Below are 115,343 nucleotides of genomic sequence, written 5' to 3' on the forward strand. Positions count from 1 at the left end.
GCGGGGTGGCGGTAGACCCAAAAAGGCAAGATTATCAGGACAATAAAAAAGCCCCTCCGAAGAGGGGCCCGATGTGGCGCAGTTTCTATGCTATTGATTTCAGAACTTGATATTCGCCGTCAGGCTGAACGAACGCGGCTGGCTTGGGGTGTAGCGGTAGCCGGATTTGTTGATGGCGGCCACATAGGTCTTGTCGGCCAGGTTGTAGGCATTCAGCTGCAAGTCGAGGTTCTTGTTGACGGTATAGGTTGCCATGGCGTCGAAGACCCAGTAGGCATCCACGCGGGCCGGCGTGCCGACGGCGCCATCGGTGCCGCGCAGCATTTCACCCACGTAACGCGCGCCGCCGCCGATCTTCAGGCCGAATGGCAGGGTGTACGAAGTCCAGCTGGTGAACGCCTGCTTTGGCGTGTAGGTGAGGTTCTTGTCGCCGCTGGCCGTGAAGACCTTGTTCGACTCGACCTTGGTATTCATACGCGTATAGCCGGCGCTGACCAGCCAGTTCGGCATGATCTCGCCCACCACGCCCAGTTCCAGGCCTTGCACGCGCTTCTTGCCGGTCTGGTAATAAATGGTCGAGATCACCGGATCTTGCTCCACTTCATTCTTGACGGTGGTCTGGTAGACGGCGGCCGACAGCGACAGTTTTTGCTTCAGGAAGTCCCACTTGGTGCCGATTTCCTTGGTGATGGTTTCCTGCGGGTCATAGTTCAGGTTTTGCGCGCTGTTGGCGGCGGTGCTCAGGGCAAAATTGGTGCCTGGCGGCGCTTTCGACGTGGCCAGCAAGGCGTACACGCTGCTGTCCGGCGTCGGCTTGTACATGGCCGAGATCTTGCCGTTGGCCAGGGTGTCGCTCAGGGTCAAATGGGTAGGAATCGGCGTGCCGACCGGCAGTTTTTGTACCTGATCTTTGCCCACGGCCGCTTGCAGGGCGACGGCGTCATACGTGGTGTTGAAATGGTCGAAGCGCACGCCGCCGTTGAAGATCCACTTGTCGCCGAACTTGATGGTGTCGAACACATACAGGCTTTGCGTGTTGACTTCGCCTTCCGTGAAGGCGCCGCTGCGCACGGGATTGTGGCCGGTGACGGTGTCGCGCGGATTCGGATTGTACAGATTGGCATCCGGCAAGGTGCCCAGGCTGGCTGGCACATAGCTGTAGTTGGTCTGTTTTTCGCTGGTGAACTCGGCGCCTGCCACCAGGGAGTGCTTCAGCACGCCCGTGTCGAATTGTGCGCTGACCACGGTCTGGTTGGTCAGGATCGTGTTTTCCTGGTCCTTCACGGTGCGCAGCGAGCGCGCCAGGGTCCAGGTCGAAGGGTCTCGCATCACCCCGTTCGTCTCCGTATTCAGGTTGCCGGCGCTGCCCATGAAGGCCGTCAGCAGGTAGTCCTGCTGGGTCTTGCCGTAGCGCGTGGTGTTCTGGAGCTGCACGTTGGACGAGAAATCATGGTCGATGCGCAAGGTGCCCATGTCGGCCTTGATCTTGTCGTAGTCCGAGGTGGAACCGTAGAAATTCTTCGGATCGACCCTGGCGGCGCTGTTCAGGTAGCTGCGGATGATCGGCTTATCCTTCGTGGCGACGTCCGGCGTCGAGTAGCCTGGCAAGCCGATGGTCGGCACGCCGCCGTCGGGCACGTTGTTTTGATCCACGTGCAGGTAGCTGGCCGTGATGCGCGTTGGCTTGCCGATGCCGAAGGTGACGGTGGGCGCGAAGGCCCAGCGCTTGTTCTTGACTTCATCGCGCGCCGCGTTGCCGCTGTCCTGCGTCATCAGGTTCAGGCGCAAAGCCGTGCCGGTATCGCTGTCGAGGACGCGGTTCCAGTCGGCCGTGGCGCGTTTCTGCTTGCCGCTGCCCGCCGTCAGCAGCGAATTGAATTTGTTTTCCATGGTGGCCGTCTTGCTGACCAGATTGATCGAGCCGGTCGGCGAACCGCGGCCGCTGTCGGTGCCCGCCGGGCCCTTCAATACGTCGATCTGTTCGATGTTGAAGACGTCGCGCGAGATGGAGCCCACGTCGCGCACGCCATCGACATAGATGCTGCCGGACGAATCGAAACCGCGCATGTAGACGGCGTCGCCCGTGTTCGTGTTGCCGTTTTCACCGAGGAAGAAGGTACCGACGCCTGGCGTGTTGCGCAGCGCTTCCGTCAGGGTCAGCGCGCCTTGCTGTTCGATCAATTCCTTCTTGATCACGACGATGGTTTGCGGCGTATTGACCAGCTCTTCCGTGTATTTCGGCGACGAGGCTTTTTCGGCCTTGAAGTCGTTTTCCTTGGAACCCACGACCTTGACTTCGTTCAGCATTTGCTGCGATGCCGGGGCACTTTGACCGGCCGGGTCGGCCGCCTGGGCGGCGACGGGCAGCAGCATCACGGCCAGGGCGGCGCCGATGTGCTGGTTGAAACGGGTTGGGGCGTGTTTGCGGCTCTTGATTGCCATCTTGCTCTCTCGATAAGGTCAGGGTAGTGGTTCCTGGCTGGCTCTGCGCCGCTGTGCTTGGGCACGCGGGCAAGTGGCTGGCGATGGAGACGGAAGACCGTATTGTAATAAATGGGCGTTATTTCGTAAATGAGAATCGTTATCAGTATCGTTTACGCAACGGAATGGGTGTGCCGCAAAAAAAACACTGTCATGGTGCATGAATGCTTGCTTTGCGCCCCGGCCGCTGCTATGCGCGCAAGGCTCCGCCAGCGGGAGTATGATGAGCAACCTTTACAAATTCCGCCAAGCATGCTGCAGACTCCCGATGCCTTTGTCCCCCTGATCGATGCGCCCGAACCGGCCCCGTCCACCGAGCAGACGCTGACGTTTGTCTTTCACCGCGGACGTTTATTGCTGCGCACGCCCGAATTGACCCTGCCCACCGCCGCCGAGGCGGCCGCGCTCGATATCGACCTGAGCCGCGCACAGCCTGTGGGCCTGTGGCAGGGCCGCTATTGCCAGACGGTCTGGACCGACGAAGAGTTGCCGCCGGGCGCCGGCCTGGCCTGGCACGGCATGCGTTCGTTGTTCAATGCCGTCGACGACGCGTTCCTGGGCCTGGCCAGCCGCGCCGTGCAGTTGGCCGAGTGGGCGCGCACGCACCGCCATTGCGGCGTGTGCGCCACGCCCATGCAGCGCACGCGCGGCGAACGCTGCTTCACCTGCGCCGCCTGCGGCATGCTCGCGTATCCGCGTATTTCGCCCGCCATGATGGTGCTCATCCGCAAGGGCGAACAGGTGCTGCTGGCCATGCACAAGCACTCGCCGTCGCAGCGCTTCAGTCCGCTGGCCGGTTTCCTGGAGGCGGGCGAATCGATCGAGGAAGCCGTGCACCGCGAAGTGATGGAAGAGGTGGGTTTGCGCGTGCATAACTTGCAGTACTTCATGAGCCAGTCCTGGCCATTTCCCCATTCGCTGATGATCGCGTTTACGGCCGATTACCTCGATGGCGAGATTCGTCTCGATGAAAACGAGATCGCCGAGGCGCGCTGGTTCGGCCCCGGCGATGTGTGGCCGGAAGCGAGTTCGAGCGTGTCGATTTCCGCGCTGCTGGTGGGCGCGCACCGTCCGCCGGCAGTGTCGTAAAGCAGGAGCTGCTCGGGCAGCTTGCCGCATTTTCTATATACTGGCGGCAATTGAAAATTTTAGGGTGGTGTAGCATGTCTCAAGAAGAATTCTCCGAAAACGACTGGCGCCGGCTGATCAGCAGCTTTGGCGAAGACCCGCAGCGTCCTGGCTTGCTGGAAACGCCGGCGCGCGTGGCCAAGGCGTGGAAGCACTGGACGTCCGGCTATGGCCAGGACCCGGTGGACTTGCTGAAAGCCTTCGAAGATGGCGCGGAACAGTACAACGAGCTGATCGTCGTGCGCGGCATCCCCGTCTACAGCCATTGCGAACACCATCTGGCGCCGTTCTTCGGCAAGGCCACCATCGGTTATGTGCCCAACGGCAAGATCGTCGGCCTGTCGAAACTGACGCGCCTCGTCGATTGCTTCTCCAAGCGTCTGCAAGTGCAGGAACGCATGACGATGCAGATCGCCAATGCCCTGATGGAAGTGCTGGAACCGAAATCGGTTGGCGTGGTCGTACGCTGCCGCCACCTGTGCATGGAAAGCCGCGGCATCCGCACGCCGGGCGAAGAAACCATCACCTCGGCCATGCTGGGCGAGATGCAGCCGAACCTGGCGCTGCGCACGGAATTTCTGGCGCTGGCGCGCGAAGTCTGATCTTCGGCGACGATGCGGGACGAAGGCGGCATATGCCGCCTTTTTTTATATTCTTCCGGACTCCCGCTCCGCCAAGTAGCGCGCCGGCGGCTTGCCCACGGCCTTGCGGAACATGGTGACAAAACCACTGGTGTTTTCATAACCGAGTTCCAGCGCCACCGCTTTCACGCTGCGCCCTTGCGCCAGCCGTTGCAAGGCCAGGATGACGTGCAATTGCCGGCGCCAGCGGCCCACGCTCATGCCCATTTCCTCCAGTGACTGGCGGGTCATGCTGCGCTCGCTCATGCCGATACGGCTGGCCCATTCGGCCAGGGTGCTTTTATCGGCGGGCTGCGCCAGCAGCAGCGCGGCCAGGCGGCGCAAACGCGCATCGCGCGGCATCGGCAAATGCAAGTCTTCCACGGGCGCGGCCGCCAATTCATCGAGCAGGGTAAGCACCAGGCGTTCCTGCGCGCCCTGCAGCGCGGCCAGGGTGGGAAAGCCGGCCGCCTTGGCGATCAGTTCGCGCAGCAACGGCGAAACGGCCACGGTGCAGCAAACGGCGGGCAAGGCCGGCGCCATGGCTGGCTCGACAAACAGGCAATAGCACTCCGCTTCGCCCACGCCCTGCGCCGAATGCATCAGGCCGCCCGGTATCCACACGGCGCACTGGGGCGGCACGATCCACACACCGCTTTCCACCTTGCAATGCATCACGCCGCGCGTGGCATACAGCAACTGCCCCTTGCGGTGCTGGTGCGGCGCCTGCTCCGCCTCCTCGGGCACGCTGGCCAGGCCCACGGCCAGCAGCGGACGCAACACGCCATCGATGTCGAAATCCATGAGTGACGCGGTGGCGTCCAGGCCCAGCTCGGTGGTGAGCATGCTGGGCTGCAATAGATGGGGCATGGGGAGGCTTTGGCTGGATTGAATAATATTGTGGCTATTTTATGCAATGACGTCCGGCCGCGCCATCGGTATCGTGTGCTGATCCGCAGCCCCGCTTCAACGGCAACCGCCGCCGCCAGTGTTCTGATGAAGGTAAGGAGGAACGGCAACCCCTTGAAGGAGTCATCATTATGCAGCTTGATCTATCCAATTTCCCCCTCGTCTGGATGCGCCGCGAGGCAGTGCCTGTCCAGCCCGATATTCTGTTTGCCCAGTTTGACGCGCTGCTGGCGCGCCGCCAAGCGTTTGTCATTCTCAGCGAGGAAGGTTTTGACGAGGACGGGCATGAACACCCGCAGGAAGAGCGCAAGCGGGCGTCACTCTGGATGAAGCAGAACAAGGCGGCCATCCGCGCGTATATCCAGGGCATGGTGCTGGTTGAACCGAGCGCCGCCAAGCGCCTGGCCGGCAAGGCCTTTGCCGTGATGTTCGGCAAGTTCTGGGGTTATCCCCTGCATTTCGGCACCAGCCGCGACGACGCGCTCGACATCGCGCAACACCTGATCAAGGCGTGGCTGCCGCCAGCCGACGGCGGCACGGCCGCGCATCAGTAGCGGTAGTCGTTGACGAAGTGTTTTGTAAAGTTGTACTTGCTGCCGCCGTCGAGCAAGTCGACCAGGCGTTTCGGTGCCGAGGCCGACATGAAGGCGTCGGCCGCGCCGCCCGTGCTGCGGAACCGCATGCCGGGGCTGAGGATCTGGTTGGCGCCGATTTTCAGGTGCTGGAAGCTTTTTGTTTTCTCATTGTTGAGAATGAAATGCAATTCCTGCTTGAAGGTCAGGAAGGGGATCTTCAGCCACCAGCCTTCGTCCGTGCCATAGCTGGCGACGCTGGCAAAATGCGTGTTCTTGTCCGTCAGGGTGGGTTTGCCCAGGCGGTCGTTGATGCGTTTCATGGCTTCATTCTTGGTCATGCTGTGCTTTCGTGATTCATCAAGTATATGGCGTGCATTTTGACACAGGCACGCCACCCCCGCCTGCCTTGCCGCCCCTATCTGCAGGCTTTTTTACTGCAATGCAGCATCAATTCTCATCAATTGTCGCAACGCATTAACAACACCGGGCAAAAATCATTGCTTCCCGGCATTGTAAATATCGGTCGTTCGAGCGTATGCTGGAGTCGTCTGAACGGTGCCGCCAGAGCACCGTCGCCGCCGCATTCCTGGCCAGCCGGGCAGGAAGCGGGCCACACCCCTTCGCCGCACAATAGAGAGTTGGAGACACAGCATGAAGAAATTGACGTTCCAGCAGAAGTTATGGATTCCCCTGATTTGCAGCCTGTTGTGCATCACCGTTATTTTTGTCTATAACGCCCTGGAAGTGCGCAAGATCCGCATCGAAGAGCGCAGCGCCGACCTGAGCAATGCCGCCGACCTGGGCCTGGGCGCCGTCAAGATGTTCGGCGACCTGGCCGCCAGCGGCGCCCTGACGAAGGAAGAAGCGCAGAAGCAGGCCACGGCCGTCATCAAGAGCATGCGTTTCGGCGAGACCGGTTATTTGTCCATCATCAACCTCGACGCTGTCGTCGTGATGAATCCCGCCGCGCCGCAAACGGATGGCAAGAACATGTCGGACTTTAAAGATGCCAACGGCACCTATCTGTACCGCGATATCGTTGCCGTCGGCAAGACCGATGCGGGCAAGGGCTTCGTCCACTATTATTTCCCCCGTCCCGGCCAGAAGACCCCCGAACCAAAGATGAGCCGCGTGGTGGCCTACAAGCCATGGAGCTGGACCATCGTGACTGGCGTGTACATGGACGATATCGACGCGGCCTTCCGCCAGTCGCTGCTGACCTCGCTGGGCGTGCTGGTGCTGGTGTGCGGCCTGCTGGCGGGCGTCGTCGTGGTGATCAACCGCAGCTTGCGCCATGCGCTGGGCGGCGATCCCGAGTATGCGGCCGATGTGGCGGAAAAGATCGCGAATAACGATTTGAGCGGCGTCGTGCGCACGCATGCCAACGACCGTCACAGCGTGCTGTACGCGATGAAAACCATGCAAACCAACCTGGTCGATGCGATCAGCGAAATCCGCCACAGCGCCGAGACGATTGCCACGGCATCGAGCGAGATTGCCAGCGGCAATATGGACTTGTCGGCACGCACGGAAATGCAAGCCAGTTCGCTGGAAGAAACGGCCGCCTCGATGGAGGAATTGACCTCGACCGTGACGCAAAACGCGGGCAACGCCGTGCAGGCGAATGAACTGGCGCAGTCCGCTTCCGCCGTGGCCCGCCAGGGCGGCGCCGTGGTGGCGCAAGTGATCGGCACCATGGACACCATCAACGCCTCGTCGCGCAAGATCGTCGACATCATCGGCGTCATCGATGGCATCGCCTTCCAGACGAATATCCTGGCCTTGAACGCGGCCGTGGAAGCGGCGCGCGCCGGCGAACAGGGACGCGGCTTTGCCGTCGTGGCCAGCGAGGTGCGCAATCTGGCACAGCGCTCGGCGGGTGCGGCGAAGGAAATCAAGGAACTGATCGGCGCTTCCGTCGACAGCATCGCGGCCGGCAGCACCTTGGTCGCACAGGCGGGCACGACCATGGATCAGGTGGTCGCTTCCGTCTCGCGCGTGACCGACATCATGGCCGACATCACCGCCGCCTCGCACGAGCAAAGCACGGGCATCGGCCACGTCAACCAGGCGATCACGGAAATGGATAGCGTGACGCAGCAAAATGCGGCACTGGTGGAAGAGGCGGCGGCAGCGGCGTCGAGCATGCAGGACCAGGCGGCCGTGCTGGCGCAACTGGTGGCGCGCTTCAAACTGTCGGCGCAAGAGCCGGGAACATCGCCGCGCCTGGCGGCCACTTCGGCTGGCGCACCGCGCGCCGTGGCGAAAAAGCCGCTGCGCAGCCTGGCGGCGCGCTAAGGTTTTACTGGGCTGGCGCTGCCGCTGGCGGCGCCGGTTCGAATTCCAGCTTGTCATCAACGACCACGTATTGCCCGACCGGCTGGCCCAGGTCGGCTTTCGGGTCGTTTTCCATTTCCGTCAGTTCATTGCAGGTATTCGTTTCTGCCTGCCACAACTGCTTGCCCATGCGGATATTCCACAGGCCATCGCCGGCCGCAAACAGCTCGACGGTGATGTCGGCTGGCGCATCCGTCGACAGGGTATGCAGGCGCTGGCATTGCGGCAGATTCGTCGCCATCAGCTGCACTTCCACGGTATCTTGCCAAAAATAACGTTGCTGGCGGCGCACGGTCAGGGAATGGTCTTGCCCATCGAACATGTAGATGGCGAAGTCCTGGACACAGCCTGACAGCAGGACGGACAGCGTGACGATCAGGAGTTTGCGCATGGTCGGCTTTCGTTGATGGTTCTCGGGAATGGCGGCGTTCAATTCTTGCGGCGAGAGTGGGCGCTTGCGCTGCCTGGGCGCCGTCTTGTTTTTCGCTTACGTGGCATTATATCCATGCATATCAGTTGCGGCGCGACAATAGTTATGCCAAGTGCGCCTGCCCCTACTTATCTACCTGGAAAGACCACGATGATCGACCTGTATTACTGGACCACGCCCAACGGGCACAAAGTGACGATGTTCCTGGAAGAAGCGGGCATCCCCTACAAGCTCATTCCCGTGCATATCGGCAAGGGCGAGCAATTCAAGCCCGAGTTTCTTGCCATCGCGCCCAACAACCGCATCCCCGCCATCGTCGACCAGGCGCCGGAAGATGGCGGCGCGCCGCTGTCCCTGTTCGAGTCGGGCGCGATTTTGCAATACCTGGCCGAGAAAAGCGGACAATTCTTGCCGGAAGATGTGCGGGGACGTGCCGAAGTCATGCAATGGCTGTTCTGGCAAATGGGCGGCCTCGGCCCCATGGCAGGGCAAAACCACCATTTCGTGCAATACGCGCCCGAACCGATCGACTATGCGATCACGCGCTACGTCAACGAAACGAACCGGCTATATGGCGTACTGAACAAGCGCCTGGCGGACCGCGCATTCGTGGCCGGCGACAGCTATTCCATCGCGGACATGGCGATCTACCCGTGGATCGTGCCGCACGAGCGCCAGCGCCAGAAACTGGAAGATTTCCCGCACCTGGCGCGCTGGTTCGCCGCCATCGCTGCCCGTCCCGCCACCGTGCGCGCATATGCGCGGGCGGCGGAAATCAATGTGCAGCCGACCGTCAGCGGCGACGCGAAAAGCGTGCTGTTCGGGCAGACGGCGAAGACGCTCGGCTGACATTGTTTAAACTTAATTTCCCCGGTACGTGGAAAAACCGAAAGGGCTGAGCAGCAGCGGGATGTGATAGTGCTGGTCAGTCTTTTCCACGTGGAATTGCACGGGAATTTCCGGGAAAAAAGTTTCCTGTTTCAGGCGGGCATAGTGCTCGCCTGTCTTGAACACGATGCGGTAGTCGCCCGCCTGCATGGGCGCATCCACCGGATACATGGCCGCGATGCGCCCCTGCGCATTCGTCACGGCGCTGCCCAGTTGTTGCCAACCGTCGCCCTGCTTTTGCTCCAGGGTCACCGTCACGCCCGCCGTCGGCTGTCCGCTCTGCAAGTCGAGGATGTGCACGCTCAAGGGATTGGCGGCGGCCAGGGCCATGCCGGACAGGCTGGCGAAGGCCAGGGCGGCAGTGATTTTTTTCAAATAGGTCATCGTTGCGTCTTTCACAGGGTGGAGGAATCGAGTTCAGGAATGGCTGCCAGGGCGGCATGGGCGCAGGCCCGGTCTTGCAGGGCGCCGCCGCCACCGGCCACGCCGATGGCGCCGACCACTTCGCCCTTGCTTCGCAAGGGCAGGCCGCCGCCCAGCAGCAACAGTTCCGGCAGTGTCGTCAAATTGGCCATGTCGGGGTTGTCGCGCGCGGCCACGGCCAGCGCCTGGGTATCGTTTTTCGTCGACAGGGCCGTGTAGGCCTTGCGCCGGCTGGCATCCGTGTTGTGCGGCCCGACGCCATCGGCGCGCTGCACCGTCACGATATTGCCGCCACGGTCCAGTACGGTAACGACGATATGCCGTCCTTGCGCCTGGCAAGCGGCCATGGCCGCGTTGGCCAGCTTGTTGGCCACCGCCAGAGAAAGATCATCGACCTTGCGCAGCTGGGCGTGGGCGGGGCTGGCCAGCAGGCACAGCAGGGTACTGCCGAGTAACAGGGTTTTCATGTGGCTGTCCGTTGAGTAAAGTGACGCCAGTATGGCCAGTGTTGCCCTACGAGAAGATGATCGCCGCATGACATTTTTATCATCCGCGGCCGTCTGCACGCGGCGTAAAATGGTTTTATATTCTTTTAGAAAGTGGCCATGCGCATCCTGGTAATCGAAGACGAACCGAAGACGGGCGACTATCTGCTGCGCGGCCTGGCCGAGTCCGGCTTTACGGTGAGCCTGGCGCGCAATGGCCGTGACGGCTTGCACATGGCAAGTACGGAGTCCCCCGATCTCATCGTGCTCGACGTCATGCTGCCCATCATGGATGGCTGGCAAGTCTTGCGCGCGCTGCGGCTGCAGGAAGGCGGCGCGGACGTGCCCGTAATTTTCCTCACGGCGCGCGACGAGGTGCAGGACCGCGTGAAAGGGCTGGAGCTGGGCGCCGATGATTACCTGGTGAAGCCGTTCGCCTTTGCCGAACTGGTGGCGCGCATCCGCACCCTGCTGCGGCGCGGGCCGCCACGCGAAGACGACGTCATCCGCATCGGCGACATGGAAATCGACGTGATGAAACGCAAGGTCAGCCGGCAAGGCCAGCGCATCACCCTGACGGCCAAGGAATTCGGCTTGCTGCATTTATTGGCGCGGCGCCAGGGCGAAGTGCTGTCGCGCTCCATCATCGCTTCGCAAGTGTGGGACATCAATTTCGAGAGCGATACCAACGTCATCGACGCGGCCATCCGCCGCCTGCGCAGCAAGCTCGACGATCCGTTCGAACCCAAGCTGATCCACACCTTGCGGGGCATGGGCTATGTCTGCGAATTGCGCGCGCCCACGGTGGCTGACAACGGCGCGCCCGCATGAAACTGGCGCAACTTCGCCGCTCGCTGACCCTGCGCGTCACGCTCGTCTTCGTGCTGATCGTGGCCCTCGTGTCGGCCGGGCTGGGCATGCATTTGTACCGCTCGTTTGTGGCGGAAATCGAGCGCCGCGACGATATTTTGTTGCTGGGTAAACTGCGGCAGATCCAGCAATTGCTCGGTAATGCGGGCACTCTCGACATCATCCGCGAGCGGCCCCAGTATTTCCGCGACACCATGAGCGGACAAGAGAACTCCCTGGTGCGCATCGTGCGCGCCGATGGCACGCGTTTGATCGATGTCAATCCGAACGGCGAGACGGTGGCGCATGCTGTTCCTGTCGCCGTCGATGCGCCCGTCACCGACGGCGCCATCGTCAGCTGGACCAGCCGCGACGGTTATCCTGCCAGGGTGGTGGCTGCCAGCGCGCGCATTGGCGAGCCGGCACAGATGGCCGACATTTCCGTCGCCCGGGTCTACGGCGACCGCACGGCCATGTTTGCCGCCTACCGCTGGCAGATTGTCGTCTCGGTGGCCGTCAGCGCGCTGGTGGCGGCACTGCTGGCGAGCTTGATGCTGCTGCGGGGATTGCGGCCGCTGCGCAATATCGCCGCGCACGCGGCCCTCGTGCGGCCTGGCAAGCTGGAGCAGCAACTCGATGCGCGCGGCGCGCCGAGCGAGCTGCTGCCGCTGATCCAGGCCCTGAACGCCATGCTGGCGCGGCTGCAGGAAGGCTATGCGCGGCTGTCGCAGTTTTCCGCCGACCTGGCGCATGAATTCCGCACACCCGTCACCAATCTGCTGGGGCAAAGCCAGGTGATGCTGGCCCGCCCGCGCAGCGCGCACGAGTATGAACAGCTGGTGTCGTCGAATGTGGAAGAGCTGGAACGGCTGTCGCGCATGATCGACAGCATGCTGTTTCTGGCGCGCGCGCAGCAGGATGAAATGGTGCTCGTCAAGCAAGTCTTGCCTGTACAGGACGAGTTTTTAAGGCTGGCCGATTTCTTTGAAGGCCTGGCTGAAGAGCGCGAGCTGGCGCTGGCTTGCCATGGCAGCGGCAATGTGACGGCCGAACCGCAACTGCTGCGCCGCGCGCTGGGCAATTTGCTGTCGAACGCCATCCGCCACGCGGCGCCGGGCAGCACGATCTTATTGCGTTCGCATGCGACGAACGAGGGCGTGGAACTGAGCGTGAGCAACCTCGGCCCCGCCATCCCCGCGCGCCACTTGCCCCACCTGTTCGAGCGTTTTTATCGCGCCGACCCGGCCCGCAGCGATTCGGCCGCCTCTACCGGCCTGGGCCTGGCCATCGTCACGGCCATCATGCAGTTGCATGGCGGCAGCGCGAGCGTGGCGTCCGACGCGGCCGCCACGACGTTCACTTTAGTGTTTCCGCTCGAGGACTGTAGGTCGGATTAGCGCGCAAGCGCGTAATCCGACATCACGCGCCAACCATATTGTCGGATTATGGTCCTGCGGACCTCGGCGGCCCCACCTAATCCGACCTACGCCGTAAAGCATGGTCATGGGGCCGTCAACCCATCTCCACCAAAAATTCATGCATGTCCGTATGCGGCAACTGCGCGCACGCCGGCGCAAAGTGCGGCAACTGCCCCCACTGCAGCGGGTTGCCGACGATGTACACGTAATGCTGCGCGCGCGTCAGGGCCACGTTGAGCAGGTTGGGCGTGGCGGCAGCCCATTGCGCGGCGCCCACCGTGCTGTCGTCGGCGCCGAGCACCAGCATCACCACGCTTTGCTCCTTGCCCTGGAAGGTATGCACGGTGCCCACCATCTGGCTGCTCCACTGGCGCAATTCGCGCGCCGTCGGCGCCTTGCCGTAGCCGAGGCGGCGGTCCCAGTCCATGTCGACGATGCGCGAACGCAATTCGTTGCGCACGGCCTTGAACGGCGTAATCACATACATGTCCGGCAGCTTGCCGTCGCGGCGATACAGTTTCAGCAGCACTTCCAGCACGAAATCGAGCTGCACGGGCACGACCTGCTTGTAGCTGACGGGGCCGACGGCGTCGATCCAGCGGCTCGGGCCTTTCGTGAGGCCCCGCGCGCCGGCCGGCGGCGTGCGTTCGCTCAAGCCGTAGACCATCTTGTCTTCATAGGCGATGCTGTTGGCCAGCGAGAACATCGGTTCCACGCAGCGGCGGTGCACGCGCAGGGGGCTGCCGATCCACAGCGGCTGTGCGCTGCCGGCGCCGACCTGCGCGCCATAGCGGTTGGCCTTGTCGGCCAGTGTTTGCACGGAAACGGAGCTTGGCGCGTAACTGCCATCCTGCGTGTGCGGCGACAGGGCGGACAAGGTTTGCACGAGGCGGCCCGGCACTGTGAAGATGGGTTCGATCTGCAGCGGGTCGCCGACGACGACAGCGCGCTTGGCGCGCCACAGGCTGCCCAGCGCGGCCTGTGGCGGTGCCTGGCCAGCCTCATCGATGAACAGCCAGCCCAGCGATTCGGGACCCATGCCCTGGAACTGGCGCGCGAACGAGGCAAACGTGGTCGACACGACGGGCACGACCATGAACAGGCTGTGCCAGACCATGGCGATGTGCGACTGGTCATAGGCGCGCTTGTTTTTCAGTAATTTCGACACGGCCAGCAAGTTGCCGCCAAAGCCGGGGCCACCTTTCTTTGCCACTTCCGCCAGCCACGCCTCATGCAAGGCCAGGGCCTTGGCGAACAGGCGCGAGCGCAGGCGCGCCAGGGCCGGCTCATGCCACAGGCCGCCAATTTGCAGGGCGTCGCCGTCCAGTTCGTCCAGGGTGGCTGGCGCGATGATGGTGGGGAAACGCATGCGCGCGCGGCGCAGCAGCTCCGTGCTGTCATCCCATTCGCGCTGGCGCGATTGCGCCGTGCGCAGGGCGATGTGCAGGGTGTTGCGGGCGCGCTCGCAGCGCGGCTCCAGCTCGCCCTTGAGCAGCAGCTTGATGGCGGACACGTCGCGCGCAGCCTGGCGTTGCGCTTCGGCATTGGCCACGACGGCCTCTTTGTAGGCGCGCGCCGGTTTTGTTCCGAACAGCCGGGCAAAGAAACCCGGTTGCGTCAGCGCCACCAGGCGTTCCTCTTCCAGCAATTCCTTCTTGCTGGCGAGCAGGGTGTCCTGCTGCGCCAGCGCGTCGGTCAGGGCACCATTCGCCGCATCCATCTCTTGCTCAGCGGCGATCAGCGCTTGCTGGCTGGCCTCGATGAAGTCGGCTTCCGTGCAGGTACCCACGGCTTGCCACAGGGCCGCGTACTGGGCGTGCTCGGCCAGGGCTTTTTCCACCACGTGTTCCGTCTCGCGAAACTCGCGCGCCGCCTGGGCGAAGCTGACGCCCTGGTAGCTGGCCAGCCACTGGCGGATATTTTGGGTGTTCGGCGTCTTGCGCGCCGTGGTCTTGTCCCAGTCGTCGTCATAAAAATTGCTGACGAAGCGGCGGCGGTTGGCGCTATTGCCCAGCGCACAGGACATCAGGCCCCATGGCGCTTCCGCCTCGCCCAGGGCGCGGTTGGCGCCATTGCCATCGGCCACGACCCGGCGCGCCACGCTTTCAAAATAGCGCGTGCGCGCCCATTCCTTGCCCAACTGCTTGGGTTTTGGCAGGTCGCCGGAAATGTTTTCCACCGCTGCATTGTTCGACGAGGCGACGACCATTTCAAAGCCCGTCAGTTCCGGGCGCAAGCGGGCGATGGTGATCGGGTCGCGCACGCCTTCGAAGGCCACGGCCACCTTGCCGATGAAGGCGTCGCCTGCGCGGTCCAGGCAGGACAGCACGCTGGCGCGGCGCACGATGTTGTCGGCGAACAATTCGCGCAGCAAGGTCGTCTTGCCCGTGCCCGGCGGACCGTTGACGGAAAAGATGCCCCGTTCGCTCAAGCCCGTGCGCGCGCCATGGATGGCGAACTGCTGCATCAGGCTCATGGCGTAGCTGGCGTCTTCCAGCCAGTGGCCCCGGTTCATGTTGGCCGGATTGAGCATGGCGGCCAGCGCCTGGCGTCCGGCCGGGCTGTACAGATCGATGCGCTCATCCTGCGCCAGCGGCGTCAGGTAGGCGGCGACCGTCGCGGGAAGCTTGCCGCCACGTAAGGCGCGGATGATCTGTTCCAGGTCATCGAGGTAAAAACTGTTGAGAATGTCGACGCTTGCTTCCACCGCGTCGCCAAAATCCAGCGTACGGTTCTGGCTGGACTCCAGCGTATCGGCTTCCGTCACCGCAGCGCGTTTCTTGCGTGTGCGCACTTGCAGCACGGCCAGCGGTTGGCCGGCCGACGGATGGAAGCCGGCCCAGTCGCGCAGCAGATCGGCCAGGGCCGCGATTTCCATGCCGGACAGGGGCGACGAGACATTGCCGGCCTCGTCCGTCACCTGCTGTGGCGTGCGGCTGGCCGCGAAGTTGCGCAGGCTGTCTTGCAGCGCCAGCTGGCTGTCGCTGAAGGCGTCCAGGCTCAGGCCGGACCAGTCCGGCGTACGGGCGCGGCCCAGCGCCCACGGCAAGGTTGACACGGAGACGGGATCGAACTGCGGCTCGCCCAGCGCATTGAGGTTCAGGCGGGCAAAGCACGAGCGTCCCAGCAGTTCTGTTTTTTCTGTTTCGGCCATGTTTTCCGGGCCGTTGGCCGGCGGGCAAGCCTTGTTGATTTCGGCCTTGTCGAACACGCCGAGGAACAATGAGTAGCCGTCGATCTCGCGGTCGGACGGCACTTGCCATTGCGTGGCGAACTGCAGCGGCAATTGCGCCAGCTGTTCGCGGTGCAGGAGACGCACGGTGGACTGGTCTTCAACGTCCGTGATTTGATTCAGGTCAAACGGGATAAAGAATTCGATCTTGTGCCAATACTCCAGGATAGCCAGGAGGCGCTGCTGTTCTGCCTGATTCATGATGACCAATATTTTGTAAAGCGAGCGAGGATTGTAAAGCGTATGCGCGGTGCACGTTTTGCACTCTCGCCTATTGCGCGGGCTTTGCCGCAAAAAAAGTGGTGATTGCGGACGAAAAAAAGCCAGGCAGCAACTTCCTGCCTGGCTTTCTTGCGGGGAGGGTGTTGCTATTCGTTAAAACTCTTCCCATTCGCTCTCGGCGCTGGCATTGCTGCGGCGCGCCGGCGCGGCCGTGACGGCCTTGCGTGCGGGTGCGGGTTTGGCTGCGGGGCGGGCGATGGCGGGCGCTGCTGGTGTTGTGCGCACTGGCGTCAGCTTGGCTGCGCTGGCGACATGGTTGCCGGTTTTAAAGAAGCCCACCACGTGCGCCAGTTCGCCCGCCTGTTCCTGCATGCTTTGCGAAGCGGCCGCCGCTTCTTCCACCAGGGCCGCGTTTTGCTGCGTCACTTCATCCATCTGGGCAATGGCCATGTTGATCTGCTCGATGCCGATGGTCTGCTCGTGCGTGGCGGAGGTGATTTCGCCCATGATGTCGGTCACGCGCACGATGCTGTCGACGATGTCGCCCATGGTCTGGCCCGCTTCGTTGACGAGGCGCGAACCCGTGTCCACGTTGGCGACGGAGGCGGCGATCAATTCCTTGATTTCCTTCGCTGCGCCAGCCGAGCGTTGGGCCAGATTGCGCACTTCCGATGCCACGACGGCAAAGCCGCGTCCCTGTTCGCCGGCGCGTGCCGCTTCCACGGCCGCGTTCAAGGCCAGGATATTCGTCTGGAAGGCGATGCCGTCAATGACGCCGATGATGTCGACGATCTTGCGCGACGAGGCGTTGATGGTGCCCATGGTGTCGACCACTTGCGAGACGATGCTGCCGCCGCGCACGGCCACTTCCGACGCGCTTTTCGCCAACTGGTTGGCCTGGCGCGCATTGTCCGCGTTCTGTTTCACGGTCGAGGTCAGCTCTTCCATGGCCGACGCCGTTTCTTCCAGCGAGCTGGCTTGCTCTTCCGTGCGGGACGACAGGTCGAGGTTGCCGGCGGCAATTTCGCTCGATGCCGTGGAGATCGCCTCCGTGCCGTGGCGCACTTGCGCCACCACGCCCAAGAGGCTGGTGTTCATGGCTTTCAGGGCGCCCAGCAGGCGGCCCGTTTCATCGCTGGAATTGACGACGATGTGCGACGACAAGTCGCCCGAAGCCACGGTTTCGGCCACGCTGACGGCCGCATTGATGGGCTGGGTGATCGAGCGCGTGATGATCCAGGCAACAAAAGCGCCCAGCAGTACGGCCACGCTGCCCAGGGCAATCATGGAGGCGCGCGCGCTGGCGCTCAGCGTTTCGGCATCCGTTGCCGCTTGCGCCGCCTGCTGCGCTTCATACGCGACCAGGCTGTCGAGCGCGCCCAGCACGATCTTCAGGCTCGGTGCCGCCTGCTGCGTCAGAAAGGCGATCGCCTCTTCCGTCTGGCCCGCATTGCGCAGCTCGATGACCTTGTTGTTCAGCGGCGCGCCCGATTTCAGGGCGGCATCGAGTTCGGCCATCAGCGCCGTTTCCTTGTCCGTCGAGATTTTCTTTTGCAAGGTTTCCTTGGCGGCGCCGTATTTCTTGCGCGACTCGCCGATCTTGGCCAGTTCCGCCTGAACCAGCGCTTCCGTCGGCGCCACCACAATGCTCGTGATCGCCAGGGTAATGTTGCGCACGTTGTCGCTCATGGTATTGGCGGCCGCCATCTTGACGTTCTTGTCGGCCACGATGTCGTGCGTGCGCGCGCTCAGTTGCCCCATGGAATACAGGCCGACGAGCAAGACGGCGACCAGCAGGCCGAGGACGACAGCAAACCCGATCCCGAGCCGGGTGCCGATTTTGAATTGTGTGAGTGACATGATTGCTTTCGTGTTGCGGAAGTGAGGGAAAACGGCGACAGGCCACGGCTACGGGTTTATACGTAGCCACGGCCAGTCTGTAATTGTTCCTCAAAATTCCGCACTGCAATACAAAAACTTGTATCAAGTCCGCGAAAAGCTGAAAAACTGGTAGCAACTTAACTAAGTTGTCGTGTGGAAACAACGAGCGCGGCGCTGGATGCGGACTTAGTTTTTCGGAAACACGTGGGTGGCGAGGAAATCGATGAAGGCGCGCAGTTTCGGCGTCAGGTGGCGGCTGCTGGGCCACAGGATGCGGAAGGCGCCATCGTGCTGGCGGTGTGCGTCCAGCACCGGCTGCAAGCGGCCTGCGGCGAGCGCGGCGCGCACGGCGAAGTCGGGCAGGGCGGCGATGCCCAGGCCGCTTTCCGCAAAGTGCAGCAAGGTGTCGACATTGTTGCAGTTGAGCAGGGCCGGCAAGCCGGCCGCCTGCAGGGCAGGCCAGTCGGGCAGGGGCCAGGCCTCGACCTTGCCGCTGCTGGGAAATTTGTACAGCAGACAAGTGTGCTGCCTCAGCTCGGCGGGGAGCAGCGGCGTGCCGTGCCGCGCCAGATAGGCGGGCGCGGCCACCAGTTGCAGCTGGAACTGGCCCAGCTGGCGGCTCATCAAACGGCTGTCGGCGCTCTCGCCCGCGCGCACGACGGCGTCGTAGCCTTCCTCGATCACGTCGACCCGGCGGTCGCTGAAGTCGAGGTCGAGTTCCACCAGCGGATAGGCGCGCGCGAACGCGGCCAGCACGGGATTGAGCAGGCTGCCCACCTGCGGCAGGCTGACGCGCAGCCGCCCTTGCGGTGCGCTCTTGCTATTGGATAACTCCAGCTCGGCCGCTTCGATCTCGCCCAGGATGCGCCGGCAGCGTTCCAGGAACACCGTGCCCTCGCTGGTGAGCGCGATGCTGCGCGTGCTGCGCTGAAACAGGCGCACGCCGAGGCGCTCTTCCAGCCGCGCGATGCTCTTGCCCACGGCCGAGGCGGAAATGCCGAGCACCCTGCCCGCCGCCACGAAACTGCGCGTTTCGGCCGCCTGCACGAAGGCCGTGAATCCCGCCAGGTTATCCATGTGGTTCCTCTTTGATTGCGGATGCCAGCGTCCGCACAGAGAGAAACTATAGCCTGTTTTTCTTTGATCGCGCCTGCCTTACCTTGGCAGCCTGATCATTTGAAAGGCTACGCCATGATGTACAACTTCTCTCCTGCGGCTTTGTCCGCCCGCATCGATCCCTTGCTCGACGCCGTTTTGCAGCGGCAGCGCCTGGTGGGCGCCGTGGTGCTGGTGCGCCAGCGTGGCCAGGAAATTTACCGCCGCGCGGCCGGCTACCTGGATCGCGAGGCGGACACGCCCATGGTTGAGGACGCCGTCTTTCGCCTGGCATCCGTCAGCAAACCCATCGTCTCGACGGCCGCGCTGGCGCTGGTGGGGCTGGGCCGGCTGGGCCTGGATGATCTGGTGACGCGCTGGCTGCCGTATTTTGCGCCGCGCCAGCCGGACGGTGCCGTGGCGGCGATGACCGTGCGGCATCTGCTCACGCACACGGCCGGCCTCGACTATGGCTTTTTCCAGCCGCCGGGCGGCGCGTATGCGCGGGCCGGGGTGTCGGACGGCATGGATGCATCCCGCATTTCCCTGGAGGACAACCTGCGCCGCCTGGCCACCGTGCCGCTCGCGTATACCCCCGGCGAGCGCTGGGCGTATTCGATCGCCACCGATGTGCTGGGCGCCGTGATCGAGCAGGCGGCCGGCATGCCGCTGGCGCACGCCGTGGAATACCTGGTGACCGTGCCACTGGCCATGCGCGACACGGGTTTTGTGGCGAGCGACCCGGCGCGCCTGGCCGTCGCGTATGCGGACCGGGCAGCGGGAGAATCCCGGCCGCGCCGCTTGCGCGACGAGGGCGAAGACCATCTGCCGTTTCTCGATGGCATGGCAGGGTTTGTGTTATCTCCGGCGCGTGCCCGCGATGCGCACGCCTACCCGTCCGGCGGCGCCGGCATGGTCGGCTCGGCGCCTGACTTCATGTGCCTGCTGGAAACCCTGCGCCTGGGCGGCGCGCCGTTGCTGCCGCCGGCGCTGGCGCGCCAGATGGGAGAAAACCAGACGGGCGGCTTCGACTTGCCGTTCTGGCCTGGCCGTGGCTTCGGCCTGGGCTTTACGGTCTTGAGCGATCCACAGCTGGCTGCCACGCCGGAATCCACGGGCAGCTGGCGCATGGGCGGCACGTATGGCCACTCGTGGTTTGTCGACCCAGCGCAGGAATTGTCCGTGGTGGCGTTCACGAATACGGCACTGGAAGGCATGGCGGGGCCGTTCGTGGCGGAACTGTGCCAGGCTGTGTATGGTGCAAAGGAAATGCCATGACACGCCCGCACCCCATCGTCTTCCTTGCGCTGGGCCTGTTCGGCGTGTATTGCATCGAGTTTGGCGTGGTCGGCTTCTTGCCGATGATCATGCAGCGCTACGGCGTGACGGCCGCGCAGGCGGGTTCATTGGTGAGCCTGTTCGCCGTGGTGATCGCCGTGGGCGGTCCCTTTCTCGTGCTGCTGGCCACGCGCTGGCGCCGCAAGCCCGTGCTGATCGTCTCCCTGCTGGTGTTCGCGCTGGCCAGCGTGGCGTCGGCATATGCGCCCCGCTTCGGGCTGCTGCTGGCGCTGCGCATGGTGCCGGCCCTGTTCCACCCCGTGTATTTCTCGCTGGCCATGGTGGCGGCAGCCGCCCTGTACCCGCCGCAGCAATCGGCGCGGGCCGGCGCGCATGCGTTTACGGGTACCAGCATGGGCATGGTGCTGGGCATTCCGCTCACGACGTGGATCGCCGCGCAGTATGGCTATGAGGCATCGTTCCTTGCCTGCGCCCTCGTCAATGCGCTGGCGGCGCTGGGCTTATACCTGTTCTTGCCGGACACGCCGCAGGAAGCGCCGCTGGCGTATGGACGCCAGCTGGCCGTGCTGCGCAAACCGGCCCTGTGGCTGACCATTGCCGCCGCCGTGCTGGTGTTTGCCGCCATGTTTGCCGTGTATGCGTATGCGGCCGCGTATCTGCAGCAGGAAGCGGGCTTGTCGGCGCGACAGACGGGGCTGGCGCTGGTGGTGTTTGGTATCGGTGGCGTAGCCGGCAATCTGTTCGCGGGGCGCCAGCTGGGCACGCAGGTGCTGCGCACGGTCCTGCTGCAACCCGTGCTGCTGGGCCTGGCGTACTGGCTGCTGTACCGCTATGCGGGCAGCGGTATCGGCTGGGCGGCGCTGGCGGTGCTGTTGCTGTTCTGGGGCGCCGCGCACACGAGCGGGCTGATCGTCACGCAAGTGTGGCTCAGCAGCGAAGCGCGCGAGGCGCCCGCGTTCGCCATCGGCGTGTATATCGCCGCCATCAACCTGGGCGTGACGGTCGGTGCATTGGCGGGAGGCATGGCCATCGAGTCCTGCGGCATGCCGGGGGCCTTGGCTTGCGGCGCGCTGCTGGGTGCCTTGGCGCTGGCGGCGATTGCCGTGAAAGCGTGGCTGTACCGGCCGTCGTCAGTCTTCGATATGGTTGGGGATGCGAAACAGTAAATCCGTGTCGCCGATATCCACGCCCGCTTGCGACAGCAGGGTGCTGGCCTGGCCCCGGTGGTGGGTCTGGTGGTTGAAGAAATGCATGAGCAGGCTGAAAAACGCGCGCCGGTTCGGCCCCTTGCTGTTGCGGTAATCGAGCAGGTGGTCCAGGTCTTCTTCGCGGATGGAGGCGGCCCAGGCTACGATGAGCTCATCCAGCCATTGCCGGTGCGCGTGCATGGCGGCAAAATCCTCGGCCGCGAACAGCGGGTGCGTGAGCGAGGCGGGCGGCGTGATGGCGCGGATGGGGTCGAGCAGGGGGAAGCCGGCCGGGTGTTTCGCATAGCGCTGCATCCACAGCGTGTCGCCCACCATCACGTGGTTCAGGGTGGCCAGCAGGGAGCCGAAAAAGGCGCCCCGCTCGCGCTGTAGTTCTTCCTGCGGCAGGCTGGCCGCCGCTGCGTAGACCTTGGCATTCATCCACTGGTTGTAATCGGCCATCAGGCAAATGTGGGCGCAACGGCTCATGGACCAACCTCCGTGAATGAATGAAATACTATTTTATACGGACTTCAAAAACGCGCGTATGCCGGCCAGCAACATTTCTATGGCCATCGCCGTCAGGATCAAGCCCATCAGGCGCTCGAACGCCGTCATGACCCTTGGACCCAAGGCCCGCTGCAAGCGTTCGGCGCACAGGAAGACGGCCAGCCAGACGACGGCCACGGCCGTCAGCCCCGCCACATGGGCGATGACTTCGTTCATTTCATGCGAGGAAAACAGCAGCACGGTGGCCAGCGCCGACGGGCCAGCCAGCGCGGGGATGGCCAGCGGCACGATGAACGGCTCGCCGCCCATCTCGTGGTCGCTATTGCCCGCGTTTGGCTGCGGAAACACCATGCGCATGGCGATCAGGAACAGGATCACGCCGCCGCCGATGCGCAGGGCCACTTCCGACAATTGCAAGGCGTTCAGGAAATGGCGGCCGAAGAACATAAACAACAGCAAGATGCCGAAGGCGATCAGGCACTCGCGCACGACGACTTTCCAGCGCCGCTCGATGGGTACCCGTTTCAGGGCATTGACGAACAGGGAAACGTTGCCGAACGGATCGGTGACGAGCAAGAGCAAGATAAATGTCTGGAAGAAATTCTGTGTCATGGTGGTATGAATGAGGTCAACACCGCTGCCAGGATGGGCGCGGTGCGATAAGGCTTGCGATGATAACAAGAGCGGCGGCTATCGCCCATGATTATTGATGCATAGCAGCATTTTTTTTATGCGGCGATGACTTTAGCCTGGTAAAACGCGGTCGGCGTGGTGCCGAAATGCTTTTTGAACATGGCCGTGAACGCGCTTTGGCTCGTGTAGCCGTTGTCCATGGCCACGTCGATGACCTTGCTGCCATGCGCCAATTGTTCCAGCGCCCGCAGCAATCTGGCTTGCTGGCGCCACTGGCCAAAGCGCATGCCCGTCTGTTTCTGGAACAAGCGGTGAAGGCTGCGCTCGGTGATCGCCAGTTCCTGCGCCCAGTGCGCCACCGTTTGCTGTTCGCCCGGTTGTTCCATCAGCCGCGCGCAAATGCCGCGCAGGCGCGCATCGCTAGGTAATGGCAGATACAGGGGCAGCACGGGCAGGCTGTCGAGCTCGTGCAACAGCAGCTGCAGCAGATGCCAGTCGCGGCTGCCTTCCGTGAAATCGGGCGCGATGTCGACGGCCGCCACGATCAATTGCCGCAACAGGGGACTGATGTCGAGCACGCAGCTGTGGCTAGGCAGCAATGGAGAATTGGCGCAGTTGACGAACACCGTGCGCATTTTCACCGCGCCGCTCATGCGCACCCGGTGCGCGATGCCGGGCTGCAGCCACACCCCGCGCGTGGGCGGCACCACCCAGCGCCCGCCCTGCGCCTCGATGGTCATCACGCCCTCGATGGCATACAGCAACTGCGCATGCGTGTGGCGGTGCGCGGAAATCACGTGGCCGTGCGCATAGTCGACGGCCAGCGCCATGGCGCGCGCCGTGACGGGCAGCAATTCCTGAAAGGCGTGGGAGGAACAATCCATCAAATAAGGTCAGTTTTGCGACAGGTATGGACATCTTAGCGCGAGAAAGCACAATGTGCCTGCGGCATGATGGTTTCCCGCAATGATTTATGGAGTTACGCATGCCTGTGCGCGCTTATCTGTATCCGTTCCTGGCCATGTTGCTGTGGGCCGGCAACGTCGTCGTCTCGAAGCTGGCCGCGTCCAGCATCGCCCCCACGGCCATCACTTTTTACCGCCTGGTGCTGGTCTTGCTGGTGATGACGCCGTTTATCGCCCGCCCCCTGTGGCGCAACCGCGCCGCCATCCGCCGCCAGTGGTGGCAGCTGGCCCTGTGCGGCCTGATGTCGATGGCGCTGTTCCAGAGTTTGTCCTACCGCGCCGCGGAAAGCACCACGGCAACGAACATGGCCATCGTCACGGCGCTGGCGCCCCTGATGACGGCCCTGCTCAGCGTGTTGCTGCTGGGCGAGCGCCTGACGGTCGGCATGGCGGCCGGCGGCGTGCTGTCGTTTGGCGGCTTGCTGTACCTGGTCGGACGTGGCGACGTGCTGGCGCTGCTGCATCAAGGTGTGCATGCGGGCGACGCGCTGATGCTGCTCGCTTGCCTGAGCTTTGCCCTGTACGGCGTGCTGCTGCGCCGCTGGCGTCTGTCCATTCCCGCTTGGCAAGCTATTTATTGCCAGGCCCTGGCGGCGCTGGCGTGCATGCTGCCGTTCTTCCTGCTGCTGCCGCCCGGCAGCGCCAGGCTGGACGCCACCACCTTGCCGCTGATCGGCTACGCGGGCATCGGTTCGTCCATCGTGCTGTCCTACCTGTGGATCGAAGGCGTCAAACTGCTGGGGCCAAACCGCTGCAGCATCTACGTCAACCTGTTGCCCCTGCTGACGGCCCTGTTGGCCATCGTCTGGTTGCACGAAAGCATGCATGTGTACCACCTGGTCGGCGGCGGCATCTCGCTGCTGGGCGTGCTGCTGGCGCAGACGGTGCAGCGGCCCCTGTTTGGCCGGCGTCCTGGCGTGAGCGGTCTTGCCTGAACGGCCATGCATAATGGCGGTTTTTCGGCAGTGGAGTTGGCATGCGGCAAACATTTTGGATGAGCACGATGGCGGCGCTGCTGGCGCTGGGTAACTTGGCGCCAGCACAGGCGGCGGCGCGGTTCTACGAGGGTAAGCCGATGGCCACCGCCAGCGTTGTCGAGCGCCGCGACGGCGGCGTGGTGCTGGCCTTCCTGCGGGAAAATGGCGAAGTCAACGGTTACTACTGCCAGTGCAACGGGATCAGTGAAAAACGCATGAACCTGGACAAGTATGGCCAGGCCAGCATCGCGGCCGTGTTCCAGCTTGACCTCGACAGCGAGGGCGAAACGACGTTCGTGCTCAGCCGCAACGGCGGTCCGTACGGCTTGCATGCCTACCGCTACGAGCGCAGCGGCGGCAGGATGTTCAAGGTGGCCACCTTGCAGCCTACCCTGGACGCTATCGTGCGCGGTGCGAAAACCATGGACGAGGCGCGGGTGCGCGCCGCGCTGGCCCGCTTGCAGCTGATCGATTACAGCATCGCGTATGCACCGACGGGCGTGGCCGAGTTCGACGCCATCGAGCATGGCCACGGCACCCTGGTCGGCTATTTCAATATCGATGGTGACTTGTTGCCCGGCAAGCCGGCCGATGCGCCCGCGTTTGCCTATAAAAAAACCTTCGGGGAAAAGGATGGCCATTTCCTCACGGTGACCTATCTGCTGGGCAAGGGATGGGAAGGGGGCCGCGCGCCCAGTTATCACATCAAGTGGATCACCTGGGAAACGCAGCCGCAGCGCTTTGCCGCCAGCCAGGATGGACTATTTATCGAATACGACGTGAATTGCTGCAGGGGCAGCGTGTTTGCCCGCGGCCTGTATGCGCAGGGCAAGCGCACGGGGCAGTGGCACTATGAAGAGCCGCTCACCATCCGCTCGTCCGGCGCCTTTGTCGACGACAAGGCTGAAGGAGCATGGACGTATGTCAGCGGCGAAGAAACGACGACGGGCATGATGCAGCGTGGCCAGCGCACGGGCCGCTGGGAAGTGAGTCCGGGCGTCGAGGAATGGCGCGACGAGGGCAAGGGCAACTACCAGGGCTTCGATACTTACCTCAAGGACAGGCTGGATGGACCCAGCGAGCGCCGCGTCGAAGGCGTGGTGCACTGGCAGGGCAACTATGTCAATGGCAAGAAGCAGGGCCAGTGGGTCGAACCTGGCGGTGGCGGCAACTACGTCAATGATGTGAAACAGGGGCCGTGGAAGAAAGCGACGCCCGATGGCGGCTGGCAAGTGTTGACGATGGTTGACGGCGAGCCCGACGGCAAGCTGGAGCAATACGCGGCCAGCGGCCAGCTGGAACTGGCCGAACATTACCGCCTGGGCGACCTCGAGGGTCCGATGGAGAGTTTTTATCCGGACGGCAAGCGGCGTTACCAGGGCAGCTTTGCCGGCGGCAAGCGCGATGGCGCGGAAACCCTGTTTTATCCCGATGGCGAAGTGCCGCAATTTCACCGCAACTGGCACAAGGGCGTGCTGCATGGCGTCAACATCGAGAATTTCCAGAATGGAAAACCGAAGCAGATCGGCGCCTACAACATGGGCAGGAAAACGGGCCGCTTCCAGTATTTCCGCGACGATGGCCAGCTCATCGAAGAAACCATGTATTAACTAATTGGCTAACATAAATGGCATTCCGGCGCGAGCGCGCACGGCAGCGGAATGCCAGTTCTGCGCAAAAAACATCATCCGCTTGTTACAAAGCGTGAAAATCCATGCTGGATGTTGCTACTAGTAATCTTTCCCTGTATCTTGCAGTCAGGAAATAAAAGTACAGAAAACCTCAACCCTGTTGATCTGTCTTTCACTCCTGACGATATGCGCGGGCCGCCTTCCCCCCTGCCGCCGCACACGCCGTATCGACCTGTCCTGAACAATTCACGTGACCCGCCCATCTGGCGCTTGCTGCTATCCCGTTTGGTGAACGCAGGCATGGTTGCGCCCCTACCAAGGAAAATGCATGCTGTCGAATATAACAATAAAAATGCGCCTGATTGCCACCATGAGTGTGCTGGGCCTGCTGATCGCCTTGCTGGGCGTCATGAGTATCATCAGCCTGAAATCGGCCAACAACAGCCTCAACGAGGTCTACAGTAATCAGCTGGCATCGACGCAAGCGATTGGCGAATCGCAGATTCTGCTGGGCCGCGCCCGGTTCACGATGGACCGCGTGATGGTGCATCCCGATGCGGCCGACGCCAAGGATATCCTGGCCCGTGCGGAACAATTCATGGAAGCGTCCAACAAGTCCTGGAAGGTGTACCTGGCCTTGCCGCAAAGCACGGACGAAAAGCGCCTGTCCGACGACATGGACAAGAAGCGCAGCGATTACATGAGCAACGGCTTGCTGGTCATGAGCAAGGCTTTGCGTGAAGGCAACGTTGCACAAGCGGACGGTTTGATGATGACGGGGCTGACGCCGCTGTACCGTACCCTGGACCAGGCCGCCGAAACATTGACGCAATACCAGGCCACTTCCGCCGCCGCGATGTATGCGGCCAGCCAGTCCAGCTATCGCAGCCAGGTGGCCATGGCCATCGGCGGCATGATCGTCGGCGCCTTGCTGACCATTATTTCCAGCTTTTTGCTGCTGCGCGCCATCTTTAACCCGCTGGACCAGGCCCTGCGCCATTTCGGTGCCATTTCCGACGGCAACCTGGCCAATGACATCGTCATCACGCGCAACGACGAGATGGGCGCCTTGCTGACGGGCTTGCTGAAAATGCAGGAACGCCTGTCCACCACCGTGCGCGGCGTACGCGACGGCAGCGGCGCCATCGCCACGGCCAGCAATGAAATCGCCTCGGGCAACCTGGATCTGTCGAGCCGCACGGAGCAGCAAGCGTCGAGCCTGGAAGAAACGGCGTCCTCGCTGGAAGAACTGACCTCGACCGTCAAGCAGAATTCCGACAATGCGCGCCAGGCCAACCAGCTTGCCGTGTCGGCCTCGGACGTGGCCGTGAAAGGTGGCGCACTGGTGGCGCAAGTGGTCGACACCATGGGTACCATCAGCGAATCGTCGAAAAAGATCGCCGACATCATCGGCGTGATCGATGGCATCGCCTTCCAGACGAATATTTTGGCCCTGAACGCGGCCGTGGAAGCGGCCCGTGCCGGCGAGCAAGGCCGCGGCTTTGCCGTCGTCGCCACGGAAGTGCGCAACCTGGCGCACCGCTCGGCCAGCGCCGCCAAGGACATCAAGATGCTGATCGAAGCGTCGGTGCAGAACGTGGGCGCCGGCAGCGCGCTGGTCAGCCAGACGGGCACGACGATGGACGAGATCGTCTCCAGTATCCGCCGCGTGACGGACATCATGGGCGAAATCAGCGCCGCGGGCCGCGAGCAGGAACTGGGCATCGGCCAGATCAATCAAGCCGTGGCGGAAATGGATACCGTGACGCAACAGAATGCGGCACTGGTGGAAGAAGCGGCAGCCGCGTCGGAATCCATGCAGGAGCAGGCAGCGGCGCTGGCCGAGATGGTCAGCATCTTCAAACTCGATGCCAACCATAGCGGTCCTGCCGCCAAGCCTGCCTTGCGCAAGCCTGTCGTGGCCGCCGCCAGCACGGCCTTGAAACGCCCGGCCCTGCGCCTGGCGCCGGCCCGCGCCACGGCAGCACCTGCCGCTGTCGCAAAACCGCGTCCGGCCAAACCTGCCGCGGACAATAGCGGCGAGTGGGAAGAGTTCTAAGTTACTGCGCCGGCAGGGTGGCCTTGCTGCCCTGTTCCTGCAAGCGCGCCGCCTCGGCCAGGGCCTGGGCGCGTGCTTCTTCCGCCGCCTGTTCCGCTTTCTCATGCGCATCATGGCGCGCCTGCAATGCCGCCCGCGCGCGCACGAAGACGATCTTGATGGCCGCCATCACGGGCACGGACAGGAAGATGCCGACCACGCCCCCCAACTGGTCGCCGGCCAGCAAGCCGACAATCACCATCAACGGGCTCACTTCCACACCCTCGCTCATCAGGTACGGATTGACCACGTAATCCTGGAACAAACGGTAGGCGGCGATAAAGCCGATCAGCCAGAACACGTGCTCGAAACCGCTGAAACCGGCCACGACCACGGCGATGACGGCGGCGGCCAGCGGGCCGGCAAACGGGATGAATTCCAGCAAGGCGGCCGCGCCGGCCAGCAGCAGGCTGTATGGCACGCCCATCAGGGAAAAGGCGATGCTGTAGGACACAAACGTGGCGATCGACAACAGCAGCAGGGCGCGCACATAGCGCGACAGCAAGATGTCGAGGTCATCGATGATGGCGCCCCAGAGCTTCTTGTTCGGTCGGTTCAGCAGGGACAGCAAGCCGTCGCGCATGTCCGGCCCTTCCTTGATCAGCAAAAAGCTCAGCACGGGCACCAGCACCAGATAGATCAGGTTGCTGGCCGCATGCATGACGGTCAAGCCCAGTTCTTTCGCCAGCGGCATGGCTTGTCCGGTGCCGCTGCTCAGCTGCGACTGCATGAACGACAGCAGGCGCGCGCGCAAGGGTTCCATGAACTCCGGCAACGGGATGCGTTCGGCAAAATTATTCCCCTTGAGCAAGGTCGGCAACTGATCGCTGAGCTTGATCGCCTCTTCCTCGATGCGCGCGCCAAAGATGGAGCCCAGTATCGCCACCAGCAAGATCACCACGAGAAAGACGATGCCGATGGCGGCCGTGCGCGGCAAGCGTTTCGGGCCATGGCGTTCCAGCAGCCCGATCAGCGGATACACGAGATAGCTGAAGAAAATCGCAAAGACCACCACGATCAGGGTCGACGAAACCTTGTAGGTGAGAAATAGCAGGAAGGCGATGAGGAACGCCGTCCACACCATCTTGGCAACGCGCAAGTTAAAACCGAACATATGAATTCCTTAGGGCAGGAGGCGACGCAAGCGTGACTGGCTTGAAGGGCAGGGTGGGCAAGGCAGGGACAGGGCCGCGCCGCACGGCCGGAAATCATACCGCAAAATGCCAAAATGCCATGCTCCTGTGCGTAATGGCAATGCTTTCCCTGCTCTTGCGCTTATTTTTCCCGCCAGCTGGCCACGGTGATGAAGACGCCATCGTCCTTGTTGGGTTCGCGCAAGGTCACCGTGTAGCGGCCGCTGGCATCGCTGCCGGTGAACACCACCTTGTCGTCATGGCCCTTCACTTGCGCGCCCTTGGCCAGTTTCGCGTAGGTGTTGAGCACCCAGTGGAAATCGGCATAGCTGCGCAAGGTGATGTCGGCATCGGGCATGGGCTCGTCGCCCGCCTCGGCCGCTTCCGTGGGCGTGCGCATGGGCAAACCGGCCAGGCCCGCCGGTGTGACGATCTTGCCGCCGCTGGAACTGCTGTTCAATTCCGCATTCGGCAGCAGCAGGTGCAGCAGGCTGGCGGGAAAGCCGGGCGGCACGTCGCGCGGCTTCCAGCCGGGCTGGTCGGGGCGGGTGGTGATGTATTCCACTGCTGCAATGCTTTGCCGCTGTTCCGGCGCAGCCTGTGCCAGCATGGTCGGCACTTGTCGCGCCCAGATCAGCAGCGGCGCGGCCGTCTCGTCCTCCACGTCTGGCGGCAGGAACAGGGTCAGCACGGCGTGCGTGGACGGCAGGCAGGCGGGGGCGGCATCGCCGGTGAACTGGCAATGGCCGTTGACGAGGCCCAGTGCCAACAGCTTGCGTTGCGGATCGAACAGCATGGCGGCGCGCCATGCACCGTGCGTGCCGGCATCGATGGAGGCCAGCACCGAACGTCCGTCAGGCAGCATGGTGCGCGTGATGTCATCGAGTGAATGCATGCTGTCGAGCACCTGGCGCGCGATCAGGGTGTTGCCTTGCGTATAGCTGCCGCGCGCATAGCCGAGCAGCTTGAAGACGTCGGCGCGGATCTCCGGGTGCGCACTCAGGCGCAGCGGCGGCGACGGCACGGGCACGGTGGCGGCCACGAAGGCGGCATCTTCGGCAGAAATGCCTTGTGCCATGCTGGAAAGCGGAAGGCACAGGGCGGCGCACAGCGTCAGCATGCGCAGAGTGATTTTTCCTGGGGTGTTCAATGGCCATCCTTGTCGAGACGCCATGCCGGACTGGTTGCCGGCATGCGCGGGCCGCGATCTTAGCATTTCAGGAATAAATCCCTTTCTGCCAAGCTTGGCTATTGAATCACTGTCCCGTTGCCATGGCCAAGATCACCATTTCCATCCTCAAGATCGGCGCCCTGGACAGCTGGGACGAGGTGGACCCCGAGCAGCGCGACCCGTGGAAGATTGCGCCGCAAGCTTTGCTGGCGCTGTTCGACGCGACGCCGGACGGCGGTGTTCAGGCGGCGTTGAGCACGTAGCGGTTCTTGCCGCTTTTCTTGGCCTGGTACAAGGATTCATCGGCGCGCCGGTAGCTGTGCGACAAGTCCGCTTCTTTGATCAGCTCCGCCATGCCGATGCTGACGGACACCTTGCGCTCCGGCACAAAGGCCGCCTCGACGCTGTCGACCAGTTGCGCGGCAAAGGCGCAGGCCGCGTTTTTTTCGCCCAGGTAAATCACGGCAAACTCCTCGCCGCCCAGCCGGCCGCACAGGTGCTCGCCCGACAGTTCAGATATCACGTCGGCGATCTTTTTCAGTACCTCGTCGCCCACGTCATGGCCGTACACGTCGTTGATTTGCTTGAAGTCGTCGATGTCGATCATCAGGAAATACGCGGGCGTGCGCGCCGTGCGCTGCAGGGTGCGGGCGCCTTGCGTAAACATGCGGCGGTTGTTAAGCCCGGTCAAGCCATCCTTGTAAGCCATCGTCGCCAGGTCGCGCTGGGCACGGTAGTTATGGATGCGCAAGACGAGGAAATAAATATTCAGCGCCAGGCCGATGATCACGCTGATGGTGACGGCCAGCACGGGCCAATGCTGGTCAGCCTGGCCCGCATGCACGGGAAACTGCCCCAGCCCCAGAATGGCCCACACGCACAGCGACACCCCCAGGTAATACGCGATGCCGCTGAAGATGGGCGCCGTCGTCAGGGTGATCATCACACCCAGCGGCAACACCCAGAAAGCGGGATCGTCCGTGCCCAGCATCAGCACGCGAAAACTGAAAGCGATGAACAGCACGCTGATGGTGCCGCTGACGATGATGGCCTGCAAGGACTTCGCATACTTGGTCAACGCCAGCCCGAGCACCATGCCCGTCACGCCCAGCGCCGCCTGCGCATGATCGAGCGAGGCGCGCGGCAAGGTCAGGCTGAACGTGACCAGCCAGCAAGCCAGGCCAAACGTCAGGATGGCTATCGAAATGAAATGCAGTTCCTTGAAAAAGCGCTGCTGCTGCTCCCGTTCTCCTGAAAAGAACAGGTAATAAAAGGCAGGAGACAGGCTGCGCGAAGAGAACATTGCATTTGTCCAGGCAGACAACACGCCTTGCGGCAGGGACGCCTCCCGGCAACGGCAGGCGGCATGGCGCGCGCACAAAATAGTTGCGCTCAGGAACTAGTGTACTGGTTTCTTGGCGGCAGTGGGGAGATGGGGCGAGGAAAACGGTGGGCACTGTCCTGCTGCCGCCACAGTGTGAAGGAAGGGCGCTTATTGCTCGATCAGTACAGCTATACCGAAGCCATGCTGCAAACCACCTGGTGCTGTAAGACCAATCAGGATATCACCGCCAGCATCGTCGGCGTCTTGACGCGATGTTGGGCGGCAAGTTGGAACAAGTGTTGTAAACCTTTGGGGAAGTGCTGCTGCCGAAGGCGGCTTGATAGCGTCAACATAAAATAAGGATTTCATTATTTCACTTTTCACCTTAAGTTAAAGTAAGGCCTCTATTCATGTTAACTTCAGCGAATCTATGCAACGTGGACTCACAGGGAACGGATACGGCAAGGGCAGCCCATCAGTTTTCGATTGCTGACGGAAGTGTATCAAGCGCTGATGACGTTGGGCAGGGGCATACAGCGCAGTCCAGGCGAATTTCGTCGCAATCAGGTGTGGATCGGCGGCCATCGCGCCGACGAGGTAACGTTCGTGCCGCTGCCTGCCAGCCAGCCCGCTCGCTGACTGCTGGACGGCACTGGAAAACTTCATCAACGACGTGCCGCAGCCGAATGCCTGTAACTACGGAATGTAGACTACCGAAATCATGCCATCAGATGCTTTCCCAATTCTTGAATCTGCCACAATCGGCTGGATAACTCATCAAGTTCACGGGTGATCAAACATCGGCTTCCTACCGAGTAACCTATTCCAATATATCCTGTTGCATAGGAGGAGAGACGCCGGCATCGGCGCCTCTCAACAGAGCATAAACGATATCTCCAATTTTTTTCGCGAGAAGGGGAGGAACAGCATTTCCCACCTGATGGAACTGTTCGGTCCTGTTCCCCTGAAAAAAATAGTTGTCCGGGAAGGTTTGCAGTCTTGCTGCTTCCCGCACCGTCAAACTGCGGCACTGCGTTGGATCGTAATGGATGAAATAGTGACCATCCTTGGAAATGTGACTAGTAACCGTCGTGGCTGGCCGCCCGCGCAACTGGACACGGAATCGATCAGAAAACTTGCCCGTTTCCCAGTTATCATGATTAGGTCTCAATCCCTGCAGTGAGAATTCGCCATGTCCTTTCGGCGACCAGCCAAATGTGTCGGCAAACGCCGCCGCGTACGCATAGCGCCGCAGATCTGTGCGCATATGTCCCCGGGCGTCATGATTCAGCCAGACCGAAAGCATCGGATCGTAATACCAGCCATCGAGCAATTCCGGACTCTCTACATCATGCGTCAGGATGCCAAGCTGCTTGTTACCTGTGCCGAGTCCTCGTTTGATCGAAACAGATGCTTCCCTGAGCACCTCCTGCAATCCAGCATCGCCATGGGCGTCTCTTACCTCACGTGCCATCTCGCTGAAATGGTTCGCCACCACGTCGCCCCAGCCTTCATCCGAGTCGGGCTCTTTGCTCAGCCGGCTGCGTAGCTTGGGAAGAGAGCCAATAACTTGCTCGACTGTAACCTCACCTGCTTTCTCGATCTGCGCGGGAATACCCAAGCCGATACCCTCGCGCACACCGATAAGAATCACGCGGTGTCGTGCCTGTGGTATTCCATGCTGTTCTGCTTTGATGACGAAATCGTGTACATCGATATTGCGTGGAGAGTCTTTGGCGGAATATCTGGTTGCACACGTAAGGGAATGGATGCGGTACCCACTTCCGGAAGCCGGCATTTCCATTGCTTTGTCGGGATCCGAAAGATCTTCAAGGATCGTCTCGAAAATCTTTTTCCCACCAACAGTTGCTGTGAGAATGCCTTTTACGTTCTCCATCACGAACACAGCGGGACGGTATTTCTGAATAATTCGCAGGTATTGCTTATAGAGGAAATGTCGATGATCCTCTTCAGGACGGTATTCGACATTGCTTCGGTTGCGAGCTCGCCCCACGATCGAGTAAGCCTGACATGGAGGGCCACCGATCAGCACCCATGGCGTGTCTGGACCAAGCTCATGTGCAGAAATTCTCCGGTCAAGCTGCTCGTTATCATGAGGCTTCCCCAGCTCCAGTTGTAGAGCTTCATCTCCTGCCTCCACCCATGCATCATGGTTGTTTTCGTCGTACGGACATTCCGATTCGCCGTTGCAAAAACGATAATAAGATTCGATGGAATTTCCACCTCGACGTTTGAGTAGGCGATAGAAAGCCCTCAGACGAAGTGTACTGTGCGCAGAGGAACTCATTTCTGCCGATACAATTATTCTGAAAGGGTCACTTTCTACTGACGAAAATCCTTCACCAAGACCTCCAGGCCCAGCAAAGAGGTCAACGATAGGAATATTTCCCGTAAAACTGGATTTCTGTTTGATGAGCAACTTTGCCTTGGATAAAAATTCGTATGGGTACGTAGGATACCAGGAAAAATGGACATAGTCGATTCAGCTACCCGGTCGAGAATGATGTCAGGGATTCAGTCGAAAAATACAAAACCCGAGATGCTCGTACGCCGATACCTTCATGCGCAGGGATTCCGTTATCGGCTGCATACGCGTGAACTACCTGGGTCGCCCGATCTTGTATTGCCAAAATACCACGTAGTGATTTTTGTACACGGCTGTTTCTGGCATCGACACGCGAGCTGCCGTTTTGCGACTCAGCCTGCATCCAATATCGAGCGATGGGAAACGAAGTTCCAGAGCAATTTGGAACGGGATGCCAAGAATATGGCTGCGTTGCAGGCAAAAGGATGGCGCGTGTTAGTGGTTTGGGAGTGTGAACTCAAGCGCGAACCCTTGGACAGACTTCAGCGGCTCGCTAGCGAGATCACGCAACAAACCATTAATCAGCTGGAATTCATCAAATTGCGTTCAGAATGCTCTGGTTGATGGGACGTTGAAGTAATAGCATCCGATGTGAGCGTGTCAGAAACAGCAACGGACAAAAATGGCGATCTTCCTACCAAATAGAACAATGTCGGGAGTGCCCGGTAAATCATGGCGGTGAAGTCGGAAAACGTAAGACCGCAGTAAAGATAAGCTCTTTACAAAAACTTTCGGTTTGGGGTTTTCTCCCTTAATGTCAAACATCGTCCGACTTCAAACATATGGTTTAACGATGTCTGTCATTAAGCTACCTATCCCCGACGAATTGGCTTCTACATTGCCTTGAGTTCTGGTATGTCAGTAGCCGGCGCCGAATAACTGGCATTCATGACCTCGTCCTTGCACTCAGGCTTCTTGGCCCATTCCGATACCATACGCCCACCGGCAGAATTATGTAGCACTTCATTCACTTCATTGGCCCACACAGCCAGTTGAGCGAGAAACTCAGGCGATACAGATTGCTTGGTCCAAATACGTTCCAAGTCGATGCGGCTTCCAAGTTTCTCTGACATGAGCGCTACGGTATAAGCCGTGACGTTGGCTTGGAACGCCGGGAACATAGGCCGTAGATGTTTTTGAGCATCGCGGTAGATCTTCGCCTTGGCGATCATCGCTTTGAAGTCCTGAACATTTGGCAGTGGAATTTCTTGGCCTTCAGCGGGGGTAAGACTCGCCATAAAGCGATCGAAATTCTTTTGTGATCCCAAGCTTACGATATCTGGCTTACGGTCCCACGCGGTCAAATACTTCGCCAAATCGGTTTTTGTAATACGACGAGCAGTAGGGATTGCATCTTTAAGTGCTTTGAGTTTTGCTGGAGTGGAGCCCTCGCGGGTAAGCAGGGTGTTATAGCTACCCGACGCTCGCTCGTAGAACCACTGGCCGACGCCATCTGGGCAATAGATTGAGCGAGACAGTTTTTCAATCTCAACATGGAACGGCTTGTTCGCAGACAAGTCCGATTGTTTCACCGCATTCTGACTGTTCGCAAACCGAGAGATGTCCGAGACGAGAGCCTCCTCCTTCGAGGCATCCGTCGTCTTCATGACAATAATCTTGGCTGGAACCCGCACATGGCTCAAGTCCGTCGAAGGAAATTTCTTTTTAGTGAAGTAGAGGGAGGCCGTAGTCTGGCCGCCATTGACGATTTGTAGGCCTTTGAGCCATGCGATGCCGGAGGAACCGTCATTCGCTTTTCCAAGTATCATCTCATCGGCTACAACAACAATACCGTTGTTATAGGCCATAAATCGCTCAGGTGCTGATCGCAGCGTGCTTTGAATCCCCGCATTTACGCCTTTGCCTTTTACACTCAGGAAGGAACGCACGTTTGCTTCAAGCAGCCGTGCACCGAACCGTTCATAGAGAAGACGCAAGGCCTCACCAGGCACGGCAGTTAGGGCGTAGTCGTAGTCATCATTTTCACCAGGCACAAACACACAGGGCAGAGGTGCGCCCGATACCTCGGCAAAGTCCACCACCAGCTCATCCCGTGGCTTCCCTTCGGACCAGTGTCGATGCAGCCTTTCTATGTCCATGACTTCGAGGCGAACGGACTTGCTGCCGACTTCTCGAGTCTTGAAGCTCTTGGATTTCGCTACCTTGTCTGTGATCACATAGACTCGGATCTGCTCCAAGTCGTTATAGATAGCTTGTAGGGTCTCTGCGAGAGACCGAACGTTGGTGGATGGGTCCAGCTTGGGCGCCATCTTTCCTTCGGCGCAAAGCGTCAGAAAGCGAAGGCATTGTTCGACTGCGGTTTTGGTCTCGGAGTCCGGGATCGGCGTCGGATCGTCAACGCCGGCATAGAGGCTGACGAATAAATCTAGCTGATCCAAGTCCTCCGAAATTGCATAGCCGCTAAGACGCAAATTTGCTGAGCCGAACTTGCCTTCAAAGTGGCATTCAACCGGCTCGAATGTCATGCCGATTTCCGACATGTGATCCATTACAATGCCCGAAAAAACCAGCTCCTCATATAGCGCACCTTCTCGCATTTGCGAGCGAACACTAGCCTGCGTTTCACGCAAAAAATCAGTCAAATTCATATCTTCATTGCCCCTAATTTTTTCAATGCTTCATCGATCTCAACCACTTTGCCTGCGGCCTTATCCAGATCGATCTCGTAGCTTGCTTTCGTGATACCCAATGGGACATTTCCGAGAGTCAGACGTGGGAAATTTTCGCTCACCTCAATGATGCGAGTGCTAGCTTGTGTAAATCGTCTGGTATATCGCTCAGCGTGTTGCTCGATATACCCTGCGGCAAGCAGTCTCTCCGAGATAAGGCGCTCAGCTTCGGCGTCCCCTTTGACAATGCACTGCATCTCATCGACTATCTCTGGCATGGTCTTGCCGGTGGTGATTTGTTTCAATCGAACACTGATCACAAACAGCGGCTGCCGAACAGAGTCTTCAAGCTGCTCAAGAGATCCTATCTTTGCGGGGAACCCAATAGCAGACAGTGTAGACTTTACTTCTAATGCCCCGGTTCCCAACTCAAAATCTTGAAGTGCGTCGAGTGGGCCACACCATGAATCAACAGCGACTGGCGCTGGGACCCCCGCGTCGATGATTAATCGAAGCACATAAAGCTCTCCAACCAATCCAATTTCTGCTTCGGGACTGAGGGTCTGAAATCCTTTCCTCATGAACTCTTGCCAAGCTCCGACGCGGCCCAGAAACACACGCAGTAGTTTTTGCTCGTTCGCTCTCGCAGCCACTGCATCATCGAGTGCTCCGACCACATCCGAGGCCATGCTAGCGAAGAGATCTTCGCTGCCTGTGGGCTTTCGTGTCAACGCAAGCCACATCTTATTGTCACCTTGCGGGTCCACTCGCTCAACCGCAAAGCCTTGGCCCTCCGGCAGCTTGTCGGCTGCTGATAAATGTATTGACGGGAACCCGACAAATACAGCCTCTGCGTTATCTGGCGAGCGACGGCCTGCCCGTAGCTCAAGCGGCAATGCTGGAGCAATAGGAATGGCTTGCCAGCCCATCTCTTCACCGAGGCCGGAAAGAGATGACCACGCCATTAAGAATTCATCACTCTGACGGGCCATATTCTTGGGTCCAGTATAAAAGATTGACTTTGTAATCCACGCTGATAGGCTTTTCGCTTGCAGGAAACGCGATGGCGAAAGCCATGATAGGTTTTGTCCATCCTGGCACAATTGGATCTTTCTTCGTATTGTATGGGGTCAGTGGATACAACAGCAGCAGTCCTCTGTCGGCGCTCGCCCCCAAGTTTTTGCGTGCCTCACGAATGCCTTTCCCGCTCGGCTCTGTGGGAGGATTGACTCGACCGCGAGCTGGCTCAGGTTTCCATGCCGCCCGAGTTAAAGCTAGAGCCTCTCGCCATTGCTCATCATTTAGATCTATGCCTTCATCCTTTGGATCCGTCAAAACTCCAATTGCAAATTTTGAAGGTTCTTTTTTTTTCAGGCGTTTCGTCTAGTTTTCGAAATGGAAATGAAGACACTTTAATCTGACCGAATTGGTGAGCGTCACCGTCCCCGCTGCCACTGCCGATGAGTGCTACACTCCACTTTTTGAGCTGATCAGTGTCATTCATCCGGGTAATGAAATCGGAAAGTACAGCAGCTTTGGCACTTGTTGCAGCTGGATCTGTCACATAGTTTTCCAAGAAAGTTATGATGCTGGCTGCATCGACATCTCTCCATAGTCCCGTGTTATGCCATCGTTGAGCTTCGCCATCACGCTGATATTCGATATCATGCTGAGATGGAGCTCCAAGATGGCTGATGAGCATATCAGTAGCATCCAGATTTTTTTTTCTGAACGTCTGCGTCTCTGCGAAAGAGAATCGTTTGAGGTCTCGTTCCGCTGTAAGTGAGTGACAGCGTTTCAGAATTTCGCATCTTTAGTGGAGACGTAACAGTCAAAAGTTCGTGAGACTTGACCTTCAGCCCGTATTGTTCTGGCGTCAGCTTCGCCTCTGCCATGAAGTCAAATTCTTCACGCAGCTCTTCAGATGCGTCAGCTATGTGTTCAAACCACTTTATTAGGTCTGGTGATGTGTACAGACGACAGAGATCCAAGTAGCCTGGTCGATATCCAAACCAACGGCCCATCTGCATCAAGGTGTCATACATTTTCGTAGTTCGGACGAAGTAGCTAACACATAGGCCTTCGAGTGTCAGACCTCGTGCAAGTTTATCACCTCCCACTGCGATAACTTTTAATGCAGCACCCGGCGTAGCGTAATCCAAGGCATCCTTTGCCGTTCCGTTGATGGAGCGGACTTGTATATCGTGGAGGATGTTGGGGAGAACAGCTACTACGTCTTCCCATGCAGGTAATACGGGTGGTTGCTCTTCATTAGTAGATAGCTTAGCCACTTCATCGCGTGTCCGAGAAAAATCACTTTCCCACAATTTATACAGTTGAACTAAAAGAGTCTCGGAATCAGTTCCTCTAATGATTCGCTGTTTCATGCGGCGGACAACTTCTTCAACCTGAACTCTCACATGTTTTTGTACATCTACGTATCGTGTGACGTGAATTAGCATGGAACTATGCTGCTTTCCCTGTCCGCGAAGCTCACGCACAGCACTGGCCAACACAAATGAATGGATTGCTTCATGTAACGACGGTGGAACGGTCTCCTGACCTTCATAAAGCGGCTCGTGAGTCTTTTTATGATTAGGTGGCATCCATCCTGATAGAGTCTTCTTGTCGTAGTCGTCCAAGATTTTTCGCGACAAAGGTAACGCTCCCTGACGACCATCTTTGGTTATCCGCCCGAACATGCGAGCTGGACCTACATAGTTTGAAGGTGCGGACAAATTGATGATGAACGCCTTTGGGAATAGGTCCGGGCCCTCTTTTTTTGTGCTGCCTTTTTGATGAATAAAAATGTTTGCAAAGGGTGTAGCTGTGTAGCCTACATAAGCTTTACGACTGAATGCATGTAGAATTTGGCGAATCAGACTATTAATTGTCTTCGGCTTATATTCCTCATTAGGCAGCCCATTTTCATCTACGATATCTTCGCCAGTGTCAACCGATGCATTATCGGCTTCGTCATCAATGACAAGCAACGGTAGCTTTGTCACTAGCTTTCGACCGTCTTCTGAATCTGTGGAGTCTGCGACACGATTCTGGATCCATTTGAGCAAGGCTGTTAGAACGGTTTTCTGCTTCTTGACTACAAACAGCCATGGGCGTGCTTCAGGAGAAATGCCTTGGAAATGGCTCGCGATGGCCTTACTAAAATCGCCGTTGTCTGCACGTGTTGTCGCGGAATGTGTCTTTAGATCTCCACCAAATTCTGCGACGCCTATAGGCATGCCCGGGGATCGATCTAGAGTAGTCTCATAACCTAAAAAACTTTCTTCAAGACGCATCTGGGTCTGTGACCGTAGATTGTTGTGAAGGCCAGCAAGCACAATGATAATTTTGTATTCGGCATCAGCAGCTTTGCAGATTAGACCGGAGTAGTTACTTGTCTTGCCTGATTGGACGTGACCCACGACGAGACCTCGACGATCCCATGAGTCTGTCCGCTGCGGATCCTCTAACAACTCAAGGATGCTATCCGTGGCTTCGTCAATGCCCTCCACAACGGTATCCGATAACTTGGATTCCAAGAAGTCTTGGTAGCGACGCCAGTATTGCCAGTTCGTTTTACGAGCAGCATTCAACCAATCTTTATGGTTGGTGTTGTCCTTCATAGTAGTAGACTTACCCATCCAGTGGCTAAATCGCTGGATCAAAATAGAGATCACCACCTGTTGGTCGATGATGATCGGTTCGTCTTCCGTGAACATGTCCACCGCCTTTTGCACTTTGGCCGCAATGTATCCGGGCGTGACTTTTGACTTGTCTTTCTCGGCTCGAATCAGTCGCTGTGCAGTAGCGATGACATTTTCGATTAACTCGTTCTGTGCTGCGTCCTCTTCAGATACAGTCATGTTTTAGCTCCCAGTTTTGCCACAAGTGTTGGATATTTTTGGAATGGCTCAGTGCGTAGCATAGACTTGCGCGCCTCCTCCACACTGAGACCTTTGCGTTCAATGAGATCGTCAAAAAGAACGGCCGCAACTTCGACGATGGCTGCGTTTGGCTCTCCATCAAAGTTGGTCCGAGGAGTCTCTTTATTCTCTGCGGTATCGAGCCAGATACGTTGCACCGGCACAGTTTCTTCGATGACGCGAAGCATTGACTTAATGAGTGGTTGAAGCTCTCCCGCACTTGCCAAGACCGCTGCAATTGATGGGTGATTTTGATCTATTCGATAGCGTATGCCGGCTTTGAGGCGATCCATACGCCAAGCTTGTTCAATGGGCACATTGCCCTGTGCCGGAGCGGGTGTCCCTCGATATGCAAATACCCGCCGTGCTCGTTCGCGAGTGTTTTCGGCGAGCGACATCAACCAAGGACGCAGTGATACCGGTGGCCGTGCAGTGGATTTTCGAACATCAATTTTCCAATCGGCGTCTGCCGTATTCGGGATATCGAGTCGAATTCGGGCAAGGCGATGGGCCTCTTCTCGGTTCCAAGCACGAGCGTTGCCCAATCCTAGCCATCCGCCTGCGACAAGAAGGCGCTCATTTCGATACACGTAAAAGCCCTGCTGTGCGGTCCAGCCTTCAGGGCCTGCATTCTCCTCAAATTCAGCAGACGTTAGCTTGTCGCGGTGCGGTAACACATGACATTGAACTGCGACATTCCCGTAACTGGTCGAGTGGTTCGTGACTGGCGAGGTCCATGACTTCGCAGAATGACCTGACATAAATGGATCCCAAGGAGCTACAGCTCTGCCGTTGAGTAGTAGTTTGAGCTTGGCACGCGGACCTTGAAGCAGGCGATGAAAAATCATTGCCAAATGCGATTCAATTGTATCGATCAGGTCATTAAAGTTATCAGCTGTATAGCCATCCGTAACGATTCGATCCATCAACTCCCAGAGTACCAGCGTGCCAGATTTCGCGGCGATGAATGCGTTGATATAGGCGGACGAGCCAGAAGCCGGGCCTTCAAATAAAAGCCAGCCACCCTCCGGGTTTGCCGCCAACTCGTCCAAGTCCCAACGCAAGCAGCTGTCGGTTTCGTTTTTTATGGTCTTTACAGTTAGGCGGCGGCATTGCGAAAACGACGCTGTTTTTAGCCCCATCCCAAAGCGACCAAGATCATGCGAAGCACGAACATCAAGTGGATTTTTATCACCCAGTCGCATCGCACTTTCTAACTCGGCATCGGTCATACCTCGGCCGTTATCCAAAATGGAAATGCGACTCGCAGTGCCCTCCCAAATGAAATCAATGCGGACTTCGTTTGCTTCGGCAGAGATGCTGTTGTCGATGATGTCAGCCAGTGCCGCAGACGTTGAATAGCCTAAACCCCGGAGAGCCTCAAGCATTGCCATTGCGTGAGGTGGTGCACTACGTGTTTTTAACGTCATTTCCAGTAGCCTTTTCCTGGCGAAAACTCAAAACCGACAGCCAACAGCTTGCGAACGAGTTTGCGATATTGCCCATCGCTGGTGTGCGCCACGTCTACCCAAATTTTTCCTGACGTCCCTTGGCGATCATCTAACACATGAACACCTGCGTCCTCCATTTGGGACAACAGCCGACCTAAAGACTTTGATGGCATCGGCAATTGGATGAGTGCACTAGATTCATGAGCTTCATTAGGTGAAGACGTCTCTACATAAGTGATTGTGTCTTCATTGATCTCGCTGAAAGGATCTATCCTAGGCGTTTGGCCGACGGCCGCAATGATCTCCTCTACGATGGCACCGTCTGCCTCATCAGCTTCATCTGCTGACACGTCGCAACTTAGCGGTTCTTTCCCTCTCACCGGCAGACTTCCATAGAGCGCCAATAAGAGCCGATTTGAATAAATAGGATTGCGTAGCTTTCGAAGAGATTTGGCTTCGATCTGACGGATGCGTTCTCTTGTAACTCCGTAAGCCACGCCAACCTCTTCAAGAGTGAACGAGTTATTCACTCCGATACCAAAGCGGAGGCGAGTCACCTTCTCTTCTTTCCGTTTGAGCGTCAAAATTACAGAGTCCACTGTCCGGCAGAACTGTGATTCTGCACAGGACTCGAACGGATCTGGCGACACCAGGCTGTCATAAGCACTCGCATCGATCAGCTCCTCATCAAAGTCATCATCAATGGATGTCGGCTCTTGCGGAATTCTCTCAAGTGTTCCGAGAATCCGTAAGCTGATACCCAGACTCTCTGCGATTTCTGCTGGCTCCGGTGGACGCCCATTTTCCGATTCAAAGGCTCGCGTTTCTTTTGAGAGTTTTTGAAGCTTGTCGTGAACATGAACAGGAATTCGTATTGTGCGGACAGTATCTGCAACGGCACGGCCGACTTGCTGGCGTATCCACCAAGTCGCATAAGTCGAGAACTTATAACCTCGTCGCCAATCAAAGCGTTCGACCGCCTTCATCAGACCGATATTTGCTTCTTGGGCCAAGTCGTCAAGAGGCTCGCCGCTATATAGATATTTTTTGGCGATATGGAATGCCAGTTTCAAGTTGGCAGCAGCCATCTGTTCACGAGCTTGCAGATAGCCCGTAATTGCGGCTACAAATGCATCAGCCGATTCATGAGAGTCCGTAGCTGCGGTCTTGGCTAGCCCGAACAGGAATGAGGTAGTAAGTCTCAGCGAATCAAGATGCTCTCTGATTTCATCAGTACTGCTAGCCGACACCGGATTTGTCACCGATTCACTTAAGCGAAGCAGGGCATCGAAGAAAAGACTGGCTGCGTTGTCGGATGTTATAGGAGACTCTTCGGCTTCCTCATCGCTCTCATCACTACTGCTCTCCACTGCAGCCAAAATGACAGGTTCGTCGTCTGTATCGTTTAATTCAGGTTGTGCCTCAAGCGGCCCCATCGACATGGAGAACAGCGTTCGCTTCTTGGCCTGAACCAAGCGACCGGCAGCCAATACCTCCTCGACACCATATGGCCAGAGAGCCAAGGCATACAAGGCTCGCTTGTGTTGTTGTTCCATTCGCTGAGCGAGTGCAACCTCTTCGTCGCCAGAGATCAACTTGATCTTTTGGAAGTCCCTGAGATAGAGGCGTAATGGTTCGGCTCGTCGGGATGCTGTACTGTCGATAAAGTGCATGGCGTTGTCGATGCGTTCTTCTTCTTCCTCACTCTCTTGAGGTGAGACAAAAATAGTGAAATCTTCGTCGGGTGCTGCATACTCAAATCGCTCATCGACCTCGGCCCCCAAATCGTTCACGACCAAGGTCAGCAAGGCTTCAAATTCTGGGTTGGCACTGCCGTCCGCATTCATCGATAAGGATTCGATTTCCATGCTCGGCACGCTGCCTTCTCTATACGCTCTCAAAAGCAGTAGTCGTAAGTGGCTCCTTGTTTCAACGTCGTCTTTGCGTATGAACGGAACGGATTGTTCAGGCAGGAATGCATCGACATCATCCCAGTCTGCCGACGAGTCGATCGGTTCGTGTGCTGAGATGGCGGCTTGAGCTGCACTGGCTTCTGCCACTAATACTGGGTCCAGCTCAGGCGGAAGAAGCTCATCTTCGGGCTCCCAGTCGAACAGGGAAAATCCTTCCTCGTCATCTTCTAAAATGGGGGGAGGCATTGGGGCGGCGATGGACGCTTGCGGGCTTTCTTCGGCCGAGGCTACATCAAAAGTCGGCTCAGCGACGCTCTCATGATCAGTGAGGGTAACGGGGACGTCATCAATCGCCGGTGCCTGTGCTGGTTCAGATATCGTCAGGGGCTCAGGGACTAGGGGCTGTAACACCTCAACTGCTTGTTGAGCACCCGCTGCAATCGCGATCGCATGAGCGGTTCGACCTACCGAGTCAAGCAAAGCACCGTCAGCTCCGGCGTTCAGCAATAATCGGCACATGGCAGCTTTATTCTTGGCGGCCGACAGCATGAGCAAAGTTAACCCGTTCGAGTCGCGGGCATTGATATCATCGCCGCGATCGATATGGAGCTGGACGGCACTTTCCACGCCAGCCATAACTGCCATTTTAAAAAATTGATTGAGAGGAGTCATGCTATCTGCGCCCATATTGTGGTGAGCGTGACTTGCCAGCGTCCTGATTCCCTGCATTCATGTAGGCTAAAAAGTATTATAAATAACAATTATATTTTATCAATTCTACAGTAATTGCTTTCAGTAAACATAAAATAATGCAGAGTGATGATTTAATGTTGGTGATGTCCAATGTATATTTGGCCAGCATCAGAAATTATTTGAGAGTTTATCTCAAAATTTTTTGGGTTTGGATACAAAAACGGCGGCCATTTTGCGTGGCCGCCGATACTTTAAATAATGAAATCTATTTCATGTACTTTGGAATCCTAAACTACAACATGCTTATACATCAATATTCCCCGCCCGCAGCGCATTATTTTCGATGAACGCCCTGCGTGGTTCCACATCATCGCCCATCAGCGTGGTAAAGATCTGATCCGCCGCAATGGCGTCTTCGATCTGCACTTTCAACAAGCGGCGTACGGTTGGGTCCATCGTCGTTTCCCACAGTTGATCCGGGTTCATTTCGCCCAGACCTTTGTAGCGCTGTTTCGAGACGGTGCGTTCGGCTTCGTCGCGCAGCCATTGCATGGCCTGGTGGAAGTCGACGACGGCGATTTCCTTCATGCGCTCGCCTTCGCCGCGGCGTACGAATGCGCCTTCGCCGATCAGGCCTTCGAAGGTGGCGGCGCCGCTGCTCAGTACGGCGTAGTCCGGACCTTGCACGAAGTCGGCGTCGATGGCGCTGACTTTGATGTTGCCGTGGTGCATGCGCTCGATGCGCAGCATGTGTTTTTCCGACAGGTCGTCGGAACGCACGTGCACTTTCACCGCGCTGTCGTTGATGGCCGTCTGCAGGGCCAGGGCGGAGGTTTCCGCCAGGTCCAGGGTCGACAGGTCCAGCTGCACGCCCGTCATGATGGCCGTCAGGGCGGCGCGGTCGATGACGCGCGTCAGACGGGTCATGATGGTGTTCGACAGGTTGAACTTGCGCACCAGTTCCGTCAATGTTTCGCCGGAAATGCCTTCCGCGCCGGTGCGCGGCACCAGCACGGCCGTGTTCAGCGCCACCGTCATCATGTAGCTCGCTTCTTCGGCGTCATCTTTCAGATAGCGCTCGTCGCGGCCGGCCTTCACCTTGTACAGCGGCGGTTGCGCGATGTAGATGTGGCCGCGCTCGACCAGTTGCGGCATCTGACGGTAGAACAGGGTCAGCAGCAGAGTCCGGATGTGGGCGCCGTCGACGTCCGCATCGGTCATGATGATGATGCGGTGGTAGCGCAGTTTTTCGACGTTGAATTCGTCCGGTCCGATCGAGGTGCCGAGCGTGGCGATCAGGGTGGTGATCTGCTCCGACGACAGCATTTTCTCGAAACGGGCTTTTTCCACGTTCAGCACTTTACCGCGCAGCGGCAGAATCGCCTGGAACTTGCGGTCGCGCCCCTGTTTTGCCGAGCCACCTGCCGAGTCACCCTCGACGATGTACAGTTCGCACAGGGCGGGATCTTTTTCCTGGCAGTCGGCCAGCTTGGCCGACAGGCCCAGGCCGTCCATGATGCCTTTGCGGCGCGTCAAATCGCGGGCCTTGCGGGCCGCTTCACGGGCGCGTGCCGCTTCGACGATCTTGCCGCAAATGATCTTGGCGTCGTTCGGTTTTTCTTGCAGGTAATCCGCCAGGGTCTTGGCGACGATCTCTTCCACCGGGCCGCGCACTTCGCTCGACACCAGCTTGTCTTTCGTCTGCGACGAGAATTTCGGTTCCGGCACTTTCACCGACAAGACGCAGGTCAAGCCTTCGCGCATGTCGTCGCCGCTGATTTCCACTTTCGCCTTCTTGGCGAACTCGTGTTCATCGATGTATTTGTTGATGACGCGTGTCATCGCCGCGCGCAGACCCGTCAGGTGGGTGCCGCCATCGCGTTGCGGGATGTTATTCGTAAAGCACAGCACTTGTTCATTGTAGGCATCGTTCCACTGCATCGACACGTCGACCGAGATGTTCGTGCCCTGGTCCGACAGGCGCTCGCCCGTGGCCTGGAAAATGGTCGGGTGCAAGACCGACTTGGCCTTGTTGATGTACTCGACGAAGCCGCGCGTGCCGCCTTCGAAGGCGAAGATTTCTTCCTTGCCCGTGCGCTGGTCGGACAATTTGATCTTGACGCCATTGTTCAGGAAGGACAGTTCGCGGATGCGCTTGGCCAGGATTTCGTAGTGGAATTCCACGTGCGTGAAAATCTCTTCGTCGGCCCAGAAATGCACGTCGGTACCGCGCTTGTCCGTGTCGCCGATGACCTTGATCGGCGAGGTGGCGATGTCGCCCACCATGACGATCTGGCGGTCTTGCGGCACGCCACGCACGAATTCCATGTGATGCACTTTGCCATCGCGGCGGATGGTCAGTTTCAGCAATTTCGACAGGCCATTGACGCAAGATACGCCCACGCCGTGCAAGCCGCCCGAGACTTTATAGGAGTTCTGGTCGAACTTGCCGCCCGCGTGCAACTCGGTCATGACGATTTCCGCCGCCGAACGCTTCGGATCGTGCTTGTCGTCCATTTTCAGGCCGGTCGGCACGCCGCGGCCATTGTCGGTGATCGAGATCGAATTGTCGCTGTGGATGGTGACGTTGATGTCCGTGCAGTGGCCGGCCAGCGATTCATCGATGGAGTTGTCCAGCACTTCGAAAACCAGATGGTGCAAGCCGGTGCCGTCCGAGGTGTCGCCAATGTACATGCCCGGGCGTTTGCGCACGGCTTCCAGGCCTTCCAGGATCTGGATGGAGGAGGCGCCGTATTCTTCCGTTTTGGCCTGGATCGGGGTGTCTTGTGGATTCTCGGACATGGACTGCTTTCTCAAATAACGATTGCTGATTGATTCGGGGCTGCTGGCTGATGACCGTAGGTCGGGTTAGCCGGAACGGCGTAACCCGACAGACGGCGATTCAGCATGTCGGATTACGCTGCGCTAATCCGACCTACATCACTGCTGTGGTCTTTAAATCCGCATCGGCATGACGACATACTTGAAGTCGGCATTGTCCGGGATGGAGATCAGGGCGGACGAGTTCGAATCACCGAGCGCGATGTTGACGTATTCGCATTTCAGGTTGTTCAGCACGTCCAGCAGATACGTCACGTTGAAGCCGATGTCGACGGAGTCGCCGCCGTAGTCGATTTCCAGCTCTTCGACGGCTTCTTCCTGGTCCGCATTGGTCGAGCTGATCTTCATGCTGCCCGGGGTGATGATGCAGCGCACGCCCTTGAACTTGTCGCTGGTCATGATGGCGGCACGTTGCAGCGAGCGCAGCAGTTCATCGCGGCCGATGGTGAAGTCGTTTTTGTAGCCTTTTGGAATCACGCGCGTGTAGTCGGGAAACTTGCCTTCCACCAGCTTCGAGATCAGCTCGATGTCGGCAAAGGTCAGTTTCACCTGGTTGGCGGCGATGTCCAGTTGCACCGGCTCATCGTTTTCTTCCAGCAGACGCTGCAGTTCGATGATGGTCTTGCGTGGAATAATGACTTCCTGGCGCGCGAAGGTCTGCTCGGTGGCCACCTGGCAAAACGCCAGGCGGTGGCCGTCGGTGGCCACGGCGATGACATTATTGCCATCCAGAACCAGCAGCAAGCCGTTCAGGTAGTAGCGGATGTCTTGCTGCGCCATCGAGAAATGCACCATGTTGAACAGGTGTTTCAGCGTTTTTTGCGGCAGGGTGACGGACGCGTTGTAGCTTTCCGCCTGTTGCACGGTTGGAAACTCTTCCGCCGCCAGGGTTTGCAGGGCGAAGCGCGACTTGCCCGTTTGCACGGTCAGGCGCTTGTTCAGCAGGGTCATCGTCACGTCGCCCGATTCGGGCAGGGCGCGCAAAATGTCCAGCAGCTTGCGCGCGGCCACGGTGGTGCCGGTGACGTCCGCGCCGGAACCGATTTCCGCGTGCGTGGTGATCTGCACTTCGGTGTCGGTCGACAGGAAGGAGACATTTTCACCGTCTTTGCGGATGAGGATATTGGCCAGAATCGGCATAGTGTGCCGACGCTCGACAATACCGCTCACGATCTGCAGTGGCCGGAGAAGGGTATCTCGGGTGGTTTTGACCAATTGCATATTTATCCTCAATGTATAGGTTGAACAGTACGACGTTTAACGTATTAATTTAACAATTGTTGCCATGGGGAGCCCCGACAGACCGGCTGCGGCGCCCTCCCAGATGATAAGGGTAAAGCACGTTTTGAGCCAGTCTTGCCCAAGCGGCCTTAGCCTTTTAGTGTTTGCTCCAGCACATGCAATTCATGGTTGCATTCCGGGTTCTTGGTGCGGTCCAGCGCGATCTTGCGCACGGCATGCAGCACCGTGGTGTGGTCGCGGCCGCCGAACAGCTCGCCGATCTCCGGCAGGCTCTTCTGTGTCAATTCCTTGGCCAGGTACATGGCGATCTGGCGCGGCCGGGCGATATTCGCGGGGCGGCGCTTCGAATACATGTCGGCAACCTTGATATTGAAGAAGTCGGCCACGGTTTTCTGGATGTTTTCCACGGAAATCTGGCGGTTCTGCACCGACAGCAAGTCCTTCAGGGCTTCCTTGACGATATCGATGGTGATGTCTTTGCCATGGAAACGCGAGTACGCGAGGATCTTGCGCAGCGCGCCTTCCAGCTCGCGCACGTTCGAGCGCAAATGCTTGGCGACAAAGAAAGCCACGTCGTCGGAGAAGGTCACGCCTTCCTGCTTGGCTTTTTTCAGCAAAATTGCCACGCGCATTTCCAGCTCCGGCGGTTCGATGGCCACCGTCAGGCCCGAGTCGAAGCGCGAGATCAAACGGTCGTCCATGCCCGTGATTTCCTTCGGATAGGTATCCGAGGTGATGATGATCTGTTTCTTCGCGGCAATCAATGCCTCGAACGCATAGAAAAACTCTTCCTGCGTGCGGCTCTTGCCGCCAAAGAACTGGATATCATCGATCAGCAGCATGTCGAGCGAGTGATAGTAGTGCTTGAAGTCGTCGAAACCCTTGCGCTGGTAAGCGGTCACTACGTCGCGAACGTACTGTTCCGCGTGGATGTAGCGAATTTTTGCACCCGGATTGTCGGCCATCACCTGGTTGCCGATGGCGTGAATCAAGTGGGTTTTACCGAGGCCGACGCCGCCATAGAAGAACAGCGGGTTATATGACACGCCCGGATTGTTCGCCACCTGGATGGCGGCGGCGCGTGCCAGCTGGTTGGCCTTACCTGTCACGAAGCTGTCGAAGGTCAGGTCGGTGTTGATGCGGCTCTGCTCGCGGCGCGGCGCCGCGCCGATGCTCAGTTCCGGCACGCTGGGCTGCGGCTCCGCGGCGCGCGCGCTGGGCGCGCCGCCATTTGGATCGCTGGCCGGGGTGCTGGCGGTGACGGGTTTCTTCGGCAGGGCCAGGCGCGGGTCGAGCACGAACTGCACTTCCGTCGGCGCTTCGAAGTACTGAATGGCCAGGGCAGTGATGCGGCTGGCGAACTGGGTCTTGACCCAATCGAGCTTGAAGCGATTGGGCGCAGCAATGCGCAGCTTGCCCTCTTCGTAATCGAGAGGGATAAGCGGTTTGATCCACGCACTGAATTGTTGCGGTGTCAGCTCCAGTTCCAACTGCGCGGAACAGGCCTGCCAGAAATTATCCATGTATGTCTATGTGAAAAGGTGTGGGAGGGCGTATCGATTCTGCCCTGCGTTCACCGTGTTGCAAGGCCGGCGTCGCGCGAGGGCTCGCCACACGTAACGCGCTATTCTACTCCCGACTGAGAAAGTTATCCACAGGCACGACGCTTATTTTTCTGTGGCGGGGTGGGGCGCCGTGTGCATAAGAGGCGACTTATCCCCCGGTTATCCCGTCACAGGCAGTGCTGGCGCGGCCTGTGGCGGGGCCTTGCAAGCAGATGGGGGCCGGCGCGCAAATTTCCAGACGATCACGGCAATCCTTGACAAGAGGGGGGCATATGCTGAATAATTCAGGGTTCCCCGCCCGTATTCCGTGTTTATTCATTTGGAACGACAATATGGACTAAGCGTGGATTAAGCGGGCGATGAGATTGGCCAGCTTGTGCCTTGGCATAAGTGCGCGATTGTCATTGGCACCAAAAACTGACGGGACGTCAGACCCGATTTTGCATTTTTTTTGTTTTTAGCGAGACCAACATGAAACGTACTTACCAACCTTCCGTCGTTCGCCGCAAGCGTACGCACGGCTTCCGCGCTCGTATGGCTACCCGTGGTGGCCGTGATGTGCTCAACGCACGTCGCGCAAAGGGCCGCAAACGTCTGGCCGTCTAGGCTTGTCGTTGACAGCTGATCGCGTGGCTAGCTGTACTCCAGTCGGCAATCAACGCGAAGGTTCACACGACTTCGCGCGCTTTCGGCGTATCGTTAAAACGGATGAATTTTCATCCGTTTTTCGTTTGCGCCCTTCGCAAAAAACAGCGCATTTTGTGCTGTACACCCGACACAATCAATTGCCGCATGCGCGGCTGGGCGTCGTTGTGGCCAAGCGTTTCGCGCCACGCGCGGCGACCCGCAACACGATCAAGCGCGTCACGCGCGAGCTGTTTCGCAACAGCGCGATGCCGCCGGTCGACTGCGTGGTGCGTTTGTCACGCGCCGTCAACAGCAAGGATGGCCCGGCCACCACGACCAAGCTCAAAGCCGAGCTGCGTGAGGAATTGAGCCGCCTGTTCGCGGCGCAAATCGCCGCCCAGGCCCGTTCTGTTGCTGCGCCACCACCATCCGCGCCATGAAAACCCTGCTGCTGTTCCTGCTGCGCGCTTATCAGTTGCTGATCAGCCCCATGCTGGGACAGAATTGCCGTTTCTATCCGAGCTGTTCGCATTACGCGATGGAAGCGCTGCGCGTGCACGGTACGGCCAAGGGCAGCCTGCTGGCTGCCAAGCGCCTGTGCCGTTGCCACCCCTGGAATGAAGGGGGCGTCGACCCGGTGCCGCCGGCCGATGGCAAACAATCTTCAACGACCGCTTGCGGTTGCAACCACTCCTGACAAATACCCTAATGGATATCAATAAACGTACCATCCTGTGGATCGTGTTTTCCGTCTCGCTGGTAATTCTCTGGAACGAATGGATGATCTCGAACGGCAAGCCGTCGATGTTCTCCGCGAACACGGAACAAACCGCCAAGGCGCCTGCGACCCCTGCCAAGACGGCTGCTCTGGCTGCCTCGGCTGCGGCAGGCGTGCCTGCCCTGCCGGGTGAGGCTGTCGATCCCGCCGCGTTCAAGCGCGAAGTGATTACCATCACCACCGACGTCATCAAGGTCGATATCGACACCCTGGGCGGCCAGGTCAAGCGTCTGGAATTGCTGAAATTCAAAGGCGCGGGTAATCCGGGCTGGTTTGGCGGCTGCTTCGGCCTGTTCAAATGGTGCCAGCCTGACGACGGCAAGCAAAACGAAGTGCTGTTCGACGAAGGCGCGAACCACACCTACCTGGCGCAATCGGGCCTGGTCGGCGGTCCTTTCCCTACCCACGCGAGCGGTTTCACCGTGCAGCCTGGCGTGCGTACTTTGGCCGACGGCAAACAGATTCAATTGGTGATGGAAGCGGTCGAAGGCGGCGTCAAACTGACCAAGACGTTTACCTTCAAGCGCGGCGACTACGTGATCGACGTGCGCCACGACGTCTCCAACGTGGGCGCAGCCCCTGTCACGCCGCAGCTGTACCTGCAACTGACGCATGACGGCAACAAGCCGGTCGGCGATTCGTTCTTCAACAGCAGCTTCACGGGTCCGACCCTGTACACGCCGCAAGACAAGTACCAGAAGCTGACGTTCGAGAAAATCGAAAAAGCGGCTACGGAAGACGAGAAGAAGGGCAACGACAACGCCATGAAGGGCCTGCACCCGGCCACGGCGAATGGCGGCTGGTTTGCGATTTCGCAACACTTCTTCGTGTCGGCTTTCGTTCCGCCCGAGAACGCCAAGCGCGACATCTTCACGAAGAAAGTCGGCCCCAACCTGTACGCCATCGGTAACGTGCTGCCCCTGCCTACCCTGGCGCCAGGCGCCTCGGCCAGCATGGACAGCAAGCTGTACTCGGGTCCCCAAATCGCGCACCTGCTGGAAAACGTCTCGCCTGGCCTGGAACTGGTCAAGGATTACGGCTGGCTGACCATCATCGCCAAGCCGATGTTCTGGGTCATGGAACAGATCCACAGCGTGCTGGGCAACTGGGGCTGGACCATCATCGCCTTCACGATCCTGATCAAGCTGCTGTTCTTCCCGCTGTCGGCCGCCGGCTACCGCAGCATGGCGAAGATGAAACTGGTCACGCCGAAGATGCAAGCGATCCGCGAACGCTTCAAGGGCGATCCGCAAAAGATGAACCAGGCCACGATGGAGCTGTACAAGACGGAAAAGATCAATCCGCTGGGCGGCTGCCTGCCGATCCTGATCCAGATGCCCGTCTTTATCGCGCTGTACTGGGTCTTGAACGCGTCCGTGGAAATCCGCGGCGCGCCATGGATCGGCTGGATCACCGACCTGGCCCAGCATGACCCATGGTGCATCCTGCCCGTGCTGTACGCGATCTCGATGTTCATCACGACCAAGCTGAACCCGGCCCCGGCCGATCCGATGCAAGCGAAGATGATGCTGTTCATGCCACTGGCATTCTCGGTGATGTTCTTCTTCTTCCCGTCGGGCTTGGTACTCTACTGGGTCGTCAACAACGTCCTGTCGATCGGCCAGCAATGGGTGATCACCAAGAAATACGCGCCTGCCGTCAAGTAAGTCCGGCCAGCGAATCGAAAGCCCGCCGAGTGCGGGCTTTTTTTTAATCTACAATATCCCCATGAAACTCGACTCTTCCCCTATCGCCGCCATCGCCACCGCTCCGGGTCGTGGCGGCATCGGCGTGGTACGCGCCTCCGGCAAAAACCTCGCTCCGCTGATGACGGCCCTGTTCGGCGCGCAGCAACTCAAACCGCGCAACGCCACCTATCTGCCATTCACGGAAGCCGACGGCGCCATCATCGACCAGGGCATCGCCATCCACTTCAAGGGTCCGCATTCGTACACGGGCGAAGACGTGCTGGAATTGCAGGGCCATGGCGGCCCCATCGTGCTGCAGTTGCTGCTGGCGCGCGTGCTGGAAGCGGGCCGTGACAGCGGCTTGCGCCTGGCCGAACCGGGCGAATTCACGCGCCGCGCGTTTTTGAATGACAAGCTTGACCTGGCGCAAGCCGAAGCCGTGGCCGACCTGATCGACGCCTCGACGGAAGCGGCGGCCAAGTCCGCTTCGCAATCGCTGTCGGGCGCGTTCTCGAACACCATCCACGCGCTGGTGGAACAGGTGACGGGACTGCGCATGCTGGTCGAAGCGACCCTCGACTTCCCGGAGGAAGAAATCGATTTCCTGGAAAAATCGAATGCGCGCGGTCAATTGAAAGCCGTCATCGAAGCATTAAACAAAGTGTTTGCGCAGGCGGCGCAGGGCGCGCTGCTGCGCGAAGGCTTGAATGTCGTGCTGGCGGGCCAGCCGAACGTCGGTAAATCGTCGCTGCTGAACGCGCTGGCGGGCGCCGACGTGGCGATCGTCACACCGATCGCCGGCACCACGCGCGACAAGGTCAGCGAAACCATCCAGATCGAAGGCATTCCACTCAACATCATCGACACGGCCGGCATCCGCAGCGCGGGCGACACCATCGACGCCGTCGAGCGCATCGGCATCGAGCGCACTTGGGGCGAGATCGGCAAGGCCGACGTGATCCTGCACCTGCTTGACGCCGACCACGGCCCCACGTTGGCCGACGAAACCATCGTCGCCGCCTTCCCCGAAGGCGTGCCCGTGGTGCGCGTGTGGAACAAGATTGATCTGTCCGGGCATAAACCCGGCGTCGACAGCATGCCGGACGCCACCCACGTGTATCTGTCGGCGCACGAGCATATCGGCATCGATTTGCTGCGCGCCGAGCTGCTGCGCATCGCCGGCTGGCAGCAGACGGGCGAATCGCTGTACCTGGCGCGCGAACGTCATCTGATCGCCTTGAAATCGGCCGGCAAGCACCTGGACATCGCGGCCGAACACGCTGCGCAGGACGACCAGTCGCTGGACCTGTTCGCCGAAGAACTGCGCCTGGCGCAGGTGCAGCTATCGAGCATCACGGGAGAATTCTCGCCTGACGATTTGCTGGGCGTGATTTTCAGCCGTTTCTGCATCGGCAAATAAGGAGGTTCGATGAAGCTGCTGCTTGCTCTGCTGTTCAGTTGCCTGCCCCTGCTGGCCGGTGCGCAGGAAAAGTTGCCGAAGGACGTGGCGCGGTTCGTCGAGAACGCCCAGATGTGCGAGCATTTTGCCGGCGAATGGGATGACAACGACAAGGCGCGCCAGCGCGAGATCACGCAAGCCGTGGCCAGTTCGTGCGGGCAGGCGCAGCGGCAGTGGAAGCGGCTGCGCGTGAAATATGCGCAGCAGCCGGCAATTCACAAAGTCATCGACGCGCATGCGAATGATGCGGTCAGGAGCTTTCGGAAATAAGTATCAGAGGTGTTTTTTTGCATACACCTCGAACGGCGAAAAGACCGGGGTTCGATCTGTTCGCCGAAGAGCTGCGCCTGGCGCAGGTGCAACTGTCGAGCGCCACGGGCGAATTTTCGCCTGATGATTTATTGGAGGTGGTTTTCAGCCGGCTCTGTATCCGCAAGCAAATTCATATTGATTGCGGAACAGCAATATCTTGCCGTGTGACGGTTTTATAGTCGGAATTCCCAACCAGGAGTTCCTATGACATATCCTTCATTCCCGCGTGGCACCGCTATTGTTTTTTTCGCATTGGCGCTTGTTTCTCCTATCGCGGTTTTGGCTGCCGCCCCATTGCAGTTGACGATCGACACTGTGCTACCGCCTGATCCTGGTGCTGCTGGCAAACAAACGCTTGCCGGTATTGATAGCAATGATAATGGCGTGCGCGATGATGTCGAGTTGTTTCTGCTGCGGCATTTTTCGCGAGATGCCCGGCTTCTGCGGGGCATGGCAAATGTTGCCATCAGCACCCAGGCGGCTATTCTGGCAACCACACCCTCGGAATCGTCACATGCGCATTCGATGGCGATACGCAGCGGTGAATGCCTGGCTGGCCTTGGCGAGCTGGTCCCCGAGGATGAAAACAAGGTAGGTCAAGTGATGGCCTTGCTTGTCAATACACCCCAGCGCAAGGAAGCCATCCAGGCGCACGGTGCGCGTCTTGCCAATATGACTTTCGTCATGCGGCAGGAGACAGAGTGGGAGCCTTACTGCATGGAACGGGCCGATCTTATGGGGCCGAGTGTGCAAAGCCAGCCTCGTCGCGAATAGCGCCATTTGCTGCCATGTATCCCACGGGAGCGCTGTCTATTGAGCATGCTCATACCGCATCAACTTTAATGACGTAATCTTGCTGAGCGGCCTTGAAGTGCCGCTAGGAAAGGAAGCGCCATGGACAGCAAACAGCCCGATGTCGTGGAGTGCGAGGATGAGGTAGTGGCGCGGCCACTGCCCGCCATGCCGGAATTGATCGCCTCCTTGCCGCCAAAAGGCGCGTGCTGGTATTGCGACAAGCCGCTCGACGCCGTGCGCCGCTTTTGCGGCAAGAGTTGTGGCGTGGCGTATGCGGAAGAGGCGCAATACCACCGTTGAGCGTGAAGATTAGCGGCGCCGCAGCAGCGCCGCCAGCGCGCCGTCGAAATCGAACTCATGCGCGGCGGCCGCCACTTCCTGGTAGACGTGCACGCCCAGGCTGGCCGCCAGCAGGCTGGCCGAGTTTTCCAGGATGTCGATGGCCGCGCCGTCGCCTTCGCGCAGGTGGCTGGCCAGGCGCGCCAGCAGCAGCTGGATGGCGGGCGCGGCCGGATCGGGCGCCACGTCCTGCGCCGCCGTGTGGGTTGCCTCCGGCGTGCCCAGCATGCTGCTGACCGCGCCGAGCAATTGATCCTGGGCCAGTTCCAGCTGCAGCATCTGCCGGGCCAGGTCGGGCGCTTGCGCACGCAGTGCGGACTCCAGGGTGGCCGCCAGGCCGTGCACGTGGCGCGCGCCGATCATGCCGGCGGCGCCTTTAAGGGTATGCGCTTTCAGGCGCGCGGAAGCGTAATTGCCCGTGTCGAATTCGGCGCGGATCTGGCACGGCGTGGTGCCGTGGTCATGCAGGAAGCGGCGCAGGATTTTCAGGTACAGGATGCGGTCGCCCATAATGCGGCCCAGTCCGTTCTCGACATCGAGAATCCGGACCATGTCGGATGCCGCAACGGCGGCATCATCATCGCAAGTGGCGTGTGGTTTCATCATGCCTGGTGTGCAGAGGGCCCCAAAACTTGTCAATTGCATTCATGCAATATCCGCTATTTTACATCCAGTTGCCCTCGCTACTGCGTCCGCTTGGCATACGCTGCCAGACTAACGCGTCGTGAATGACCAGCTGCGCGTGACGTTCGCGCCATTGACTTTGCCGATGAAACTCACGTCATAGGTGGTGGCCGCCAGCAGGGGGGCCAGCGGGATGATGGCGGCCACCGAGCGCGATGTATTGATGGCATCGGTCTCCTTGCTGAGCAGGCGTACCGTCAGATCCGCGCCGGCGCCTCGCGGGCGCACGGTGAAGGTCGTCACGCTGAGGGTGGCGTCGAAATTCGCATGGACGCTGATCGGGTAGCCGACCACGTTCTGGTTGGGCACGGGATCGGGTTCTTCTTCATCGCTGGAGAAACTGGTGGCGACCTTGGTCTGTCCGTTGAAAGGGTAGCTGACGATCTGTCCGGCCGGCAAGCCGGGGCCGTAGCGGCTATTGCCGGCCAGGTCGGTGGTGAAATAGGCATAGCCGCTATTGTTGACGGCCGCACCGGCGCCACCTTCCTTGAAGATAGGTTCAAAGATGAGGAAGCGGTGATACACGGCCGTGATCAGGTTTTCCGCCATGTAGAAACCGGAGTTGGTCGCCACGCCCGCGATGACTTCGCCCCAGACGGATGTGACGCCATAGTTGGACGCAGTCAGGCGGTCATACAATGTTTCGCCGGTAAAGCCGGGTTTGCCTTTAATTTGATTGTGCACCACCACATTATTGCTGTTCAGATAGTTGGAGTGGCCGAGTGCCGCGTTGTCGATCAGGCTATTGCGTACCAGTGGCGCCAGGCCGATCTGGCTGCGCCGGTAATTGATCCAGTTGAAACCATCGGTGGCGATATTGTTGCTGACGACAGGAGCGCCCGGTTCCTGTATCAGCTGCCCGGCCGCGGTCGAGGTGCTCAGCGACGTCTTGTCGCCGCCATCGCCACCGCCACAGGCGCTCAGCAGGGCTGCGCTCAGCAGGACGGGTATCCAGTATTTCCAACGCAGTGACGAGGCAATCAAGTTGACTCCTGTATAGGTAGGCGGACAGCGGTGGGTGCCAGCGTGCTGCCCTGTGAAATGATTCTAAGGCATTTTTATATGCCGTAGAGCATCCATGACAAGATATGTCGCGCGCTCGTGCGCAGACGGTGCCGCAGCTGCGCAGGGTAGAATGAGCATAGTGCAGCGTTTGCCGCTGCGTAGCCTCATTACCGATTTCTTTGATTGCCCACAAATTTGAACACATTGCCCAAGTCGCGCCTGCAGCGCGCCAAGTACGCCTTGCCCAGCATGGTGACTTTGCTTTCGATAGCCTGCGGTTTTGCCAGCATCGTCATTTCCGTCGATAACGCGACTGTCGGCGACGCCGATGCCTACCGCCTGGCGGCCGCCTTGCTGGTGCTGGCCGGGGTATTTGATGCGCTCGACGGCTATGTCGCGCGCCTGACGAACACCAGCTCGCAGTTCGGCGTGCAGCTCGATTCCATCGCCGACGTGATGAATTTCGGCTGCGCCCCGGCCGTCCTGTTGTATTGCTACGGCTTTGTGCAGATGGGCGTGCACGATCCGCTGCTGCTGCGTTTTGGCGGCATGGCCAGCTTCTTCTTTGTCGCCTGCGGTGCCATGCGTCTGGCGCGTTTCAATGTGAATGTGGGGCGCACCGACCCCCTGTATTTCGTCGGCATGCCGATCACGGCCGGCGCCGCCTGCGTGGCGGCCGTGGTGGTGGCGTGGCCGGCGCCCATCGATTCCATGCTGCACAGCTATCTGCTGATGCTGCTGCTGGTCGGCGTGGGCAGCCTGATGGTGTCGACCTTGCGTTTCCCCAGCTCCAAGCAAAAGAAAAGCCTGGCCGCGCTGTTGGTGCTGATCGTCGCCATCGCCCTGCTGGTGTGGCTGAAGACCAGCTTCTTCGCGCTGTTCTTTGCTGTCTACATCGCCGCCACCCTGCTGCTCAACCTGGCGTGGTACCTGGGCTGGCGCGGTATTGCGCTGCCGCAGGTCTTCAACGACCCCGACGAAATCGATTAAATTCTAAGCCACCTCGTGCCCGCGCGCGGCGCGCAGGATGGCGAACCAGTCGCTGCGGCTGAGCGTAAACTGCGTGCCTTCCACGGCCACGCCCACGGCCTCGATGCGTCCCGTGCCCGTCAGCGGCAGGGGACGGCAAGGCAGTTGCATGATCCAGGCAAACACCACGCTGGCAAACGGACGCTGCAGCTGATCCGCGATCTGCTTGATGACATTGCGCAAGTTCTCCACATTCGCATCGCCGCCCTGGAACAGCCGGCCGCCCGCCAGCGGCGACCAGATCATCGGCGCCACCCCCACGTCCTGCAAGCCGTCGAAGGTTTCGTCGAACAGGGGCGCCACGTGCAGCGGCGAAAACTCCACCTGGTTCGTCACCAGCGGGAAGCGCCGGTGCAGGCACTCGAACTGGTGGCGGCTGAAATTCGACACGCCGAAGTGCAGCACCTTGCCCGCCTGTTGCAGCTGGGTGAAGGCGCCGGCGATCTCGTCGAAATCCATCAGCGGGTCGGGACGGTGGATCAGCAGCAAGTCCAGGCGATCCGTATGCAACTGGCGCAAGGTGTGTTCCACGGAACTGGTGATGTGGGCCGCGCTCGTGTCGTAATGCTGAATGGCATGGCCGGGACGGTGCGGCGACAGCAGTTTGATGCCGCATTTGCTGACCAGTTCCATCTTGTCGCGCAAGCCCGGCTGCAAGGCCAGCGCTTCGCCAAATAGCCCTTCGGCGCTGTAATCGCCATAGATGTCGGCATGGTCGAAACTCGACACGCCCAGCGCCAGGCATTGCTCGATGAAAGCCAGCCGTTGCTGCGCCGACATATTCCACTCGCCGATGCGCCACATGCCGGCGACGATGCGCGACAGTTCGGGACCGTTGCTGCTCAAACGGCTGCGCGGCGCTTGCAGGCTGGCGGGAAATACATGGCTCATGGGCTGGCTTTCTGGTGGTGGAGACGAAGGTGACGCCACGATTATAGCCAGCTACGCTACAGCATGCTGCGGAGAAAGCGGCGGCGAGACAGACGAAAAAAATGCCCGCAGCATCTGCGGGCATTTTTCATGTGGTACTAGAAATAATTACTTCATCCACAGGCGCATCGAATCCCAGGCGCGGCCGAAGATCGTTGCCTGGTTGATGGTTTCCAGCGCCACGACAGGCAGTTCCAGCAGAACTTTGTCGTCAACCATCATTTTCAGTTTGCCGACCGGCGCGTTTTCGGCCAATGGCGCGACCAGTGGGTCCTTGCGTTCCAGCACCGGTTTCATCTTGGCAGCCGTGCCTTTTGGTACGGTGACGAGCACATCGCGGGCGAAGCCGATTTTCACGGTGCCTTTCGAGCCCTTCCACACTTCCGGCGTGGCCACGGCCTGGCCCTTCGAGTACAGCTTGACCGTATCGAAGTTCTGGAAGCCCCAGTTCAGCAGCTTCTGGCTTTCCTGCGTGCGGGCCTGGTCCGACGTCGTGCCCAGCACCACGGAGATCAAGCGGCGCTCGCCGGTGCCGCCCGGACGGCGTGCCGAGGCGATCATGCAATAGCCGGCCGCTTCCGTGTGGCCCGTTTTCATGCCATCGACGGTTGGATCCAGCCACAGCAGGCGGTTGCGGTTAGGCTGGGTGATCTTGTTGTACGTAAAACTTTTCACGGAATCGATTTTGTAGAATTCCGGGTAATCTGCGATCACGCGCTTGGCCAGCACGGACAAGTCTTGCGCCGTGGAATAGTTATCGGGGCTAGGCAAGCCATGCGGATTGGCAAAACGCGTGTTTTTCAGGCCCATGCGCTGGGCTTCGCGGTTCATCAGCACGACAAACGTGCCTTCATCGCCAGCAACGGCTTCCGCCAGCGCCACGGCGGCGTCGTTACCCGATTGAATCATCAGGCCGTGCAGCAAGTCGTCGATCGAGACGGGGGTGGCCGGGTCGATGAACATCTTCGAGCTGCTCGAATCGACTTTCCATGCACGCACGGACACGTTCACTTTTTGGTCCAGCGCCAGTTTCTTTTCGCGGATGGCGGCAAACGTCAGGTAAGCCGTCATGATTTTGGTCAACGAAGCCGGCTCGATGCGGGCGTCCGGATCTTGCGAAGCAATGATCTGGCCGCTGGTGGCGTCAAGCAACAGCCAGGACTTGGCGGCGATGGTCGGGGCTGGAACGCTCTGGGCGTAGGCGGCGGAAAAGAAAAATACACTGGAGGCCAGTGCCGCTAAAAGTTTTTTCATGGAGGCTGGTCTGCGAGAAAAAGATGAAGGCTGAGGGCCATGTCGTTGCAACTTACATGGCCGCGTGGAAAAAACGGATCAATTATAGCCGTGGAGGCGCTAGTAAGCCCACACTTCAATGATCATCTGCTGCTATTGCGGGTTTGTCACCATGCCACAGGGCAATCACGAGGCTCTTGATGTGATTGAGCTTGCGGTGGAAAAAGTGGTCGGCGCCGGGGATCACGATCACGGGAATGTCTTGTGGACGGGCCCAGTCGAAGACGGCGGACAGGGGGATCGTGTCGTCCAGTTCGCCGTGGATCAGAATGGTGTCGGCGGGAATATCGGCCATGGCCCATTTGCCGGCCGCGCTGCCGATCAGCGCCAGGCGCTCGACGGGCGTGCCGGCGGCGGCCAGGCGTTCCTGCAGTTTCGACTGCACGAAGGTGCCGAACGAGAAACCGGACAAGGCCACGGGCAAGCCTGGATACAGGCCGCGCATGTGTTCATACAGCAATTGCATGTCGTCCGTCTCGCCCGCGCCATGGTCGTGCACGCCTTCGGAAGCACCGACGCCGCGGAAGTTGATGCGCGCCACCACGTAACCGAGGGCGACAAACGCGCGCGCCAGGGTTTGCGTGACCTTGTTATCCATCGTGCCGCCGTACAGCGGGTGCGGATGGGCCACGAGGGCGATGCCGCGCGGGGTGTCTGCCGGGAAATCGAGCAAGCCTTCCATGCTGCCTGCATGGCCGGCGAGGGTAAATTTTTCCGAGTTTCTGTTCATGATGCTCATACTGGTGGCGTAGGCTTAATTTGAAGTTAAAACGTTGAAATTAAATATGCGGCTCAGATTTTCAGGCGTTCGACGATCTTGCCGCCCACCAGGTGCGTATCGATGATTTCATCGATATCGCTGGTGTCGACGTAGGTGTACCAGGTCGCTTCCGGATAGATCACCAGCAGCGGGCCTTCTTCGCAGCGGTCCATGCAGCCGGCCTGGTTGATGCGGATCTTGCCCGCGCCATTCATGTCGAGTTCCTTGATGCGGCGCTTGCAATGCTTTTGCGCCGCTTCCGCGCCATGGTCGCCGCAACTGTTGCGGCCGTCTTCACGTTTATTCATGCAGAAAAAAACGTGGCGTTCAAAATACGGTGCGTCGCTCATACTATTCTCCCGCTGATTCATCAATGCGCCATGATAACGCTTATGGGTGGTCTTCGCGACGCTGGCGCTGCGCGTCATCCTGCCGGTTCAGTCGGTGCGAGGGCAGGCACAGGAACCACAGGGCCATGAAGGGCCACAGCAAGGCGAGGAATTGCGCCGCGCCATTGAAGTTGAGGAACTTGCCTTGAAACCAGCCTTGCAAGGTTGACATGAAGTAGGGGTTGATCGGCGTCGTATTCACCATTACCAGGCTCAGCAGCAAGGTGGCGGCCGCGATGCGGCGCTGCGCCACGTGCGGTGCGAACGCCAGGCCGCCCAGCATGATCAGGCCGATCAAAAAGCCGCCCTGGGCGCCCGGCGTGATCCAGACGAAAGCATTTTCCGGCGAAAACAGCAGCGCGCTGGCCATCGAGCGCACGGTCAGGGCGGCGGCGATGAGGGCCAGCATTAATATCGTGCGCGGCGCGGCGCGGCGCAGCAGGCACAGCAAGGTCAGCACGGCGCCCGTCATGCCGCAAGCCGTGATGATGGTTTCCGAAAGCCAATATTGCTCGACGGTCAATATCACGTCGGGGCGCAGATACGCGGCCAGGTCGATCTCCATGCCCGCCAGGCGCGACAGCCAGTCCGACAGGATGGGCAGCAACTGGCCCAGGCCGAACAGATAGCCTTGCGGATAGATCTGCGCCAGCGGCCACAGGGCCACCAGCACCAGGCCCTGGCTGGCGTGCTGGGCAAACCAGCGCTGGCGCAAGCGGTACAAATGGCTGTGGTCGAGCAGCTTGCGCGCCGTCAGGGCGCCGATGATGGAACCGATGCAGCAGCCGGCCGCATTCGTATAAAAATCGAGGTTTGACGAGACGCGGCTGGGCAAATAGGTTTGCACGGCTTCCATGCTGCCGGAAATCAACATGCCGCACAGGCTGGCGACGATGACGGCAAAGAATCCCGTGATCCTGGGAAACAGCGAATACACGATCAAGGCGCCCAGCGGGATGTAGCCGACGATATTCACGCCGACATCGAAGCCCGTCCAGTAACGGGGGATGCGCGTGTTTTCCAGGAACGTCAGCGGCGATAAACCATTGCTGTGCCAACCCGTGAACGGAAACCAGCTGGCGTACACGATCAGGAAGACGTAGGCGAGCAGGGTCGCGCGCGACACGGGCGAGGAACGGACGGGCGGCAGCGGCGCCGCCGGACTGGCTGGGGATGCGGGCTCGGTCATTCTTTCGTGATATTCAGCGTGCCCAGCCAGGTCAGCAGGTCGGTGGCGATGGCGTCCGATGCCGCGGCCAGCGCCTGCGCGCCGCCTTGCGCGTCGGCGCTGCCGGCCGGGCCGCTGCGGCTGAAGGTTTTCTGGTCGATCAGGCGGTGGCCGCGGAATACCGAGGCGCGCAGCGACACGTGGCCGCTGCTGTGCGTCTGCGTGTCGAAGTTTTGCGAAAAATCATCGACGTCGATGCGCAGCAGCGGCATGCCGGCGGCCGCGTCCGTGGTCGACAGCACTTTCACGCCGCTTTGCGCGATGCGGGTTTTCAGGCGCTGGCTTAATAGTTGCAGCGGCGGCGTGTTCCAGCGGTTGTAGGCGTACGGCCGCGATTGCTGCGCATCGGCGTACAGCAAGCGGTAATACATGCGCTGGCTGTCCAGCCAGGACGGACCGTTGGCGTCGGCGATCACCAGCACGGGCACGGCTGGCGCAGCTGCTTGCGTTGCCGCCTGCGGTGCTGCCGGGCCGAAATCGTAAAACGTGGGGACGGGACCGCGGCTGGCGCAACCGCCCAGCAGGAATGCGGCGGCCAGGATGAGTGCGCTGAAATGGCGTGGGATAGGCATGCGGTGTTCTCCTTATTTGCCCGGTGCCGAAAAACCGGGCTCGCCCGGGCCGGGCGGGATGTCTGGGGCGCCGAACAAGATGCTCTGCGGCTGTTCATTGAGCGTGCTCATGGTGGTTTTCAGGGCGCGCATCGAGGAACGCGCTTCGCCGCTCAGCTCGATTACTTGCGGCAGCACTTCCAGCGACACGCCATTGGCCACCGTTTCCACGGAAGTGCCGACCCGGTCGACCGTGCCATTGACCTTGTCGAGCACGCCGCCGGGCGCCTGGATGTCGTTGCCCAGCTTTTTCCACGTGGCCGTCAAGTCCGACACGTTCTTGCTGGCCGTACTGACGGCCGTCAAGGTTAGCCGCGTTTGTTCCGTCAGTTGCGGCAATTGCGTCAGGGTCGGCTCCAGCTGCTGCGGAATGGCGCCGAAGGCCTTGGCCGCCTTGCCCACTTCCGTGAAGGCGCCCAGCATGGCGGCCTGGTTGTCGGGGCTGAGCAGATTATTCACCTTGTTGGTGATCTGTTCGGCCTGGTCGAGGATGCGCTTGCCGCGCTTTTCCAGCTGGTCGAGCAAGCCGGCGCGCAGGGGAATCTGCGACGGCTTGTCCTTGCTGGTGCCCAGCAGTTTCGAGCCCACGTGTTCATCGTCGAGCTGGATGTAGGCGATGCCCGTCACGCCCTGGTAGCCGAGGGTGGCAAAAGTGGTATTGGTGACGGGGGTGTCGGGCGCCACGCTGATGTGCACGAGGATTTGCCCCGCCTTTTGCGTGTCGAAGTCGATGGCGTCAACCTTGCCTACTTCCAGGCCCCGGTAGCGCACGGTAGCCTGCGGGTTCAGGCCCGGCACGGACAGGGTGGTGGCGAGCAGGTAAGGCACCCGTTCCACGCGGTCGCGGTTGAACCAGACGCCGAACAGAATCGCGGCCACCAGCAAGGTGAGTGTAAAAAATCCCGTCATCAGGGCATGTGATCTGTTTTCCATTACTTCTCCGCTTTCTTGTCTGTGCCGGCGTCGTCGCCTGGCTGCGCCGCCTTGCCCGCCGCCGCCGCCTGTTTCTCATCGAGGACGGCCAGCGCGCGCTTGCCGCGGTCGCCGAGGAAAAATTGCTTGATGAACGGGTGGTCGACTTCGATCACCTCGCGCGTGGGGCCGATGGCGATCACGTGTTTTTCCGCCAGCACGGCGATGCGCGTGGACAGGGCGAACAGCGTGTCGAGGTCATGCGTGACCATCACCACCGTCAAGCCCAGCTCGCGGTGCAGCGACTGGATCAGGGCGACAAAACTTTCCGACAGGTCCGGGTCCAGGCCCGCCGTGGGTTCGTCGAGGAACAGCAGCTTCGGTTCCAGCGCCAGGGCGCGCGCCAGCGCCACGCGCTTGATCATGCCGCCAGACAAGTCCGACGGCATTTTGAGCGCATGTTCCGGGCCCAGTCCCACCATATTCATTTTTAATAGTACCGCGTCGTGCACCAGCGCTTCGGGCAGCACGCGCAATTCGCGCATCGGCTGGGCCACATTGTCGAACACGGTCAGGGCCGAATACAGGGCGCCTTGCTGGAACAGCATGCCCCAGTGATTGCGCAACTGTTGTAACTGGTCGGAACTTGCCTGGTTGATATCTTCGCCAAACACTTTGACGCAGCCGCGCGCCGGATGTTCCAGGCCCAGCATCTGGCGCAGCAGCACCGTCTTGCCCGTGCCGGAGCCGCCCACGATGGAAAGGATTTCGCCCCGTTCGATTTCCAGGTTCAAGTCCTGGTGCACGACGGTACGGCCGAACTTGGTCCACAGATTGGTGATTTCCACCACGGGTGCGCTGCCATGCAGATTGAACTGGCCCCCGTTGCCTTCGCTCACCTTGCAAGCGATTTCGGTATCGTCCGTCATCAGTAGCCCACTCCATTGAAGACGATGGCGAACACGGCGTCGGCCAGGATCACGACCGTGATGGCCGTGACGACGGCGGTGGTGGTGCCGCGTCCCAGGCTTTCCGTGTTGGCTTTGATGCGCAGGCCGAAATGGCACGAGACCAGCGCGATCAGCATGCCGAAAATCACGCCCTTGCCCAGGCCGATCATGTAGTTGGCCAGCGGCACGGCATCCGGCAGTTTCTGGATGAAATAGCGCGCCGACAAATTCAGTTCCACCTTGGCCGCCACCATGCCGCCGATCAGCGCGGCCGTATCCGTCCAGATGACGAGTAGGGGCATGGAAATGGCCAGGGCCAGCACTTTTGGCATGATCAGGCGGAAACCGTGCGAAATGCCCATCACCAGCATGGCGTCGAGCTCTTCCGTGACGCGCATGACGCCCAGCTGCGCCGTGATGGACGAGCCCGAGCGGCCAGCCACGAGGATGGCGGCCAATAAGGGCCCCAGTTCGCGGATGACGCTCATGCCCAGCAGGTTGACCAGGTAGATGTCGCCGCCAAAGGCGCGCAGCTGCTGCGCCGACAGATAGGACAGCACGACGCCGATCAGAAAGCCGACCAGGGCCGTGATGCCCAGCGCCTGGAAGCCCGCATGGAAGATATTGGCGGAAATTTCACGCCATGGCCCGCGCATCGGATGGCGCGCGAAGCGGCCGATATCCTGCGTCACCTGGCCGACCAAGGCAATAAAACCCTTCAAGTGTTCGAAAAACAGCAGGATGGCCATGCCCAGCTTCATCACGGGCGTGAGGCGGTTGGCGCGCGAGGGCGGCGTTGCCAGCGGTCCCGTTTCTTCGATGCGCCGGAAAAACTCTTCCTGCGATGGCGCCAGCGTCAGCTGCGCGGGGCGCTGCTTGCCCCAGGCATTCCAGAACAGCTGGGCGCCAATATGGTCCATGCTGTCGATGGCCGACAGGTCCCATTGCACCTTGGCATCGCCCTGCAAGGGCTTGAGCTGGGCATCGATGGCCTTGATGGCATTGTCATGCGCCAGCGCGTGCACCTGCCAGGTGCCGCTGGCAGTGACAAGGGCTCCCTGTTGGGAGCTGGTCTGGGAGAGGGTCAGTTTCGGCGATTGTACAGTCGGCATCGTGCCAGTTTAAGGGAGAATGGCGCAGACCGCCACCGCTGTTCAATCGCCGGCCCCTCAGGACGCCAGGTGGCGCGCTTGCCGCTGCGGCAAGGCGACGTCCGGGCGCAGCTTGGCGCTGCCAGTACTCACTTCGGCTGGCTTGGCATGTGCGGCTGCCTGCGCGCCGCCCGCATAGTCGCTGGCCACGAGGGCGTTGGCCTCGACCGCGCTCATGCCGCGCGTCTGCAGCCATTGCGCTACCAGCTTGGCCAGGCGTTCCATGGCGATGCGGTGGGTGGCGTCCGTGTGGGCGTACAGCCAGTTCGAAAAATCCATGAAGTTTTCAAACGGCGCATCGCCCAGCATCCATTGCACCGTATTGGCGAAGCGGCCCGAGTTGGCGACCAGGTCCCAGTAGCGGGCGAAGCGCACGAGACGCTGCATGCTCATGAAGTCGAGCTGTTTATTCGCCAGGATGGTGTACGGCGGGTGCGGGTCGAACACCATGCCATAGTTTTCCGTATGGCGGATGATGGGCGTGCCGCGCAGCCGCTTTAAGATGCCGAACTGGATTTCATGCGGTTTCAAGGCCACCAGCTTGTTGAAACCGGCCGCGAAGCTCGCTTCATCCTCGCCCGGCAAGCCGGCGATCAAGTCCACGTGCAAGTGGGCGTTTGATTTTTCGCAAAGCCAGCGGATATTGTCGGCCGCCTTTTGGTTGTCCTGCTTGCGGCTGACCAGCGATTGCACGTCCGGATTGAAACTCTGGATGCCGATCTCGAACTGCAGCGCGCCGGGCGGAAACTTGCTGATGCCTTCTTTCAAGGCGTCGGGCAAGTGATCGGGCACCAGCTCGAAGTGAGCGTAGATCGGGTCGTCCGGATTCGCCTCGATCTTGTCCAGGAAGAACTGCATGATCTTCAAGCTGGTCTTGATATTCAGGTTGAAGGTGCGGTCGACGAACTTGAACAGGCGCGCGCCGCGTGCATGCAGGAATTCCATCTCGGCCAGGAAATTTTCCAGCGCAAAGGGCCAGGCCGTCTTGTCCAGCGCCGACAGGCAGAATTCGCACTTGAACGGACAGCCGCGCGACGCTTCCACGTAAATCGTGCGGTGGCGGATATCGTCGTCTGTATACAAGGAGTAGGGCAGCTGCAGTTCCGCCAGCGGCGCTTGCACGCCCGCGTGGATCTTCATCAGCGGTTTTGGTCCGTTGAGGATCTCGCCGCACAGCTTGGGGAAGGTGACGTCGCCCCAGCCCGTGATCAGGTAATCGGCCAGTTTGACGATTTCCTGCTCGCCCGCCTCATGCGAAACTTCCGGCCCGCCCAGCACGATGATGACCTCGGGCGCGACCCTCTTGAGCATGGCCACCAGCTTGGTGGTTTCCTCGACGTTCCATATGTATACGCCAAAACCGATGATGCGCGGCTTGTTGACGAGGATGCGTTCGACCAGTTCCGTGGTTTTCGTGCCGATGACGAATTCCTGCAGCCGCGTCTGCGCCTGCAGCGGCCCCATATTGGCCAGCAAATAGCGCAATCCCAGCGAGGCGTGGGTGTAGCGGGCGTTCAGGGTGGAGAGCAGGATGGTCATGGCGGCGATGGAAACGGCGAAACCGCTATTTTACGCTGTCGCGTCAGCTGTGCGCTGCGGCCACAAATGCCATGTTACCATTTGTCAATAATTACTAACTTGTCAATGCTAAGGCAGGGTAAAGGGATACACGGTGCTGGCGAAAAACGTACTCAATAAAAAAAGTCCTGGTCGGGACGCTGGCCGGGGTGGCCGTGGTAGCCGCCGCGCTGGTCGGCTACCGGGTCTTCGGCTGGGGCGCGATGGGGCCGGTCAACGGCTTGAAGCTCGATTTGTCGCGGCCCGACGCGCTGGTCCGCACGAAAAGCCTGTCGGCCTTGCCGCGCGACTTGCTGACGGTGCCGCTGGCGCGCGACGTGCTGCGCGAGGATTTCCTGTTCTATTACGAGCAGAGCGAAGACCGGCTGGGCCTGAAGGGCAGTTTGCGCCGCATCGCTTATGAGCATGAATTGGGCTGGGGCGACCAGTTGCTGCGCATGGTGCTGGACCAGCCGGCGGAAGTGGCCTTGTGGCGCGACGCCGACGGCTCGCTCAAGCATTTTGCCATTGCCGTGTCGCGCAGCCAGCTCACGCGCCTGCTCGAGGAAGCGGGCAAGATCGCCTTGAAGGATACGCAGATGCGCGTGGCCGGCAGCTTGCGCGTCGATGGCGACAGCGTGCCCGTCTACGCGCTGAACTATGCCTACCAGCGCACCTTGCTGTTTGCCGCGCACGGCCAGCGCCTGGTCATCCTGTCCCATCCCGGCATGCTGTATGGCGGCAGCGATGGCAAGCATGGCGATGGCACGGCCGAGAAAACCGTGGCCAGCCTGCTGGCGCCAGAGCCGGCCAAACAAAACGTTTTTCATCCGCAGTTCCATCTCGACGGCGCCGCGCCCGAGGGCCACAGCATCGCCGTCAAGGCAGATTTCCTGTCCTTCGGCTACCAGCCCTTCTTTGGCGCCTTAGAGGCGCTGCGCTTCGATTTTCAACAGGGCGCCTGGCAATCGAAGGTGCTGCTCAATGCCGACAAGCTGAAGAACGGCGGCTACGACAGCAGCGCCCTGTGGCCCGTGCTGCCGCACAACCCGAGCGCCTGCTTCAGCGTGCCGGTGGACTGGACCGCGCTGCAGCCTGTGCTCAAGCGCCTGGGCAGCAAGACCTCCGCGCCCGTGGCGCCGCTGGCCGAACACTTGCAAGGGCCGGCCGCCGCCTGCTGGTACGGCAATTCGCGCCTGCATACGCCGGTGTTTGTTGCCACGCGCAGTGCGCAGGCCGGTGATGACGCTGTCTATGGCAGCCTGTTCGAGGCGGCCATCGGCGGCAAGGATCCCGTGCGCAAAACGACAGGTAAAGATGGCGCCGTTCGCTGGGAGCGCAGCGTCGCCACGGCGCTGGGCCAGTCCACGCCGGCGCTGGCCGTGGCCGGCAATACCGTCGTTTTTTCCGCCGACGGCAAGCTGGTGGACCAGGTGCTGGCCGTGCGCCGCAAGCAGGCGCCGGCCGCCAGCGACCTGCTGCCCGATGGCGCGCGCACCATCGGCCTGATCGCGCCGGCGTCGCTGGCCCGGCTGATCCAGCTGGAAGCCTTCGACACCCTGCCGGCGAGTAACGAACCGGTACTGCGCGCAGCCGCCAACGAACATCTGGTGCCGCGCCTGAACGCCTTGAAAAAATACCCTCCGCTGCGCATGGTGCTCAAGCGGCAGCCAGCCAGCGGCACGTCATGGGAAACGCTGGAATGGCAGGAGACTGGGCGATGACGGTGGCGCATGCGCGCCGTGCCGCCTTGCGATCGCTGGCGGCTTGCGCCGCCACCGTGGCAATGCCTGCCTGGGCCTTGCGCGCGGCCGCCGAACCGCAGGTGCAGCTGTCGCAGGCGCAAAGCCGCGCCTTCCAGGCCTGGATGCTGCGCATCGTCAACGCGCAGATCGAACGGGGGCCGTCGCCGCGCTGGACGCACCGCGATTGCGCCGGCCTGGTGCGCTTTGCCGTCAACGAAGCGCTCACCGTGCATGACGCGAAGTGGCTGCATGCGAACGGCATCGCCAGCGACCGTCGCCTGCCGCCCGAGCTGGAACTGGATGCGAAGCAGGCCGCCTTGCGCAACCGCTGGGTACAGACGGGCGGCCAGGTCGGCCACTTCGTCACGGCGCTGGCGCTGGTGCAGCACAACAGCCGTTTCATCGCCCGCGAAATCAGCCAGGCGCTGCCCGGCGACCTGCTGTTTTTCGACCAGGGCGACGAACAGCATCTGATGGTCTGGATGGGGGCGCGCATCGCCTACCACACCGGCACCGTCACCCCCGACGACAATGGTCTGCGGACCGTCGATATCAAAGAACTTACGAGCTGGAAGGACACGCGGTGGCAACCTGTGGTCAACAATCCCAATTTCGCCGGAGTGTTCCGGCTGGTGTTTTTATCATGAAGCTGCTATTTATGGGCCTTCTCGCGCTGCTCATGCTGGGCAGCGCCTCCGCGCAGGAACGCGAGCCGAGCAACTACAGCACCTTCAAGGGCGAACCGTTCTTCCTGCTGTCGGACGCCAGCTACGGCAGTGTTGATGAAGCGCGCGTGCGCCTGGAAGTGCCGGGCCGCGACATGGGGCGCATGAATCTGGAAGCGTATTCGGGCGCCGACATCGTCGTCTACCGCGTGCCCGAACCGATGGAATTCCTGAAAAAGCAGCGCAATCTGCACCGCATCCAGGTCGAGGGCAATTACCAGGGCGAGGGCCTGGCCAACACCTTGAGTTTTCTGTGGGATCGCTGGTGGAAGCAGTCGCGCCTGGCCTGGCGCAAGCTGTTTTCCGGCGAGGCGCGCCTGGCCGTTACCAAAGAGCAGCCGCAGCTGGCGACGAATGACGCGATCCGCCGGCGCACCGTGTTCGCCAATCATCCGCAGTACAAGCCGATCAAGGGCATGGAGCTGGTCGACAGCTTCCGCTATCCGATCTGGCAGGCCAGGGCCATCGCGCCGCCCAAAGGCGTCAAGCTCGATGGGTCCAGCAGCGACTTCATCGTCGCCGGCGCCGGCAACGTGATGATCCCGTTGGGCAAACGCAAGCCGGGCTTGTACCTGATCGAAGCGATCATCGGCGAGCACCGCGCCACCACGCTGGTATTCGTGTCGGACACGGTGGCCGTCACCAAGGTATCGTCCGGCCAGATGCTGGTGTGGACGGCACGGCGCGACAACAGCGCGGCCGTGGCCGGCGCCAATGTGGCATGGACGGACGGTACCGGCGTGCTGCAATCGGCCACCACGGGTGTCGACGGCGTCGCCTCGCTCGAGCGCGGCAGCCCGGAACACACGTATGTGCTGGGCCAGGACCGCGACGGTGGCGTGTTCGTATCCGAGAATTTTTACTATGACAGCGAGATCTACAACACCAAGATCTATGCGGTGACGGACCGGCCCCTGTACCGGCCCGGCGACGAGGTCAACGTCAAGTTTTTGGGCCGCGAATTCACCTCCGCGCGCAACTCGCAGGCAGCCGCCGCTGCGCCGATCAGCTTGAGCGTGCTCAATCCGAATGGCACGCCGCTGCTGACGCAAACGCTGCAGCTGTCCGGCGACACGGGCGCGGACACGCGCTTCCGCCTGCCCACGGAAGCGACCGCCGGCGGCTATGAACTGCGCTTCAATTACAAGGATGGCGTGTATGGCGCGGCCTTCCGCGTGGCCGAATACGTCAAGCCGCACTTTGAAATCAACGTCCAGCCCTCGAAGCCGGAATTCAAGACGGGCGAGGCCGTCAAGGGCAGCATCGCGCTGCGCTACCCCGATGGCAAACCGGTGAAAAATGCGAAGATGACCTTGTCGCTGCGCGGCCAGCAAAACACCATGGTCGAAGGCGAACTGCGTTACAGCGGCCTGTTCCCGGTGGCCTTGAAGACCGAGGAAGTGACGAGCGACGGCAGCGGCAATGTGGACTTCAGCTTGCCTCCGGCCGCCGATCCTTCGCGCTACATCTTGACCGTGCTGGCGACCGATGGCGCGGCCTACCGCGTCAAGGCGACGCGCGAGCTGATGATAGAACGCTCGAGCAGCAGCTACCAGCTGAAAGCCACGCGCCAGTTTTCCGATCCGGGACAAAACGTGCATTTCGACTTGCTGGCCGACGGCCAGGGCGCGGCCAAGCCCGTGCGCTGGGAGATGGTGCAGCTGGAAAAACAGAGCAAGACTGACGGCGCGTTCGATCCAAACGCCAAGGGCTGGGACGTGACGTTCCCCGCCTCGGGTTCGTATCAGCTGGCGCTGCGCGACGAGCGTGGCAACTTGCTGGCCGCCGCCAGCCACTGGGTGTCGGGAGATGGCGTGCAAACGACGCCGGGCAGCATCGAGATCGTGCTGGACCGCGCCCGCTATCGTCCGGGCGACACGGCCGAAGCCTTGATCACCTTCTCCGACAAGGTCGAGCAGGCGCTGTTCACGTTAGAGCGCGACAAGGTGGAGCACCATGGCTTGATGGCCGGCGGCGCTGACTGGTACCAGGCGAAACGCGTGGCGCCGCGCCAGTGGCGAGTGCGCATCCCGGTAAAAGAAGAGCATGGCCCGAACATGACGTTCTCGGTGGCGTACACGCGCAATGGTGACTTCGTCTTCGAGAACGCCGGCCTGCAAGTGATCGAGCCGCGCATCGCGCTGCAGTTCAAGGCGGACAAGGAGGTCTACCAGCCGGGCGAGAAGGTCACGCTCGATGTGAAGGCGACGCTGGACGGCAAGCCTTTGAGCACGATGGTGGCGCTGGGCGTGGTCGATGAAATGATCTATGTGCTGCAGCCGGAAATCGCGCCGGACATCGGCGACTTCTTCTATCATCCGCGCCGCAATAACGTGCGCACCACGGCCAGTCTGTCTTTCATCAGCTATGACATGGCGCAGGGCCGCACAGCGGGCGCACCGGCACGCCACAATTACAACGAGCGTGGCGTCAAGGTGCTGGAACGTCCACGCCGCGACAATATCGATACGGCTTACTGGGCGCCTTCGCTGAAGACCGATGCGAATGGTAATGCGCGCGTGAGCTTCACCATGCCCGATGCGCTGACCCGCTGGCGTATCACGGGCCGCGCGATGGATGAGCAGGGGCGCGTCGGCCAGCGCACCGCCTATCTGCGTTCCGATAAAAACTTCTATGCCAAGTGGACGGCGCCCGACTGGATGCGTGCTGGCGATGCGCCGCGCGCTTCGGTGGCCGTGTTCAACCAGACAGGCAAGGAGCAGGCGCTCGACGTCGTTCTCTCTGGCGGAGCGCAGCCGAAGACGGAAAAACTGTCTGCCAAACCGGGTGTCAATTACGTCGAATTTCCGTTGACTGCTGGCGGTGGGCCGCTGCGCCTGGAAGTAAAACAGAATGGCAAACTGGTCGACGCGTTGGACACGGCCATGCAAACCTTGCCCGCCGCGTGGAGCAGCCCGCGCTCCTTGGTGCTGCCGCTCGATGGCGCCACCGGTGAGATTCCACTCAAGCTGCCGGCGGACGCGCGCAATATCCGCGTCTCGTTCGCACAAGGCGCGGCCAGCCAGTTCGCGCGCATCGCCGACGACCTGATCGACTATCCGTATGGCTGCGTGGAGCAGACGGCCAGCCGTTTGATTCCGTTGGCGCTGGCCACGCAAAGCCTGGGGCCGGACGCCGGTGCGGCCAGCGAGCGCCTGCAAACGCTGCTGACTGCGCAGCGCCTGCGTCTGGTGTCCATGGCCGGTCCGAACGCCGTCTTCGGCTGGTGGGGTAATGCCACGGCCGGCAATGCCCTGATGACGGCCTACGCCTATTACGCGGACTGGTACGCGGCGCGCGCGCTGCGCATCGAGCTGCCGCCCGAGCACTGGAACAAGCTGCTGGCCGTCTACAGCGAACATGGCTTGAAGGATGCGATGGGCGACCGCGCGCTGGTGTTGTGGATGGCGCGCGAGATGGGCCTGCCCACGCAGACGCTGGCGGCGGGACTGGTGGACGACAGCGCCATCGCCGTCCTGGGTGGCAAGCCGCGCCAGGTGGGCGACACGGGCAGCCTGCTGCTGGGTGGCGCACTTGATCGCGAAGCGCAAGCGATGGGCCTTGGTCTGGTGGCGCTGGTGGCCGCCCAGAACGGCATCGCCCTGCCGCATTCGCTGCAGCTGCAAGTGGCCAGCTCGTGGCAGGTGCTGCGCGAGTCCAAAGCGCCGGTGGCGCAGGCCCTGCTGATGCTGGCCGGCGAAGTGCCGGCTACCCAGGCCGAGGCGGTGCTGGCCAGCGTGCGTGCCGAGATGCCGACCCTGGATCGCGCGATGACCTTGTTGTGGGTGCAAAAGAAGCTGGGCGGTGCATCGTTCGGCAAGGGGCTGGTCGTTACGCTGGACGGCGCCTGGCAAAAACGCGACAGCCGCAGCGGCCAGCCGGTCTGGCGCTGGAGCGATACCAAGAGTATTCCCGATAAATTGCGTCTCGCCGCATCGACCGCGGCGCCGGCCGGCACGGTGGCCGTGCTGCAGTATGACAGCCACGCCGCCGAAGCGCCAACCTTACCGGTTGCCGTCGAACGTCGCATCCTGCGCATGAAGGCGGGCAAGGGTGGCTATACGACGGAGTTGGTCAAGCCGGGCGAAGCGCTCAGCACGGACGCGCTGTACCTCGATGAAATCACCTTGAAAGCGGGGCCGGGCGCGAAGCACCGTTTTGGCTTGCTGGAAGTGGCGCTGCCGCCCGGCGCCATGGTCGAATCGACCACCTGGGGCATGGTCATGGCGGGCGACAAGCCGGCGGCGCTGGAACGCGCGCGTCACACCGAGCGCCGCGACGGCTACGCCGTGCCGGTCGAGCCACTGGAAGGTGACGTGACCGTGCGCCACTTGCTGCGCTTTGCGCAGAAGGGCAGTTACGTGCTGCCGCCGGCGCGCTTTTACCGCATGTATCAGCCGGAGCAGAAAGCCTTCGAAGGCGGCGGCAAGACCACACGCGCGTTGAAGGTCGAGTGATGGGCTTTGCACGTCCGGCCTTGATGCTTGCCACGCTGCTGGCGACGCCCGCTTTTTCGGCCTCGCTGGATGTGGCCTGGTGGCGTGACGGCAAAATCGAAGTGCGGCAGCTGCGCCAGGGCGGTACGGCGCCGCCGCCGTTTGACGGCGCGCGGCAAGTGCCCCTGGCCAGCCTGTGGAAGCTGTTCGTGTATGTGTATGCGAGTGATAACAAGGTGGCGATGCCCGATTACCGCTGCGGGGGACGCGATCCGGAAGAAGTGTATTGCTGCGATGCGGGCCAGAGCATCGGCCACGACGCGGCGCTGGCGCAATCGTGCGGCCCATTTTTTTCGCCCAAGCGCCTGATGATCGCGCCAGCGTCATGGCGCCAGTATTGGACGGGCCGCCTGGGTAGTGCGCCGGCAGGGGACTTTGCCTGGCTGGCGGATCCCGCGCAGCTGGTACCAAAGCGCACGGTGCGCCTGGACAGCCTGCTGCGCGCGCTCGACAGCATCCCGGCCGCCAGCCGCGTGGACGCGGAAGCGGCGCTGCTGCGCGTGGTGCTTGATGGGCGCGGCGCGGGTACGGCACGCTGGTTCGGCAGCCAGCTGCGCGTCAAAACGTATTCCTGGCACGAGCAGCGCAGGGCGGACGAACGTATCGGCGGCGCGGCCGGCTGGCTGGCCGACGGCACGCCGATCTGGTTTGGCGGCGCGGGCGGCAGCAGCAATGTCTTTGAACAGTGGGCGCCCAGGCTGGCCGCCAGCTTGCCGAAAGTGGGCGCGGCTGACGATGGCGGCTGTGTGGTGGTTGATTACTTCAAGCGCTATCCAATTCGCGCCGTGCGCGGCGAACGTGGCGTGGCTGCGGTTGGGCCGCTGAATGGCCGCTACCATGTGCAGTTCGACAATGGCCAGAACCTGGCCTTGCGCAGCAGCGGTGAACTGATGCTGCTACAAGAGAAGGGCGGCCGCCCGCAACTGCGCGGTCGCTTCGGCGTCAATGAATATGTGGCGCGCGTGCTCGATCGCGAAGCGAGTACTAGTGAGCCGGAAGCGGCCAAGGCGCTGGCAATTGCCGCGCGCACGTATCTGCAGCAGAACGCGGTGACGGTGGCGGGCTGCCAGCAGATTGCAGACAGCAGCGCGACCCAGCGCGTCAGTCCCAGTCCCGCCACGCCGGCGGCGCTGGCGATTGCGCGCTGGACCGACCAATTGATCGTCGATGGCGTCACCGTGCGCTATCACAGCAACCAGGCGTCCGAAGGAACCATGGCGTGGAGCGAGGCGGTGCGCCAGGCGAAACAAGGCAAGCACTATGATGAATTGCTAGCGGCTGCTTATCCCGGCGGTGCGCTGAGCACCTTTGGCAATACCGGCGCGCGTTGCCGGCGCCTGGCGCAGAACGAGGATTGGCTGGCGCGGTCCGTGCCGCGCTGGCAGCGCGTGCTGCTGCGCGAGGCCGGCTACGAGGCGCCGCCGCAAGCGCCGCTGGTCTGCGCCTTGCAGAGCGGCGCGCCGTATTCGGAGCAGTCGCGCAACCGCATCTACATGCGGCCACTGGCCACGCGCGAAGACCGCATCACCCTGGCCCATGAATACCTGCATCTTGGCCTGCGCAACCATCCGCGCGGCCAGGACGAAGAATATGTCGAGCGGCTGGCCCGCCGGCTCGTCGACCTTAACCTGGAGGCTCTGTGAGTTTTTATATCCGTTGCGCGATTCCCCTGATGCTATTGCCACTCTGGGCGCAGGCCCAGGTCACCATCGACGCCCCCAAGAGTGGCTGGCGCAATTCGGCCGGCGCTAGCGAGGAATACACGCAAGCGGTCAACTACCCCGCCGCGTCGGTCAACCTGCAGCCGGGCCAGGCCGAAACGGCGCAGATACGGGGGCGCATCGCCGGCGCCGTCAAGGGCAAGCCCGCTACGTTGGTGGTCAATGGCGTGGCGATGCCGATGGAAGTGGGTGAGGATGGCAGCTACGGCCGTCCCTATGGCTTCGGCAGCGGCTCGAACAGCGTGGAAGTGCGCTCGCCCGATGGCAGGAGCCGCGCGCGGACCCAGTTCGTCGACAGCTACCAGGGCAAGACCCAGGCGCGCTTGCGCGTCGTGCTGTCGTGGGACAGCGCCGGCACCGACCTCGATATGCACGTGGTCACGCCGGACGGTGGCCACGCCTGGTACGGCAATCGCGTCTTGAAAGATGGCGGCGCGCTGGATGTGGACGTAACCACCGGTTATGGCCCGGAGATCTTTTCCAGCGCGGCGCCCCTGAAGGGCAATTATCACGTCTACGTCAATTACTACGGCAGCGGCGAGAACACCGCCATGCTGACCGTCGCCCGCATATCTGTCATTACCAACGAAGGCACGCCGCGTGAAAAGCTGCAGAGCTTCCAGGTGCCGATGCGGGCCGCCGGCGAGCTGACCCTGGTGAAGTCATTCGTGTTGCCATAAATGGCCCTTGCGGAGCCGCGGCACCTTGGCTATAATTCGCCCCCTCGCTGAACGACGCATGCAAATGCCGAGTGAGACGAGAGAAAAGAAGGAGTTGACGGATTTAGCGAAATGCTTCATACTCTTCCTTCTTCGCAGCTGACAAACACAACGCTTTGTCGATAGCGCGAAAGCAGTAACCGAATACAGTTCTTTAACAATTAACAGTCGATAAGTGTGGACATTTGATGCAAGTGCAGCGTCAATCTTCGGATTGGCGTCTAACTTAAAATATCAAATGTTCACAAGAAATAATGAAATAGGCGCTACGAAAGTAGTGGCCTGTCAGTTTTTTGAGTGAGCGACCCGTCAGCAATGACGGTGCCAATAAAATGGCAAAGTAACAGAGATTAAACTGAAGAGTTTGATCCTGGCTCAGATTGAACGCTGGCGGCATGCCTTACACATGCAAGTCGAACGGCAGCACGGAGCTTGCTCTGGTGGCGAGTGGCGAACGGGTGAGTAATATATCGGAACGTACCCTGGAGTGGGGGATAACGTAGCGAAAGTTACGCTAATACCGCATACGATCTAAGGATGAAAGTGGGGGATCGCAAGACCTCATGCTCGTGGAGCGGCCGATATCTGATTAGCTAGTTGGTAGGGTAAAAGCCTACCAAGGCATCGATCAGTAGCTGGTCTGAGAGGACGACCAGCCACACTGGAACTGAGACACGGTCCAGACTCCTACGGGAGGCAGCAGTGGGGAATTTTGGACAATGGGCGAAAGCCTGATCCAGCAATGCCGCGTGAGTGAAGAAGGCCTTCGGGTTGTAAAGCTCTTTTGTCAGGGAAGAAACGGTGAGAGCTAATATCTCTTGCTAATGACGGTACCTGAAGAATAAGCACCGGCTAACTACGTGCCAGCAGCCGCGGTAATACGTAGGGTGCAAGCGTTAATCGGAATTACTGGGCGTAAAGCGTGCGCAGGCGGTTTTGTAAGTCTGATGTGAAATCCCCGGGCTCAACCTGGGAATTGCATTGGAGACTGCAAGGCTAGAATCTGGCAGAGGGGGGTAGAATTCCACGTGTAGCAGTGAAATGCGTAGATATGTGGAGGAACACCGATGGCGAAGGCAGCCCCCTGGGTCAAGATTGACGCTCATGCACGAAAGCGTGGGGAGCAAACAGGATTAGATACCCTGGTAGTCCACGCCCTAAACGATGTCTACTAGTTGTCGGGTCTTAATTGACTTGGTAACGCAGCTAACGCGTGAAGTAGACCGCCTGGGGAGTACGGTCGCAAGATTAAAACTCAAAGGAATTGACGGGGACCCGCACAAGCGGTGGATGATGTGGATTAATTCGATGCAACGCGAAAAACCTTACCTACCCTTGACATGGCTGGAATCCCCGAGAGATTGGGGAGTGCTCGAAAGAGAACCAGTACACAGGTGCTGCATGGCTGTCGTCAGCTCGTGTCGTGAGATGTTGGGTTAAGTCCCGCAACGAGCGCAACCCTTGTCATTAGTTGCTACGAAAGGGCACTCTAATGAGACTGCCGGTGACAAACCGGAGGAAGGTGGGGATGACGTCAAGTCCTCATGGCCCTTATGGGTAGGGCTTCACACGTCATACAATGGTACATACAGAGCGCCGCCAACCCGCGAGGGGGAGCTAATCGCAGAAAGTGTATCGTAGTCCGGATTGTAGTCTGCAACTCGACTGCATGAAGTTGGAATCGCTAGTAATCGCGGATCAGCATGTCGCGGTGAATACGTTCCCGGGTCTTGTACACACCGCCCGTCACACCATGGGAGCGGGTTTTACCAGAAGTAGGTAGCTTAACCGTAAGGAGGGCGCTTACCACGGTAGGATTCGTGACTGGGGTGAAGTCGTAACAAGGTAGCCGTATCGGAAGGTGCGGCTGGATCACCTCCTTTCTAGAGTTTGCACGAATCAGTAATGATTCACGCATCAAATGTTCACACTTATCGGCTGTTTAATTAAGAAGAAACAGTAGTCGTAGTAGTTCCGCGTTGGGGCTGTAGCTCAGCTGGTTAGAGCACCGTGTTGATAACGCGGGGGTCGTTGGTTCGAGTCCAACCAGCCCTACCAGTAAAAACCGAGTAGTAAATCTCAGGGGGATTAGCTCAGCTGGGAGAGCACCTGCTTTGCAAGCAGGGGGTCGTCGGTTCGATCCCGTCATCCTCCACCAAAGTTTTACTCGAAAGTGCAAACGTAAGCCAGTAGGTTTAGGTTTGATCTTTTAGCGATCAAAGCTGTTTCGTTCTTTAACAATCTGGAAGAAGTAAAGATTATTTATTGATCAAGTCTATGCGTGCAGCAATGCATGAGGCGACTTGATGGGTAATGATTGTATGTATCAACAAACAAGCAACAACGTTGTACTTTCTTATCCCTGTAGCGCTCTTTCATTATGCAAGTGATGAGAGGCTAACGTTATAGGGACAAGCGAATAAGTGCACATGGTGGATGCCTTGGCGATTACAGGCGATGAAGGACGTAGTAGCTTGCGATAAGCTGCGGGGAGTGAGCAAACACACTTTGATCCGCAGATTTCCGAATGGGGCAACCCACCCTTTTAGGGTATTGCATACTGAATACATAGGTATGCAAGGCGAACGCGGCGAACTGAAACATCTAAGTAGCTGCAGGAAAAGAAATCAACCGAGATTCCCAAAGTAGCGGCGAGCGAAATGGGAAGAGCCTGTACGTGATAGTCGGACCGATAACAGAATCCTCTGGAAATAGGAGCCATAGTGGGTGATAGCCCCGTATGTGAAATCGGACCGGTGGTACTAAGCGTACGACAAGTAGGGCGGGACACGTGACATCCTGTCTGAATATGGGGGGACCATCCTCCAAGGCTAAATACTCGTAATCGACCGATAGTGAACCAGTACCGTGAGGGAAAGGCGAAAAGAACCCCGGAAGGGGAGTGAAATAGATCCTGAAACCGTGTGCATACAAACAGTAGGAGCGGACTTGTTCCGTGACTGCGTACCTTTTGTATAATGGGTCAGCGACTTACATTCAGTGGCAAGGTTAACCATATAGGGAAGCCGTAGAGAAATCGAGTCCGAATAGGGCGATCAGTCGCTGGGTGTAGACCCGAAACCAAGTGATCTACTCATGGCCAGGATGAAGGTGCGGTAACACGCCCTGGAGGTCCGAACCCACTAATGTTGAAAAATTAGGGGATGAGCTGTGGGTAGGGGTGAAAGGCTAAACAAACTTGGAAATAGCTGGTTCTCTCCGAAAACTATTTAGGTAGTGCCTCAAGTATCACCATCGGGGGTAGAGCACTGTTATGGCTAGGGGGTCATTGCGACTTACCAAACCATTGCAAACTCCGAATACCGATGAGTGCGAGCTTGGGAGACAGACGTCGGGTGCTAACGTCCGGCGTCAAGAGGGAAACAACCCAGACCGCCAGCTAAGGTCCCAAAGATTGGCTAAGTGGAAAACGAAGTGGGAAGGCTAAAACAGTCAGGATGTTGGCTTAGAAGCAGCCATCATTTAAAGAAAGCGTAATAGCTCACTGATCGAGTCGTCCTGCGCGGAAGATGTAACGGGGCTAAGCCAGTCACCGAAGCTGCGGATATCCTTTATTGGATATGGTAGGAGAGCGTTCTGTAAGCCTGCGAAGGTGTCTTGTAAAGGATGCTGGAGGTATCAGAAGTGCGAATGCTGACATGAGTAGCGATAATGGGGGTGAAAAGCCTCCACGCCGTAAGCCCAAGGTTTCCTGTTCAACGTTCATCGGAGCAGGGTGAGTCGGCCCCTAAGGCGAGGCAGAGATGCGTAGCTGATGGGAAGCAGGTTAATATTCCTGCACCGTCGTATGATGCGATGGGGGGACGGATCGCGGAAGGTTGTCTGACTGTTGGAATAGTCAGTTTCTGTCTCATAGAAGGCGCTTAGGCAAATCCGGGCGCGGAATTCAAGGGGATGGGACGAGTGAACTTGTTCACGAAGCAATCGGAAGTGGTTCCAAGAAAAGCCTCTAAGCTTCAGTCATACGAGACCGTACCGCAAACCGACACAGGTGGGCGAGATGAGTATTCTAAGGCGCTTGAGAGAACTCGGGAGAAGGAACTCGGCAAATTGGTACCGTAACTTCGGGAAAAGGTACGCCCCGGTAGCTTGATTGGTTTACTCCATGAGGGTGAAAGGGTTGCAATAAACTGGTGGCTGCGACTGTTTAATAAAAACACAGCACTCTGCAAACACGAAAGTGGACGTATAGGGTGTGACGCCTGCCCGGTGCTGGAAGATTAAATGATGGGGTGCAAGCTCTTGATTGAAGTCCCAGTAAACGGCGGCCGTAACTATAACGGTCCTAAGGTAGCGAAATTCCTTGTCGGGTAAGTTCCGACCTGCACGAATGGCGTAACGATGGCCACACTGTCTCCTCCCGAGACTCAGCGAAGTTGAAATGTTTGTGATGATGCAATCTACCCGCGGCTAGACGGAAAGACCCCATGAACCTTTACTGTAGCTTTGCATTGGACTTTGAACCAATCTGTGTAGGATAGGTGGGAGGCTTTGAAGCGGGGACGCTAGTTCTCGTGGAGCCAACCTTGAAATACCACCCTGGTTTGTTTGAGGTTCTAACCTTGGTCCGTTATCCGGATCGGGGACAGTGCATGGTAGGCAGTTTGACTGGGGCGGTCTCCTCCTAAAGTGTAACGGAGGAGTTCGAAGGTACGCTAGATACGGTCGGACATCGTGTTGATAGTGCAATGGCATAAGCGTGCTTAACTGCGAGACTGACAAGTCGAGCAGGTACGAAAGTAGGACATAGTGATCCGGTGGTTCTGTATGGAAGGGCCATCGCTCAACGGATAAAAGGTACTCTGGGGATAACAGGCTGATTCCTCCCAAGAGTTCATATCGACGGGGGAGTTTGGCACCTCGATGTCGGCTCATCACATCCTGGGGCTGTAGCCGGTCCCAAGGGTATGGCTGTTCGCCATTTAAAGTGGTACGTGAGCTGGGTTTAAAACGTCGTGAGACAGTTTGGTCCCTATCTGCCGTGGGCGTTGGAAATTTGAAGGGGGGCTGCTCCTAGTACGAGAGGACCGGAGTGGACGAACCTCTGGTGTACCGGTTGTCACGCCAGTGGCATTGCCGGGTAGCTAAGTTCGGAAGAGATAACCGCTGAAAGCATCTAAGCGGGAAACTTGCCTTGAGATGAGATTTCCCAGAGCCTTGAGCTCTTTGAAGGGTCGTTCGAGACCAGGACGTTGATAGGCTGGGTGTGGAAGTGCAGTAATGCATTAAGCTAACCAGTACTAATTGCCCGTACGGCTTGTCCCTATAACCTTAGCAGGTACAGAGGATAAGACGGTACAACGTTGCGTGTGTGTTGATACTACTATTCATTACCCCAATCTTTGCTTCTTCCAGATTCAGGCTTTGTCGTCCTACAGGAGACAAACGCCAGTACAAGTTATGCCTGATGACCATAGCAAGTTGGTCCCACCCCTTCCCATCCCGAACAGGACCGTGAAACAACTTTGCGCCGATGATAGTGCTGCAACCAGTGTGAAAGTAGGTTATCGTCAGGCTTGTTATTCGCAGTAGAGAAAAACCCGATCAGAAATGGTCGGGTTTTTTTTTCGTCTGGTGGTTTGATACGCCGCGGGTGGTGTCGGCTTACGCGCTGCGCGCTAAGCCGACCTACGTCTGCCTTTATCATTTTCACCACATGTTGTGCACGGCGGGCATCGTCATGTTCTCTTCATATTGACACTGTACGATGACTTCCATTCTCATCAAGTAGTGTGTGCACCCATGTTGGCCAAGCTTAAACTCGTCAAAACTCCCAAAGGCATCGATAGCGCCTTGATGCTGTCGGCCATGCTGATAATTTGGATCGGCAATTACAGCAACCTCGACCTGATGATCGCCGACAGTATGTTCGACGGAATGCGCGGGCAATTTGTCGGCGCTGGCAGTGCGTGGACGCGCGGTTTCCAGTTCTGCATGACCTTGCTGGCCGCAGCTGCGATTGCTCTGGCGGTCTGGGACACGCAGCGTCCACTGGCCTGGCCGGCCTCACGCCGCAGCGCCTTGCATGTCGTGGCGCTGTCGGCTGTCCTGGTGCCATTAAGTATTTATTTGCTATCCTCATTCAGTGATGTGCCTTGCCCCACGGATTTGTTGCGCTACGGCGGAATGGAGCCGTACACGCGCCTGCTGGAAACATTACCGGCCAGCGCATCTGCCATGGTCTGCCTGCCCGCTACACAGGCGAATACCGCTTGGTGGATGCTGGCCTTGCCATTGTTCTGCCTGCCCGGACGGCCGCGCACGGCGTTTCTGCTCGTCGGGGTCATATTGCTGTGCGGTTTGGCCGCAGGTTGGCAGAAACAGTTGCAAGGTACGCAATTTTTCACGCACACCTTGTGGTCAGCCTGGATCGCTTCTTTCCTGATATATCTGCTGCATAAGCTGCTCCTGGCCGAGGACGCGTTGGCCTGAAACACAAAAGTACGTCACAATCTGCCTGTGTAGTTGTCGTTTCATACAAAAACAGGAGCACCATGAACGAGCAGATTGCGAGAGAAGTGGTATTGGTCCGTGCTATCGAGACGGCCGACCAGAAAAAAGAAGTCCTCAGCGAGGATGACCGCATGTATGCCAGCCGCAGCGCGCGTGAGCTTGCGCAGTGGCAAGCTTCGGGCAAGCAGGCCGAAGTGACAGGTGACGATTTCCTGCAGCAGCGCTCGGAACTGATCCTCAAGCGCATCACCGAGCGCACGCCCGCCTTCGCCGCTTTCGCGAAACGCCGTAATGGCATGAAAACCCTGGCGCTGGCCCTGCCCCTGCTGGCTTTGCTGCTGGGCGCCGGGCTGGACCGCATCACAGATCCCCATCGTGTCGACTTGCTGTCGGCGCCCTTGCTGCTGATCATCGCCTGGAATGTGCTGGTCTACCTGGGCTTGCTGATCTGGCTATGCATCCCTTCGCGTTCCCTGGGCTGGCCGAAGGCGGGACTGGTGCGCCACCTGAGCGTGGGCCGCCTGGCCCTGCCGCGCAAGCTGCCGCATACCTTGTCCTCGGGCTTGCTCAGTTTCATGGGGGAATGGGCGCACTTGAGTGCCAAACTGACGGCTGCGCGCCTCAGTCGTACCATCCACCTGAGCGCCGCCATGTTTGCCATCGGCGCCGTCGCTTCACTGTATGCGCGCGGCTTTCTGTCGCAATACGCAGCCGGCTGGGAAAGCACCTTTTTGAATGCCGGCCAGGTGCACAGCCTGCTTTCGACCTTGTTTGCGCCGGCTATTGCCCTGTTTCATTTGCAAGGATTTTCGCTGGCGGAAATCGAAGCACTGCGCTTCCCGCAAACGACGACCGTCGAAGGCGGCGCGCGCTGGGTGCATTTGTATGCGGCAACGATTTTCCTGCTGGTCGTCGTTCCCCGCCTGATCCTGGCCCTCGTCAACAACTGGCGCGCCGCGCGCCTGGCCAGGAACTTTCCGCTGGATCTAGATCAACCGTATTTCCGCAAGCTCAATGAAAGCATCGGCGTGGCCACGGGCGGCATGCTGCGCGTCTTGCCATACAGCTTTACTGTCGATGAGGCACGTCACAAGGGGCTAGGGCAAATTTCCCTCATGCTGTTCGGCGAGCAGGGCCGCATGATGCTGCGTCCATCGACGTCGTATGGCGAAGAACCGCAGGACGTCTTGCGCGACACGGACTTGAATGATCCGCAAGTCAATATCACGGCCGTGCTGTTCAATCTGACGGCGACGCCGGAGAAGGAAAATCACGGCGCCTTTCTCGATTACCTGGCGCAATCGTCGGCACGCGGCATTGCCGTGCTGATCGACGAATCCAGCTACCTGGAGCGCGCGGGTGAACAGGTGGATAACGGCGCGCGCCTGGCGGAACGAGTCGCCTTGTGGCAACAGTTCTGCCAGTTCCATAAAACCACGGCCACCGTGGTCAATTTGCTCAACCCTGCCTTGCGCCCGCTCGATGCCGGTGTCGGGCTGAAAGTATCGGCAGCAGCATGAGCGTGAATGTGAATAAAGATGTGCAGGATGATGCGGTGCAGATTCAGTTCGCGCTTATTTCGCACACGAATAATGGCAAGACTACCCTGGCGCGCACTTTGGTCGGCGTAGACATCGGCGAAGTGCGCGATGCCGCTCACGTGACGGTGTTTGCCGAATCGCATACCTTGCTGGCCACGCCGCAGGGCGATGCCTTGCAATTGTGGGATACGCCAGGCTTTGGCGATTCCGTGCGCCTGCTCAAGCGTCTGGGGCAGTCGGGTAATCCCATCGGCTGGTTCTTGCGCGAAGTGCTGGACCGTTACCGCGACCGTCCGTTCTGGCTCAGCCAGCAAGCGCTGCGCACGGCCAAGGACTCCGCCGACGTGGTGCTGTACCTGGTCAATTCCTCGGAACACCCCAAGGATGCTGGCTACTTGCCGGCGGAAATGAAAATCCTCGCCTGGCTGGATAAGCCCGTGGTGGTCTTGCTCAACCAGATGGGGCCGCCGCGTCCTGGCAATGAGGAACACGGCGAGCAGGCACGCTGGCGCGAGCACCTGCAGCAGTATCCGATCGTGCGCGATGTCCTGGCGCTCGATGCCTTTGCCCGCTGCTGGGTACATGAACGCGTGTTTTACGAAGCCGTGGGTAAATTGTTGCCGCAGTCGCAGCAAGCCGGTTATGCGCGTCTGTTTGCTGCCTGGCAAGAGCAGAATGCGGCGCGTTTCCGGCAGGCCATGCATTTGCTGGCCACGCAACTGGCGGTGGCCGGACAGGATCGCGAAGCCATTGATCCGGCGTCCAGGGGCTTGTTGAAATCGGCTTTGCAGGTGGTGGGTATCGGCAAGAATGCAGAGCAGCAACGCCAGGAAAAAGCCATGGCCAGCCTGGTGGCGCGACTCAATACGCATAGCGGTACCACCACGCGTGAGCTTTTGATATTGCACAAACTCGACCCGACCGATGCGCATAAGATCAATAGCCGGATACGGGAAAATTTCGCCGTGCGCGCGCCTATCGACAAGGCGCAAGCGGGGCTATTGGGCGCCATGATTTCCGGCGCGGCGACGGGCCTGTCGGCCGACCTGATTTCCGGCGGCCTGACCTTGGGCACTGGCGCTTTGCTTGGCGGCGTGGTCGGTGCGCTGACGTTTGCAGGCGCAGCCTGGGGCTTTAATTCCGGTACGGACCGCAATGAGCCCACGATGCAATTTACCGATGCTTTCCTGCGCACCCTGGTGGTAGCGGGCGTGCTGCGTTACCTGGCGGTGGCGCACTTTGGCCGTGGCCGCGGCAATTTCGTTGAAAGCGAAGCGCCGGCCTTCTGGCAAGATGAAGTCGAGCAGGCGGTGGCGCGCCATGAAGGCGCATTGGCCGAGTTGTGGAAAGAGGTGCGCCGCGAGAAATCAACTGAACTGGCAGCCGAGCGTGTACAGCCCATCATCGCGGCGATCACTGCCGATGTGCTGGCGCGTCTGTACCCGGATGTGGCGCAGCAGATGTAAATACGGGCTTCCATCGCCTATTTCCAACAGGGTTTCCCATGAGCACACATAAAATCGCCGTCATTGCCGGCGACGGTATCGGCAATGAAGTCATGCCGGAGGGCTTGCGTGTCATCGAGGCGGCCGCCCGCCGTTTCAATATCGACTTGCAGTTCACGACAATGGCTTGGGCCAATTGCGATTATTACCTGGAGCATGGGCAAATGATGCCCTCGGACTGGTTCGCCCAGCTCAAGGATTTCGACGCCATCTATTTTGGTGCCGTGGGCTGGCCGGACAAGGTGCCCGACCATATCTCGCTGTGGGGTTCGTTATTGAAATTCCGGCGCGAGTTCGACGAATACGTCAACTTGCGGCCTGTGCGCCTGATGCCGGGCGTGCCGTGCCCGCTGGCGCATAAGAAGCCGGGCGATATCGATTTTTATGTGGTGCGTGAAAATACGGAAGGAGAATATTCATCCGTGGGCGGGCGCATGTTCGAGGGGACGGAGCGCGAAACGGTGCTGCAGGAATCCGTGTTTACCCGCAAGGGCGTCGACCGTATCCTGAAGTATGCGTTTGAGCTGGCGCAAAGCCGGCCTAAAAAACACCTGACATCGGCGACCAAGTCGAACGGTATCGCCATCAGCATGCCATATTGGGATGAGCGGGTGGAAGCGATGGGCCCGAGCTTTCCCGATGTCCGTTGGGATAAATACCATATCGACATTCTGGCGGCCCGCTTTGTATTGAGCCCCGAGCGCTTCGATGTGGTGGTCGCTTCAAATCTGTTTGGCGATATCCTGTCGGACCTGGGGCCCGCCTGCACGGGAACGATTGCCATCGCCCCATCGGCCAATATCAATCCGGAGCGGACTTTTCCTTCCGTCTTCGAGCCGGTGCACGGTTCCGCACCCGATATCTATGGCCAGAATATCGCCAACCCGATCGGCATGATCTGGTCGGGCGCCATGATGCTGGACTTCCTCGGTAATGGCGACGCCAATTACACGGCGGCGCATGACGCGATTGTGCGCGCCATCGAGCAGGTTCTCGAGCATGGTCCACGGACGCCGGACATGGGCGGCAGCGCCAGTACAACCGATGTCGGCATGGCGGTTGCCGAATTACTCAAATAAAGCTTGCCGCCCGTGTGGGGCTTTGCTATAGTTCGCCTCCCAAATGAGACGCAGTCACTGCGGCAGTTGAGGATCACCGGAAACGGCGATGAGTATAAAGAAGGAGTTGACGGATTTAGCGAAATGCCTCATACTCTTTCTTCTTCGCAGCTGACAAACACAACGCTTTGTCGATAGCGCGAAAGCAGTAACCGAATACAGTTCTTTAACAATTAACAGTCGATAAGTGTGGGCATTTGATGTAAGTGCAGCGTCAATCTTCGGATTGGCGTCTAACTTAAAATATCAAATGTTCACAAGAAATAATGAAATAGGCGCTACGAAAGTAGTGGCCTGTCAGTTTTTTGAGTGAGCGACCCGTCGCAAGACGGTGCCAATAAAATGGCAAAGTAACAGAGATTAAACTGAAGAGTTTGATCCTGGCTCAGATTGAACGCTGGCGGCATGCCTTACACATGCAAGTCGAACGGCAGCACGGAGCTTGCTCTGGTGGCGAGTGGCGAACGGGTGAGTAATATATCGGAACGTACCCTGGAGTGGGGGATAACGTAGCGAAAGTTACGCTAATACCGCATACGATCTAAGGATGAAAGTGGGGGATCGCAAGACCTCATGCTCGTGGAGCGGCCGATATCTGATTAGCTAGTTGGTAGGGTAAAAGCCTACCAAGGCATCGATCAGTAGCTGGTCTGAGAGGACGACCAGCCACACTGGAACTGAGACACGGTCCAGACTCCTACGGGAGGCAGCAGTGGGGAATTTTGGACAATGGGCGAAAGCCTGATCCAGCAATGCCGCGTGAGTGAAGAAGGCCTTCGGGTTGTAAAGCTCTTTTGTCAGGGAAGAAACGGTGAGAGCTAATATCTCTTGCTAATGACGGTACCTGAAGAATAAGCACCGGCTAACTACGTGCCAGCAGCCGCGGTAATACGTAGGGTGCAAGCGTTAATCGGAATTACTGGGCGTAAAGCGTGCGCAGGCGGTTTTGTAAGTCTGATGTGAAATCCCCGGGCTCAACCTGGGAATTGCATTGGAGACTGCAAGGCTAGAATCTGGCAGAGGGGGGTAGAATTCCACGTGTAGCAGTGAAATGCGTAGATATGTGGAGGAACACCGATGGCGAAGGCAGCCCCCTGGGTCAAGATTGACGCTCATGCACGAAAGCGTGGGGAGCAAACAGGATTAGATACCCTGGTAGTCCACGCCCTAAACGATGTCTACTAGTTGTCGGGTCTTAATTGACTTGGTAACGCAGCTAACGCGTGAAGTAGACCGCCTGGGGAGTACGGTCGCAAGATTAAAACTCAAAGGAATTGACGGGGACCCGCACAAGCGGTGGATGATGTGGATTAATTCGATGCAACGCGAAAAACCTTACCTACCCTTGACATGGCTGGAATCCTCGAGAGATTGAGGAGTGCTCGAAAGAGAACCAGTACACAGGTGCTGCATGGCTGTCGTCAGCTCGTGTCGTGAGATGTTGGGTTAAGTCCCGCAACGAGCGCAACCCTTGTCATTAGTTGCTACGAAAGGGCACTCTAATGAGACTGCCGGTGACAAACCGGAGGAAGGTGGGGATGACGTCAAGTCCTCATGGCCCTTATGGGTAGGGCTTCACACGTCATACAATGGTACATACAGAGCGCCGCCAACCCGCGAGGGGGAGCTAATCGCAGAAAGTGTATCGTAGTCCGGATTGTAGTCTGCAACTCGACTGCATGAAGTTGGAATCGCTAGTAATCGCGGATCAGCATGTCGCGGTGAATACGTTCCCGGGTCTTGTACACACCGCCCGTCACACCATGGGAGCGGGTTTTACCAGAAGTAGGTAGCTTAACCGTAAGGAGGGCGCTTACCACGGTAGGATTCGTGACTGGGGTGAAGTCGTAACAAGGTAGCCGTATCGGAAGGTGCGGCTGGATCACCTCCTTTCTAGAGTTTGCACGAATCAGGTAACTGGTTCACGCATCAAATGTTCACACTTATCGGCTGTTTAATTAAGAAGAAACAGTAGTCGTAGTAGTTCCGCGTTGGGGCTGTAGCTCAGCTGGTTAGAGCACCGTGTTGATAACGCGGGGGTCGTTGGTTCGAGTCCAACCAGCCCTACCAGTAAAAACCGAGTAGTAAATCTCAGGGGGATTAGCTCAGCTGGGAGAGCACCTGCTTTGCAAGCAGGGGGTCGTCGGTTCGATCCCGTCATCCTCCACCAAAGTTTTACTCGAAAGTGCAAACGTAAGCCAGTAGGTTTAGGTTTGATCTTTTAGCGATCAAAGCTGTTTCGTTCTTTAACAATCTGGAAGAAGTAAAGATTATTTATTGATCAAGTCTATGCGTGCAGCAATGCATGAGGCGACTTGATGGGTAATGATTGTATGTATCAACAAACAAGCAACAACGTTGTACTTTCTTATCCCTGTAGCGCTCTTTCATTATGCAAGTGATGAGAGGCTAACGTTATAGGGACAAGCGAATAAGTGCACATGGTGGATGCCTTGGCGATTACAGGCGATGAAGGACGTAGTAGCTTGCGATAAGCTGCGGGGAGTGAGCAAACACACTTTGATCCGCAGATTTCCGAATGGGGCAACCCACCCTTTTAGGGTATTGCATACTGAATACATAGGTATGCAAGGCGAACGCGGCGAACTGAAACATCTAAGTAGCTGCAGGAAAAGAAATCAACCGAGATTCCCAAAGTAGCGGCGAGCGAAATGGGAAGAGCCTGTACGTGATAGTCGGACTGATAGAAGAATCCTCTGGAAATAGGAACCGTAGCGGGTGATAGTCCCGTATTCGAAATCAGACCGGTGATACTAAGCGTACGACAAGTAGGGCGGGACACGTGACATCCTGTCTGAATATGGGGGGACCATCCTCCAAGGCTAAATACTCGTAATCGACCGATAGTGAACCAGTACCGTGAGGGAAAGGCGAAAAGAACCCCGGAAGGGGAGTGAAATAGATCCTGAAACCGTGTGCATACAAACAGTAGGAGCGGACTTGTTCCGTGACTGCGTACCTTTTGTATAATGGGTCAGCGACTTACATTCAGTGGCAAGGTTAACCGCATAGGGAAGCCGTAGAGAAATCGAGTCCGAATAGGGCGATCAGTCGCTGGGTGTAGACCCGAAACCAAGTGATCTACTCATGGCCAGGATGAAGGTGCGGTAACACGCCCTGGAGGTCCGAACCCACTAATGTTGAAAAATTAGGGGATGAGCTGTGGGTAGGGGTGAAAGGCTAAACAAACTTGGAAATAGCTGGTTCTCTCCGAAAACTATTTAGGTAGTGCCTCAAGTATCACCATCGGGGGTAGAGCACTGTTATGGCTAGGGGGTCATTGCGACTTACCAAACCATTGCAAACTCCGAATACCGATGAGTGCGAGCTTGGGAGACAGACGTCGGGTGCTAACGTCCGGCGTCAAGAGGGAAACAACCCAGACCGCCAGCTAAGGTCCCAAAGATTGGCTAAGTGGAAAACGAAGTGGGAAGGCTAAAACAGTCAGGATGTTGGCTTAGAAGCAGCCATCATTTAAAGAAAGCGTAATAGCTCACTGATCGAGTCGTCCTGCGCGGAAGATGTAACGGGGCTAAGCCAGTCACCGAAGCTGCGGATATATAGCAATATATATGGTAGGAGAGCGTTCTGTAAGCCTGCGAAGGTGTCTTGTAAAGGATGCTGGAGGTATCAGAAGTGCGAATGCTGACATGAGTAGCGATAATGGGGGTGAAAAGCCTCCACGCCGTAAGCCCAAGGTTTCCTGTTCAACGTTCATCGGAGCAGGGTGAGTCGGCCCCTAAGGCGAGGCAGAGATGCGTAGCTGATGGGAAGCAGGTTAATATTCCTGCACCGTCGTATGATGCGATGGGGGGACGGATCGCGGAAGGTTGTCTGACTGTTGGAATAGTCAGTTTCTGTCTCATAGAAGGCACTTAGGCAAATCCGGGTGCGCAATTCAAGGGGATGGGACGAGTGAATTTATTCACGAAGCAATCGGAAGTGGTTCCAAGAAAAGCCTCTAAGCTTCAGTCATACGAGACCGTACCGCAAACCGACACAGGTGGGCGAGATGAGTATTCTAAGGCGCTTGAGAGAACTCGGGAGAAGGAACTCGGCAAATTGGTACCGTAACTTCGGGAAAAGGTACGCCCCGGTAGCTTGATTGGTTTACTCCATGAGGGTGAAAGGGTTGCAATAAACTGGTGGCTGCGACTGTTTAATAAAAACACAGCACTCTGCAAACACGAAAGTGGACGTATAGGGTGTGACGCCTGCCCGGTGCTGGAAGATTAAATGATGGGGTGCAAGCTCTTGATTGAAGTCCCAGTAAACGGCGGCCGTAACTATAACGGTCCTAAGGTAGCGAAATTCCTTGTCGGGTAAGTTCCGACCTGCACGAATGGCGTAACGATGGCCACACTGTCTCCTCCCGAGACTCAGCGAAGTTGAAATGTTTGTGATGATGCAATCTACCCGCGGCTAGACGGAAAGACCCCATGAACCTTTACTGTAGCTTTGCATTGGACTTTGAACCAATCTGTGTAGGATAGGTGGGAGGCTTTGAAGCGGGGACGCTAGTTCTCGTGGAGCCAACCTTGAAATACCACCCTGGTTTGTTTGAGGTTCTAACCTTGGTCCGTTATCCGGATCGGGGACAGTGCATGGTAGGCAGTTTGACTGGGGCGGTCTCCTCCTAAAGTGTAACGGAGGAGTTCGAAGGTACGCTAGATACGGTCGGACATCGTGTTGATAGTGCAATGGCATAAGCGTGCTTAACTGCGAGACTGACAAGTCGAGCAGGTACGAAAGTAGGACATAGTGATCCGGTGGTTCTGTATGGAAGGGCCATCGCTCAACGGATAAAAGGTACTCTGGGGATAACAGGCTGATTCCTCCCAAGAGTTCATATCGACGGGGGAGTTTGGCACCTCGATGTCGGCTCATCACATCCTGGGGCTGTAGCCGGTCCCAAGGGTATGGCTGTTCGCCATTTAAAGTGGTACGTGAGCTGGGTTTAAAACGTCGTGAGACAGTTTGGTCCCTATCTGCCGTGGGCGTTGGAAATTTGAAGGGGGCTGCTCCTAGTACGAGAGGACCGGAGTGGACGAACCTCTGGTGTACCGGTTGTCACGCCAGTGGCATTGCCGGGTAGCTAAGTTCGGAAGAGATAACCGCTGAAAGCATCTAAGCGGGAAACTTGCCTTGAGATGAGATTTCCCAGAGCCTTGAGCTCTTTGAAGGGTCGTTCGAGACCAGGACGTTGATAGGCTGGGTGTGGAAGTGCAGTAATGCATTAAGCTAACCAGTACTAATTGCCCGTACGGCTTGTCCCTATAACCTTAGCAGGTACAGAGGATAAGACGGTACAACGTTGCGTGTGTGTTGATACTACCAGTCATTACCCCAATCTTTGCTTCTTCCAGATTCAGGCTTTGTCGCTCCATCGAGGACAAATGCCAGTACAAGTTATGCCTGATGACCATAGCAAGTTGGTCCCACCCCTTCCCATCCCGAACAGGACCGTGAAACAACTTTGCGCCGATGATAGTGCTGCAACCAGTGTGAAAGTAGGTTATCGTCAGGCTTGTTATTCGAAAAAACCCCTTCCGGTGATCCGGTTGGGGTTTTTTTTACGTCTGGTGGTTTTGTTTGACGCTGGTGGTGCTTGTCGGCTTACGCGCTGCGCGCTAAGCCGACCTACAGTCAGACCCTCCATACCGCCAACGTAAAAATAATCGCCAATGCAACAGACGAAAAAAAGGCAGCGCTACGCGCTGCCTTTGTCATGTATCACCTTCATTAAAAGTGATAAGCGACTTTGACGTTCAGGTAATTGACGCCGCTATTCGGTTTCTTGTAGCCGCCATTCGAGAAATGCTGGATCTTCGCAGCGACTTCCCATTTGTTATTGAAGATATAGCCAACGCCGATATGGTCGCCGAACTGGAAGTGGGTCGACAGGCGGTCATCGTCGTTGTTGTACAGTTTCGACAGCATGTGCACGCCGATGCCGGCTTCCGCATAAAAACCCAGCTTGTTCGTGTTTTCAAAACGGAACACGGGAGTAAAGCCCAGGTCCCACAGCTTTTGATGCTGGCCAGAGACATTCTGATAGCTCTTGGCATCCCAGCCGCCTATGCTGGCATCCCAGTAACCGCTCAGCTGCGTGCCATTCGATACAAACCAGGCCTTATCCCAGTTCGAGGTTACGCCGGCGCGTACCATTTGTACCTTCACGCCCTTGGCATACTCGCCATAGACGGAGTCGATCAGTTTGTCGTCGGCGGCAAAGCCGGCATTGGCTGCCATCAGCGCGGCAACGGCGGCGATGGATTTGAGGAGATTCTTCTTGAAGGACATAGAGACTTTCATCGTAAAATTGGCCGTCAGGCTTGTCTTGTTTGCGCAGGCACCCAAGTAACCCCACAATAAATTATTGTGATTTCTGACTTCCATAACCGGCGCTCTGCGGCGTTGCTCACTGCTAGCAGTGCTTGCACTGCGTCGCGGCGAGCGCCTTGCATAGCATCCGGTTCTGTTCGTCATAAATTCACACTAATTTCCCGAGGATTACCTAGTCTTGCACACTACTCCCGCCACCTGTTTGATCTCAGAGGTTGAATTGACATTGTCTACAAAAATCGCATTTCTCGGTATTGGCCTAATGGGAGGGCCGATGGTTCGGTGCCTGCTGCGCGCTGGATATTTTGTCACAATTTGGAATCGCACGCACAGCAAGGCCCAAGTCCTGCGTGCAGCGGGCGCGCAGCCGACCGTTTCCGTGGCTGAGGCTGTCAAGGGCGTGGACGTGGTCATCTCGATGCTGGAGGCCGGTCCCATCGTGGCAACGGTGTTGCAAGAGGCGCTGCCGGCCTTGGCAGCTGGTGCGTTGTGGATCGACATGAGCTCCACCAAACAATCGGAAGCCCAGCAATTTCATGCCAGCTTGCATGCGGCAGGCCATGGTTTCATCGATGCGCCCGTGTCGGGTGGCGTCGGCGGGGCGCAGGCGGGTACCCTGGCCATCATGGCTGGCGCCAGTGCCGGCGATTACGCGCGGGTTGAAACGATTCTGTCGGCAATGGGCCGCCCGACTCTGGTGGGGCCGGCCGGCAGCGGGCAGGTGGCCAAGCTGTGCAATCAGCTGATCGTCGGTGCGACATTGAATATCGTGGCGGAAGCCTTGCTGCTGGCCCAGGCGGCCGGCGCCGATGCGAGCGCCGTGCGGGCAGCCATCCGCGGCGGTTTTGCCGAAAGCAAGATTTTGGAGGTGCATGGCCAGCGTATGCTGGAGCGCAATTTTGTAGCCGGCGGCCAGGTGAAAAGCCAGATCAAGGATATGCACAACATCCTCGCGGCGGCCGAAGCGGCCCACGTGACTTTGCCGGTGACGCAACTGGTGACGCAGCGCTATGAAACCCTGGCCATCAGCCATCCGACGGCCGATCACTCGGCCGCCTTGCTGGCCCTTGAAGCGTTGAATCCGGGCCAGCGCCTGGGCGCCGGTCCGGATCAACTGAGCTGATTCAAGCGATGGGCAGGCTCGCTTCGGCCAGCTTGACCCAGAAACTGGCGCCGATGGGCAACAAATTGTCGTTGAAGTCGTAGCTGCCATTGTGCAAGACGCACGGACCCAGGCCGTGGCCGCCATCGCGGTGCTCGCCATCGCCATTGCCGATGAAGATGTAGCAGCCGGCTTTTTTCTGCAGGAAGAAGGCGAAATCCTCCGCGCCCATGGTCGGCTCGACATTCGCGTTGACCTTGTCCGCACCCACGACGCTTTTCATGACTTCGACGGCAAACGCCGTTTCCTTCGCGTGATTGACCAGCGGCGGATAGTTGCGCTTGAAGTGGAAATCGACTTCCGCGCCAAAGGCGGCGGCCGTGTGCACGGCGATGTCGCGCATGCGCTCTTCGATCAAGTCCAGCACGGGCGTGGTGAAGGTGCGCACGGTGCCGACCAGACTGGCGTCATCGGGAATCACATTGGTGGCGCTGCCCGCGTGGATTTGCGTGATGGACAGCACGGCCGTGTCGAGCGGACTCTTGTTGCGTGTGATCACGGTTTGCCAGCTTTGCGCGATTTGCACGGCCACCATGACGGGGTCGATGCCCTTGTGGGGCTGGGCCGCGTGGGCGCCCTTGCCTTTGACGGTGACGTGGAATTCATTGCTGGACGCCATCATGGGCCCTTCCACCACGCTCAGGGTGCCCGTTTCGGTGCCCGGCCAGTTGTGCATGCCGTAGATGGCATCCATGGGAAAACGCGTAAACAAGCCGTCTGCTATCATTTCGCGCGCGCCGGCACCGCCTTCCTCGGCCGGCTGGAAGACCAGGTACACGGTGCCGTCGAAGTTGCGGTGCTGCGCCAGGTAATGGGCCGCACCGAGCAGCATGGCCGTGTGGCCATCGTGGCCGCAGGCGTGCATCTTGCCCGGGTGGCGCGAGGCGTGCTCGAAGGTATTCATTTCCTGCATCGGCAAGGCATCCATGTCGGCGCGCAAACCGATGGCACGTGTCGACGTGCCATTCTTGATGATGCCGACCACGCCAGTGCGGCCCAGGCCGCGTACCACGGGGATGCCCCATTCCGTCAGTTTGGCGGCGACCACGTCCGAAGTGCGCTGTTCTTCGTAGCACAGCTCGGGATGCGCGTGCAGGTCGCGGCGAATACCTTGCAGCTCGGATTGAAACGCCAAGATCGGATCAACTAGTTTCATGGGACTCTCCTGTGGATGCTGGCACGCAGCAATGTATGGCGCGCCGTACCGTGTTTGTTTGATCGAAAACAGACGCGGCTAATAGTGCATTGTAGCCCTTGTTTGCCGGGTAAATCCAGCGCACGGACGTGCTTGCCACGGCGCCAACAGCAAGCGCGCGGAATGGTTTACAGTATCGCCTTCCCCCAACGTTTTTGGATTGCCCCATGACCACCACCCAAGTGCGCGCCGCCTGCCCGCTCGATTGCCCCGATACCTGCGCCTTGCTGGTCACCGTGACCGATGGCGTGGCCACCGCCGTCAAGGGCGATCCCGACCACCCGACCACGGCTGGCGTGCTGTGCACGAAGGTGTCGCGCTTCACGGAGCGCACCTACCATGCGGACCGCTTGCTGCATCCGCTGCGCCGCGTGGGCAAGAAGGGCGAAGGCAAGTTCGAGCGCATCAGCTGGGAAGAGGCATTGCAGACCATCGCGGCTCGTCTGAAACCGATCGCCGCGCGCGATCCGCAGGCGATCTTGCCGTACAGCTACTGCGGCACCATGGGCCTGGTGCAGGGCGAATCGATGTCCTCGCGCTTTTTCAACCAGCTCGGCGCTTCCCTGCTGGACCGCACCATCTGCGCCTCGGCCGGCGCGACCGGCTACCGCTACACGGTGGGCGCCAGCATCGGCACGGACATGGAGCAGTTCCAGAACGCGAAATTGATCATCATCTGGGGCGGCAACCCGATCGCCTCGAACCTGCACTTCTGGATGCGCGCGCAAGAGGCCAAGCGCAATGGCGCTACCTTGATCGCCATCGACCCGTACCGTTCGCTGACGGCCGAAAAGTGCCACCAGCATATCGCCTTGCTGCCGGGTACCGATGCGGCCCTGGCGCTGGGCTTGATGCATGTGCTGATCACGGAAGATTTGCTCGACCATGACTATATCGCCCAGTACACGGTCGGCTATGCTGAACTGAAACAGCGGGCCCTGGAATGGCCACCCGAACGCGTGGCCGAGGTGTGCGGCATCACGGCCACGGAAGTGGTGGAACTGGCGCGCCTGTACGGCCAGGCTTGCCGCTCCGGTGACGGCGCCGCCATCCGCACCAACTACGGCGTGCAGCGCGTGCATGGCGGTGGCATGGCCGTGCGCAATATTGCCTGCCTGCCCGCGCTGACGGGCGCCTGGCGCCATCCTGCCGGCGGCATGCAGCTGTCGAGCTCGGGTTCCTTCCCCGTCAACCGCAAGGCCCTGCAGCGTCCGGACTTGCTGAAAGGCACGCCGCGCACCATCAACATGAGCACCATCGGCGACGATCTGCTGAAAACCAGCTCGCCCGAGTTCGGCCCGCAAGTCGAAGCCGTGATCGTCTACAACTCGAACCCGCTTGCCGTGGCGCCCGATTCCTCGAAAGTGGCGCAGGGTTTCGCCCGCGAAGACTTGTTTACGGTCGTGCTCGAACACTTCCAGACCGATACCGTCGATTATGCCGACATCGTGTTGCCCGCCACCACGCAGCTCGAACACGTCGATGCGCATTCCACCTACGGCCACCTGTACATGATGGCGAACAACGCGGCCGTGGCGCCGCTGGGCGAAGCGAAGGCGAATACGGAAATTTTTCGTTTGCTGGCGCAGCACATGGGCTTTGATGACCCGTGCTTCCAGGAAAGCGACGATGCGCTGGCGGCCAAAGCCTTCGATACGACGGATGCGCGCGCCGTGCATTTCGACTGGGAATCGCTGAAACGCACGGGCTGGCAAAAGCTGGCCATGGCCGAGGCGCCATTTGCCGAAGGCGGTTTCCCCACGCCATCGGGCAAGTGCGAGTTTTATTCCAGCGCCATGGCGCAGGCGGGACTCGACCCCTTGCCGACGTATATCGCGCCGCACGAATCGCTGGCCAGCAATCCCGCGCTGGCGGCCCGTTTTCCGCTGGCCATGATTTCCCCGCCGGCACGCAATTTCCTCAATTCCACGTTCGTGAACGTGAAAAGCCTGCGCGCGGCCGAAGGCGAACCGCATCTGGACATCCACCCCGACGATTGCGCCACGCGCGGCATCGCCGCCGGCGACATGGTGCGCATTTTTAATGACCGCGGCAGTTTTACCGCCAAGGCCAGGGTGACCGACAAGGCGAGACGCGGCCTGGTGGTGGGCTTGTCCGTATGGTGGAAGAAACTCGCCAGCGACGGCAAGAACGCCAATGAAGTGACGAGCCAGCGCCTGACGGACATGGGCCGCGCGCCGACTTTCTACGATACGCTGGTCGAAGTGGAAAAGGCTGGCTGAGCATGGCCCGCTGGCCGGCCCGCTTGCTTGTCGGCATGCTGTGCCTGCCGCTGAGCGGCTGCACGCAGCTGCGCTACTACACGCAGGCGGCGCAAGGGCAATATGCCTTGTGGTCGGGCGCGCGCCCCATCGGTGACTGGCTCGACGACCCGGCCACCGAGCCGCGCCTGAAAGTGCGCCTGGCCAAGGCGCAGCAGATTCGCCGCTTTGCCGTCAGCGAGCTGGATTTACCGGACAATGGCAGCTACAAGAACTACGCCTCCCTGCGGCGCCCCTTCGTGCTGTGGAACGTGGTGGCCACGCCGGAACTGTCGTTGCAGCCGCTGCAATGGTGTTTCCCCATCGCTGGCTGCGTGAATTACCGTGGTTACTACAGCAAGGAAGAGGCGCTCGCGTATGCCGACGAGTTGCGCGCCCAGCATTACGACGTGCAGGTGGGCGGCGTGCCCGCGTATTCCACCCTGGGCTGGTTCGACGATCCCTTGCTGTCGACCTTTATCAATTACAACGATGCGGAACTGGCGCGCCTGATCTTCCATGAACTGGCGCACCAGGTGGTGTACGTGCCCGGCGATTCGGCCTTCAACGAGTCGTTTGCCAGCGCCGTGGAAGAGGCGGGCGTGCAGCGCTGGCTGGCGCGCGAGGGCAATGACGCGATGCGCGCCGCGTACGCCCAGTACGCGGCGCGGCGCCAGGATTTCCTCGCCTTGCTGCTGACATATCGGGGTGAACTGGAAGCCGTGTATGCGAGCGATGCCAGCGATGCGGAAAAGCGCGCGCGCAAGACGCAGGTGTTTGCGGCATTGCAAGACGCGTATCAGGTACTGAAGAAAAACTGGGGTGGTTTTGCCGGTTACGACCGCTGGTTCGAGCAGCCATTGAGCAATGCGCACCTCGCTTCCGTGTCGACCTACAATGAATTTTTGCCTGCCCTCAAAAAATTGCTGGAAGAAAAAAAGAACTTTCGTGCTTTTTATGCTGCAGTGCACACAATGGCCCAGATCAAGAAGCCTGAGCGCAGGCGTGCGCTGGAACAATTGTCCAGCCCGTGACCCGTAAAGATTGTCCAGTACGCCGAGCCGGACGATCCTGCAACAGTGTATTTATCATGTTGCATTGCAGCATAAAATACCCCTAGAGTTGCCGCTCGAATACTGTTGAAAGCGCTTGCATGGAAGCCCGGCGCCCGATAGCATCGCATTAGTAGCATAGAGCAATTGCTCGTCAGAATGCTCAAACTGACTGCAGGACGACAGAATCCGCAGCAATGATCCGCGTCGGCAAGATGCGCCGGCTCCCCCACGATTATTCGAGACAAGAGGCACAGGATGGAAAAAATTTGGCTGAAGTCGTATCCTCCCGGCGTTCCCGCCGACATCGATCCTGATCAATATCGTTCGCTGGTGCATGTGCTGGAAGAAGCGTTTCAAAAATATGCGGATCGCAATGCCTATGTCTGCATGGACAAATTTCTCACCTATGCCGAACTCGACACCTATTCGCGCCAGCTCGGTGCCTGGCTGCAAAGCCGTGGCCTGAAGAAGGGGGCGCGTGTCGCCCTGATGATGCCGAACGTGCTGCAATATCCGGTGGCCATCGCCGCCGTCCTGCGCGCCGGTTACACGGTGGTCAACGTCAATCCTCTCTATACGCCGCGCGAACTCGAGCATCAACTCAACGATTCGGGCAGCGAAGCCATCATCGTGCTGGAAAACTTTGCCCATACCTTGGAGCAAGTGCTGGGCAAGACGGCCGTCAAGCACATCGTCGTCGCCAGCATGGGCGAGATGCTGGGCGGTTTGAAAGGCATGATCGTCAATTTTGTCGTGCGCAACGTCAAGAAGATGGTGCCCGCGTATTCCTTGCCGAACGCCATGCGTTTCAAGCAGGCGCTGGCGCTGGGCAGCCGCATGAAACTCACGCCTGTCGAGCTGAGCATCAATGACGCCGCTTTTCTGCAATACACGGGCGGCACGACGGGCGTGTCGAAAGGCGCGACCTTGAGCCACCGCAATGTGATCGCCAATGTGCTGCAAAGCGAAGCGTGGTCGGGCGCGGCGCTCGACCAGAACAGCACGGAACAGATGATCGTCGTCTGCGCCTTGCCGCTGTACCATATCTTTGCCCTGACGGCGTGCGCCATGTGGGGCACGCGCGTGGGCGCCCTGAATATCCTGATCCCGAATCCGCGCGATATACCGGGCCTGATCAAGGAGCTGGGTAAGTACAAATTCAATCTGCTGCCAGCGGTCAATACCCTGTATAACGCGCTGGTGAATCACCCCGACTTTGCCAAGCTCGATTTCTCGGGCTTGAAGATCGCCAATGGCGGCGGCATGGCGGTGCAGCAAGCCGTCAACGACAAGTGGCTGCAAGTGACGGGTGTGTCCATCATCGAAGGCTATGGCTTGTCGGAAACGTCACCGGTCGCCACCTGCAACCGCGCCGACAGCACGGCGTTTTCCGGCACCATCGGCTTGCCCGTGCCCTCGACCGATATCGCCATCCTCGACGATGACGGCAAGGAAGTGCCGCTGGGCCAGACGGGCGAGATCGCCATCCGCGGTCCGCAAGTGATGAGCGGCTACTGGAACCGTCCCGATGAAACGGCCAAGGTCATGACGCCCGATGGATACTTCAAATCCGGCGACGTGGGCATCATGGACGAGCGTGGCTACGTGAAGATTGTCGACCGCAAGAAAGACATGATTCTCGTCTCCGGCTTCAATGTGTATCCGAACGAAGTGGAAGCCGTCATCGCGGCCCATCCGGGCGTGCTCGAGTGCGCTTGCGTGGGCGTGCCGGACGAACACTCGGGCGAGGCCGTGAAAGTGTTTGTCGTGCGCAAGGATCCGAACCTGACCCAGGCCGTGCTGGCCGCGTACTGCAAGGAACAATTTACAGGCTACAAGCGGCCGAAATACATCGAGTTCCGCGATGAACTGCCGAAGACCAACGTCGGCAAGATTTTGCGTCGCGCCCTGCGTGACGAAACGAAGACAGCAGCATAAACAGTGTGGGATGCGCCAGGAGGCGCATCCCTTTTACAGATAAAGATGAGGCGAGATGGACAAGATTTGGTTGAAGTCGTACCCGGACAGCGTTCCCGCAGAGATTGATTGCACGCAATACCGTTCCGTCACGCATTTGCTGGAAGAGTCGTTCCAGAAATATGCGGACCGCAACGCGTTCGTGTGCATGGATAAATTCCTGACCTACCGCGAGCTGGACAAGCTGTCGCTGCAGATGGGCGCATGGCTGCAAAGCAAGGGCCTGAAGACGGGCGCGCGCGTGGCGATCATGCTGCCGAACGTGCTGCAGTATCCGGTGGCGATGGCGGCGATTTTGCGCGCCGGCTATACGGTAGTCAACGTCAATCCGCTGTACACGCCGCGAGAATTGCAGCATCAGCTGACCGATTCGGGCAGCGAAGCGATCATCGTGCTGGAAAACTTCGCCACCACGGTGGAGCAGGTATTGCCGCATACCCAGGTCAAGCATGTGATCGTCGCCACCATGGGCGACATGCTCGGCGGACTGAAGGGTACCATCGTCAACTTCGTCGTGCGCAAGATCAAGAAAATGGTGCCCGCGTTTTCCTTGCCGGGCGCCGTCAGTTTCAACAAGATGCTGGCTGAAGGCGCACGCCTGAGCCTGACGCCGGTGCAGCAGGGCCATGATGACATCGTCTTCCTGCAATACACGGGCGGCACGACGGGCGTGTCGAAGGGCGCGATGTTGTTGCACCGTAACGTGATCGCCAACGTGCTGCAAAACGAGGCGTGGATGTCGCCCGTGATGACGCCTGAAATGCGCGCCACCTCGATGGGATTCATGTGTGCCTTGCCCCTGTATCACATCTATTCGCTGACCGTCAGCGCCCTGATGGGCATGCGCCTGGGCGGCATGAGCGTGCTGATTCCCAACCCGCGCGACATCCCCGGTTTCGTCAAGGAATTGTCCAAGCACAAGATCGTCGTTTTCCCGGCCGTCAATACCCTGTACAACGCGCTGCTGAACAATGCCGACTTCGCCAAGCTCGATTTCTCCAGCTATAAAGTGTGCAATGGCGGCGGCATGGCCTTGCAGCGCAACGTGGCCGAACGCTGGCTGAAACTGACCGGCTGCCCGCTGATCGAAGGCTATGGCATGTCGGAAACGTCGCCCGTGGTGACGGGCAACCGCGTCGATATCACGGAATTTACGGGCACCATCGGCTTGCCTTTCCCTTCGACGGAAGTGGCGATTCTCAACGACGATGGCGTGGAAGTGCCGCTGGGCGAGCCGGGCGAGATCGCCGTGCGCGGCCCGCAAGTGATGGCCGGTTACTGGCAGCGTCCGGACGAGACGGCCAAATCGATGACGGCCGACGGTTACTTCAAGACGGGCGACGTGGGCGTCATGGATGAACGCGGCTACGTAAAAATCGTGGACCGCAAGAAAGACATGATCATTGTGTCCGGCTTCAATGTGTATCCGAACGAAGTGGAAGACGTGGTTGCGTCGTGCCCGGGCGTGCTGGAATGCGCCTGCATCGGCGTGCCGGACGCCAACGCGGGCGAAGCCGTGAAAGTGTTTGTCGTGCGCAAGGATCCGAACCTGACGGTGGAACAGATCCGCGAGCATTGCAAGCATGAATTGACGGCCTACAAGAAACCGAAATACATCGAGTTCCGCGATGAATTGCCGAAGACCAACGTTGGCAAGATCTTGCGCCGTCAATTACGCGACGAAAAGAAGGTTGCCTAATTCGCTGCCAGGGCCGTGTCCGCCGCCAGGTTTTGGCCTGGGCGGGCGGGCAAGCCGAAGCAGGGGCGCAACCAGTTCACCTTGCTGATCAGCAGCGACGTCCCCAGCCAGCAAGTCGCCACCGTGCCGGCCAGTATCAGCAGCGGTTCTGCCACTGGCCCAAGCTTCAGCGGCACGAGCCAGTAGGCCAGCACGATGATCGCGCTCTGGTGCAATATGTACCAGGGAAAGACGGCCTGGCGCGCCCATGGCAGCCAGGCAAACGGTGTATTGAGCAAGGTGTGCGACCAGCCCAGGATGGCGCAGATGGCCAGCCACATGTACAGGTTGCGCATGGGCCAGGAGCCGAACGAGGCCCAGGTCAGCAGGTTCTCCGAATACACCAGGTCAAAGCCCAGATACACGGCAAACGCGCAGGGCGCCAGCAGCAGCGCATGCCAGCGCAAGCGCACCAGCTCTTGCCACACTCCCTTGTCATTGCCCAGCCACCAGCCATACAGATACATGGTGAAATAGATGGCGTGCGCGTACCAGTCCTTCACCAGCGCGTGGTTTTCCGGATAGCGCAGTTTCAGGAAGGCCGTTGCCGCCAGCGCCGGCAGGGCTGGCAGGATCAACAGGCGCCAGCCGCGCAACCCCGTAAACAGCGGCCTTGCCTTGGCCAGCAGGGGCTGCAGCGCCACCAGCACGATGGTGTACAGCAACAAATACACGAGATACCACAGATGATTCCAGGTAAAACTGGTCTTCCAGCCCGTAAATGCGCCAGCCGGCCAGGCATGGCCGCCAAAGTAATCCAGCAGAAATTGTCCATAGCCAGGCTCGACCAAGCCGTTCGTGACGCCTTCGCAATACGGCTGCACGGGTATCACCACGAGCACGCCAAACAGCAGGGGCAACAACAGGCGCTTGACCCTGCGCCGCAGGAAGGCCCCTCGGGACGTTTGCGTCATCATGGCGCAGGACACGCCGGAAATGAGGAACACGATTTCCATGCGCCAACGGTTGATAAAGACCATGGGATAGTTCAACGTTTCCGTCAGGTAGCTGCTCTTCATGTGGAAGGCGGCGCCGTCCAGGTACAGCATGGCCGTGTGGTAGAAGATCAGCAGGCTGAAGACAAGAAAGCGCAAGGCGTCGATATCGTAACGGCGAGAATTGGTGGTCATGGTCGCGGGATCCATTGGTAAGGGAAGGCCCCAGCATAGGCAGGCCGCGCAGGGCGAACCAGCGAAAAGTGACCAATTGCGGGCTGTTTGTGACGAGCGGTGATGCCGGGACGGCTTTGGGACCTTACAATCATGCAACTAATTCACCGTCCGACACCATGCGCCTGTCTTCCACCGATTTATTGCAACGATATCAACGCTGGCGCCAGATCGCCGAACCAGTTTTCTGGATCGTCCTGTATCTGCTGCAAACGTCGCTCAACTGCTGGATCAGCTGGATCGACCGTCAGCGCGCGGGGCTCGCTACGCCTTTCTGGGAAGTGGCCGTGTGGGAGTGGAGCAGCAACCTGGTGTTGCTGGCGCTGGTGCCGCTGGTGATCCTGGCCAACCAGCTGCGGCCGCTGCACCTGTTATTCCAGCGCCAGAACCTGCGCTGGCACCTGGCCGCCTCGCTGGTCTACAGCCTCGTGCATGTGCTGGCCATGGTGGCCTTGCGCAAGTTGGCCTACTGGAGCGCCGGCAGCGATTACGATTTCGGTAACTGGTGGCGTGAATTGCCATACGAATACGTCAAGGATGTGCGTACTTACTTCTCCATCTTGTTGTTCACGGGCTTTTACCAGCTGCTGCTGATGCGCTGGCAAGGCGAGGCGACCCTGCTGGGCGAACCCGATGAAGGCCCGGCCGTGGAACCGGTGTTGCAGCCGGAACGCTTCCTGGTGCGCAAGCTGGGCAAGGATTTTCTCTTGCCCGCCGGCGACATCGAATGGATACAGGCCTGGGGCAATTATGTGAATTTGCACGTGCGCGGCCACGATTATCCGCTGCGCTCGACCATGGCCGCCATCGAGCGCCGCCTGGATGGTAAACGCTTTGTGCGCGTGCACCGCAGCTATATCGTCAACCTTGTATTTGTGCGGAGCATCGTGCCGCTGGAATCGGGCGATGCGCGCGCCGTGCTGTCCACGGGCGGTGAAGTGCCCGTCAGCCGGCGCTACCGCGATGGATTGAAAAGCATGTGCTAGATGCGTTGCACGCCAGCCTTGCCGTCGCGCACGACAAAGCTGGCCAGTGTCGCGATGCTCGATGCGCCGTCGCGCACGTTGTCCAGGCCCTGGAACAGGGTCGTGGTTTTTTTTGGCGTGATCTCCATTAACATATAGCCGCGCTTGTCGCTGCGTCCGTAACGGATATGCGGGTTCATCGCCACGTACTGTTCCGTGCGCGCCTGCGGACGGGAACTCGACGTGATGGAGGTGCCGCAAAACTCGGTGGCCAGCACGGGATTGCTCTTGCTGGTGGGCCGCATGGCATTGCGGCTCAGTTCGGTGGCATAGAAAGTATGCACGTCGCCTGACAGTACCAGCGGGTTGCTGGCCTTGCTGCTGCGCAAGGCGTCGAGCAGGTGCTGGCGCGCCATCGGGTAGCCATCCCAGCCATCGGTCCAGATGCGCTCGTCGCCGGGCCGCAAAATCGGCACCTGGCTCGATTGCGCCATCAGGGTTTGCTGGGCCAGAATATTCCAGCGCGCCGGGGAGTCGTCGAGGCCGGCTTGCAGCCATCGCTGCTGTTCCTCCCCCAGCATGGTGCGCTGCGGTTTCAGCAAATCGGGACAGTTGCGCGTGGTGACGGAATTCGAACCGCCGCGGCCCGGTTTGGCGCACGCGTGGTGGGCGCGGTATTGCCGGTCGTCCAGCATGTGGAAGCGCGCCAGCCGGCCCCAGTCATAGCGCTGGTAGATGCGCATGTCGACAAAGCCCCGCCGTCCCAGCGGCAGCAAACGCAGCGGCATGTGTTCATAAAACGCCTGGTAGGCAGCCGCGCGGCGCTGCAAAAAGGTGGACGTGAGCAACTCGTCGCGGTCATTGCCGTAATCGTTGGCCACTTCATGGTCGTCCCAGGTGACGATCCACGGCGCGGCCACGTGGGCGCCCTGCAAATCCTGGTCACTCTTGTATTGCGCGTAGCGGGCGCGGTAGTCGTCCAGGCTGAAACTTTCATGCGTGCGCACGGCCCGGCTCGGATGCTGGAGCTGGTACGGCCCCCATTCATAGATGTAGTCGCCGAGGAAGGCCACCAGGTCGGGCGCGGCCGCGGCGATGTGCCGGTGCGCCGCATACGCGCCGAATTCCCAGTGCTGGCATGAGGCGACGGCCAGTTTCAGCGAGGCAGGCATGGAGCCGGGCTCGGGCGCCGTGCGCGTGCGTCCCACGGGACTGACGGCGTCGCCCAGCATGAAGCGGTACCAGTACCAGCGCCCGGGCGCGAGACCTCCCGCGTCGACGTGCACGCTGTGCGCGAGAGCGGGCATGGCCGTGGCCTGGCCCTTGGCGGCGATGCGGCGAAACGCCTCGTCTTCGGCCACTTCCCAGCGCACAGTCAGGGCGATGGCGGGCGTGGCGGCTGCGTGCAGCGGGTCGTAGCAGATGCGCGTCCACAGCACCACCGCATCAGGTAACGGCGAGCCGGAAGCGACACCTAGCGCAAACGGATAACCCGCGCCATTCATGCGCGTGGCGGCGCTCGCGCTGGAACCGGACAGCACGCTGCCGGCGGCGGCCAGCGCCGTGATGCGCGCAGCGCTCTGCAGGAAGATGCGGCGCTGGCTATCCATGCTGTCTGAAAATAAAACGTGGGATTATTGCGACAATCAAGACGACAGCAAGGTCTCGATCGGCGGCACCTTGCGCGGCTTGCGGTCGGAGTCCGTCGCCACATAGATCAGGGTTGCTTCCGTGACTTTCACGATGCACGCCTGCAGGCGGTTGCGCTCGGCATATACCTCGACATTGACGGTGATCGAGGTATTGCCGACCTTGACGATGTCGGCGTAGAAGGACAGCAGATCGCCGACGAAGACGGGGTTTTTGAAGACGAAGGAATTGACGGCAATGGTGGCGACGCGGCCGTTGGCGCGTCGCGTGGCCGGCAGGGAACCGGCGATATCGACCTGCGCCATGATCCAGCCGCCGAAGACGTCGCCGTACACATTGGCGTCGGACGGCGCGGGCATCATGCGCAATTCCGGCATTTTTCCGGCGGGCAGGCCGGAGGCGAGGCAGTTGTCGGGGCGGTCGGGGGAGGTGCTCATCTTTTATTCTCATGAAAGGCTACAATTGCCCCGATTGAACCATAAAAAGCCGACATTCGCCATGCGCCGTTCCCAGACTCCCCCTCCGCCCCGCTCGCCAGCCTCCGCCAGCCACAGCGATTTCGCCACCATCAAGACCTTGCTGCCGTATCTCTGGGTCTACAAATGGAGAGTATTGCTGGCGCTGCTATGCCTGGTGGGCGCCAAGCTGGCCAACGTGGGTGTGCCCCTGATCCTGAAAAAACTCGTCGACGCCATGACGATCACGGCGGCCCATCCGCAAGCGCTGCTGGTGCTGCCCGTCGGCTTGCTGGTGGCCTACGGCTTGCTGCGCCTGTCGACCACCTTGTTTACGGAATTGCGCGAATTCCTGTTCGCCCGGGTCACGCAGCGGGCCGTGCGCACCATCGCCCTGCAAGTGTTCCGCCACCTGCATGCGCTGTCCCTGCGCTTTCACCTGAACCGACAGACGGGCGGCATGACGCGCGACATCGAACGGGGCACGCGCAGCGTCGGCTCGCTCATTTCCTACACCCTGTTCAACATCTTGCCGACCCTGGTGGAAATCACCCTCGTGCTCGGTTACCTGGTCTTGCATTACGACATCTGGTTCACCGTGATCACGGCCGTGGCGCTGGTGTCCTACATCGCGTTTACCGTGCTGGTGACGAACTGGCGCACGCATTTCCGCCGCACCATGAACGACCTCGATTCCAAAGCGAATACCAAGGCCATCGATTCGCTGATCAACTATGAAACCGTGAAATATTTCGGCAACGAAGATTACGAGGCGAAGCGCTACGATGAAGGCTTGCAGCGCTATGAATCGGCGGCCGTGAAATCGCAGACTTCCCTCTCCCTGCTCAATACGGGCCAGTCCCTGATCATCGCCACGGCCGTCACCTTGATTTTGTGGCGCGCCACGGTGGGCGTGATCGCCGGCACGATGACCCTGGGCGACCTGGTGCTGGTGAACGCCTTCATGATCCAGCTGTATATTCCCCTCAATTTCCTGGGCGTCATTTACCGCGAAATCAAGCAAAGCCTGGCCGACATGGAGCGCCTGTTTTCCTTGCTGAACGAAAACCGTGAAATCGCCGATACGCCGGACGCCAAGCCGCTCGTCACGCGGGGCGCGGCCGTGCGTTTTGACCACGTGAATTTCAGCTACGAAGCCAAGCGGCAAATCCTGTTCGACGTGGATTTCCAGATTCCTGCAGGCACGACGACGGCCGTGGTGGGCCACAGCGGCTCGGGCAAGTCGACCTTGTCGCGCTTGCTGTTCCGCTTCTATGAAGTCGATGGCGGCGGCATCACCATTGATGGCCAGGACTTGCGCGGCATCACGCAGGATTCCCTGCGCGCGGCCATCGGCATCGTGCCGCAAGACACGGTGCTGTTCAACGACACCATCGAATACAACATCGCCTATGGCAAGCCGGGCGCCAGCAAGGAGGCCATCGTGGCGGCCGCCAAAGCGGCATCGATACATGATTTTATTGAAAGCTTGCCAGATGGCTACAACTCCATGGTGGGCGAGCGGGGCTTGAAACTGTCGGGTGGCGAAAAGCAGCGCGTGGCGATTGCCCGCACCTTGCTGAAAGACCCGGCGATATTGATCTTCGACGAAGCCACGTCCGCACTCGACTCAAAGGCCGAGCAGGCGATTCAGTCGCAGCTGAAAGAGATCGCCAAAAACCGCACCACCCTGGTGATTGCGCACCGTTTGTCGACGGTGGCCGACGCCCAGCAAATCCTGGTGCTCGACCATGGCCGCATCGTCGAGCGGGGCACGCATCCGCAATTGCTGGCCGCGAATGGCCTGTACGCGCAGATGTGGCAACGCCAGCAGGCGAATATGGATGATGAGGCGCAAGAGGACGAGTTGGCGGGTCTGGCGCCGGCAAAATAAATCGGGAATGTGAAATCAGTAGGAAAAATGCTACAGCCGCGCTGATTCCGGCGCGGGTATAGCGCCTATTTGCGGGCAATCGCAGAAAATGGCTGGTCCGGTGCTGAAAATGAAATAAAATTAATTCCAATGGTGGCGTCTGCACCACAGTTGTTTCGTTCGGAGTCCATCCGGTTTGTCCGCCCAGGAGAATTTATGAAATTGACCAAAATCATCGCCACGCTGCTCAGCGTCGGTGTCATCAGCAGCATGTCGCCAGTCCAGGCTCAGGAATTGACCGGCACCTTGGCCAAGATCAAGAAAGCCGGTTCCGTCACGCTCGGTGTGCGCGACGGCTCCGTTCCCTTCTCCTATCTCGATGACAAACAGCAATACCAGGGTTACTCGATCGACCTGTGCATGAAAGTCGTCACGGCCCTGCAAAAGCATCTGGGCCTGAGCGAACTGAAAGTGGTGATGAGCCCCGTCACCTCGGCCAACCGCATCCCGCTGATGGCCAACGGCACCATCGACCTCGAATGCGGCTCGACGACGAACAACCTGGAGCGCCAGCAGCAGGTGGCATTCGCCCCCACCATGTTCGTCATCGGCAACCGCGTGCTGTCGAAAAAATCCTCGAACATCAAGACCCTGGAAGACTTGCGCGGCAAGACCCTGGTTGCCACTGCCGGCACCTCGACCATCAAGCAGATGACGATCCTGAACAAGGAAAAAAACCTGGGCATGAATATCGCCGTCGGCAAGGACCATCCTGAATCGTTCCTGATGCTGGAAACGGGCCGCGCGGTGGCCGAAGCCAACGACGACATTTTGCTGGCGTCGCAAGTGGCCAATTCGAAAAACCCGAACGACTACGAAATCACCAAGGAAGCGCTGTCGGTCGAGCCGTACGGCATCATGCTGCGCAAGGGCGATCCCGCTTTCAAGAAAGTGGTCGACGATGCCTTGACCCGCCTGTACAAGAGCGACGACATCAACCGCATTTACGCGAAATGGTTTACCTCGCCGATCCCGCCGAAAAACATCAACCTCAAATTCCCCATGCCGCCGCAATTGAAGGCCGTGTTTGCCAACCCGACCGACTCCGGTGACCCGGCGGCCTATGCGGCCGTACCGGAAGCGCAGAAGACGTCGGACAAGCGGAAAAAGTAAAGATTGCGTAACAAATCGGGGGGCGCAAGCCTCCCGTTTTATTTGCGGGGCGGGTGGCCGGCTGGCCGCTGTCCTCGGGCTGCATGCGAAGGATGATCATGAATTACAACTGGAATTGGCGCATTTTCTGGGAGATTTCTCCCGATGGCGTGGGCACGTATATGGACACCCTGTGGTCCGGCCTGATCTGGACCCTGGCCACGGCCGGTACGGCCTGGATCATGGCGCTGATATTGGGCCTGGTGATCGGCACCATCCGCACCTTGCCGAACAAATGGCTGGTGGGCGTGGCCAATGCCTACGTCGAACTGTTCCGCAACGTGCCGCTGCTGGTGCAGATGTTCCTCTGGTATTTCGTCATGCCGGAACTGCTGCCGCCTGACCTGGGCGCATGGGTCAAGTCGCTGCCAAATGCGCCGTTCGTCACGGCCGTGCTGTGCCTGGGATTCTTTACCTCCTCGCGCGTGGCGGTGCAGGTCACGACGGGCATCGAGGCGCTGCCGCGCGGGCAGAAACTGGCCGGCACGGCGCTGGGCCTGACCCTGCCGCAAACCTACCGCTTCATTTTGCTGCCGATGGCCGCACGCGTCATCATGCCGCCGCTGACCAGCGAATTTTTGAACATCATCAAGAACAGTTCCGTGGCCCTGACCATCGGCCTGATCGAACTGACGGCCAGCGCGCGCGCCATCCAGGAATTCTCGTTCCAGGTATTCGAAGCGTTTTCGGCCGCCACCATCATCTACGTCGTCGTCAATCTGCTGGTGGTGGTGCTGATGTACCTGATCGAGAAAAAGGTCGCCATTCCGGGCTTCATCGTCGCCGGCGCCAAGACGGGAGGACATTGATATGTTCGGTAATTTCGACTTCGATGTCATCTCCCGCTCGTGGGTCTACCTGTTCCAGACCGGTATGATCTTCACCCTGAAACTGACGGCGCTGTCCATGGTGGGCGGCATCGTGCTGGGCACCCTGCTGGCGCTGATGCGCTTGTCCGGCAGCCGCCTCATCTCGGGCGTGGCGTCGAGCTACGTCAACCTGATACGCTCGATCCCGCTGGTGCTGGTGATCTTCTGGTTCTACTTCCTGGTGCCGTACATCGCCGCCTGGATCATCGGCGCGGAAGAACCCGTGAAAGTGGGCGCGTTCTCCTCCGCGCTGATCACCTTCATCATGTTCGAGGCGGCATACTATTGCGAGATCATGCGCAGCGGCATACAGTCGATCCCGCGCGGCCAGGTCTGGGCCGGCCAGGCGCTGGGCATGAACTACTCGCAGACCATGGCCTTCATCGTGCTGCCGCAAGCGTTCCGCAACATGATCCCCGTGCTGCTGACGCAAACCATCGTGCTGTTCCAGGACGTGTCGCTCGTGTACGTGCTGTCGATCCCCGATTTCGTCGGCGCCGCCTCGAAGATCGCCCAGCGCGACGGCCGCCTGGTGGAGATGTACGTGTTTGTCGCCGTCGTGTATTTCGTGCTGTGCTATGCCTTGTCGTTCCTGGTAAAACGCCTGCAGAAACGCGTCGCCATCATTCGCTAACCGTAAAAGAAAGAACAAGATGATTGAACTCAATAACGTCAGCAAATGGTATGGCCAGTTCCAGGTACTGACCGACTGCACCACGGAGGTCGCCAAGGGCGACGTGATGGTCATTTGCGGCCCGTCCGGCTCCGGCAAGTCGACCCTGATCAAGACCGTCAACGGCCTCGAGCCGATCCAGCAGGGGCAGATCTTCGTCGACGGCATCAGCGTCAACGATCCGAAAACGAATTTGTCGAAACTGCGCGCGCGCATCGGCATGGTGTTCCAGAATTTCGAGCTGTTTCCGCACCTGTCGATCCGCGAAAACCTCACCATCGGCCAGATCAAGGTGCTGGGCCGCAGCGCCGACGAAGCCAATGCCAAGGGCTTGAAATACCTGGACCGCGTGGGCCTGCTGTCGCAGCAGGACAAATTCCCGGGCCAGCTGTCGGGCGGCCAGCAGCAGCGCGTGGCGATCGCCCGCGCGCTGTCGATGGATCCGATTGCCATGCTGTTCGACGAGCCGACATCGGCGCTCGACCCTGAAATGATCAACGAAGTGCTCGACGTGATGGTGGGCCTGGCGCAGGAAGGCATGACCATGATGGTCGTCACGCACGAAATGGGCTTTGCCAAGCGCGTGGCCAACCGCATCGTCTTCATGGACCAGGGCAAGATCATCGAAGATTGCAGCAAGGACGACTTCTTCAACACGACGCGCTCGGACCGCGCGCGCGATTTCCTGGCCAAGATCATTCACTGATCCCAAGTTTTCTCGATAAAAGCGGCCGGCCTTCACCGGCTGTTTTTGCGTTCACAGTACGCTTGCGCCCGGTTTTCCTCACGCACCCTGGCCGCTAAGGCTGCCCCGCGACTGGTAAAATGGCGCTATTCGCAATGACCGCCTGAGAGCAGCCGCCATGTCCACACTCGATCACACCCCAGTCGCCGTTCCATCTTCCATCACCATCACCCGGCCGGATGACTGGCATCTGCACCTGCGCGACGGTGCCGTCATGGCCAGCGTGCTGCCGCACAGCGCGCGCCAGTTCGGCCGCGCCATCGTCATGCCGAACCTGAAACCGCCCGTCACCACCACGGCCGATGCCAGCGCCTACCGCGAGCGCATCCTGGCCGCCGTGCCGCAAGGCGTAAACTTCGATCCGCTGATGGTGCTGTACCTGACGAACAACACCTCGCCCGACGAAATTCGCCGCGCGCAAGATAGCGGCATTGTGCAGGCTGTGAAACTGTATCCGGCTGGCGCGACGACGAATTCCGACCTGGGCGTGACGGACTTGAAGAATTGCTACAAGGTGCTCGAAGTGATGCAGGAAGTGGGCATGCCCTTCCTCGTGCACGGTGAAGTGACGGACCCGGAAATCGACATTTTCGACCGCGAAGCCGTCTTCATCGAGCGCGTGATGCGTCCGCTGCGCAGCGCCTTCCCGGCCCTGTCCGTCGTGTTCGAGCACATCACCACCAAGGATGCGGCGCAGTACGTGGCCGAAGCGGAAGGCCCGATCGCCGCCACCATCACGGCGCATCATCTGCTGTACAACCGCAACGAGATTTTCAAGGGCGGCATCCGCCCCCATTACTACTGCCTGCCCATCCTGAAACGCGAAGAGCACCGCCTGGCCCTGATGACGGCCGCCGCCAGCGGCGACGAGCGTTTCTTCCTCGGCACC

Annotated in this window: 88 protein-coding genes, 4 tRNA genes and 6 rRNA genes (1 of these 98 cut by a window edge); 54 read left to right on the plus strand and 44 right to left on the minus strand. The window is 59.5% G+C overall.

The features are described 5' to 3' along the window. Positions 1-99: 99 nt before the first annotated feature. Positions 100-2,442 carry a catecholate siderophore receptor Fiu gene (locus ACPJXG_RS00700; RefSeq protein WP_425253095.1) on the minus strand — a complete coding sequence of 781 codons (2,343 nt, stop codon included), beginning with the start codon at positions 2,440-2,442 and terminating at the stop codon, positions 100-102. A gap of 291 nt (positions 2,443-2,733) precedes the next feature. On the opposite strand from ACPJXG_RS00700, the gene nudC reads away from it, so the two are divergent. Together nudC and folE are read left to right on the plus strand one after the other, a co-directional pair. Next, entirely contained in the window at positions 2,734-3,570 is an 837-nt protein-coding gene (nudC, locus tag ACPJXG_RS00705) for an NAD(+) diphosphatase (RefSeq protein ID WP_425253096.1), read from the plus strand. Between the two features lie 74 nt (positions 3,571-3,644). Beyond that, a complete protein-coding gene (folE, locus tag ACPJXG_RS00710) occupies positions 3,645-4,211 on the plus strand; it encodes a GTP cyclohydrolase I FolE (RefSeq protein WP_035822985.1) in 567 nt (188 codons plus the stop codon). A 45-nt stretch (positions 4,212-4,256) separates the two neighbouring features. On the opposite strand, the gene ACPJXG_RS00715 is transcribed toward folE, so the two are convergent. Then, positions 4,257-5,075 carry an AraC family transcriptional regulator gene (locus ACPJXG_RS00715; RefSeq protein ID WP_423221871.1) on the minus strand — a complete coding sequence of 273 codons (819 nt, stop codon included), beginning with the start codon at positions 5,073-5,075 and terminating at the stop codon, positions 4,257-4,259. A 194-nt stretch (positions 5,076-5,269) separates the two neighbouring features. Between ACPJXG_RS00715 and ACPJXG_RS00720 the strand changes: the two genes are divergently transcribed. After that, entirely contained in the window at positions 5,270-5,692 is a 423-nt protein-coding gene (locus tag ACPJXG_RS00720) for a hypothetical protein (protein ID WP_425253097.1), read from the plus strand. Here ACPJXG_RS00720 and ACPJXG_RS00725 read toward each other — a convergent pair. After that, positions 5,686-6,051 carry a hypothetical protein gene (locus tag ACPJXG_RS00725; RefSeq protein ID WP_071075066.1) on the minus strand — a complete coding sequence of 122 codons (366 nt, stop codon included), beginning with the start codon at positions 6,049-6,051 and terminating at the stop codon, positions 5,686-5,688. The genes ACPJXG_RS00720 and ACPJXG_RS00725 overlap by 7 nt on opposite strands. A gap of 313 nt (positions 6,052-6,364) precedes the next feature. Here ACPJXG_RS00725 and ACPJXG_RS00730 point away from each other — a divergent pair, with 313 nt between their 5' ends. Beyond that, positions 6,365-8,011 (plus strand): methyl-accepting chemotaxis protein, encoded by a 1,647-nt coding sequence (locus ACPJXG_RS00730; RefSeq protein WP_219312121.1) that lies wholly within the window; start codon positions 6,365-6,367, stop codon positions 8,009-8,011. Between the two features lie 4 nt (positions 8,012-8,015). Here ACPJXG_RS00730 and ACPJXG_RS00735 read toward each other — a convergent pair whose 3' ends face one another. After that, a complete protein-coding gene (locus ACPJXG_RS00735) occupies positions 8,016-8,441 on the minus strand; it encodes a hypothetical protein (RefSeq protein ID WP_176389429.1) in 426 nt (141 codons plus the stop codon). A 189-nt stretch (positions 8,442-8,630) separates the two neighbouring features. Here ACPJXG_RS00735 and ACPJXG_RS00740 point away from each other — a divergent pair, with 189 nt between their 5' ends. After that, positions 8,631-9,329, plus strand: a complete 699-nt coding sequence (locus ACPJXG_RS00740; RefSeq protein WP_425253098.1) for a glutathione binding-like protein — start codon at positions 8,631-8,633, stop codon at positions 9,327-9,329. Between the two features lie 12 nt (positions 9,330-9,341). On the opposite strand, the gene uraH is transcribed toward ACPJXG_RS00740, so the two are convergent. Beyond that, positions 9,342-9,752 (minus strand): hydroxyisourate hydrolase, encoded by a 411-nt coding sequence (gene uraH / locus ACPJXG_RS00745; RefSeq protein WP_425253099.1) that lies wholly within the window; start codon positions 9,750-9,752, stop codon positions 9,342-9,344. Positions 9,753-9,763: 11 nt separating this feature from the next. Further along, complete coding sequence (locus ACPJXG_RS00750; RefSeq protein WP_425253100.1) at positions 9,764-10,258, minus strand: GlcG/HbpS family heme-binding protein; 495 nt, start codon at positions 10,256-10,258, stop codon at positions 9,764-9,766. A gap of 138 nt (positions 10,259-10,396) precedes the next feature. On the opposite strand from ACPJXG_RS00750, the gene ACPJXG_RS00755 reads away from it, so the two are divergent. Both ACPJXG_RS00755 and ACPJXG_RS00760 read left to right on the plus strand, forming a co-directional pair. Beyond that, a complete protein-coding gene (locus ACPJXG_RS00755; protein WP_035822967.1) occupies positions 10,397-11,107 on the plus strand; it encodes a heavy metal response regulator transcription factor in 711 nt (236 codons plus the stop codon). Further along, positions 11,104-12,522, plus strand: a complete 1,419-nt coding sequence (locus ACPJXG_RS00760; protein ID WP_176389430.1) for a heavy metal sensor histidine kinase — start codon at positions 11,104-11,106, stop codon at positions 12,520-12,522. The genes ACPJXG_RS00755 and ACPJXG_RS00760 overlap by 4 nt, the downstream gene beginning before the upstream one ends. A 115-nt stretch (positions 12,523-12,637) precedes the next feature. Here ACPJXG_RS00760 and ACPJXG_RS00765 read toward each other — a convergent pair whose 3' ends face one another. The 3 genes from ACPJXG_RS00765 to ACPJXG_RS00775 form a co-directional block, all read right to left on the minus strand. Then, the gene (locus tag ACPJXG_RS00765) at positions 12,638-15,976 is read right to left on the minus strand and encodes a DEAD/DEAH box helicase (protein WP_425253101.1); all 3,339 of its coding nucleotides are present in this window, start codon (positions 15,974-15,976) and stop codon (positions 12,638-12,640) included. A 174-nt stretch (positions 15,977-16,150) separates the two neighbouring features. Then, a complete protein-coding gene (locus ACPJXG_RS00770) occupies positions 16,151-17,857 on the minus strand; it encodes a methyl-accepting chemotaxis protein (protein WP_425253102.1) in 1,707 nt (568 codons plus the stop codon). A 207-nt stretch (positions 17,858-18,064) separates the two neighbouring features. Further along, positions 18,065-18,955, minus strand: coding sequence for a LysR family transcriptional regulator (locus tag ACPJXG_RS00775; protein ID WP_425253103.1), 891 nt, complete (start codon positions 18,953-18,955; stop codon positions 18,065-18,067). A 114-nt stretch (positions 18,956-19,069) separates the two neighbouring features. On the opposite strand from ACPJXG_RS00775, the gene ACPJXG_RS00780 reads away from it, so the two are divergent. Both ACPJXG_RS00780 and ACPJXG_RS00785 read left to right on the plus strand, forming a co-directional pair. Beyond that, entirely contained in the window at positions 19,070-20,251 is a 1,182-nt protein-coding gene (locus ACPJXG_RS00780; protein WP_425253104.1) for a serine hydrolase domain-containing protein, read from the plus strand. Further along, positions 20,248-21,438, plus strand: coding sequence for an MFS transporter (locus ACPJXG_RS00785; protein WP_425253105.1), 1,191 nt, complete (start codon positions 20,248-20,250; stop codon positions 21,436-21,438). Before ACPJXG_RS00780 ends, ACPJXG_RS00785 begins: the two co-directional genes overlap by 4 nt. Here ACPJXG_RS00785 and ACPJXG_RS00790 read toward each other — a convergent pair. From ACPJXG_RS00790 to ACPJXG_RS00800, 3 genes are all read right to left on the minus strand, one after another. Further along, positions 21,403-21,948, minus strand: coding sequence for a DinB family protein (locus tag ACPJXG_RS00790; protein ID WP_425253106.1), 546 nt, complete (start codon positions 21,946-21,948; stop codon positions 21,403-21,405). The two genes, ACPJXG_RS00785 and ACPJXG_RS00790, sit on opposite strands and share 36 nt — an antisense overlap. Before the next feature lie 33 nt (positions 21,949-21,981). Then, positions 21,982-22,581: a MarC family protein gene (locus ACPJXG_RS00795; protein WP_034781292.1), complete on the minus strand. Its 600-nt coding sequence runs from the start codon at positions 22,579-22,581 to the stop codon at positions 21,982-21,984. A 116-nt stretch (positions 22,582-22,697) separates the two neighbouring features. Next, positions 22,698-23,486 (minus strand): AraC family transcriptional regulator, encoded by a 789-nt coding sequence (locus ACPJXG_RS00800; protein ID WP_176389437.1) that lies wholly within the window; start codon positions 23,484-23,486, stop codon positions 22,698-22,700. Between the two features lie 101 nt (positions 23,487-23,587). Between ACPJXG_RS00800 and ACPJXG_RS00805 the strand changes: the two genes are divergently transcribed. The 3 genes from ACPJXG_RS00805 (at position 23,588) to ACPJXG_RS00815 (ending at position 28,234) form a co-directional block, all read left to right on the plus strand. Continuing rightward, complete coding sequence (locus ACPJXG_RS00805; RefSeq protein WP_035822956.1) at positions 23,588-24,502, plus strand: DMT family transporter; 915 nt, start codon at positions 23,588-23,590, stop codon at positions 24,500-24,502. Between the two features lie 41 nt (positions 24,503-24,543). Further along, positions 24,544-26,154 carry a hypothetical protein gene (locus ACPJXG_RS00810; protein WP_425253107.1) on the plus strand — a complete coding sequence of 537 codons (1,611 nt, stop codon included), beginning with the start codon at positions 24,544-24,546 and terminating at the stop codon, positions 26,152-26,154. Between the two features lie 349 nt (positions 26,155-26,503). Beyond that, positions 26,504-28,234: a methyl-accepting chemotaxis protein gene (locus ACPJXG_RS00815; RefSeq protein ID WP_425253108.1), complete on the plus strand. Its 1,731-nt coding sequence runs from the start codon at positions 26,504-26,506 to the stop codon at positions 28,232-28,234. A 1-nt stretch (position 28,235) separates the two neighbouring features. On the opposite strand, the gene ACPJXG_RS00820 is transcribed toward ACPJXG_RS00815, so the two are convergent. Then, positions 28,236-29,387, minus strand: coding sequence for an AI-2E family transporter (locus ACPJXG_RS00820; protein WP_035822949.1), 1,152 nt, complete (start codon positions 29,385-29,387; stop codon positions 28,236-28,238). A gap of 161 nt (positions 29,388-29,548) precedes the next feature. Then, positions 29,549-30,556 (minus strand): hypothetical protein, encoded by a 1,008-nt coding sequence (locus ACPJXG_RS00825; protein WP_425253109.1) that lies wholly within the window; start codon positions 30,554-30,556, stop codon positions 29,549-29,551. A 101-nt stretch (positions 30,557-30,657) separates the two neighbouring features. Here ACPJXG_RS00825 and ACPJXG_RS00830 point away from each other — a divergent pair, with 101 nt between their 5' ends. Then, a complete protein-coding gene (locus ACPJXG_RS00830) occupies positions 30,658-30,840 on the plus strand; it encodes a hypothetical protein (protein ID WP_425253110.1) in 183 nt (60 codons plus the stop codon). On the opposite strand, the gene ACPJXG_RS00835 is transcribed toward ACPJXG_RS00830, so the two are convergent. The 3 genes from ACPJXG_RS00835 to ACPJXG_RS00845 form a co-directional block, all read right to left on the minus strand. Beyond that, positions 30,819-31,880 carry a diguanylate cyclase gene (locus ACPJXG_RS00835; RefSeq protein WP_425253111.1) on the minus strand — a complete coding sequence of 354 codons (1,062 nt, stop codon included), beginning with the start codon at positions 31,878-31,880 and terminating at the stop codon, positions 30,819-30,821. The two genes, ACPJXG_RS00830 and ACPJXG_RS00835, sit on opposite strands and share 22 nt — an antisense overlap. Before the next feature lie 189 nt (positions 31,881-32,069). Then, the gene (locus ACPJXG_RS00840; RefSeq protein ID WP_158300267.1) at positions 32,070-32,270 is read right to left on the minus strand and encodes a hypothetical protein; all 201 of its coding nucleotides are present in this window, start codon (positions 32,268-32,270) and stop codon (positions 32,070-32,072) included. A gap of 451 nt (positions 32,271-32,721) precedes the next feature. After that, complete coding sequence (locus ACPJXG_RS00845) at positions 32,722-34,341, minus strand: DNA cytosine methyltransferase (RefSeq protein ID WP_425253112.1); 1,620 nt, start codon at positions 34,339-34,341, stop codon at positions 32,722-32,724. 48 nt (positions 34,342-34,389) lie between these two features. Here ACPJXG_RS00845 and ACPJXG_RS00850 point away from each other — a divergent pair, with 48 nt between their 5' ends. Next, positions 34,390-34,851, plus strand: coding sequence for a very short patch repair endonuclease (locus tag ACPJXG_RS00850; RefSeq protein WP_099403791.1), 462 nt, complete (start codon positions 34,390-34,392; stop codon positions 34,849-34,851). Between the two features lie 36 nt (positions 34,852-34,887). Here ACPJXG_RS00850 and ACPJXG_RS00855 read toward each other — a convergent pair whose 3' ends face one another. The 10 genes from ACPJXG_RS00855 to dnaA all read right to left on the minus strand — a co-directional run bounded on the left by ACPJXG_RS00855 (position 34,888) and on the right by dnaA (position 50,506). Beyond that, positions 34,888-35,052, minus strand: coding sequence for a hypothetical protein (locus ACPJXG_RS00855; RefSeq protein ID WP_099403792.1), 165 nt, complete (start codon positions 35,050-35,052; stop codon positions 34,888-34,890). Positions 35,053-35,120: 68 nt separating this feature from the next. After that, complete coding sequence (locus tag ACPJXG_RS00860; RefSeq protein ID WP_099403793.1) at positions 35,121-36,896, minus strand: AIPR family protein; 1,776 nt, start codon at positions 36,894-36,896, stop codon at positions 35,121-35,123. Then, the gene (locus tag ACPJXG_RS00865; RefSeq protein ID WP_099403794.1) at positions 36,893-37,909 is read right to left on the minus strand and encodes a PD-(D/E)XK motif protein; all 1,017 of its coding nucleotides are present in this window, start codon (positions 37,907-37,909) and stop codon (positions 36,893-36,895) included. Before ACPJXG_RS00865 ends, ACPJXG_RS00860 begins: the two co-directional genes overlap by 4 nt. A 323-nt stretch (positions 37,910-38,232) precedes the next feature. After that, entirely contained in the window at positions 38,233-38,619 is a 387-nt protein-coding gene (locus tag ACPJXG_RS00870) for a hypothetical protein (protein ID WP_425253113.1), read from the minus strand. Between the two features lies 1 nt (position 38,620). Beyond that, positions 38,621-40,783, minus strand: coding sequence for a Z1 domain-containing protein (locus ACPJXG_RS00875; RefSeq protein ID WP_425253114.1), 2,163 nt, complete (start codon positions 40,781-40,783; stop codon positions 38,621-38,623). Next, positions 40,780-42,273, minus strand: a complete 1,494-nt coding sequence (locus tag ACPJXG_RS00880; RefSeq protein WP_425253115.1) for an ATP-binding protein — start codon at positions 42,271-42,273, stop codon at positions 40,780-40,782. The genes ACPJXG_RS00875 and ACPJXG_RS00880 overlap by 4 nt, the downstream gene beginning before the upstream one ends. After that, positions 42,270-44,879, minus strand: a complete 2,610-nt coding sequence (locus ACPJXG_RS00885) for a sigma-70 family RNA polymerase sigma factor (protein ID WP_158300268.1) — start codon at positions 44,877-44,879, stop codon at positions 42,270-42,272. Before ACPJXG_RS00885 ends, ACPJXG_RS00880 begins: the two co-directional genes overlap by 4 nt. Before the next feature lie 324 nt (positions 44,880-45,203). After that, entirely contained in the window at positions 45,204-47,702 is a 2,499-nt protein-coding gene (gene gyrB, locus ACPJXG_RS00890; RefSeq protein WP_425253116.1) for a DNA topoisomerase (ATP-hydrolyzing) subunit B, read from the minus strand. Between the two features lie 153 nt (positions 47,703-47,855). Continuing rightward, positions 47,856-48,962, minus strand: a complete 1,107-nt coding sequence (gene dnaN / locus ACPJXG_RS00895) for a DNA polymerase III subunit beta (protein WP_034754341.1) — start codon at positions 48,960-48,962, stop codon at positions 47,856-47,858. 149 nt (positions 48,963-49,111) lie between these two features. After that, positions 49,112-50,506, minus strand: a complete 1,395-nt coding sequence (gene dnaA, locus ACPJXG_RS00900) for a chromosomal replication initiator protein DnaA (RefSeq protein ID WP_034781304.1) — start codon at positions 50,504-50,506, stop codon at positions 49,112-49,114. 513 nt (positions 50,507-51,019) lie between these two features. Between dnaA and rpmH the strand changes: the two genes are divergently transcribed. From rpmH to ACPJXG_RS00940, 8 genes are all read left to right on the plus strand, one after another. After that, positions 51,020-51,154, plus strand: coding sequence for a 50S ribosomal protein L34 (gene rpmH / locus ACPJXG_RS00905; protein WP_010401996.1), 135 nt, complete (start codon positions 51,020-51,022; stop codon positions 51,152-51,154). A 23-nt stretch (positions 51,155-51,177) separates the two neighbouring features. Continuing rightward, the gene (rnpA, locus tag ACPJXG_RS00910; RefSeq protein ID WP_176389458.1) at positions 51,178-51,615 is read left to right on the plus strand and encodes a ribonuclease P protein component; all 438 of its coding nucleotides are present in this window, start codon (positions 51,178-51,180) and stop codon (positions 51,613-51,615) included. Continuing rightward, positions 51,612-51,872, plus strand: coding sequence for a membrane protein insertion efficiency factor YidD (gene yidD, locus ACPJXG_RS00915; RefSeq protein WP_034754335.1), 261 nt, complete (start codon positions 51,612-51,614; stop codon positions 51,870-51,872). The genes rnpA and yidD overlap by 4 nt, the downstream gene beginning before the upstream one ends. 11 nt (positions 51,873-51,883) lie before the next feature. Continuing rightward, positions 51,884-53,620, plus strand: a complete 1,737-nt coding sequence (yidC, locus tag ACPJXG_RS00920) for a membrane protein insertase YidC (protein ID WP_176389444.1) — start codon at positions 51,884-51,886, stop codon at positions 53,618-53,620. Positions 53,621-53,681: 61 nt separating this feature from the next. After that, entirely contained in the window at positions 53,682-55,061 is a 1,380-nt protein-coding gene (gene mnmE, locus ACPJXG_RS00925; RefSeq protein WP_035822920.1) for a tRNA uridine-5-carboxymethylaminomethyl(34) synthesis GTPase MnmE, read from the plus strand. A 9-nt stretch (positions 55,062-55,070) separates the two neighbouring features. Beyond that, the gene (locus tag ACPJXG_RS00930) at positions 55,071-55,370 is read left to right on the plus strand and encodes a hypothetical protein (protein ID WP_099403799.1); all 300 of its coding nucleotides are present in this window, start codon (positions 55,071-55,073) and stop codon (positions 55,368-55,370) included. 246 nt (positions 55,371-55,616) lie between these two features. After that, the gene (locus ACPJXG_RS00935) at positions 55,617-56,186 is read left to right on the plus strand and encodes a hypothetical protein (RefSeq protein ID WP_425253117.1); all 570 of its coding nucleotides are present in this window, start codon (positions 55,617-55,619) and stop codon (positions 56,184-56,186) included. Positions 56,187-56,306: 120 nt separating this feature from the next. Then, the gene (locus tag ACPJXG_RS00940) at positions 56,307-56,507 is read left to right on the plus strand and encodes a hypothetical protein (RefSeq protein WP_099403802.1); all 201 of its coding nucleotides are present in this window, start codon (positions 56,307-56,309) and stop codon (positions 56,505-56,507) included. Positions 56,508-56,516: 9 nt separating this feature from the next. Here the strand turns inward: ACPJXG_RS00940 and ACPJXG_RS00945 are convergent, their stop codons facing one another. Both ACPJXG_RS00945 and ACPJXG_RS00950 read right to left on the minus strand, forming a co-directional pair. Beyond that, the gene (locus ACPJXG_RS00945) at positions 56,517-57,152 is read right to left on the minus strand and encodes an Hpt domain-containing protein (RefSeq protein ID WP_035822911.1); all 636 of its coding nucleotides are present in this window, start codon (positions 57,150-57,152) and stop codon (positions 56,517-56,519) included. Positions 57,153-57,260: 108 nt separating this feature from the next. Then, a complete protein-coding gene (locus ACPJXG_RS00950; RefSeq protein ID WP_425253118.1) occupies positions 57,261-58,214 on the minus strand; it encodes a CAP domain-containing protein in 954 nt (317 codons plus the stop codon). A 270-nt stretch (positions 58,215-58,484) separates the two neighbouring features. On the opposite strand from ACPJXG_RS00950, the gene pssA reads away from it, so the two are divergent. After that, the gene (pssA, locus tag ACPJXG_RS00955; protein ID WP_225243950.1) at positions 58,485-59,225 is read left to right on the plus strand and encodes a CDP-diacylglycerol--serine O-phosphatidyltransferase; all 741 of its coding nucleotides are present in this window, start codon (positions 58,485-58,487) and stop codon (positions 59,223-59,225) included. Positions 59,226-59,228: 3 nt separating this feature from the next. Here pssA and ACPJXG_RS00960 read toward each other — a convergent pair whose 3' ends face one another. From ACPJXG_RS00960 to ACPJXG_RS01005, 10 genes are all read right to left on the minus strand, one after another. Then, positions 59,229-60,155, minus strand: a complete 927-nt coding sequence (locus ACPJXG_RS00960; RefSeq protein ID WP_176389447.1) for an aldo/keto reductase — start codon at positions 60,153-60,155, stop codon at positions 59,229-59,231. A 147-nt stretch (positions 60,156-60,302) separates the two neighbouring features. Then, positions 60,303-61,448 carry a D-alanyl-D-alanine carboxypeptidase family protein gene (locus ACPJXG_RS00965; RefSeq protein WP_035822908.1) on the minus strand — a complete coding sequence of 382 codons (1,146 nt, stop codon included), beginning with the start codon at positions 61,446-61,448 and terminating at the stop codon, positions 60,303-60,305. 115 nt (positions 61,449-61,563) lie between these two features. After that, positions 61,564-62,217, minus strand: a complete 654-nt coding sequence (locus tag ACPJXG_RS00970) for an alpha/beta hydrolase (protein WP_425253119.1) — start codon at positions 62,215-62,217, stop codon at positions 61,564-61,566. A 62-nt stretch (positions 62,218-62,279) separates the two neighbouring features. Beyond that, on the minus strand, positions 62,280-62,597 hold the full coding sequence (locus ACPJXG_RS00975) for a (2Fe-2S) ferredoxin domain-containing protein (protein ID WP_034781335.1): 318 nt from the start codon (positions 62,595-62,597) through the stop codon (positions 62,280-62,282). A gap of 40 nt (positions 62,598-62,637) precedes the next feature. Continuing rightward, on the minus strand, positions 62,638-63,825 hold the full coding sequence (locus tag ACPJXG_RS00980) for a VanZ family protein (protein WP_425253120.1): 1,188 nt from the start codon (positions 63,823-63,825) through the stop codon (positions 62,638-62,640). Then, positions 63,822-64,436 carry an ABC-type transport auxiliary lipoprotein family protein gene (locus ACPJXG_RS00985; RefSeq protein WP_099403806.1) on the minus strand — a complete coding sequence of 205 codons (615 nt, stop codon included), beginning with the start codon at positions 64,434-64,436 and terminating at the stop codon, positions 63,822-63,824. Before ACPJXG_RS00985 ends, ACPJXG_RS00980 begins: the two co-directional genes overlap by 4 nt. 12 nt (positions 64,437-64,448) lie before the next feature. Beyond that, positions 64,449-65,408 (minus strand): MlaD family protein, encoded by a 960-nt coding sequence (locus ACPJXG_RS00990; protein ID WP_425253121.1) that lies wholly within the window; start codon positions 65,406-65,408, stop codon positions 64,449-64,451. After that, on the minus strand, positions 65,408-66,316 hold the full coding sequence (locus ACPJXG_RS00995) for an ABC transporter ATP-binding protein (protein ID WP_425253122.1): 909 nt from the start codon (positions 66,314-66,316) through the stop codon (positions 65,408-65,410). The genes ACPJXG_RS00990 and ACPJXG_RS00995 overlap by 1 nt, the downstream gene beginning before the upstream one ends. Further along, complete coding sequence (locus ACPJXG_RS01000; RefSeq protein WP_035822898.1) at positions 66,316-67,449, minus strand: MlaE family ABC transporter permease; 1,134 nt, start codon at positions 67,447-67,449, stop codon at positions 66,316-66,318. Before ACPJXG_RS01000 ends, ACPJXG_RS00995 begins: the two co-directional genes overlap by 1 nt. Before the next feature lie 57 nt (positions 67,450-67,506). Beyond that, a complete protein-coding gene (locus tag ACPJXG_RS01005; RefSeq protein WP_425253123.1) occupies positions 67,507-69,027 on the minus strand; it encodes a DUF4080 domain-containing protein in 1,521 nt (506 codons plus the stop codon). A gap of 194 nt (positions 69,028-69,221) precedes the next feature. Between ACPJXG_RS01005 and ACPJXG_RS01010 the strand changes: the two genes are divergently transcribed. The 19 genes from ACPJXG_RS01010 to rrf (ACPJXG_RS01100) all read left to right on the plus strand — a co-directional run bounded on the left by ACPJXG_RS01010 (position 69,222) and on the right by rrf (ACPJXG_RS01100) (position 94,637). Next, positions 69,222-70,769, plus strand: a complete 1,548-nt coding sequence (locus tag ACPJXG_RS01010; protein ID WP_425253124.1) for a DUF2138 family protein — start codon at positions 69,222-69,224, stop codon at positions 70,767-70,769. Further along, the gene (locus ACPJXG_RS01015) at positions 70,748-71,437 is read left to right on the plus strand and encodes a DUF1175 family protein (RefSeq protein WP_425253125.1); all 690 of its coding nucleotides are present in this window, start codon (positions 70,748-70,750) and stop codon (positions 71,435-71,437) included. Before ACPJXG_RS01010 ends, ACPJXG_RS01015 begins: the two co-directional genes overlap by 22 nt. Then, positions 71,434-75,972, plus strand: a complete 4,539-nt coding sequence (locus tag ACPJXG_RS01020; protein ID WP_425253126.1) for an alpha-2-macroglobulin family protein — start codon at positions 71,434-71,436, stop codon at positions 75,970-75,972. Before ACPJXG_RS01015 ends, ACPJXG_RS01020 begins: the two co-directional genes overlap by 4 nt. Beyond that, positions 75,972-77,654 (plus strand): DUF2300 domain-containing protein, encoded by a 1,683-nt coding sequence (locus ACPJXG_RS01025; RefSeq protein ID WP_425253127.1) that lies wholly within the window; start codon positions 75,972-75,974, stop codon positions 77,652-77,654. Before ACPJXG_RS01020 ends, ACPJXG_RS01025 begins: the two co-directional genes overlap by 1 nt. A 29-nt stretch (positions 77,655-77,683) precedes the next feature. Continuing rightward, positions 77,684-78,412, plus strand: a complete 729-nt coding sequence (locus ACPJXG_RS01030) for a YfaP family protein (RefSeq protein ID WP_176389455.1) — start codon at positions 77,684-77,686, stop codon at positions 78,410-78,412. 391 nt (positions 78,413-78,803) lie between these two features. Further along, a 16S ribosomal RNA gene (locus ACPJXG_RS01035) occupies positions 78,804-80,334 on the plus strand. Positions 80,335-80,432: 98 nt separating this feature from the next. Beyond that, positions 80,433-80,509, plus strand: a tRNA-Ile gene (locus ACPJXG_RS01040). Positions 80,510-80,533: 24 nt separating this feature from the next. Further along, a tRNA-Ala gene (locus tag ACPJXG_RS01045) sits at positions 80,534-80,609 on the plus strand. A 251-nt stretch (positions 80,610-80,860) separates the two neighbouring features. Further along, positions 80,861-83,737 (plus strand): 23S ribosomal RNA (locus ACPJXG_RS01050). A gap of 138 nt (positions 83,738-83,875) precedes the next feature. Further along, a 5S ribosomal RNA gene (gene rrf, locus ACPJXG_RS01055) occupies positions 83,876-83,988 on the plus strand. The 16S, 23S and 5S rRNA genes sit together here with 2 tRNA genes alongside, the layout of an rRNA operon. A gap of 226 nt (positions 83,989-84,214) precedes the next feature. Beyond that, positions 84,215-84,904, plus strand: a complete 690-nt coding sequence (locus ACPJXG_RS01060) for a phosphatase PAP2 family protein (protein WP_425253128.1) — start codon at positions 84,215-84,217, stop codon at positions 84,902-84,904. Between the two features lie 62 nt (positions 84,905-84,966). After that, a complete protein-coding gene (locus tag ACPJXG_RS01065; protein WP_425253129.1) occupies positions 84,967-86,445 on the plus strand; it encodes a DUF2868 domain-containing protein in 1,479 nt (492 codons plus the stop codon). Further along, on the plus strand, positions 86,442-87,932 hold the full coding sequence (locus ACPJXG_RS01070) for a DUF3482 domain-containing protein (RefSeq protein WP_425253130.1): 1,491 nt from the start codon (positions 86,442-86,444) through the stop codon (positions 87,930-87,932). Before ACPJXG_RS01065 ends, ACPJXG_RS01070 begins: the two co-directional genes overlap by 4 nt. Before the next feature lie 38 nt (positions 87,933-87,970). After that, a complete protein-coding gene (locus ACPJXG_RS01075; RefSeq protein WP_425253131.1) occupies positions 87,971-89,050 on the plus strand; it encodes a tartrate dehydrogenase in 1,080 nt (359 codons plus the stop codon). Positions 89,051-89,451: 401 nt separating this feature from the next. Further along, positions 89,452-90,982 (plus strand): 16S ribosomal RNA (locus ACPJXG_RS01080). A 100-nt stretch (positions 90,983-91,082) separates the two neighbouring features. Beyond that, positions 91,083-91,159: transfer RNA gene (locus ACPJXG_RS01085), tRNA-Ile, on the plus strand. A 24-nt stretch (positions 91,160-91,183) separates the two neighbouring features. After that, a tRNA-Ala gene (locus ACPJXG_RS01090) sits at positions 91,184-91,259 on the plus strand. 251 nt (positions 91,260-91,510) lie between these two features. Then, a 23S ribosomal RNA gene (locus ACPJXG_RS01095) occupies positions 91,511-94,386 on the plus strand. A gap of 138 nt (positions 94,387-94,524) precedes the next feature. Beyond that, positions 94,525-94,637 (plus strand): 5S ribosomal RNA (gene rrf, locus ACPJXG_RS01100). A 215-nt stretch (positions 94,638-94,852) separates the two neighbouring features. Here rrf (ACPJXG_RS01100) and ACPJXG_RS01105 read toward each other — a convergent pair. Next, entirely contained in the window at positions 94,853-95,413 is a 561-nt protein-coding gene (locus tag ACPJXG_RS01105; protein WP_176389644.1) for an acyloxyacyl hydrolase, read from the minus strand. A gap of 268 nt (positions 95,414-95,681) precedes the next feature. Between ACPJXG_RS01105 and ACPJXG_RS01110 the strand changes: the two genes are divergently transcribed. Beyond that, the gene (locus ACPJXG_RS01110; RefSeq protein WP_425253132.1) at positions 95,682-96,578 is read left to right on the plus strand and encodes an NAD(P)-dependent oxidoreductase; all 897 of its coding nucleotides are present in this window, start codon (positions 95,682-95,684) and stop codon (positions 96,576-96,578) included. Between the two features lies 1 nt (position 96,579). On the opposite strand, the gene ACPJXG_RS01115 is transcribed toward ACPJXG_RS01110, so the two are convergent. Continuing rightward, the gene (locus ACPJXG_RS01115) at positions 96,580-97,773 is read right to left on the minus strand and encodes a M20 aminoacylase family protein (protein ID WP_425253133.1); all 1,194 of its coding nucleotides are present in this window, start codon (positions 97,771-97,773) and stop codon (positions 96,580-96,582) included. Positions 97,774-97,979: 206 nt separating this feature from the next. Here ACPJXG_RS01115 and ACPJXG_RS01120 point away from each other — a divergent pair, with 206 nt between their 5' ends. The 4 genes from ACPJXG_RS01120 to ACPJXG_RS01135 all read left to right on the plus strand — a co-directional run bounded on the left by ACPJXG_RS01120 (position 97,980) and on the right by ACPJXG_RS01135 (position 104,804). Beyond that, positions 97,980-100,055 (plus strand): molybdopterin-containing oxidoreductase family protein, encoded by a 2,076-nt coding sequence (locus ACPJXG_RS01120; protein WP_176389647.1) that lies wholly within the window; start codon positions 97,980-97,982, stop codon positions 100,053-100,055. A gap of 2 nt (positions 100,056-100,057) precedes the next feature. After that, positions 100,058-101,107: an aminopeptidase gene (locus ACPJXG_RS01125; protein ID WP_176389648.1), complete on the plus strand. Its 1,050-nt coding sequence runs from the start codon at positions 100,058-100,060 to the stop codon at positions 101,105-101,107. A gap of 276 nt (positions 101,108-101,383) precedes the next feature. Beyond that, a complete protein-coding gene (locus ACPJXG_RS01130; RefSeq protein ID WP_035822872.1) occupies positions 101,384-103,066 on the plus strand; it encodes a long-chain fatty acid--CoA ligase in 1,683 nt (560 codons plus the stop codon). Between the two features lie 55 nt (positions 103,067-103,121). Further along, positions 103,122-104,804: a long-chain-fatty-acid--CoA ligase gene (locus ACPJXG_RS01135; RefSeq protein ID WP_425253134.1), complete on the plus strand. Its 1,683-nt coding sequence runs from the start codon at positions 103,122-103,124 to the stop codon at positions 104,802-104,804. Here the strand turns inward: ACPJXG_RS01135 and ACPJXG_RS01140 are convergent. Beyond that, positions 104,801-105,973: an acyltransferase family protein gene (locus ACPJXG_RS01140; RefSeq protein ID WP_425253135.1), complete on the minus strand. Its 1,173-nt coding sequence runs from the start codon at positions 105,971-105,973 to the stop codon at positions 104,801-104,803. The two genes, ACPJXG_RS01135 and ACPJXG_RS01140, sit on opposite strands and share 4 nt — an antisense overlap. Before the next feature lie 158 nt (positions 105,974-106,131). Here ACPJXG_RS01140 and ACPJXG_RS01145 point away from each other — a divergent pair, with 158 nt between their 5' ends. Further along, positions 106,132-106,998 (plus strand): LytTR family DNA-binding domain-containing protein, encoded by an 867-nt coding sequence (locus ACPJXG_RS01145; protein ID WP_425253136.1) that lies wholly within the window; start codon positions 106,132-106,134, stop codon positions 106,996-106,998. On the opposite strand, the gene ACPJXG_RS01150 is transcribed toward ACPJXG_RS01145, so the two are convergent. Both ACPJXG_RS01150 and ACPJXG_RS01155 read right to left on the minus strand, forming a co-directional pair. Beyond that, positions 106,995-108,587, minus strand: a complete 1,593-nt coding sequence (locus ACPJXG_RS01150) for an alkaline phosphatase D family protein (RefSeq protein WP_425253137.1) — start codon at positions 108,585-108,587, stop codon at positions 106,995-106,997. The two genes, ACPJXG_RS01145 and ACPJXG_RS01150, sit on opposite strands and share 4 nt — an antisense overlap. Before the next feature lie 36 nt (positions 108,588-108,623). Beyond that, the gene (locus ACPJXG_RS01155; RefSeq protein WP_223278886.1) at positions 108,624-108,989 is read right to left on the minus strand and encodes an acyl-CoA thioesterase; all 366 of its coding nucleotides are present in this window, start codon (positions 108,987-108,989) and stop codon (positions 108,624-108,626) included. A 136-nt stretch (positions 108,990-109,125) separates the two neighbouring features. On the opposite strand from ACPJXG_RS01155, the gene ACPJXG_RS01160 reads away from it, so the two are divergent. The 6 genes from ACPJXG_RS01160 to pyrC form a co-directional block, all read left to right on the plus strand. Beyond that, entirely contained in the window at positions 109,126-110,976 is a 1,851-nt protein-coding gene (locus ACPJXG_RS01160) for an ABCB family ABC transporter ATP-binding protein/permease (RefSeq protein WP_425253138.1), read from the plus strand. A gap of 195 nt (positions 110,977-111,171) precedes the next feature. Continuing rightward, positions 111,172-112,128 (plus strand): amino acid ABC transporter substrate-binding protein, encoded by a 957-nt coding sequence (locus ACPJXG_RS01165; protein ID WP_425253139.1) that lies wholly within the window; start codon positions 111,172-111,174, stop codon positions 112,126-112,128. Between the two features lie 98 nt (positions 112,129-112,226). Continuing rightward, positions 112,227-112,976, plus strand: coding sequence for an amino acid ABC transporter permease (locus ACPJXG_RS01170; protein ID WP_035828381.1), 750 nt, complete (start codon positions 112,227-112,229; stop codon positions 112,974-112,976). Position 112,977: 1 nt separating this feature from the next. Further along, positions 112,978-113,670: an amino acid ABC transporter permease gene (locus tag ACPJXG_RS01175; protein WP_035822860.1), complete on the plus strand. Its 693-nt coding sequence runs from the start codon at positions 112,978-112,980 to the stop codon at positions 113,668-113,670. A gap of 19 nt (positions 113,671-113,689) precedes the next feature. Continuing rightward, a complete protein-coding gene (locus ACPJXG_RS01180; RefSeq protein WP_176389655.1) occupies positions 113,690-114,415 on the plus strand; it encodes an amino acid ABC transporter ATP-binding protein in 726 nt (241 codons plus the stop codon). A gap of 157 nt (positions 114,416-114,572) precedes the next feature. Further along, on the plus strand, positions 114,573-115,343 hold the 5' portion of the coding sequence (gene pyrC / locus ACPJXG_RS01185) for a dihydroorotase (RefSeq protein ID WP_035822857.1). Its footprint extends 294 nt past the window's final position; 771 of the gene's 1,065 nt are visible here — the first part of the coding sequence; it begins with the start codon at positions 114,573-114,575; its stop codon lies off the right edge, out of view.

This window comes from Janthinobacterium sp. NFX145, assembly GCF_049810325.1.
GTDB lineage: Bacteria > Pseudomonadota > Gammaproteobacteria > Burkholderiales > Burkholderiaceae_D > Janthinobacterium > Janthinobacterium rivuli.

What these genes read in the sequence shown, in the direction of transcription:
- ACPJXG_RS00700 (WP_425253095.1), bottom strand. Translation starts at nt 2,442, where the DNA reads ATGGCAATCAAGAGCCGCAAACACGCCCCAACCCGTTTCAACCAGCAC.
- nudC (WP_425253096.1), top strand. Translation starts at nt 2,734, where the DNA reads ATGCTGCAGACTCCCGATGCCTTTGTCCCCCTGATCGATGCGCCCGAA.
- folE (WP_035822985.1), top strand. Translation starts at nt 3,645, where the DNA reads ATGTCTCAAGAAGAATTCTCCGAAAACGACTGGCGCCGGCTGATCAGC.
- ACPJXG_RS00715 (WP_423221871.1), bottom strand. Translation starts at nt 5,075, where the DNA reads ATGCTCACCACCGAGCTGGGCCTGGACGCCACCGCGTCACTCATGGAT.
- ACPJXG_RS00720 (WP_425253097.1), top strand. Translation starts at nt 5,270, where the DNA reads ATGCAGCTTGATCTATCCAATTTCCCCCTCGTCTGGATGCGCCGCGAG.
- ACPJXG_RS00725 (WP_071075066.1), bottom strand. Translation starts at nt 6,051, where the DNA reads ATGACCAAGAATGAAGCCATGAAACGCATCAACGACCGCCTGGGCAAA.
- ACPJXG_RS00730 (WP_219312121.1), top strand. Translation starts at nt 6,365, where the DNA reads ATGAAGAAATTGACGTTCCAGCAGAAGTTATGGATTCCCCTGATTTGC.
- ACPJXG_RS00735 (WP_176389429.1), bottom strand. Translation starts at nt 8,441, where the DNA reads ATGCGCAAACTCCTGATCGTCACGCTGTCCGTCCTGCTGTCAGGCTGT.
- ACPJXG_RS00740 (WP_425253098.1), top strand. Translation starts at nt 8,631, where the DNA reads ATGATCGACCTGTATTACTGGACCACGCCCAACGGGCACAAAGTGACG.
- uraH (WP_425253099.1), bottom strand. Translation starts at nt 9,752, where the DNA reads ATGACCTATTTGAAAAAAATCACTGCCGCCCTGGCCTTCGCCAGCCTG.
- ACPJXG_RS00750 (WP_425253100.1), bottom strand. Translation starts at nt 10,258, where the DNA reads ATGAAAACCCTGTTACTCGGCAGTACCCTGCTGTGCCTGCTGGCCAGC.
- ACPJXG_RS00755 (WP_035822967.1), top strand. Translation starts at nt 10,397, where the DNA reads ATGCGCATCCTGGTAATCGAAGACGAACCGAAGACGGGCGACTATCTG.
- ACPJXG_RS00760 (WP_176389430.1), top strand. Translation starts at nt 11,104, where the DNA reads ATGAAACTGGCGCAACTTCGCCGCTCGCTGACCCTGCGCGTCACGCTC.
- ACPJXG_RS00765 (WP_425253101.1), bottom strand. Translation starts at nt 15,976, where the DNA reads ATGAATCAGGCAGAACAGCAGCGCCTCCTGGCTATCCTGGAGTATTGG.
- ACPJXG_RS00770 (WP_425253102.1), bottom strand. Translation starts at nt 17,857, where the DNA reads ATGTCACTCACACAATTCAAAATCGGCACCCGGCTCGGGATCGGGTTT.
- ACPJXG_RS00775 (WP_425253103.1), bottom strand. Translation starts at nt 18,955, where the DNA reads ATGGATAACCTGGCGGGATTCACGGCCTTCGTGCAGGCGGCCGAAACG.
- ACPJXG_RS00780 (WP_425253104.1), top strand. Translation starts at nt 19,070, where the DNA reads ATGATGTACAACTTCTCTCCTGCGGCTTTGTCCGCCCGCATCGATCCC.
- ACPJXG_RS00785 (WP_425253105.1), top strand. Translation starts at nt 20,248, where the DNA reads ATGACACGCCCGCACCCCATCGTCTTCCTTGCGCTGGGCCTGTTCGGC.
- ACPJXG_RS00790 (WP_425253106.1), bottom strand. Translation starts at nt 21,948, where the DNA reads ATGAGCCGTTGCGCCCACATTTGCCTGATGGCCGATTACAACCAGTGG.
- ACPJXG_RS00795 (WP_034781292.1), bottom strand. Translation starts at nt 22,581, where the DNA reads ATGACACAGAATTTCTTCCAGACATTTATCTTGCTCTTGCTCGTCACC.
- ACPJXG_RS00800 (WP_176389437.1), bottom strand. Translation starts at nt 23,486, where the DNA reads ATGGATTGTTCCTCCCACGCCTTTCAGGAATTGCTGCCCGTCACGGCG.
- ACPJXG_RS00805 (WP_035822956.1), top strand. Translation starts at nt 23,588, where the DNA reads ATGCCTGTGCGCGCTTATCTGTATCCGTTCCTGGCCATGTTGCTGTGG.
- ACPJXG_RS00810 (WP_425253107.1), top strand. Translation starts at nt 24,544, where the DNA reads ATGCGGCAAACATTTTGGATGAGCACGATGGCGGCGCTGCTGGCGCTG.
- ACPJXG_RS00815 (WP_425253108.1), top strand. Translation starts at nt 26,504, where the DNA reads ATGCTGTCGAATATAACAATAAAAATGCGCCTGATTGCCACCATGAGT.
- ACPJXG_RS00820 (WP_035822949.1), bottom strand. Translation starts at nt 29,387, where the DNA reads ATGTTCGGTTTTAACTTGCGCGTTGCCAAGATGGTGTGGACGGCGTTC.
- ACPJXG_RS00835 (WP_425253111.1), bottom strand. Translation starts at nt 31,880, where the DNA reads ATGTTCTCTTCGCGCAGCCTGTCTCCTGCCTTTTATTACCTGTTCTTT.
- ACPJXG_RS00840 (WP_158300267.1), bottom strand. Translation starts at nt 32,270, where the DNA reads ATGAAATCCTTATTTTATGTTGACGCTATCAAGCCGCCTTCGGCAGCA.
- ACPJXG_RS00850 (WP_099403791.1), top strand. Translation starts at nt 34,390, where the DNA reads ATGGACATAGTCGATTCAGCTACCCGGTCGAGAATGATGTCAGGGATT.
- ACPJXG_RS00855 (WP_099403792.1), bottom strand. Translation starts at nt 35,052, where the DNA reads ATGTTTGACATTAAGGGAGAAAACCCCAAACCGAAAGTTTTTGTAAAG.
- ACPJXG_RS00860 (WP_099403793.1), bottom strand. Translation starts at nt 36,896, where the DNA reads ATGAATTTGACTGATTTTTTGCGTGAAACGCAGGCTAGTGTTCGCTCG.
- ACPJXG_RS00865 (WP_099403794.1), bottom strand. Translation starts at nt 37,909, where the DNA reads ATGGCCCGTCAGAGTGATGAATTCTTAATGGCGTGGTCATCTCTTTCC.
- ACPJXG_RS00870 (WP_425253113.1), bottom strand. Translation starts at nt 38,619, where the DNA reads ATGCTCATCAGCCATCTTGGAGCTCCATCTCAGCATGATATCGAATAT.
- ACPJXG_RS00875 (WP_425253114.1), bottom strand. Translation starts at nt 40,783, where the DNA reads ATGACTGTATCTGAAGAGGACGCAGCACAGAACGAGTTAATCGAAAAT.
- ACPJXG_RS00880 (WP_425253115.1), bottom strand. Translation starts at nt 42,273, where the DNA reads ATGACGTTAAAAACACGTAGTGCACCACCTCACGCAATGGCAATGCTT.
- ACPJXG_RS00885 (WP_158300268.1), bottom strand. Translation starts at nt 44,879, where the DNA reads ATGACTCCTCTCAATCAATTTTTTAAAATGGCAGTTATGGCTGGCGTG.
- gyrB (WP_425253116.1), bottom strand. Translation starts at nt 47,702, where the DNA reads ATGTCCGAGAATCCACAAGACACCCCGATCCAGGCCAAAACGGAAGAA.
- dnaN (WP_034754341.1), bottom strand. Translation starts at nt 48,962, where the DNA reads ATGCAATTGGTCAAAACCACCCGAGATACCCTTCTCCGGCCACTGCAG.
- dnaA (WP_034781304.1), bottom strand. Translation starts at nt 50,506, where the DNA reads ATGGATAATTTCTGGCAGGCCTGTTCCGCGCAGTTGGAACTGGAGCTG.
- rpmH (WP_010401996.1), top strand. Translation starts at nt 51,020, where the DNA reads ATGAAACGTACTTACCAACCTTCCGTCGTTCGCCGCAAGCGTACGCAC.
- yidD (WP_034754335.1), top strand. Translation starts at nt 51,612, where the DNA reads ATGAAAACCCTGCTGCTGTTCCTGCTGCGCGCTTATCAGTTGCTGATC.
- yidC (WP_176389444.1), top strand. Translation starts at nt 51,884, where the DNA reads ATGGATATCAATAAACGTACCATCCTGTGGATCGTGTTTTCCGTCTCG.
- mnmE (WP_035822920.1), top strand. Translation starts at nt 53,682, where the DNA reads ATGAAACTCGACTCTTCCCCTATCGCCGCCATCGCCACCGCTCCGGGT.
- ACPJXG_RS00930 (WP_099403799.1), top strand. Translation starts at nt 55,071, where the DNA reads ATGAAGCTGCTGCTTGCTCTGCTGTTCAGTTGCCTGCCCCTGCTGGCC.
- ACPJXG_RS00935 (WP_425253117.1), top strand. Translation starts at nt 55,617, where the DNA reads ATGACATATCCTTCATTCCCGCGTGGCACCGCTATTGTTTTTTTCGCA.
- ACPJXG_RS00940 (WP_099403802.1), top strand. Translation starts at nt 56,307, where the DNA reads ATGGACAGCAAACAGCCCGATGTCGTGGAGTGCGAGGATGAGGTAGTG.
- ACPJXG_RS00945 (WP_035822911.1), bottom strand. Translation starts at nt 57,152, where the DNA reads ATGATGAAACCACACGCCACTTGCGATGATGATGCCGCCGTTGCGGCA.
- pssA (WP_225243950.1), top strand. Translation starts at nt 58,485, where the DNA reads ATGGTGACTTTGCTTTCGATAGCCTGCGGTTTTGCCAGCATCGTCATT.
- ACPJXG_RS00960 (WP_176389447.1), bottom strand. Translation starts at nt 60,155, where the DNA reads ATGAGCCATGTATTTCCCGCCAGCCTGCAAGCGCCGCGCAGCCGTTTG.
- ACPJXG_RS00965 (WP_035822908.1), bottom strand. Translation starts at nt 61,448, where the DNA reads ATGAAAAAACTTTTAGCGGCACTGGCCTCCAGTGTATTTTTCTTTTCC.
- ACPJXG_RS00970 (WP_425253119.1), bottom strand. Translation starts at nt 62,217, where the DNA reads ATGAACAGAAACTCGGAAAAATTTACCCTCGCCGGCCATGCAGGCAGC.
- ACPJXG_RS00975 (WP_034781335.1), bottom strand. Translation starts at nt 62,597, where the DNA reads ATGAGCGACGCACCGTATTTTGAACGCCACGTTTTTTTCTGCATGAAT.
- ACPJXG_RS00980 (WP_425253120.1), bottom strand. Translation starts at nt 63,825, where the DNA reads ATGACCGAGCCCGCATCCCCAGCCAGTCCGGCGGCGCCGCTGCCGCCC.
- ACPJXG_RS00985 (WP_099403806.1), bottom strand. Translation starts at nt 64,436, where the DNA reads ATGCCTATCCCACGCCATTTCAGCGCACTCATCCTGGCCGCCGCATTC.
- ACPJXG_RS00990 (WP_425253121.1), bottom strand. Translation starts at nt 65,408, where the DNA reads ATGGAAAACAGATCACATGCCCTGATGACGGGATTTTTTACACTCACC.
- ACPJXG_RS00995 (WP_425253122.1), bottom strand. Translation starts at nt 66,316, where the DNA reads ATGACGGACGATACCGAAATCGCTTGCAAGGTGAGCGAAGGCAACGGG.
- ACPJXG_RS01000 (WP_035822898.1), bottom strand. Translation starts at nt 67,449, where the DNA reads ATGCCGACTGTACAATCGCCGAAACTGACCCTCTCCCAGACCAGCTCC.
- ACPJXG_RS01005 (WP_425253123.1), bottom strand. Translation starts at nt 69,027, where the DNA reads ATGACCATCCTGCTCTCCACCCTGAACGCCCGCTACACCCACGCCTCG.
- ACPJXG_RS01015 (WP_425253125.1), top strand. Translation starts at nt 70,748, where the DNA reads ATGGCAGGAGACTGGGCGATGACGGTGGCGCATGCGCGCCGTGCCGCC.
- ACPJXG_RS01020 (WP_425253126.1), top strand. Translation starts at nt 71,434, where the DNA reads ATGAAGCTGCTATTTATGGGCCTTCTCGCGCTGCTCATGCTGGGCAGC.
- ACPJXG_RS01025 (WP_425253127.1), top strand. Translation starts at nt 75,972, where the DNA reads ATGGGCTTTGCACGTCCGGCCTTGATGCTTGCCACGCTGCTGGCGACG.
- ACPJXG_RS01030 (WP_176389455.1), top strand. Translation starts at nt 77,684, where the DNA reads ATGCTATTGCCACTCTGGGCGCAGGCCCAGGTCACCATCGACGCCCCC.
- ACPJXG_RS01060 (WP_425253128.1), top strand. Translation starts at nt 84,215, where the DNA reads ATGTTGGCCAAGCTTAAACTCGTCAAAACTCCCAAAGGCATCGATAGC.
- ACPJXG_RS01065 (WP_425253129.1), top strand. Translation starts at nt 84,967, where the DNA reads ATGAACGAGCAGATTGCGAGAGAAGTGGTATTGGTCCGTGCTATCGAG.
- ACPJXG_RS01070 (WP_425253130.1), top strand. Translation starts at nt 86,442, where the DNA reads ATGAGCGTGAATGTGAATAAAGATGTGCAGGATGATGCGGTGCAGATT.
- ACPJXG_RS01075 (WP_425253131.1), top strand. Translation starts at nt 87,971, where the DNA reads ATGAGCACACATAAAATCGCCGTCATTGCCGGCGACGGTATCGGCAAT.
- ACPJXG_RS01105 (WP_176389644.1), bottom strand. Translation starts at nt 95,413, where the DNA reads ATGTCCTTCAAGAAGAATCTCCTCAAATCCATCGCCGCCGTTGCCGCG.
- ACPJXG_RS01115 (WP_425253133.1), bottom strand. Translation starts at nt 97,773, where the DNA reads ATGAAACTAGTTGATCCGATCTTGGCGTTTCAATCCGAGCTGCAAGGT.
- ACPJXG_RS01120 (WP_176389647.1), top strand. Translation starts at nt 97,980, where the DNA reads ATGACCACCACCCAAGTGCGCGCCGCCTGCCCGCTCGATTGCCCCGAT.
- ACPJXG_RS01125 (WP_176389648.1), top strand. Translation starts at nt 100,058, where the DNA reads ATGGCCCGCTGGCCGGCCCGCTTGCTTGTCGGCATGCTGTGCCTGCCG.
- ACPJXG_RS01130 (WP_035822872.1), top strand. Translation starts at nt 101,384, where the DNA reads ATGGAAAAAATTTGGCTGAAGTCGTATCCTCCCGGCGTTCCCGCCGAC.
- ACPJXG_RS01135 (WP_425253134.1), top strand. Translation starts at nt 103,122, where the DNA reads ATGGACAAGATTTGGTTGAAGTCGTACCCGGACAGCGTTCCCGCAGAG.
- ACPJXG_RS01140 (WP_425253135.1), bottom strand. Translation starts at nt 105,973, where the DNA reads ATGACCACCAATTCTCGCCGTTACGATATCGACGCCTTGCGCTTTCTT.
- ACPJXG_RS01145 (WP_425253136.1), top strand. Translation starts at nt 106,132, where the DNA reads ATGCGCCTGTCTTCCACCGATTTATTGCAACGATATCAACGCTGGCGC.
- ACPJXG_RS01150 (WP_425253137.1), bottom strand. Translation starts at nt 108,587, where the DNA reads ATGGATAGCCAGCGCCGCATCTTCCTGCAGAGCGCTGCGCGCATCACG.
- ACPJXG_RS01155 (WP_223278886.1), bottom strand. Translation starts at nt 108,989, where the DNA reads ATGATGCCCGCGCCGTCCGACGCCAATGTGTACGGCGACGTCTTCGGC.
- ACPJXG_RS01160 (WP_425253138.1), top strand. Translation starts at nt 109,126, where the DNA reads ATGCGCCGTTCCCAGACTCCCCCTCCGCCCCGCTCGCCAGCCTCCGCC.
- ACPJXG_RS01165 (WP_425253139.1), top strand. Translation starts at nt 111,172, where the DNA reads ATGAAATTGACCAAAATCATCGCCACGCTGCTCAGCGTCGGTGTCATC.
- ACPJXG_RS01170 (WP_035828381.1), top strand. Translation starts at nt 112,227, where the DNA reads ATGAATTACAACTGGAATTGGCGCATTTTCTGGGAGATTTCTCCCGAT.
- ACPJXG_RS01175 (WP_035822860.1), top strand. Translation starts at nt 112,978, where the DNA reads ATGTTCGGTAATTTCGACTTCGATGTCATCTCCCGCTCGTGGGTCTAC.
- ACPJXG_RS01180 (WP_176389655.1), top strand. Translation starts at nt 113,690, where the DNA reads ATGATTGAACTCAATAACGTCAGCAAATGGTATGGCCAGTTCCAGGTA.